The sequence below is a fragment of the Burkholderia sp. RF2-non_BP3 genome, from assembly GCF_001522185.1.
Taxonomy (GTDB): Bacteria; Pseudomonadota; Gammaproteobacteria; order Burkholderiales; family Burkholderiaceae; genus Burkholderia; species Burkholderia diffusa.
The window spans coordinates 282,039-394,565 of the sequence record NZ_LOSU01000043.1 but is presented as its reverse complement, the minus strand read 5'-3'; the positions used below and the strand labels follow the sequence as shown (position 1 = coordinate 394,565).

Genomic DNA, 112,527 nt, shown 5'->3' with positions numbered 1-112,527 from the left:
CAGCAGAATCAGCCAATCCTTGACCTGAACGCGATGCACGCCGCCCGCCAGCAGGCCGAGCAGCAGAATGCGCAGCTGCGCGAGCAAAGCTCGGCCGCCTGGCTCGCGTTCTACAACGGACTGAACGACCAGCAGAAGACGACGGTCAGCACCGCGCTGAAGCAACAGTTCGCGCGGATGGAACAGCGTCACGAGAAGATGAAGGAACGCTGGCAGGAGCACCGCGCGGCCAAGGCCGCGTCGGCGCCGGCGCAGTAAGCCGGCGGGCCGCCTCCCCGGGCGGCTTCGCAGGGGACGCGGGTACTTGGCCCGCGTCCCCTGTTTCGCTTCAGGCGACGTCGAACAGCAGCACCTCGGCTGCCCGTCCGCGTGCGAACGCGATCGCGTCCACCCCGGCGATCCGCGCGCCGTCGCCCGCGGCCAGCGCGTGGCCGTTGACCTCCACGTCGCCACGCGCCACGTGCACATAAGTGCCACGTCCGGCCGACACACCGAATACCGCCTCCTCGTCACCGTCGATCAGCCCCGCGAAAATCCGCGCATCCGCACCGATCGACAGCGCGCCGTCGCCGCAGTCCGGCGACGCGACGAGCCGCAGGCGGCCGCGCTTCTCGTCGTCGGCGAAATGCCGCTCCGCGTAACCGGGCCGCCCGCCGCGCCCGGCCGGCTGCAGCCAGATCTGCAGCAGATGCAGCACCCGGTCGCGCGACGCATTGGTTTCGCTGTGCATGAGCCCCGTACCGGCACTCATCCGCTGGATGCCGCCGGCCCGCACGATGGCGCCGTTGCCAAGGCTGTCGCGGTGCGCGAGCGCGCCGTCCAGCACGTAAGTGACGATTTCGAGGTCGCGGCGCGGCTGCATCCCGAAGCCGCGCGTCGGCGCGATCCGGTCCTCGCTCAGCACGCGCAGCGCGCCGAACGGCGGATGGGCGGCCTCGGCGTCGTCGACAGGCGGAAAGCTGTGACTCGACTCGAGCCAGCCTTGGCGCGTGTGGCAGCGGTCGGCGGCGCGGCGGATCTGGAACATGGGGCGGGCACTCCGGCAGGCAGACATTCTTTCTTCGGGTTTACCTGCACTGTAGGGGCGCGCCAAGCGCGCCACAATCCGCCGCCCGCCCACCGCATCGTTGCACCCACGATTCCAATCGGCGCAATGCTCGTTGCGAATACCACGATTGCCGCAACGCCCGGATCGAAGAATCCATCGGTCGCGCCGGATTGCCGTTTTCCGGGTATCGCGTTCGGGTAAAATACCGCCCTTTTGGCGTTCGCCCGTCCGGCGAGCGCCGTTGCCCGCGCGCCGAAACACGAATTTTGGCCGTCTAGAATACGCCGCGGCGCCCGGCCCGACCGGCCGCGAGCGCCCCCCGGAAGTGAGCGACAAAAGGATGGAAATGAAGAAGGCCGCCCTGTGCGCCGCCCTCGCCCTCGTGGCGGGCAGCGCCTTCGCGAAAGAATGGAAGACCGTGCGGATCGGTGTCGATGCCAGCTACCCGCCGTTCGAGTCGACCGCGCCGAGCGGCGAGATCGTCGGTTTCGACGTCGATCTCACCAAGGAAATCTGCAAGCGCATCAACGTGAAGTGCGTGTGGGTCGCGCAGGATCTCGACGGGATCATTCCCGCGCTGAAGGCGAAGAAGTACGACGTCATCGTGTCGTCGCTGACCGTCACGGACAAGCGTCGCGAGCAGATCGACTTCTCCGACAAGGTGTACGACGCGCCCGCGCGGATGATCGCGAAGGCCGGCTCGCCGCTGCTGCCGACGGTCGCATCGCTCAAGGGCAAGCGCGTCGGCGTCGAGCAGGGTTCGACGCAGGAATCCTACGCGAAGGCGTACTGGGAACCGCAAGGCGTCACGATCATTCCTTACCAGAACCAGGACCAGGTCTATGCCGATCTCGGCTCGGGCCGCCTCGACGCGACGCTGCAGGATGAACTGCAGGCCGACTACGGCTTCCTGCGCACGCCGCGCGGCAAGGGCTTCGCGTTCGCCGGTCCGGAAGTGAAGGATCCGAAGACGATCGGCGACGGCACCGCGATCGGCCTGCGCAAGGAAGACACGGACCTGAAGCTCAAGATCAACAAGGCGCTGGCCGACATGCACAAGGACGGCACGTACGACCGGCTGTCGCACAAGTATTTCTCGTTCAGCGTCTACTCGGCTCGCTGAGCGCAGACAATGACGGGAAGCGGATGCGGGGGCGCCCCGCGTCCGGCAGTACAGGCAGTCCACCACGCGCCGCCCGCCCCTCGCCCGCCGCTCCCCGCGACGGGCTGGCCCGGCACCGTTGCCGGGGCGGACGGTCATGATACGCACGGGGCGTTCCGCGCAGCTTGGCGGGCGCGTCTTTCGCGGCGCACCGCGTGCGCCGTCCGGGACCACACCAGGGACCACATATGTTTCTACAAGGCTACGGCCCGCTGATCCTCGCAGGCACCTGGCAAACCGTCAAACTGGCGGTGCTTTCGCTCGCGCTGTCGTTCCTGCTTGGCCTGCTCGGCGCGGGCGCGAAGCTGTCGCGCAACCGCTTCACGAACGGCGTCGGCACCGTCTACACCACGTTGATCCGCGGCGTGCCGGACCTCGTGCTGATGCTGCTGCTGTTCTACAGCCTGCAGATCTGGCTGAACATGGCGACCGACGCACTCGGCTGGGACCAGATCGACATCGATCCGTTCCTCGCCGGCGTGCTCGTGCTCGGCTTCATCTACGGCGCGTACTTCACCGAGACCTTCCGCGGCGCATTCCTGTCGGTGCCGCGCGGCCAGCTCGAGGCCGGCAGCGCGTACGGGATGACCAACTGGCAGGTGTTCACGCGGATCATGTTCCCGCAGATGATGCGCTTTGCGCTGCCGGGCATCGGCAACAACTGGCAGGTGCTCGTGAAGTCGACCGCACTGGTGTCGATCATCGGCCTCGCGGACGTCGTGAAGGCGTCGCAGGACGCCGGCAAGGGCACGCTGCGGTTCTTCTTCTTCACGCTGATCGCCGGTGCGGTCTACCTCGCCATCACGACGATCTCGAACTTCGTGCTGATTTGGCTCGAAAAGCGCTACTCGACCGGTGTCCGCAAGGCTGACCTATGATCGAACTCATCCAAGAATACTGGCGCAACTACCTCTACACCGACGGCTTCCGGATCACCGGCGTCGCGATCACGCTGTGGCTGCTGGTCGTGTCGATCGGCCTCGGCTTCTGCCTGTCGGTGCCGCTCGCGGTGGCCCGCGTGTCGAAAAGGAAGTGGCTGTCGGGCGCCGTGTGGCTCTACACGTACGTGTTCCGCGGCACGCCGCTCTACGTGCAATTGCTGCTCTGCTACACCGGCCTCTACAGCCTGCAGGTCGTGCGCGGCACGCCGCTGCTCGACGCGTTCTTCCGCGACGGGATGCACTGCACGCTGCTCGCGTTCACGCTGAACACCTGCGCGTACACCACCGAGATCTTCGCGGGCGCGATCAAGGCGACGTCGTACGGCGAGATCGAGGCCGCGCGCGCATACGGGATGTCCACCTTCACGATGTATCGCCGCGTGATCCTGCCGTCGGCGCTGCGCCGCGCGCTGCCGCTCTACAGCAACGAAGTGATCCTGATGCTGCACGCGACCACCGTCGCGTTCACCGCGACCGTGCCGGACATCCTGAAGATCGCGCGCGACGTGAACTCGGCGACCTACATGTCGTTCCACGCATTCGGGATCGCCGCCCTGCTCTATCTCGCGATCTCGTTCACGCTCGTGTGGCTCTTCCGCCAGGCCGAGCGTCGCTGGCTCGCGTATCTGCGCCCGCAAGGCAAGTAAGTTTTCGCAGGACTATTGATGAATTCCCAGACTCAAAAGCTTTTCGTCGACGATCTGCACAAGCGGTACGGCGACAACGAGGTGCTCAAGGGCGTGTCGCTGAAGGCGAACTCGGGCGACGTGATCAGCGTGATCGGCTCGTCCGGTTCCGGCAAGAGCACGATGCTGCGCTGTATCAACTTCCTCGAGCAGCCGAACGCGGGCCGCATCATCGTCGACGGCGAGGAAGTGCGCACCACGCCGGACAAGACGGGCGCGCTGCGCGCGGCCGATTCGAAGCAGCTGCAACGCGTGCGCACCAAGCTGTCGATGGTGTTCCAGCATTTCAATCTCTGGTCGCACATGAACGTGATCGAGAACGTGATGGAAGCGCCCGTCAACGTGCTCGGCATCCCGAAAAAGGAAGCCGAAGACCGTGCGCGTGAGTATCTCGAAAAGGTCGGCCTCGCGCCGCGCGTCGAGAAGCAGTATCCGTCGCACCTGTCGGGCGGGCAGCAGCAGCGTGTCGCGATCGCGCGCGCGCTGGCGATGCATCCGGACGTCATGCTGTTCGACGAGCCCACGTCGGCGCTCGACCCGGAACTGGTCGGTGAAGTGCTGAAGGTGATGCAGAAGCTGGCCGAGGAAGGCCGCACGATGATCGTCGTCACGCACGAGATGGGTTTCGCGCGCAACGTGTCGAATCACGTGATGTTCCTGCACCAGGGGCGCGTCGAGGAGGAAGGCGTGCCGTCCGAGGTGTTCGCCAACCCGAAGAGCGAACGCCTGCGCGGGTTCCTGTCGGGCAGCCTCAAGTAACGCGCGCGACGCGCGACGACACGCGAACGGGCGCCATGCGGCGCCCGTTTTGCGTTTACACGGCGTCCACCGGTGCGCCGTCGGCGAACGCGCGCAGCGCATCGCCCGCGAGCCTGTAGCGCACCCATTCGCTTTGCGGCGCCGCGCCGACGCTTTCGTAGAAGCGGATCGCCGGCTCGTTCCAGTCGAGCACGCTCCATTCGAAGCGCCCGCAGCCGGTGTCCACGGCGATGCGCGCGAGCGCCTTCAGCAGCCGCAGCCCGGCACCCGCGCCGCGAAAGCGCGGCGATACGTACAGATCCTCGAGATACAAGCCCTGGCGGCCGAGCCACGTCGAATACGACGAGAAATACACGGCGAAGCCGGCCGGCTCGCCGTCGACCTCGCAGATCAGTGCGCGCGCGGGCGTTCCTTCGCCGAACAGGCTGCGCTCGAGCGACGCAGGTGTCGCGACCACTTCATGCTCCGCCTTCTCGTAGATGGCCAGCTCGGTGATGAAGCGCAGGATTTGCGGCACGTCGGCGACGGTGGCGGAACGAATGTCGATTTGCACGGTGAGGAGCCCTCCTTCGGCCCGGACTGAAAACGGAATGCGGCGCCCGCGCAAGCGCGCCTGGCGCCGGACAGATCGACATGCTACGTTCGCGGTTCAACTGCAGGAAGTGCAGTTTCTTCATCTGGACATGAACATGATGCATCCCGACCTGCGCCGTCTCGACCTGAACCTGCTGCTCGCGTTCGACGCGTTGTACCGCCACAGGTCGGTCGCCGCGGCCGCGCACGAACTGGCGATGAGCCCGTCCGCGCTGAGCCATGCGCTCGCCCGGCTGCGCGACGCGATCGGCGATGCGCTGTTCGTGCGGCTCGGCAACGAGATGCAGCCGACCGTGCGCGCCGACGACATCGCCACCTGGGCCGGCGATGCGCTCGACACGATGTCGAAGGGGCTCGCCCGCGCGCGCCGGTTCGATCCCGCGCAAAGCGACCGCACGTTCGTGTTCGCCGCGACCGACTACACGGCATTCGCCGTGCTGCCGGCGTTGCTGGCGCGCATCGAGCAGGTCGCGCCGCGGCTGCGAATTCGCGTCGTCCACTCCGACCGCAAGATTTCGATCGACGAACTCGCGGCCGGCCGCATCGACTTCGCGCTCGGCTATCACGAGGAATCGGCCGGCGACGCGCCGGGCATCGAGGATTTCGACTGGTTCTCGGACGACTACGTGGTGATCGCGAGCGCCACGCATCCGGACATCCGCCGGCGGCTGACGCTCGACCAGTACCTCGCGGCACGCCACGTGGTCGTCACGCCGTGGAACGAGTCGCGCGGCGTCGTCGACTACGTGCTCGACCGGCTCGGCCTCGCGCGGCAGGTCGCCGTGCAGTTGCCCAGCGTGCTGGCCGCGCCGTTCGTGATCGCGGAATCGGCACTCCTGATGACGGTGCCGAACCGCGCCGCGCAGGCGCTGCGCCACGCGGCGCCGATCCGCATCTTTCCCGCGCCGTTCGAGATCCCGCGCTACACGGTGAAAATCTACTCGCACGCGAAGCACGCGCGCACCGACGCGCACCGATGGCTTCGCGCGCAGTTGCTCGACGCCCGGGCGGCATCCGCTTGAGCCTGGCGCGCGTCCACGGCGGGCGGCGGTCAACCGTTGCCGGACAAGCGTTGTTGGGCCTCGCCCGACAACGGCTGACCGCCGCCAAATCATTACGAAATACTTACCGATTTCGTCTCTGCGGCGCTTACGCTCGCGTCCCGATGGCGTCAATAGTGGCAATCCTTGACCCATGCTTATCGAATCCATGTCTCCCTTGTGTGACAAGGGTTTTCCGGGAATCGACGCCCCTTTGGGCACCCATCGCGCACGGTGTTGCATGGCAAATTGGCGACAGCGGTTAGTCAAACAACGATTTCCATCGCCACAAAATTGTATTTTTGCTAAATTAGTAACCAAAGTAGCAAAACGAAGTTCGTGAAATGTAGTTTAGCTTCACGACACAACAAGGAGACCCCGCAAGCCGACCCGGCCGCGCGGGACCGCTCAACGGTTTTCCGTCCGCTTGCCCGCGTGCCGCGCTTACCGGCTCTGCACGAGGTCTCCCTGGTTATCCGGCTTTTCGCTTTTGCCCGGCGCTCGCTGCTCCGGGCATCTCGTGCAGTCTGGGTTGACTTTTTGACAGGGTATGGAGGAGATGATGAAGAAAGCTTTGGTCGCGGCCGCGCTGATGGCTGCTGGGGTGGTTACGGCGCACGCGCAGAGCAGCGTCACGCTGTATGGTCGCCTGGATGCCGGCCTCGAGTACATGAACGGACTGCAGGACGGCCATCGCGTTCGCGCAGAAAGCGGCGACTGGGGCACGAGCCTGTGGGGCTTGAAGGGCAGCGAGGACATCGGCGGCGGCAACAAGGTCCTGTTCCACCTCGAAGGCGCGTTCAACACAATGAACGGCACCGTCACTCAAGGCTCGATCTGGGATCGTTTCGCGACCGTCGGTATCTCGAACGACCGCTACGGTACGCTGCTGCTCGGTCGCGAACTCGCGATCGCAAACGGCGTGTGGGACTTCGATCCGCTGGGCCAGTCGAGCTGGTCGTCGGCATCGCTGGTGCGCGGCCGCAACTGGAACAAGACCAGCAACAACGTGTCGTACCAGTCGCCGTCGCTCTACGGCCTCGACTTCTACGGCCAGTTCGCGTTCTCGAACTCGACCAGCTTCAACGGCAACACCGACCCGAAACAACCCGGTCGTGCAGCCGGCGCTCAGATCACGTACACGAACGCGCTGTTCCAATTGCGCGGCATCTATGACGAAACGCGCGACAGCAACGGCCGCTTCTCGGACGTGTTCAACTATTCGCGTGAATACTTTGCCGGCTTGAACGTGTTCCTCGGCCAGTTCAAGCTGCAGGCAGCTTACCAAGCATCGCACGCAGACGGCAGCGGCGGCCCGCCCGCGAACAATGGCGTGACCAGCACCCAGCAGGTCTGGGGCGGCGTGACGTGGCAGGCAACGCCGGCGGCAGCGCTGATCGCGGCCGTGTACCACGTGAATGCCAACCACGGCGGCGGCAACGCGAACATCTACACGGTCGGCGGCTCGTACAACATCTCGAAGCGCACGCTGTTCGACGTGCAAGTCGCGACGGTACGCAACAGCAAGACCGCGAACTTCGGCCTGAACGCAAACGGCGCGGGTACCGACGTCTCGACGGGCAACCCGCATCCGGGCGGCAGCCAGACCGGCGTCTACGCCGGCATCCAGCACCTGTTCTGATCAGGCGCCGTCCAGAGAACGATTCGACAACACTTTCCACGCTGCTGCGAGAGGCGCGTATCGGTGCGGTACCCTTCCGGGTATCCGCACCGTTTTTTATTGGCGGGCCGGGATCGCATGATCCACGGCCCGATCGACCGATTGGGTCGACCGTGCCCGAAGCGGCGCTCAGACCGCCGCTTCGTTCTCTTCGCCGGTGCGGATGCGGATCACGCGTTCGACGTCCGACACGAAGATCTTGCCGTCGCCGATCTTGCCGGTGCGCGCCGCGCCGATCACCGCGTCGATCACCTGATCGACCTGCGCTTCCGCGACGACCACCTCGATCTTCATCTTCGGCAGGAAGTCGACCACGTATTCGGCGCCGCGATACAGCTCGGTGTGCCCTTTCTGGCGGCCGAAGCCCTTCACTTCCGTCACGGTCAGGCCGGTGAGGCCCACTTCGGCGAGCGCTTCGCGGACTTCGTCCAGCTTGAACGGCTTGATAATGGCGGTGATGCGTTTCATGATGGTTGTCCCTCAATGCTCGTTTGGATGCAGAATCGCGATCCCGATTGTAAGCCGGCCGGCCGCGTACGGCCCAGCGCGGCTCAGTCGAGACGTTCGGTAAAGCGTGACGTGATCGGATAGCGCCAGTCGCGCCCGAATGCGCGATGCGTGACGCGAATGCCGATGGGCGCCTGGCGGCGCTTGTATTCGTTGACCTTGATGAGCCGCGTCACACGCGCGACGTCGGCCTCCGCATAGCCGGCCGCGACGATCTCCGCGAGCGGCCGGTCCTCCTCCATGTACATCCGCATGATCGCGTCGAGCACCTCGTACGGCGGCAGGCTGTCCTGGTCCGTCTGGTTTTCGCGCAGCTCGGCCGACGGCGCACGCGTCAGGATCCGCTCGGGAATCACGTCGCGCAGCCCGTAGTCCGTCGTTGCGTTGCGATAGCGACACAGCCGGTAGACCAGCGTTTTCGCGATGTCCTTGATCACCGCGAAGCCGCCTGCCATGTCGCCGTACAGCGTGCAATAGCCGACCGCCATCTCGCTCTTGTTGCCGGTCGTCAGCACGATCGAGCCGAACTTGTTCGACAGCGCCATCAGCAGCGTGCCGCGGATGCGCGCCTGGATGTTCTCTTCCGTCGCGTCCTCCGCGCGGCCCGCGAATTCGCCCGCGAGCGCCGCACGGAACGCGTCGAACATCGGCGCGATCGCGATCTCGTCGTAGCGCACGCCGACGCGCCGCGCCATCTCCGCCGCGTCGGTGGTCGAGATGTCGGCCGTGTAGCGCGACGGCATCATCACCGCGCGCACGCGCTCGGGCCCGAGCGCGTCGCAGGCGACCGCGAGCACCAGCGCCGAATCGACGCCGCCCGACAGCCCGATCAGCACGCCGGGAAAACCGTTCTTGCCGATGTAGTCGCGCACGCCGGTCACGAGCGCGCGATAGACCTGCGCGTCGACCGGCAACTCGGGCGCGATCGCGCCGGGCAGCGGGCGCGCCCCGTCGAACTCGACGATCGCGTGCCCTTCGTCGAACTGCGGCATCTTCGCGACGAGCGCGCCCTGCGCGTCGAGCACGAACGAGCCGCCGTCGAACACGAGCTCGTCCTGGCCGCCGACGAGGTTCACGTACACCATCGGCAGCCCGGTTTCGCGGATCCGCGCGCGCAGGATGTCGATGCGCAGCGCTTCCTTGTTCATGTGGTACGGGGAGCCGTTCGGGATCAGCAGCACCTGCGCGCCGGCGGCCTTCGCGATCTGCGCGGCCGACGCATGCCAGGCGTCCTCGCAGATGATCACGCCGTATCTGACGCCTTCCAGCTCGAACACGAGCGGCTCGGTGTCCGTCGCGAAGTAGCGCTTCTCGTCGAACACGTCCGCGTTCGGCAGATCCTGCTTGCGGTACGTCCCGACGATCTCGCCGCCGACGATCAGCGACACCGCGTTGTAGGTGTCGGTCGGCGGCACGCCGCGCTCGATCGGGCGGTTTGCATTACCATCGACGGCTGGCGCGTGCGGATCGCCGCCCGCGCTCCGCAGCGGATGGCCGACCAGCACCGCGAGCCCGTCGAACGCGCGCAGCGCATCGGCGAGCGTGTCGAGCGCGGCGGCCGCCGCCGTGTAGAACGCGGGCCGCAGCAGCAGGTCTTCCGGCGGGTAGCCGGACAGCGCGAGTTCGGGCGCGATCATCAGGTGCGCACCGTCGTTGTGCGCGGCGCGGGCGGCGGCGATGATCCGCGCGACGTTGCCGGCGAAATCGCCGACGGTGACGTTGATCTGGGCGAGAGCGAGTCGGGTCTTCATGACGGGATCGGCGCAGCCCGGCGGCGCGCCCTGAACGGCTGACGAAATCGTCCCGGATGCGGGCCACGGCGGCACGCATCCGGCGGCATCCAACAGTACGGATTCACGCTTGAAACACGAACGCATCGATTATCGCACGGGCATCCTGTCGTCCCCCGCTGAGGTGCCGGCCGACGAATGGAACGCACTGCTCGAGCGCGACGCGCAGCCGACGCCGTTCCTGCGCCACGAATTCCTCGACGCGCTACACGTCGCGCGCTGCGCGGTCGACGACACCGGCTGGTCGCCGCACTTCGTCACGCTGACCGACGCGCGCACAGGCCGGCTCGCGGCCGCCGCGCCCGTCTACGCGAAACAGCATTCGTACGGCGAATACGTGTTCGACTGGGCGTGGGCCGATGCGTACCAGCGCAACGACCTGCCCTATTACCCGAAGCTGCTGTGCGCGGTACCGTTCACACCCGTGCAGGGCACGCGCCTGCTCGCCGCCGACGACGACGCACGCCGCCGGCTCGCGGCCACGCTGTTGGCGTTCGCCGAGCAGAGCGACGTGTCGTCGCTGCACGTGCTGTTCCCGACCGGAGACGAAGCGCGGCTGCTCGAGTCGATGGGAATGATGCTGCGCGAAGGCGTGCAGTTCCACTGGCTCAACGACGGCTATCGCGATTTCGACGACTTCCTCGGCACGCTCGAGCAGAAGAAGCGCAAGAACATCCGCGCGGAACGGCGCAAGGTGCGCGATGCCGGTGTCACGTTCCGGCGGCTCACCGGCGAACAGATCACCGACGCCGACTGGCGCTTCTTCACGCGCTGCTACCGGCAGACCTACCGCGAGCACTATTCGAGCCCGTACCTGAACCTCGACTTCTTTCGCGCGATCGGCGCGACGATGCCGGAGAACCTGCTGCTCGTGATCGCCGAAGCCGATGGGAAGCCGATCGCGAGCTCGCTCGCCGTGTACCGGCGCGGCGCGAACGGCAGCGGCGGCACGCTGTACGGCCGCTACTGGGGCGCGCTCGAACACGTGCAGTGCCTGCATTTCGAAACGGCGTATTACCAGTTGCTCGAGTTCTGCATCGAGGCCGGGCTCGACACGTTCGAAGGCGGTGCACAGGGCGAGCACAAGCTCGCGCGCGGCTTCCTGCCGACCGTCACGCATTCCGCGCACTGGCTCGCGCATCCGGCGTTCTCCGATGCGGTCGCGCGCTTTCTCGAACGCGAGACCGAGCATATCCACGCGTACGTCGACGAGCTGCGCGAACACGATCCGTTCCGGCGGAGTGCCGGGTAGCATCGGCCGGCCGGCACATCCGCTTCGGCGAAGGTCACGGCGATCGGTGGCGTTGACGCCCGCCATTTCTGAGACACTGACGGCTTCGCATCCCGCCGCCTTCCCATGTCCTGGTTTCTGTATCTGATCGAGTGCGCCGACGACAGCGTCTACACGGGCATCACGACCGACGTCGCCGCGCGCTTCGACGAGCACGCGTCCGGCAAGGGCGCGCGCTATACGCGCTCGCGCAAGCCGCGCGCCGTGCTCGCATCGTTCCCGCTGCCCGACCGGTCGATCGCGTCGCGCGCCGAATATTGGGTGAAGCGGCTCACGGCCGCGCAGAAACGCGAGCTGGCGGCTGGAATCCGGACGCTCGAATCGGTGTTGCCGGCCGGGATGTCGATCGACGGAAACGTCGACGCCGCAGTGCCGCAGGACGGCAAGAAGGTGAAGGCGAAGCGCGCCGACATTGCGAACGGGCCGGCCGAAACTGAAGAGGCTCGCGATAAGGCCGCGACGAGCGGAACTGCCGGAAAAAAGACCGCGTCCGCGAAAATCGCGAACACCCGACGCGCCGCAACGGCGCCAACGTCGGCAAAAACCTCGCCTGTCTCCAGGAAACGTGCCGGGACCGCCGACGACACGGAAGGGAAAAAGACCGCCGCGCGCGGCACGCCGGCAAAACGGGACAAGCCGGCCACGAACGCATTGCCGAAGCGGAAAGCGTCGGCAGCCGGCGGCAAGCCTGCCGCGAACGGACTCGCCGCCCCTGCTTCCGCCCCGGCGCGCGGCCGTCCGTCGACAAGGAAGGCCACCGCCGAAGTCATCGAGGCCGCCCCGGCCCCCGCTGCCCCCGCGCGCCGCGCAACGGGCGCGAAACGTGCGAAGGCCGCGCCGAGTGCTGGCGCCCAGCCGGCGCCGGCCCGCAAGAAAACCCTCGCACGCGCCACCGCGCGCACAAAACAAAACCGCGCGGCCTCCTGAGGAGACACGCGCGGTTTTGCGTTCCGAACGAACCGGCCGCGAGGCCGGCCTGCCGGCTTACTTCTTGTAGTTCGCGGCGCCGTCGGCGATTTCCTTGTGCGCGGCGTCGATGCCGGCCCAGCCTTCGACCTTCACCCACTTGCCCTTCTCGAGCGCCTTGTATTGCTCGAAGAAGTGCTTGATCTGGTCCTTCAGGTACTCGGGCACGTCGTCGATCGACTTCAGGTTCGCCGTCATCGGGCAGACCTTGTCGTGCGGCACGGCGACGAGCTTCGCGTCGACGCCCGACTCGTCGGTCATTTGCAGCATGCCGAGCACGCGCGAACGCACGATCGAGCCGGCCAGCAGCGGGAACGGCGTGATCACCAGCACGTCGACCGGATCGCCGTCGCCCGACAGCGTCTGCGGGATGTAGCCGTAGTTGACCGGGTAGCGCATGCCCGTGCCGATGAAGCGGTCGACGACGAGGAGACCCAGCTCCTTGTCCGCCTCGTACTTCACCGGATCGCTTTGCGCGGGGATCTCGATGATCACGTTGAAATCGTGCGGCAGGTCCTTGCCGGCCGGAACATGATTGAAGCTCATAGCGCTCTCTGTTGGTCGATGGGAATTCGGGACAGGGCGCCGCAGCCGATGCACCGCCGCGGGCGTCCCCGCAGGGAATGCGCCATTATAGCCAATCGACCGGTGGCGTCCGGATGACGATCGGCGCGATAATCGTTCCGGATGTCCGGCCATCGAACCGCGGGCGACGTTGCATGGGATCCGCGTAACCGCTGAAGCACCAACAGATTTGCATGGGGCCCGAGCAAGCGCCGAAGCGCCAACCCGGGTCGACAGGAGCAGGCATGGAAGAGGCGAAGCACTTCATCGCGGGCGAATGGACGTTACCCGCGCAACTGGAGACGATTCCGGTCGTCGACCCATCCGACGGTCAGCCGTTCGCGACGATCGCGCGCGGCACCGCGCCCGACATCGAGCGCGCGGTCGCCGCGGCCCGCGACGCGTTCGCGGGCCCGTGGGGCGCGGCGAGCGCCGCCGAGCGCGGCCGCGTGCTGATGCGGCTGTCCGCGCGCGTCGCCGACCACCTCGAGGAACTCGCCGCGATCGAGGCGCGCGACACCGGCAAGCCATTGAAGCAGGCGCGTGCCGACGCCGCCGCGCTCGCGCGCTACTTCGAGTTCTACGCGGGCGCCGCCGACAAGCTGCACGGCGAGACCCTTCCCTATCAAGCCGGCTACACGGTGCTGACGGTGCGCGAGCCGCACGGCGTCACCGGCCACATCGTGCCGTGGAACTACCCGATGCAGATCTTCGGGCGCAGCGTCGGCGCGGCGCTCGCGGCCGGCAACGCATGCGTCGTGAAGCCGGCCGAGGATGCGTGCCTGTCCGTGCTGCGCGTGGCCGAGCTGGCCGCCGAAGCCGGGCTGCCGTCCGGTGCGCTGAACGTCGTCACCGGCTACGGCCATGAAGCAGGCGCCGCGCTCGCGCGCCATCCCGGCATCGACCACATCTCGTTCACCGGCTCGCCCGCAACCGGCAAGCTGGTCACGCAGATGGCGGCGGAGAATCATGTCCCCGTCACGCTCGAGCTCGGCGGCAAGTCGCCGCAGATCGTGTTCGCCGACGCCGATCTCGACGCGGCGCTGCCCGTGCTCGTGTCGGCGATCGTGCAGAACGGCGGGCAGACCTGCTCGGCCGGCAGCCGCGTGCTGATCGAGCGCGCGGTGTACGAGCCGCTCGTCGAACGGCTCGCCACCGCCTTCAACGGGCTGCGGGTCGGCCCGAGCCGCGCGGATCTCGACTGCGGCCCGCTGATCAACGCGAAGCAGCAGCAGCGCGTGTGGGATTTTCTGTCCGACGCGCAGCACGACGGCATTCCGATGGCCGCGCACGGCCAGGTCGTCGCCGAGGCGCCCGAAAGCGGCTTCTATCAGGCCCCCGCGCTGCTGCGCGACGTGCCGCCATCGCATCGCCTCGCGCAGGAAGAAGTGTTCGGCCCGGTGCTTGCCGCAATGCGCTTCGTCGACGAAGACGAAGCGGTTGCGCTCGCGAACGGCACGCCGTACGGCCTCGTCGCCGGCATCTGGACCCGCGACGGCGCACGCCAGCTGCGTCTCGCGCGCCGCCTGCGCGCGGGCCAGGTGTTCGTCAACAACTACGGCGCGGGCGGCGGCGTCGAGCTGCCATTCGGCGGCGTCGGCCACTCGGGGCATGGTCGCGAGAAAGGCTTCGAGGCGCTGTACGGCTTCACCACGCTGAAGACGATCGCGATCCGGCACGGCTGAACCGGACGAACGCGGCCGGCGACGACCGGCCGCGCACCGAAACACCACGCACGCTTCCAACACAGGAGACACATCATGCGGCTGAGCGGCAAGACGGCCATCGTCACGGGCGGCGGTTCGGGCTTCGGCGAGGGCATCGCGAAGACCTATGCGCGAGAAGGCGCGAACGTCGTCGTCAACGACCTGAACGGCGCGGCGGCCGAGCGCGTCGCGAGCGAGATCGCGCTGGCGGGCGGCAAGGCGATCGCGGTCGCGGGCGACGTGTCGAAGGACACCGACTGGCGCGCGCTGCTGCAAGCCGCGCTCGACGATTTCCATTCGGTGCAGATCGTCGTGAACAACGCCGGCACCACGCACCGCAACAAGCCGGTGCTCGACGTGACGGAAGCCGAGTTCGACCGCGTGTATGCCGTCAACATGAAGAGCCTGTTCTGGAGCGTGCAGACCTTCGTGCCATATTTCCGCACCCAGGGCGGCGGCGTGTTCGTGAACGTCGCGTCGACGGCCGGCGTGCGGCCGCGCCCGGGCCTCGTCTGGTACAACAGCACGAAGGGCGCGATGATCACCGCGAGCAAGTCGCTCGCGGCCGAGCTCGGCGCCGACCGGATCCGCGTGAACTGCATCAACCCGGTGCTCGGCGAGACGGGCCTGATGACCGAGTTCATGGGATGCGAGGACACGCCGGAGAATCGCCGCCGGTTCCTGGCAACGATTCCGCTCGGCCGCTTTTCGACGCCGCAGGACATTGCGAACGCGGCGCTGTACCTTGCATCCGACGAAGCCGAGTTCATCACCGGCGTCTGCCTCGAAGTCGACGGCGGGCGCTGCATCTAGCCGCACCGCCGTGAATTGCGCGCACCGGCATCGCCGGCGTGCGCCGTATCCAAGCATCATCATTGCTTCGCACGACACCGGATCGGGCGCCGACGCGCCCGGTCCGGACAACGACAAGAACTGGAGACAACATGGCAACATCGACGCAGTCGCTGCCGGGCTCGTCCGGCGCATTCGAGGAAGCAACCTACCGCAAGGTGTCCTGGCGGCTCACGCCGCTCCTGCTGCTGTGCTACGTGGTCGCGTATCTCGACCGCGTGAACGTCGGCTTCGCGAAGCTGCAGATGGCGAGCGACCTGAATCTCAGCGACACGGTCTACGGGCTGGGCGCCGGGATTTTCTTCTTCGGCTACTTCCTGTTCGAAGTGCCGAGCAACATCATCCTGCACAAGGTCGGCGCGCGCGTCTGGATCGCGCGCATCATGGCGACGTGGGGCGTGATCTCGATCCTGACGATGTTCGTCACGACGCCCGCGATGTTCTACGTGATGCGCTTCCTGCTCGGCGTCGCCGAAGCCGGCTTCTTCCCCGGCGTGATCCTGTACCTCACCTACTGGTATCCCGCGCACCGGCGCGGCCGGATGACGACGTTCTTCATGACGGCAGTCGCGTTGTCCGGCGTGATCGGCGGGCCGATCTCCGGCTTCATCCTGAAGGCGTTCAACGGCGTGAGCGGCTGGCACGGCTGGCAATGGCTGTTCCTGCTCGAAGGGATCCCGTCGGTGCTGGCCGGCGTGCTCGTGTTCTTCGCGCTCGACGACCGGATCGCGAAGGCCAAATGGCTCACCGACGACGAAAAAGCGCTGCTCGCGCGCAACGTCGACGCGGAAGAAGCAACGAAGGAAGACCTGCCGCTCGGCGCGGTGATGGCGAGCCCGCGCGTGTGGCTAATGGCGCTCATCTACTTCTCGTTCGTGATGGGGCTGTACGGCGTCGGCTTCTGGCTGCCGACGATCATCAAGGCGACCGGCGTGACCGACACGTTCATGATCGGCCTGCTGTCGGCGGTTCCGTATGCGGCGGCGGTGGTCGCGATGATCCTGATCGCGCACAGCGCGGACAAGCGCCGCGAACGACGCTGGCACCTCGCGATTCCGGCCGCGTTCGGCGCGCTCGGGCTCGTGCTGTCGGTGATCTGGGCGCACCAGACGGCGCTCGCGATGCTCGGCCTCACGCTCGCGACCATGGGCATCCTGACGACGCTGCCGCTGTTCTGGAGCCTGCCGACCGCGTTCCTCGGCGGTGCGGCCGCTGCAGCGGGCATCGCGATGATCAATTCGATCGGCAACCTCGCGGGCTTCCTGAGCCCGTACATGATGGGCTGGCTCAAGCAGGCGACGGGCGCCAACGACGCGGGCATGTACATGCTCGCCGGGTTCCTCGTGCTCGGCGGACTGCTTGCGCTGTCGGTGCCGAAGCGGCTTGTCGACAGGTGATGCCGCACGTCACGACGTGCCTGCCGCAGTGCTATGCATGAAAAAGCCCCGAAGGCCGATTGGCGTTCGGGGCTTTTTTACGCGCGGCGGGCAAGCGCCGCCGCATCAGACCACGGTAATCGCGAGCGCGCTTTCGCGGTAATGCTTGGCCGCCTTGTCGGTTTCGCCGAGATGCTCGAACAGGCGGGCGAGCGCACGGTGCGCACGCACCTTCAGCGCCTCGTTGTCGGCCTGCTTCAGCGCGGCTTCGAGGAACGACTGCGCCTTGCCCCACAGCTGCTGCTGCTGGCAGAGACGGCCGAGCGCGAACAGCAGGTCGGCATCCTCCGGGTGATCCTTCTTCCACCCTTCGGCCTTCTGGATCAGCGGCAACGCATCGCCGCCGGCCGTGTCCGGATAGCGGCGCAGGAGGCGCGCGTCCCAGTTGTGCGCGAGCGCTTCCTCGACGATGCGGCGCGCTTCGGTGCGGCGCTCGAGCGTCACCAGCAGGTCGGCCGCGAGATCGGCCAGGCGCGGCGACTGGCGCTCGAGCGGCGACAGCGACTGCCACACCTCGAGGAGCGCGTCCGGGTCGTGCCGGCGTTCGCGCAGCAGATTCTCCGCCGCCTGCTGGCGCAGCCGCACGGCCGCGGCCGGATGCAGCGCCTCGCGCTTCTCGAGCGCCTTCGCGAGCTTCAGCACCTCGGCCCAGTTCTTCAACTGCTGCTGTGCGCGCAGCGCGACCTGCTGCGCATGGATGCGCTTGCCGCCCGCCTGCAGGTCGGCCAGCGCGGCGAGCGCACCGTCGGCATCGCGCGCATCCGCGCGCATGTCGGCCGCGGCAAGCAGCCGTGCGTCCTGCCATTCCGGCGCGTCGACCTTCGACAGCCAGTCGTCGCGGCGCGTGTATTCGTGCATCCGGTGCGCGGCGGTCGCCGCGACGAGACTCGCGGCGCCCTGGTTCGCATCGACCGCGAGCGCGTCGCGCGCGGCCTTCTCGGCGCGCGAGAAGCGGCCTGCGTACAGGTTCGCGATCGCATCGCGCAGCGACGCCTGTGCCTTCTCGTTGCGCGAGCGCGCACGATATGCGGCGACCCGCTGCGGCATGCGCCAGATGTTGCGCACGATGCGCAGCAGCGCGTACACGACGATGAACAACACGACGATGGAGATCACGAACAGGTTCAGCGACACGTCGACCCGGTACGGCGGATAGACGAGCAGCACCTGCCCCGCGTCGAAATGGCCGACGGTGGCGAGTGCCGCGGCGATCGCGAACAGGATCGCGAGCCAGACGATTCCTCGAAGCGTCATCGTTACCCCCGGCTCTTGAACTGCTGAACGGCGTTCAGGCTCGTGTTCAGGTTCGGCACCGCGACCGTCAGCGATGCGCCGTCGACCTGCCTGAGCAGATCCTCGACGGTTTGCGTGTCCCTCGATGCCTGGTCGAAATACTTGCCGAGCGACGCCTGCGCCGCATGCAGGTCGGCCTTCATCGCGCCGTCATTGCGCGCGAGCAGCGACAGCCGCGCGGTGAGCAGGCGCAGCTTCACGTTCTCGCGCACGAAGTAGCCCTGGTCCGGCGATGCGAGCATCGCGTCGGCGTTGTCGATCCGGCGCACCTGCACGAGGCCCTTCAGCTGCTGGCCGAGCCCGGCCGAGAAGTCATGCCACCACACCTTCCAGCGCGGCTCGCCGGCCACGGCCGCGGCCGACGACGCGGCGTCGGCCGGCACGGCCTTCGGTGCCGCATGCGGGACGATCGCCTCGCCGGACAGCGGCAGCGCGTCGATCTTCGCGATCGCGTCGTCGAGCTTGATCGCGAGGCCCGTGAGGTCGGCCGACGGTGCGGCCTTCAGCTTCTCGATGTCCTGCGCGAGCGCCTTGCGCACCGTCACGGCCTGCGCACTCTGCGACGTCGCGAGGCGCGCATCGGCATTCTGCAGCGCGATCAGCGCGAGTTGCGTGTTCCCCGTCAGCTGCAGTTGCTGGCTCGCGCTCGACAGCATCTGATCGACTTCCTCGAGCATCCAGGCGTCGCGGTTGCGCGACAGGTCCTGGTATTGCTGCTGCAGCGCCTGCTGCGCGCTCTGCGCGTCGGCGAGCTTGCCGTCGAGCTGCGCAAGCTGCGTGTCGACCTGATGCGTGCTCGCGAGCGCCTGCTCGGTCTTCGTGCGGGTTTCGGCCGCCTGCGCATCGAGCGCCTTCTGGCGCGCGACGAACGACTCGTCGAGCCGGTCGACCTTGCGGTTCAGCGCGTAGCCGCCCACACCCGCCGCGCAGCCGAGCACGACGACGACGAACCACAGCGCCGCGCTGCCGCCGCGGCGCGCATGCGGTTCGGACGCGAGATAAGGAGGACTGGACGGCGGTGCGGATGCAGCGGCCAGCTGGGAAGCGACGCCTTTGGAATCGTTGGTATCTGTCATGCGTTTAGTCACCGGTGCGGCTGTCGCCGGTTGGACGGCCTCGTCGGCCATCGTTCGAAACGCGCGGACGATGCGCTCATCGCCCGCGCCGGTCAGCGTAATCCTATCAAAACCCAGTGCGCGCGCGGTCTGCTCGATACGCGGATGCGGCGTCACGAGCGGCGCATGCTTCAGCGCGTCGATCTCGGCGTCGTTCAGATGCGCGCGAGAGAGTTCGTGCAGGTTGCGCACGCCCTCCGAGCTCGTGACGAGCCACGCGTGCGGCGCGCCGGCGAGCAGCGCATGCACGCGCTCCCACGCGCCGATGCGCGGCTCGGGCACGACGCGCCGGTACGCGGCGACCAGCGTGACCTCCGCGCCGGCTTCGCGCAGCCGCTCGGCGAGCCATTCGCGGCCGCCGTCGCCGCGCACGATCAGCACGTGCCGGCCGGCGAGCGCATGCGCGCCGCCGAACGCGGCCTCGATGCTCGCGAACAGGCTTTCCGAATCGTAATGCGGGACGCCGCCATCGGCGGGCGCCTGCGGCGCGATCACGCGATGCGTGGGCGCCGCGATGCCGTGGCGCTCGAGCGCCGCGACGCTGCCGGGGCCGACGACGCCGACCGGCAGCGCATTCGGCCAGATCGCGCCGTACTGCGCGAGCGCGCGGTCGATCGCGTTCGGCGACACGAAGATCACGAGCGCGTAACGCTCAAGCGCCGCGAACGCGGCGTCGAGCGGCGCCGGATCGTCGACCGGCGCGATGTCGATCAGCGGGAATTCGAGCACGTCGCAACCGGCCTCGGCCAGTTGGGCCGCAAGCGCGGCCGACTGACCGTCCGGGCGTGTCAGGACGGCGGTGAACGCGCGCGCGCCGCCCGCCATCAGGCGTCGCCCTTGCCGGCCTGCGAGCCGGCGAGCAGTGCGTTGACGATGTCGCGCGCGCCCTGCGCCTCGAGCTCGTCGGACACGGCACGGCCGAGCGCGAGCGCATCGGCGACGGTCATGACGGCACCGCACTCCTCCGCGGTCAGCACGCGCTGTCCGTCGGTCGTCGACACGCGGCCCGTCAGGTACAGCTCGCCCGCGCGCCACACCGCGTGGGCGGCGAGCGGCACCTCGCAGCTGCCGCCGAGCGCGCGCGACACCATCCGCTCGGCCTCGACCGCGAGCGCGGTCCGCGGGTCGTGCAGCGGCGCGAGCCATCCCGCGACGTCCGTGCGATGCGCGGCGATTTCGATGCCGAGCGCGCCCTGGCCGGCGGCCGGCGGGCTGTCCTCGACGCCGATCAGCGCGCGGATTCGCGCTTCGAGGCCAAGGCGCTTCAGGCCCGCGGCCGCGAGAATGATCGCCGCATAGTCGCCGCGATCGAGCTTCGACAGGCGCGTGTCGAGATTGCCGCGCAGCGGCAGCACGTTCAGGTGCGGATAACGCGCGCGCAGCATCGCCTCGCGGCGCAGGCTCGACGTACCGACGACCGCGCCGGCCGGCAGCGCGTCGAGCGACGCGTAGTCGTTCGACACGAACGCGTCGCGCGGATCCTCGCGCTCCATGATCGCGGCGAGCGAGAAGCCGTCGGGCAGCGCCATCGGCACGTCCTTCAGCGAATGCACGGCCAGGTCGGCACGGCCGTCGGCGAGCGCGTTCTCCAGTTCCTTCACGAACAGGCCCTTGCCGCCGACCTTCGACAGCGTGCGGTCGAGAATCTGATCGCCACGGGTCGTCATCCCGAGGATTTTCACGTCACAAGCTGGATATAATTTGCGCAGCGCATCACGCACATGTTCGGCTTGCCACATCGCCAGGCGACTCTCGCGCGAAGCAATCGTCAGCGTCACGGGGGCTTGTGCCGACCGCGGCCCGGCCGAAGAGATCTCGGAATTCATTGCAGGAACAATCGAAGGACGGGATTGAAGATCGAACAATGGTAGCACGCACGCCCCGGCCCGCCCGGGCCCGGCGCCTGCGCCCGCCGCGCTTCGGCGCCGGCGGCGACACCGATGCGCGGATGTGCCGCACGTAGCTGGTTGCTTGACCGCAGTTCCCGTAGTTTCCGCAGTCCCCGCAGTCCCTTTTGACTCGAGCTTTCCCAAGGAAACCCATCGTGAAGTCTTCCGGATCGGCGCGTACGACGCGCCGCAATGCTGCCTTGCCCTCCTCCGACGCCCAGACGGGCTCCATCGCCACCGCCGCGAACGGCCGTGCGAAAACGGCAACGAAACCGAAAGACCCGATACGTCAGACAAAACGCGCGATCAAGACCGCCGCCCCGGCCAACGGCAAGGCCGGCGCGGCGAAGCCCGGCGCCCGCACGCGCGAGGACAAGGACGGCCCGCTGTTCGAGGACATCCGCTACCTCGGCCGCCTGCTCGGCGACGTGGTGCGCGAACAGGAAGGCGACACCGTGTTCGACGTCGTCGAGACCATTCGCCAGACGGCGGTGAAGTTTCGCCGCGAGGACGACAGCGAGGCCGCGCAAACGCTGGAGAAGAAGCTGCGCAAGCTGACGCCGGAGCAGACGGTGAGCGTCGTGCGCGCGTTCAGCTATTTCTCGCATCTGGCGAACATCGCGGAAGACCGCCATCACAACCGCCGCCGCCGCATCCACGCGCTGGCCGGCTCCGCGGCACAGCCCGGCACCGTCGCGTACGCGCTCGAGCAGCTGAAGACAACCGGCAACGCGTCGAAGCGCCTGCTGCAGCGCTTCTTCGACGATGCGCTGATCGTCCCGGTGCTGACCGCGCACCCGACCGAAGTGCAGCGCAAGAGCATCCTCGACGCGCAGCACGACATCGCGCGGCTGCTCGCCGAGCGCGACCAGCCGCTGACGGCGCGCGAACGCTCGTACAACGAATCGATGCTGCGCGCGCGCGTGACCGCGCTGTGGCAGACCCGCATGCTGCGCGACGCGCGCCTGACGGTCGGCGACGAGATCGAGAACGCGCTGTCGTACTACCGCGCGACGTTCCTCGACGAGCTGCCTGCGCTGTACGGCGACATCGAGGCCGCGCTCGCCGAGCACGGCCTGTCCGCGCGTGTGCCCGCGTTCTTCCAGATGGGCAGCTGGATCGGCGGCGACCGCGACGGCAATCCGAACGTGACCGCCCCGACGCTCGAAGAAGCGATCAACCGCCAGGCCGCGGTGATTCTCGAACACTACCTGGAACAGGTGCACAAGCTCGGCGCCGAGCTGTCGGTGTCGAACCTGCTGGTCGGCGCGAATGACGCGGTGAAAGCGCTCGCAGCCGCGTCGCCGGACCAGTCGCCGCACCGTGTCGACGAACCGTATCGCCGTGCGCTGATCGGCATCTACACGCGGCTCGCCGCAAGCGCGCGCGTACGACTCGGCGAAGGCACGGTGCCCGTGCGCAGCGCCGGCCGCGGCGCGCCACCGGTGCGTGCGGTGCCGTATGCCGATTCCGAGGCCTTCGTCGCCGACCTCAAGGTGCTGACCGCCTCGCTCGACGAACACCACGGCACGTCGCTCGCCGCGCCGCGCCTCGCACCGCTCGTGCGCGCGGCCGAGGTGTTCGGCTTCCATCTCGCGAGCATCGACTTGCGCCAGAGCTCCGACATCCACGAAGCCGTGGTCGCCGAGCTGTTCGCGCGTGCCGGCGTGCACGCAGACTACGCGTCGCTCTCCGAGGACGACAAGCTGATCGCGCTGCTTGCCGCGCTTGCCGATCCGCGCCCGCTGCGCTCGCCGTACATCGAATACTCGGCGCTCGCGCAGAGCGAGCTGGGCGTGTTCGAGAAGGCACGCGAGGTGCGTGCGCAGTTCGGTCCGCGCGCGGTACGCAACTACATCATTTCGCACACCGAGACGGTCAGCGACCTCGTCGAAGTCCTGCTGCTGCAGAAGGAAACCGGGCTGCTCGAGGGCGCGTTCGGCGCCGCTCATGACAGCGCGCGCAACGGCCTGATGGTGATTCCGCTGTTCGAGACGATCCCCGACCTGCGCGACGCCGCGCGCATCATGCGCGAATACTTCGCACTGCCGGGCATCGACGCGCTGATCGCGCACCAGGGCGCCGAGCAGGAAGTGATGCTCGGCTACTCGGACAGCAACAAGGACGGCGGCTTCCTGACGTCGAACTGGGAGCTGTATCGCGCGGAGCTCGCGCTCGTCGACCTGTTCCGCGAACGCAAGATCACGCTGCGGCTGTTCCACGGCCGCGGCGGCACGGTCGGCCGCGGCGGCGGCCCGACTTACCAGGCGATCCTGTCGCAGCCGCCGGGCACCGTGAACGGCCAGATCCGCCTGACCGAACAGGGCGAGGTGATCGCGAGCAAGTTCGCGAACCCCGAAATCGGCCGGCGCAATCTCGAGACGGTGGTCGCCGCGACGCTCGAGGCGTCGCTGCTGCCGCAATCGAACGCGCCCGCCCAGCTGCCCGCGTTCGAAGCCGTGATGCAGACGCTGTCCGACGCCGCGATGGCGTCGTATCGCGCGCTCGTCTATGAAACGCCCGGTTTCACCGACTACTTCTTCTCGTCGACGCCGATCACCGAGATCGCCGAGCTGAACATCGGCAGCCGTCCGGCCTCGCGCAAGCTGCAGGATCCGAAGCACCGCAGGATCGAAGACCTGCGCGCGATTCCGTGGGGCTTCTCGTGGGGCCAGTGCCGGCTGCTGCTGACGGGCTGGTACGGCTTCGGCAGCGCGGTGAGCGCGTATCTCGACGGTGCGCAGGACGCGGCCGAACGCACGAAGCGCGTCGCGCTGCTGAAGAAGATGAACAAGACCTGGCCGTTCTTCGCGAATCTGCTGTCGAACATGGACATGGTGCTCGCCAAGACCGATCTCGCGGTCGCGTCGCGCTATGCGCAACTGGTCGCCGACCGCAAGCTGCGCAAGCACGTGTTTGAGCGGATCGTCGCGGAATGGGAGCGCACGTCGCAGGCGCTCGCGGAAATCACCGGTCACGCAGGCCGCCTCGCGACCAACCCGCTGCTCGCGCGCTCGATCAAGAACCGCTTCCCGTATCTCGATCCGCTGAACCACCTGCAGGTCGAGCTGATCAAGCGTCACCGCGCGGGCGACACGAACGCGCGGCTGCGCCGCGGGATTCACCTGACCATCAACGGGATCGCGGCCGGCCTGCGCAATACGGGCTGATCCGTGCGCGGCGCGGGCCTGCCCGGCGCCGCGCCGGCATCGCGAAGCGAAAGCCGCAAAACGAAAGCCGCGATACGCAACCACGCATATCGCGGCTTTTTTTCATGGCGCGGCACGACGGCGCCGGCCGCCGTGTCGCCTCATACGCTCATTGCGCGTCGATCAGCAGCGCGTCGTGCTCGAACGAGCCGTCCGTCCGCACCGCGTAGTAGCCGCGCACCTCGTCGGGCGCATGCGCCCACAGCGCGCGGATGCCCGCGACGCTGTCGGCCGGCGTGCGGATCCGCTCGACCCATGTATCGAAATCGATCGGCAAGCGCCAGCGGCTCTGCACGTGCGCGTCGAACCCGGCGTCGCGGAACATAGCGAGCCATTCGTCGGCACGGTAGTCGCGCACGTGCGACGCGTCGCGCAGCACTTCGGCGGCCTGCAGATAGGTGTCGAGCAGCGGATGGTCGTTGCCTGCGATGTCGATCATCAGCACGCGGCCGCCCGGCTTCAGCACGCGACGCACCTCGGCGAGCGCCGCGCGCACGTCGTGCCAGTGATGCGCGCTCATCCGGCTGACCACCCAGTCGAACGTGCCGGCTTCGAACGGCAGCCGTTCGGCCGGCCCCTGCTGCGTGCGGATGTTCGCGAGCCCGCGCTCGCGCGCGGCGGCGTCGACAGTCGCGAGCATCGGCGCCGCGAGATCGTATGCGACCACCTCGCGCACGTGCGGCGCGACCGCGAAACTCGCGTGGCCCGCACCGCAACCGAGATCGAGCACCGCGGCGTCGGGCGTCGCGCGCACGGCGTCGGCCAGCGCCTGCAGATCGGCGCCCGTCGCGTGGACCGTGCTCGTCAGGTAGGCGGCGGCCGTCGTGCCGAATGCGTCGGCGACCTGGTCGTGGTGTTTCATCGTTCGCTCCTTCTTTGGGTGGTGCGCTCGCTGCCTGTCAGCGCGCGAATCGCTACAATAGGGCCGCGCTTGTACCAGTACAAGTTAAGCAGTTATTCTGGTATTTGTTACACCTGCCTGATCCTTCGCGCCTTTGGCGCCCCTTTTCAGCCGTTTCCGCATGAGCCTGCCGCCCTCCGCCCCCACCCCGCCCCTCGACGCGACGCCCGCCCGCGCACTCGGCGAATTCATCCGCGCGCACCGCGAACGGCTGTCGCCGCAGGCCGTCGGCCTGCCGCCCGGCCCGCGCCGCCGCACGCCGGGGCTGCGGCGCGAGGAAGTCGCGCAGCTGTGCGGCGTCAGCCCAACCTGGTACACGTGGATCGAGCAGGGTCGCCCGGTGTCGGCATCGGCCGATGCGCTCGCGCGGATCGCCGTCGCACTGCAGTTGTCGAAGGCCGAACGCGCGTACCTGTTCGAACTGGCCGCGCAGCGCGATCCGGCCGAGCCCGACGTCGCGGCCGGCGACCTGCCGCCGACGCTCGCGGCAACCGTCGCCGCGATCGCCACGCCCGCCTACGTGCTCGACCGGCAATGGAACGCGCTCGCATGGAATGCACCGGCCGCCGCGCTGTTCACGGGCTGGCTCGACGGCGAACACGACCGCAACCTGCTGCGCTTCACGTTCATGGCGCCGGCCGCGCGCACGCTGATCGTCGACTGGGAAACCCGCGCGCGGCGACTCGCGGCCGAATTCCGCGCCGACTCGATCCGCCATCTCGCCGATGCGCCGACCCGCGCGCTGATCGACGCACTGATGGCCGGCAGCGATGCCTTCGCGCAGTATTGGGCGTCGCAGGACGTGTTCGAGCGCGAAGGCGGCCTGCGCGAATTCGACCATCCGGCCGACGGCCGCCTCGTGTATCAGCAGATCACGCTGAAGCCCGCGCATCGCGAGGACCTGAAGCTGGTCGTGCTCGTGCGCGATTGACGCGGCTCAGAAGCTGATCGTCGCGGTAATGGTGTCGCTGTAGGTGCCGGGCGCCGGTGTCGTCTGCGCGGGTACGCGGCCGTATATCGTGATCGCCTGCGCGAACCCGCTCCCGGTTCCGGTCGCCATCGTCGTGCCGCCGGTGCCGTCGCCCCACGGTTGCGTGAAGGCGCTGTCCTGATAGAGCTGATAGCTGACCGAGCCGCCGCCCGTGCGTCGCATCGTGCGTGCAGTGACACTGCCGCTGGCGCCGCCGTTCAACGCAATCTGGAATGCATCGCCGTTCGTGCATCGCGCACTGATCGAGCCGCTCGCGGTCAGCGCCGACGCCAGCACGCCCGACGCCGGAAACGCAACGCCGGTCGCGCTGATGATGCAGTTGTTGATGACGGTGGCGGTGGCGGTAAAACTCATCGTGCCCGCCGTCGCCTGCGATGCGCACGGCGTCGGCAGCACGCCGAGCAGCGAAAAGCTGTAGCTGTAGGCGGCCTGGTTGCCGCTGAAGCTCTGCGTATAGACCGTGCTGGCATTGTTCACGGTCGGCACGGTGGGCTGGTTCGCCGCGATGCGGCCGTAGATGGTCACGTTCGTACTCGCGGACGTGCCGAGCCCCGGTTTCGTCAACGAGACGGATATCGGCGTCGTGCCGGCGCTGACCGCGCCCCAAGGCTGCGAATAGCCCGAGTCCTGATACAGGTCGTACTGCATCTGGTTCGCCCCGTTGGTCAGGTAGCGCGGGCTCGTACCGGCGAGGTTCACGCAAACGAGCACACCTGTGTTCAGGCTCAGTGTGTCCCACGTGCAACTCACGGTCATCGTGCTGTTCGTCGTATAGGCCTGCTGCGTAATCGGACTGACCGAGCCGAAGCTCGGCACCGGCGGCGTCACCGAACACGAATCCGCGCGGGCCGACGTCCACGGCAAGCCGAGCAGCACGACCAGCAACAGGCACGATAGCGCGCGCAACCAGCGGCGCGCCGTGCGGAATCCGTGATCCGCCATGCATTCCCCCGAAAATGCCCGTCCGTTCGACCCGGCTTCCGGCCCGGGCAGCGCCCTCATGGTATCCGTCCGCGCACCGATCATTCGCACTGTTACTTGATCCATGTCAAAACCGCCGATGGCCATCGATCTCGAACCCCTGACAATGCGCTCCGAGTCGGCGTTTTCTCCATTGCGCGCGACCGAAACCGTGGAGTAGTCTTCCACCAACGACAGAGCGGTTACGGCGACCGGCAACAGACCACGCGGCAGGCACTCCGCGGCCGGGCGACCCCATTGAATGGCAGGAGATAATCATAATGAACGCTTCCCGACGTCGTATTCTTTCAGCCGCGCTCGCGGCCATCTTCGCATTCGCGCCCGCGCTGCAGCCCGTCACCGTTGCCGCAGTCTATTCGAACGGCACGGCCACCGCCCAGTTCAACGTCACGCTCACGATCCAGGCAAACTGCGCGATCGCCGCGAATCCGCTTGCATTCGGCTCGTCCGGCGTGCTCACGGCGGCGATCAACCAGCAGACCACGGTCTCCGTCACCTGCTCGAACTCGACGCCGTACAACATCGGACTCGATGCCGGCTCGGTCAGCGGCTCGACGGTCTCCAGCCGGCTGATGGCCGGGACGACGAGTGGCAATACCAGCACGACGGTCGGCTACCAGCTCTACCAGGACTCGGGCCACACGACGGTCTGGGGCAACACGCAAGGCACCGACACGGTCGGCGGCACCGGCACCGGCTCCGCGCAGGTGCTGAACGTGTACGGCCAGGTGCCGACGCAAGCGACGCCGAAGCCGGACACCTACCAGGCCGCCGTCACCGCCACCGTGTACTTCTGACGCGCCGTGGCATCGATCCCGCGCGCCCTGGCCGCGCTGTGCGTCGCATCGGCGTCCGCGGCCACGTGCGCCGCCACACTGCAGATCACGCCCGTGACGATCGAGCTGCCGCCGTCGGCGGCCGCGGCGAGCATGACGCTCAGCAATCCGGGCGGGCAGCCGATCTACGGCCAGGTCCGCGCCTATCGCTGGACGCAGGAAAACGGCGACGACGTGATGACGCCGACCGATGCGCTCGCCGCCTCGCCGCCGCTGCTGCAGATCGGCGCGAACGCCGAGCAGTTGATCCGGCTCGTACGCACGGGACGCGGCGCGCCGGCCGCCGAGGAGAGCTACCGCGTGCTGATCGACGAACTGCCCGCGCCCGGCACGCCGGCCGAGAACGGCATCACGATCCGGCTGCGCTATTCCGTGCCGATCTTCGTCGAGCCCGCCGGCACACCGCAAACGCCACGCCTCGACTGGCGCGTCGAGCGCGACGGATCCGGCACGCGGCTCGCGGTCGACAACCGCGGCGGACGCCGTGCGCAGATTTCAGCGGTGCGTCTCGTCGACGCGCGCGGCACCGTGCACGACGTCACGCGCGGGCTGCTCGGCTACGCGCTCGCGGGCAGCACGCGACGCTGGCCGCTCAAGCTCGACGCGGGCGCGGCCGGGTTCGTCAGGATCCAGGCGACCGTCAACGCGCAGCCGGTCGAAGCCCGGCTGGCACCGCGCTGATCCACGCCGGAGGATCGCACGACGTTGCCCGTTCCGACAACGAGCACGGCCCTCCGGGCTGCCTGCCCCGCCCGATACGCCCGGCCCGCCGCCGCGGTGCTGGCACTCGCGGCGGCGCTGGCACTGCATGCATGCGCCGTCCGCGCGCAGCCGGCGCCGGTGCCGACGCAGGCGGCAGCCGCAGCCGCGCCTGCACCCGACACACTGTTTCTCGACGTGTCGCTCAACGGTGAACCGACGCACCGCATCGCGCGCTTCCAGCGAATCGACGGCCGGCTGTACGCTGCGTCCGCCGACCTGAACGACCTGGGCATCGCGACCGGCGACCGGGCGACCGTGCCGTCGAACACGCTCGTCGCACTCGATACGCTCGCGGGGCTGCGCTACGACTACGACGCGGGCCGGCAGACGCTCGACCTGCGCGTGTCCGATGCGCTGCGCATCCCGCACACGTTCGATACGCGCGCACTCGCGGCCGCGCCGCCCGCCACCTCCGGCCGCGGCTTCGTGCTGAACTACGACGCCTACGCGCAGACCATCGCCCACGCCCCGCTCGCGGTCTGGAGCGAGGCGCGCTATTTCGATCCGGCCGGCGTGTTCAGCAGCACCGGCATCGCGTACCTGTACGACGACCGCCGGCGCTACGTGCGCTACGACACGTCGTGGAGCCACTCGAATCCCGGCACGCTCACGACGACCCAGATCGGCGACACGATTTCGTCGTCCTTGTCATGGACCCGCTCGCTGCGCCTCGGCGGCGTGCAGTGGCGCAGCAACTTCGGCCTGCGCCCCGACCTCGTCACGTTTCCGGTGCCGGCGCTGTCCGGCAGCGCGGTCGTGCCGACCTCCGTCGACCTGTACGTGAACAACGTGCGCCAGTTCAGCGGCGACGTGCCGAGCGGGCCGTTCGTGATCAACAGCGTGCCCGGAATCACCGGCGCGGGCAACGCGACGGTCGTCACGCGCGACGCGCTCGGCCGCTCGATCGCGACGACCATTCCGCTGTACGTCGACACGCGCCTGCTCGCGCCCGGCCTCGCCAGCTATTCGGCGGAAGCCGGGTTCCTGCGCCGCGCGTATGGCAATGATTCGTTCGACTATGCGCGCACGCCGGCGGCGAGCGGCTCGCTGCGCTACGGCATCAGCGAGCGGCTGACCGTCGAGGCGCATGCGGAAGCGACGGCCGGCGTCTACAACGCGGGCGCCGGCGCGCTCGCGCGCCTCGGCGAGCGTGGCGTGGCGAACGCATCGCTGGCGCTCAGCGCGCCGGGCCGCGCGGGCGTGCAGGCCGGCGTCGGCTACCAGTACGTGACGCCGCGCTTCTCGATCGATGCGCAGACGCTGCGCGCCTTCGGCGACTACGGCGACCTCGGCAGCCGCGAAGGCGTGCCGGTCTCGCGCGCCACCGACCGCGTGACAGTCTCGTTCCCGTTCCTGCGCGCGCAGACGCTGTCGTTCAGCTATCTCGGCCTCAAGTATCCGGGCGTCGCCCCGTCGCGGATCGGCTCGATCGCGTACCTGGTCAATCTCGGCGGGCTGAGCTCGATCACGTTCAGCGGCTTCCAGGATTTCCGGCAGCGCGACGCACGCGGCTTCTTCGTGAGCCTGAGCATCGGGCTCGGCGGCAACACGTCCGTCTCGGCGAACGCCGGCCGGCAGAACGGCGACTCGACCTACACGCTGAACGCGACGAAGCCGCCCGATTACGGCGGCGGCGTCGGCTGGAACGTGCAGGCGGGCGCCAACGCGGGTATCCGCTACGCGCAGGGGCAGTTGCAGTATCTCGGCCGCGCCGGCCAGGTCACGCTGCTCGCGCAATCGTTCGACGGGCGCGGCAACGCGTCGGTCGACGTCACGGGTGCGTTCGTGCTGATGGACGGCCGGCTGATGACCGCGCGCCGCGTCGACGACGGTTTCGCGCTCGTCTCGACCGACACCGGGCGCGTCCCCGTGCTGCACCAGAACCGGCTGATCGGCGAGACGGACCGGGCCGGCTACCTGCTCGTGCCCGACCTGAATGCGTACCAGAGCAATCGCGTCGCGATCGACGGCACCGCGCTGCCCGCCGACGCGCGGATCGCCGACACGACGCTCGACGTCGTGCCGCAGGCGCGTTCCGGGGTGCTCGCGCACTTCGCGGTGACGCGCTACAGCGCCGCGTCGATCGCGCTGCGCGCGCCGGACGGCACCCCGCTGCCGCCCGGGCTCGAGGTTCGCCACGTCGAAAGCGGCCAGCGCACGATCGTCGGCTACGACGGCCTGACCTTCGTCGACGGCCTCGGCGCGAACAATCATCTCGAAATCTCGGGCGGCGGCCGCGACTGCGCCGTCGAATTCGCGTACCGGCGCCCGGACGACGGCACGCTGCCGCGCATCGGACCGCTGACCTGCGGCCCCCGGTAATCCGCGCCCTTTCACGGCCGACGCGCGCGCCGGCCGCCAGCCCCGCGAATGCTAGAATTGCGGGATTCCCTCGGCGGCGCACGCCGCCCAACTCCCCTTCGAAGAATCGCCATGACGTCCCAACTGCACAAAAAGGGCGAGGCCTGGTCGGCCCGCTTCTCGGAACCGATGTCGGAGCTGGTCAAGCGCTACACGTCGTCGGTGTTTTTCGACAAGCGCCTCGCGCTCGTCGACATCGCCGGCTCGCTCGCGCACGCGAGCATGCTCGCGGCGCAGAAGATCATCAGCGCCGACGACCTCGCCGCCATCGAACGCGGGATGACGCAAATCAAGGGCGAGATCGAGCGCGGCGAATTCGAATGGCAGCTGGATCTCGAGGACGTCCACCTGAACATCGAGGCGCGCCTGACCGCGCTGATCGGCGACGCCGGCAAGCGCCTGCACACGGGCCGCTCGCGCAACGACCAGGTCGCGACCGACATCCGTCTGTGGCTGCGCGGCGAGATCGACCGCATCGGCGGCCTCCTGAACGACCTGCGCGGCGCGCTGATCGACCTCGCCGAACAGAACGCGGACACGATCATGCCGGGCTTCACGCACCTGCAGGTCGCGCAGCCGGTGACGTTCGGCCACCACCTGCTCGCGTACGTCGAGATGTTCACGCGCGACGCCGAGCGCATGCGCGACTGCCGCACCCGCGTGAACCGCCTGCCGCTCGGTGCGGCCGCGCTCGCCGGCACCAGCTATCCGATCGACCGTCACGCCGTGGCGAAGACGCTCGGCTTCGACGGCATCTGCGCGAACTCGCTCGACGCGGTGTCGGATCGCGACTTCGCGATCGAATTCACGGCGGCATCCGCGCTCGTGATGACGCACGTGTCGCGTTTCTCCGAAGAACTCGTGCTGTGGATGAGCCCGCGCGTCGGCTTCATCGACATCGCCGACCGCTTCTGCACCGGCAGCTCGATCATGCCGCAGAAGAAGAACCCGGACGTGCCCGAGCTCGCGCGCGGCAAGACGGGCCGCGTGAACGGCCACCTGATGGCGCTCCTCACGCTGATGAAGGGCCAGCCGCTCGCGTACAACAAGGACAACCAGGAAGACAAGGAACCGCTGTTCGACACGGTCGACACCGTCGCCGACACGCTGCGGATCTTCGCCGAAATGGTCGCCGGCATCACGGTGAAGCCGGACGCGATGCGCGCGGCCGCGCTGCAGGGCTTCTCGACCGCGACCGACCTCGCCGACTATCTCGTGAAGCGCGGGCTGCCGTTCCGCGATGCGCACGAAGCCGTCGCGCACGCGGTGCGGATCTGCGACGATCGCGGGATCGACCTCGCCGACCTGACGCTCGACGAAATGAAGCAGGAACTGCCGAACGTCGCGCACCTGATCGGCGACGACGTGTTCGGCTACCTGACGCTCGAAGGTTCGGTCGCAAGCCGCAACCACCCGGGCGGCACCGCGCCCGATCAAGTGCGTGCGGCGGTCAAGGCCGCTCGCGCCGCGCTCGGCAAGTAAGCCAGCCGGCACGGACCGGCGCCTTCGGCGTCGGTCTTTCGCTCGGGCGGCCGCCGCGCCGCCCGACGCCCTTCCCGCTTCCCGGATATCGCCGATGACCTTCTCCGCCGCGCTCTTCGACATGGACGGCCTGCTCGTCGATTCGGAGCGGACCATCATGAACACGTGGATCGACGTGTCGACCGCACACGGCGTCGTGCTGACCGAGATCGACTACCTGCAGATCGTCGGCCGCTCGTTCGCCGAGGGCCAGGTCATTCTCGCGAGGCTGATCGGCGACACCGACACGTTCGACGTCGTGCGCACCCTCGTGCGCGAACGGCTCGCCGCGCCCGAACCTCATCCGAAATTTCCGCTGAAGTCGGGCGCACTGGCGCTGCTCGAGACGCTCGCGCAGGCCGGCATTCCGTGCGCGGTCGCATCGTCGTCCGCGCGCGACGTGATCCGTGCGCGGCTCGATGCGGTCGGCGTGCTGCCGTTCTTCCGCGCGATCGCGGGCGGCGACGAAGTCGCGCGCGGCAAGCCCGACCCCGCCGTGTACCGGCTCGCGGCCGAACGCCTCGGCGTGCCGGCGCACGCGTGCGTCGCGTTCGAGGACAGCGACTTCGGTGCGCAATCGGCCGCCGGCGCGGGCGCATCGGTCGTCACCGTGCCCGACCTGAAGGCGCCGACGCCCGAGATCGTCGCGCTGAGCCTGCACGTGCTCGCGTCGCTCGACGATGCGGTCGCGCTCGTGCCGTCGTGGTTCGGCCGTCTGGACACGCAGCAGCCCGCGTAGACGCCGCGCGCGGCATGCCACATGCAAAACGGGCACCCTCGGGTGCCCGTTTTCCGTTTCCGCGCCGAATGACCGGCGTCGCGGCGATCGTCAGTCGTTGCCGGCCGTTTCCGACAGACGCTTCATCGTCGCGATGCGCGCGCCGATCAGGTCGACGCGTCCGTCCTCGCCGACGAGCGGCGCCGTCGCATCGCTGAACGCGACCCACGCGCGCTGAGCGCGCACGAGCGTCGCGGCCGAATGCGCGGGCATCTTGCGACGCAGCTTCTGGTAATACCGGTTCAAATCGAACAGCGCGTGCTCGCACGCGGCATCCTGCACGCACGGCCGCACGCGGCGAATGGCCGGTTCGCGCGGCGCGTTCGCCGGCTTGCCGGTAGCTGCCGCGGCAGTGCCCGCACCGCCCCGGGTGTCGCCTTGCGCACCGCTCGTGGCCGCCACCGGCACGGCGGCAGGCGGCGCATAGCGGTCGGCCGCCGCGCGCAACGCCAATGCGCGATCGCGCACGGGCTGCAACTGCATGTCGGCGCTCGACATCGCGTACGCGGTGCCGCGCGTCGTGTCGTACACGGCCTTCAGCAGATGAACTTCATCCTTGCGCCACGTGACCCAGCGGCGCTGGCTGTCCTGCCAGCCGCGCTTCGCGTCGGCCGGCGCGTCGTTCGACAGGCGCTGGTACGCACCGTCCATCACCGCCTGCCACTGCTGCTGCGCTTCGCCCATGCACTGGATCTGGCCGGCCGTCGACGACCGGTCGCGCCGCGCGAGACACTGCCGCATCGCGACGTCGATCGGGTCGGCCGCCGCCACTTCCGCATGCGCGGCGTTCAGCCCCGCCGGCCCTGCCGACCAGCCTGCCCAGACGACGAGCGCGGCCAGCGCCGCACGCATCGTCCGGATTCGTCCCTGCGCCGCCATCAGTCGCGCACGCAATCGACGAAGTACTCGACGCGGCCGTTCACCTCTTCCGCGACGAGGCCGTGGATGTCGGTGTGGAAGCCCGGGAAGCGCTCGTTGAAGTCGCGCGCGAACCGCAGGTAGTTCACGATCGTCTTGTTGAAGCGCTCGCCCGGAATCAGCAGCGGGATGCCCGGCGGGTACGGCGTGAGCAGGATGCTCGTCACGCGGCCTTCGAGCTCGTCGAGCGGCACGCGGTCGATCTTGCGGTGCGCGAGCTTCGCGAACGCGTCCGACGGCTTCATCGCCGGTTCCATGTCCGACAGGTACATCTCCGTCGTCAGGCGCGCGATGTCGTTCGCGCGGTACACGTCGTGGATCTGCGTGCACAGGTCGCGCAGGCCGACGCGCTCGTAGCGCGGATGCTGCGCGACGAATTCCGGCAGCACGCGCCACAGCGGCTGGTTGTTGTCGTAGTCGTCCTTGAACTGCTGCAGCTCGGTGACCATCGAGTTCCAGCGGCCCTTCGTGATGCCGATCGTGAACATGATGAAGAACGAGTACAGGCCCGTCTTCTCGACGATGATCCCGTGCTCGGCCAGGTACTTCGTGACGATCGCGGCCGGAATGCCCGTCTCGCCGAACTCGCCGTCGACGTCGAGCCCCGGCGTGATGATCGTCGCCTTGATCGGGTCGAGCATGTTGAAGCCTTCCGCCAGCGGGCCGAAGCCGTGCCAGTGGTCGTTCGGCTTCAGCATCCAGTCCTCGCGCGAGCCGATGCCTTCTTCCGACAGGTCGTCCGGACCCCACACGCTGAAGAACCAGTCGTCGCCGTATTCGGCGTCGACCTTGCGCATCGCGCGGCGGAAGTCGATCGCCTCGGCGATCGATTCCTCGACGAGCGCGGTGCCGCCCGGCGGCTCCATCATCGCGGCCGCGACGTCGCACGACGCGATGATCGCGTACTGCGGGCTCGTCGACGTGTGCATCAGGTACGCCTCGTTGAAGCGGTGCTTGTCGAACGTGCGGTTCTCCGAATCCTGCACGACGATCTGCGACGCCTGCGAGATGCCCGCGAGCAGCTTGTGCGTCGAGTGCGTCGCGAACACGAGCGCGCCCGTGCGCGGACGGCCGTCGCCGATCGCGTGCATGTCGCGGTAGAAATCGTGGAAGGTCGCATGCGGCAGCCACGCTTCGTCGAAGTGCAGCGTGTCGAGCAGGTCGCCGAGCAGGTCCTTGATCATCTCGACGTTGTAGACGACGCCGTCGTACGTGCTCTGCGTGATCGTCAGGATCCGCGGCTTCATGTCCGGGTTCTCGCGCAGCGCCTCGCGCGCGAACGGGTTCGCCTCGATCTTCTTGCGGATGTTCTCCGGCTTGAATTCATCGCGCGGGATCGGCCCGATGATGCCGAAGTGATTGCGCGTCGGCGTGAGGAACACCGGAATCGCGCCCGTCATCGTGATCGCGTGCAGGATCGACTTGTGGCAGTTGCGGTCGACCAGCACGATGTCGCCCGGCGCCACCGTCGCATGCCAGACGATCTTGTTCGACGTCGACGTGCCGTTGGTCACGAAGAACAGGTGGTCCGCGCTGAAGATGCGCGCCGCGTTGCGCTCGGACGCCGCGACCGGGCCCGTGTGATCGAGCAGCTGGCCGAGTTCGTCGACCGCGTTGCAGACGTCGGCGCGCAGCATGTTCTCGCCGAAGAACTGGTGGAACATCTGGCCGAGCGGGTTCTTCAGGAACGCGACGCCGCCCGAGTGGCCCGGGCAGTGCCACGAGTACGAGCCTTCGTCCGCGTACTTCACCAGCTCCTTGAAGAATGGCGGCGCGAGCGAGTCGAGATAGACCTTCGCCTCGCGGATGATGTGGCGCGCGACGAACTCCGGCGTGTCCTCGAACATGTGGATGAAGCCGTGCAGTTCGCGCAGGATGTCGTTCGGCAAGTGGCGCGACGTGCGCGTTTCGCCGTACAGGAAGATCGGGATGTCCGCGTTGCGGCGGCGCACTTCGGTGACGAACGCGCGCAGCTCGATGATCGCGGTCGCGAGTTCGGGCAGCTCGCCGTCCGGGCCCGTTTCGCCGAGCATGAGTTCGTCGTCGTCGATCGACAGGATGAAGCACGACGCGCGGCTCGACTGCTGCGCGAACGACGTCAGATCGCCGTAGCTCGTGAGGCCGAGGACTTCGACGCCCTCCTTCTCGATCGCTTCGGCCAACGCCCGGATGCCGGAGCCCGAGATGTTCTCGGAGCGGAAATCTTCGTCGATGATGACGACGGGGAAACGAAACTTCATGGGCGATTCTCCAAAAAGAACGACCGCGGCGCGTCACGCGCAGCGGTCACCCGGAAACTGGTGAGACGTTATGCAACCAGATCAGGTTTTCGGCAGCGTGACACCGCGCTGACCCTGATACTTGCCGCCGCGATCGGCGTACGACACGTCGCACACTTCGTCGCTTTCGAAGAACAGCACCTGCGCGACACCTTCGTTCGCGTAGATCTTCGCGGGCAGCGGCGTGGTATTCGAGAATTCCAGCGTGACGTAGCCTTCCCACTCGGGTTCGAACGGCGTCACGTTGACGATGATCCCGCAGCGCGCGTACGTCGACTTGCCGAGGCAGACGGTGAGCACGGTGCGCGGGATGCGGAAATATTCGACGGTGCGGGCCAGCGCGAACGAGTTCGGCGGGATGATGCACACGTCGCCCTTGAAATCGACAAACGAACCCTCGTCGAAGTTCTTCGGATCGACGATCGTCGAGTTGATGTTCGTGAAGATCTTGAATTCGTCCGCGCAGCGGATGTCGTAGCCGTAGCTCGACGTGCCGTAGCTGACGATCCTGCGACCGTCCTCGGACGCGCGAACCTGATCGGGCACGAACGGCTCGATCATCTTGTGTTCTTCGGCCATGCGCCGAATCCACTTGTCGGACTTGATGCTCATAACGGGGCGCCAGGAAACGCTGCGTGACGGTAAACGACGGCCGCCGGTTCAAGGCGGCGGCCGGGGAAGGCGGACATTTTACGCGATCATCGGCGCGCGCACGCGGCGGCCGTCAACGGATCACGCCGCAAGCGAGCGCGGGGCCCGCTGCATGCTGCGGAAACGCCGGGTCGCTCGGTTCGCGGTGCACCAGCGCCGCGCGATTCAGCGCGGAGCGCACGCCGTCGAGGGCCAGATCGGGCGCAACGATGAAACCGGCCGCGACGCCGTTCGCATCCGCATGGATGTTGCCGAGATCGCCGGCGACGCGCGCGCCCGCGCGCAACCGGTCGGCGGCCGGCGCGAATACCTGGCCGGCGCTCGAGCCGTCGCCCGCGTTGCAGTCGCCGCGCTCGTGCACCTGCAGCGCGTGATCGCTGTTCGGCGGCAGGCCGGCCAGGTTGTACGTGACCTGGACGCCGTCCGGGCGTTCGACGAACGTCACCGCGCCGCGTGTCTGCGAGCCGACGGTCGGCTGCAGTTGCGCGTCGGCGCGCTTCTCGTGCGACGAGGAAAAAGAGGTACAGCCGGCCAGCAGGCCCAGCGCGGCGGCGGCCAGCAGCGCGCGCCGCGCGCGGCCGGCGTACACGCCGTGATGTCGTTGGTTCATTCGATCCTCATGCCGGCTGGCGGCCGTTCGATACGGCGGCCATGCCGGGCGGGTAAAGGGACCCGGGAAAAGTCGCCATGATACCGCGCCTCGCGGCGCCGTAAACAGCGTGAGGCCCCGCCCCGCAAGGGTTTTACGTATTTTGAACAACGATCGACGGGAACTTCGACGTCATGTCGCGCGCGCGCTCGGCGATCGCCAGCGCGACCCCGCGCGCGATGTCGCGGTAGCGCCGCGCCAGCGCGCCGTCCGGCTCGGCCGCGACCGTCGGCGTGCCGCCGTCGGCGCGCTCGCGGATCGCGATGTCGAGCGGCAGGCTGCCGAGCACGTTCACGCCGTAATCCTTGGCCATCCGCTCGGCGCCGCCCGCGCCGAAGATGTGCTCTTCGTGGCCGCAGTTCGAGCAGATGTGGATGCTCATGTTCTCGACGATGCCGAGGATCGGAATCCCGACCTTCTCGAACATCTTCAGGCCCTTCTTCGCGTCGAGCAGCGCAATGTCCTGCGGCGTCGTCACGATCACGGCGCCCGTCACCGGCACGCGCTGCGCGAGCGTGAGCTGGATGTCGCCCGTGCCCGGCGGCATGTCGACGATCAGGTAGTCGAGCTCGCGCCAGTTGGTCTGCCGCAGCAGCTGCTCGAGCGCCGACGTCGCCATCGGGCCGCGCCACACCATCGGGTTGTCTTCCTCGATCAGGAAGCCGATCGAGTTCGCCTGCAGCCCATGGCCGACCAGCGGATTCATCGACTGGTTGTCCGGCGACTCGGGGCGCTGGCCGTGAATGCCGAGCATGGTCGGCAGCGACGGACCGTAGATATCGGCGTCGAGAATGCCGACCGACGCGCCTTCCGCGGCGAGCGCGAGCGCGAGGTTCACGGCCGTCGTGCTCTTGCCGACGCCGCCCTTGCCCGATGCGACCGCGACGATGTTCTTCACGTTCGGCAGCAGCTTCACGCCGCGCTGCACCGTGTGCGCGACGATCTCCTGCGACACGGCGACGCGTGCGTCGCGCACGCCCGGCACGGCCTTCAGCGCGTCTTCAATGCGCGCGCGCACGTCGTCGTGCTGGCTGCGCGCGGGATAGCCGAGCACCACGTCGACCGCCACGGCGTCGCCGTCGATCGCGACGTTGCGCACGCCCTTGTTCGCCGCGTACGGACGGCCGGTATTGGGGTCGACGACAGCCGCCAATGCGGCGTCGACTTGTGCCCGGTCAATGCTCATCGAAACTCCGTGAAAACGTTTTTCTCTCGCGCGAACGTCAAAAAATATCAAATAACGCTGCGAAAATCGGGAAAAGTGAAAGAATCTGTTGCACGCCATTGCGCGAACGCGCGCGTCGGAGCAATCTTCGCGTGCGGCATGCTATGGGGCCAAATCGGCCGCCCACCGCCTATATTGTAGAGGCTGATGCGTCGCCCTGTCCGGAACAGCCCCGCTGGCGAACAGGGCATGCAGCCGCCTCGGCGGCTGCCGCGAGCACGGGCCTGCCCTTCCTTTTTCGGGCGTCCGTGCAGGGAGCCGTAACTGTTGTTTGTCGTTGTCGACTCGTTCAACCAAGAGAGGAATCCAAGATGAACATGAAAATCGCGACTCGCCTGTCCGTCTTCGCACTCGCCGGCGCGCTGCTGGCAGGCTGCGCCACGCAGCAAGGCAACAATACGGCCGTCGGCACCGGCACGGGTGCGGCGCTGGGCGCGGGCATCGGCGCGCTGGCCGGCGGCGGCAAGGGCGCGGCGATCGGCGCGGGCGTCGGCGCACTGGTCGGCGGCGTGACGGGTTACAACTGGCAAGCGATCAAGAACAAGCTCGCGCCGTCGGCAGCCAAGACGGGCACGCAGGTGACCGAGCAGCCGGACGGCTCGCTGAAGCTGAACGTGCCGAGCTCGGTGACGTTCGCGACGAACCAGTACGCGATCACGCCGGCCTTCACGCCGCTGCTGAACGACCTGGCGACGACGCTGAACCAGAACCCGCAAGTGACGGCATCGATCGTCGGCTACACGGACAGCACGGGCTCGGCACAGCTGAACCAGACGCTGTCGCAGAACCGTGCGCAGAGCGTCGTGAACGCGCTGGTGCAGCGCGGCGTCGCCGGCGGCCGCCTGTCGGCACAGGGCATGGGCCCGTCGAACCCGATCGCGGACAACGCGACCGAAGCCGGCCGTGCGCAAAACCGCCGCGTCGAGATCTACCTGCGCGCAGCACAGCAGTAAGCATCGCCGCGAGAGGAGGAAACGGGGGCGCGCGCCCCCGCCACACAAGGCTTCCCACGGGGCCCGTAACAAATCGAAAAAAATTTCGAACTTCTGTCTCGGCCCGCGGTCTGTCTTTACGGTACGCGGCTGGCGCAGCCGGCGCGTCACCATTCTCCTCTTGTCGTTGTTGCTCCGGGGCCGTATCCGCCCCGGTTTTTTTTGCCCGGAATTTGCGTGCTGCGCCGCAGCATCGCGCCGCCGGGCACGCCGCCACGGCGGCCCCGCCCCCTCCGGCGCCCGATCCATGGCGCCCGCGCCGGCTGACCTGCCCGCGCCCCTGCTAGAATCGCAGTTTCCGTCGTTTCCCGCCGTTCTTCTACAGACCCTATGTCCGCATCCGACCTCACTTCCGTGCAGGCCGCGGCGCCGCAAGGCAGCCGCCAGATCCTCGTTACGTCCGCACTGCCCTATGCCAACGGCCAGATTCATATCGGCCATCTGGTCGAGTACATCCAGACCGACATCTGGGTGCGGACGCTGCGAATGCACGGCCATGAGGTCTACTACATCGGCGCCGACGACACGCACGGCACGCCGGTCATGCTGCGCGCGGAGAAGGAAGGCCTCACGCCGAAGCAGCTGATCGACCGCGTGTGGACCGAGCACAAGCGCGATTTCGACAGCTTCGGCGTGTCGTTCGACAACTTCTACTCGACCGACTCGGACGAGAACCGCGTGCTGAGCGAGAAGATCTATCTCGCGCTGAAGGACAACGACCTGATCGCCGAGCGCGAGATCGAGCAGGCGTACGACCCGGTCAAGGAAATGTTCCTGCCGGACCGCTTCATCAAGGGCGAATGCCCGAAGTGCCACGCGAAGGACCAGTACGGCGACAACTGCGAAGTATGCGGTTCGACCTACCTGCCGACCGAACTGCTTAATCCGTATTCGGTCGTGTCCGGTGCGACGCCGGTGCGCAAGACGTCGACGCACTACTTCTTCCGCCTGTCGGACCCGCGCTGCGAGTCGTTCCTGCGCGAATGGGTCAGCGGCCTCGCGCAGCCCGAAGCCACCAACAAGATGCGCGAATGGCTCGGCGACGCCGGCGAAGCCCGCCTCGCCGACTGGGACATCTCGCGCGACGCGCCGTACTTCGGCTTCGAGATCCCGGGCGCGCCCGGCAAGTACTTCTACGTGTGGCTCGATGCGCCGGTCGGTTATTACGCGAGCTTCAAGAACCTGTGCGACCGCAAGGGCATCGACTTCGACGCGTGGATCCGGTCGGGCTCGACCGCCGAGCAGTACCACTTCATCGGCAAGGACATCCTGTATTTCCACACGCTGTTCTGGCCGGCGATGCTCGAGTTCTCGGGCCATCGCACGCCGACCAACGTGTTCGCGCACGGCTTCCTGACGGTCGACGGCGCGAAGATGTCGAAGTCGCGCGGCACGTTCATCACCGCGCAGAGCTACATCGACACCGGCCTGAATCCGGAATGGCTGCGCTACTACTTCGCCGCGAAGCTGAACGCGACGATGGAAGACATCGACCTGAACCTCGACGACTTCCAGGCGCGCGTGAACAGCGATCTCGTCGGCAAGTACGTCAACATCGCGAGCCGCGCGGCCGGCTTCCTGCTGAAGCGCTTCGACGGCCGCGTGCAGGACAGCGCGATGAACCATCCGCTCGTCGCGAAGCTGCGCGATGCGATTCCCGCGATCGCCGCGCACTACGAAGCACGCGAATACAGCCGCGCGCTGCGCCAGACGATGGAACTCGCCGACGAAGTGAACGCATACGTCGACGGCGCGAAGCCGTGGGAACTCGCGAAGGATCCGGCCAATGCGGTCGCCCTCCACGAAACCTGCAGCGTGAGCCTCGAGGCGTTCCGCCTGCTGTCGCTCGCGCTGAAGCCGGTGATGCCGCGCGTGGCCGAAGCCGTCGAGGCCTTTTTCGGGATCGCGCCGCTCACGTGGGCCGACGCCGCGAAGCCGCTGTCGTCCACGCAGCCGATCAAGGCGTACCAGCACCTGATGACGCGGGTCGATCCGAAGCAGATCGACGCGCTGCTCGCCGCGAACCGCGATTCGCTGCAGGCGGAGGCCTCCGGCGCCGCTGCCGCGGCCACGGCCAACGCCGCGAAGGAAGGCAAGAACGCCAAGGCGAACGCGAAGGCGGCCGCCGCGAACGGCGCCGACGACGGTCCGATCTCGATCGACGATTTTGCGAAGATCGACCTGCGTATCGCGAAGATCGTCGCGTGCCAGGCCGTCGAAGGCTCGGACAAGCTGCTGCAGCTCACGCTCGACATCGGCGAGGAAAAGACCCGCAACGTGTTCTCGGGCATCAAGTCCGCGTACCAGCCCGAGCAGCTCGTCGGCAAGCTGACGGTGATGGTCGCGAACCTCGCGCCGCGCAAGATGAAGTTCGGGCTGTCCGAAGGGATGGTGCTCGCCGCGTCGGCTGCCGACGAGAAGGCCGAGCCGGGTCTCTACATCCTCGAGCCGCACAGCGGCGCGAAGCCCGGCATGCGCGTGAAGTAAGCCGCACGCACGGCCGCTTGCACGAGAAAGCCCCGCACCGATGCGTGCGGGGCTTTTTTATGTTCGCAACGGGGACCGCGCGACGGCGATGCGAGCCGGCGCGCGGCATCGTCACCGCTGGCCGAACCAGCGATCGAAGCGCCGCGTGTAGTTCAGGTCGACACCCTGGAACGTGCCGCCATACGCGGACACCGACCAGAAGCGCGTCAGGTTGATCGTCACTTTGAACGCGTTGCTCGCCGATTGCAGCCCTTGCTCGTAACCGAGCACGAAGCGCTCGTTGATCGCCTTCGAGATCTGCACGACCTGTGCATCGGTGAGGCCGACGTCGCTGCGGCCAATCGAGAACTCGTCGAGACCGATGCTCTGCGCGACGCGCCTGCCGGTCGCGCTGCCAAGCAGCCCGAGCGCCGCGGTCATCGCGTTCTGCTGGCCGACGTTGTTGCCCTGGTCGGTGCCGTGCCCGAACAGCAGCCACGACAGCTTTTCGTTGTCCGTGACGTTCGGCTCGGACACGAGCTTGACCGTCGGCGACTGAATCGTGCCGACGACCTGCACCCCGGCCTCGACCTCCTGGTTGCGCCGCATCGCGAGGATGTTCACACCCGGATTCGACACGGGGCCGTTGAACGTGAAGAAGCCGTTCTCGACCGCGAGCTTGCGGCCGAACGACGTATACGTCGACCCTTCCGTCACGCGCACGTTGCCGACCGCGCGCAGCGGCACGCCCGGCGCGCTCATCACGGTGATCGTGCCGCGCAGCCCGAGATCCGCGCCGTGCCCCTTGAAGCGGAAGTTGTTGCCGAGGCCGATGTCGATGTTCGCGCGCGGCGCGAGCGACGGCGCCGGCTTGTCCTCGACCTTCTGCGGCTTCGCGACCGCCGTGCCGGTCGGCGTCTCGCCGCGCACCGTCCCGTCCGGCCGCACCACGACGACATCGTCGGACAAGTGCGGCGCCGCGTCTTCCGGCAGGTCGAACAACGCACGGTCGACGACGAACTTGCCGTCGATCGACAGCGCGCCGCGCGGCCCGTCGTTCGCGACGGTCGCCTTGCCCGACAGCGACAGCTTGCGGTCCGGCGCCGCGAACAGCTCGAGCTTGTCCGCGACGATGCTCGCGGTCAGGTCCGGCGCCTCGCCGTCGAGACGCACGCGGCCGATCGCGCGCAGCGTGCCGTCGCCGCCGTGGAACTCGACCTGCTGGAATTCGACGAGGTTCTCCGCGAGCTTCACGCGCACGATGCCGTCCTTCAGCTGCACGCCCTGGTCGACGAGCGTCGCGGACAGATCGTCGCCCGTCAGCATGCCCGACACGTTCGGCTTCACCGGCGTGCCCGCGATCGTCAGCTTCAGCGCCGCGCGCCCGCCGAGCAGGTAGCTCGGCCCGAACAGGTTGCCGGTCGACTTCAGCGACGGGATGTCGGCGTCGATGCGGCCCGCCAGCGGGCCGTCGTCGACGACGCCGAACACGCCGTCGCGCAGCGCGAACGGCACGGTGACGTTCGCGTCGAGCGTGCCGACCCGGTTCGCCTTCGCGAGCGCCACCACGTTGAGCCGGTTGCCCGGTGCAAAGCTCGCGCGCGCCGACAGGTCGGTCAGCCCGAGCGACGCGATGCCGCGCCCGGTCTCGATCGTCACGTCGCCGCCGCGCCGCTTCACCTGCACGTAGCCCGTCGCGTTCGCGCCGAGCGAGAAATCCCAGTCGGCATCGAGCACGACGTCGGTGCGCACCGGCGGCCGCTGCCCCGTCAGCTCCTGGCGGATCTCGAGGAAGCGCGCGACCGACGCGCCGCGCACGGCGCCTGCCGAGCGCATCTGCCCGTGATCGAACACGAACGACTTCAGGTCGATCGCCGCGCCTTCGAGCGTGAGTCGCGTCGCGCCGAGCGTCACGCGGCCGGCGCCGGCCGACACGGCAAGCGGCGCCTGCAGCGCCACCGACGGCGTGCCGCGGTTCGCGAGGCGCGTGACGGTGCCGTCCCAGCGCATCCCGTCGCGATTCTCGACCACGCCGCCGTTCGCCGCGAGCGTCAGGTCGATCACGCGGCCGCCGGCGGTCCCCATCGCCGACGCGTCGAGCGTGTGCTTCGCGCGCGTGCCGTCGAGGTTCGCGCGCAGCGATTTCAATTGCAGCGAGCCGAGCGCGAGGTCGGTCGCATCGGCCGTGAACACGAGCGCACCGTGCGCGCCGTCGCGGATGTCGGCGCGCCCCTGCGCGGCACCGATCCGGTTCGAGCCGACCACGACGTGCTGGGCCTTGTAGGTGCCCGTCACGTTCGGATGCGCGAAGCTGCCGGTCAGCTCGCCCTGCGCCTGCACGAGCCCCTGCACGCCGAAGCCGAGCCGGTCGAGCTCCGGCGCGTCGACGACGAAGCGCAGCCGGTCGCCCGGCGCGCCGAAACTGCCGCGCAGATCGACGTGGTTGCCCGCGATCGACAGGGTCGCGTTGCTCGGCAGGATCCGCGCGCCGACGAGCTGCACGACGCCCGCGCCGGTCAGCGGCACGCCGTCGTAGAGGCTGTCGCCGAGCTTGAAGGTCGCCTTCGTCGACACCTGCGGCGCGAACGCGCCGGAGGCCGTCAGCGTGCCCGATACGCGCGTCTCGCCGCGCCTGGCCGGCGCCTTCGCGGTCGCCTTCGCCGCTTTGGCGGCCGGTTTGCCGCCGCCCGCGCCCGGCGCGCGCATCGCGGCGAGCAGCAGCGGATCGAACGCGGTCAGCGTCGCCTTCGCGTCGTAGCTCGAATGCGCGTCGTGACGGAACACGCCGGTCAGGTCGATACGTCCCTTGCCCGCCGTCACGCGCGCATCGGTCAGCACCGTCTGCTGCTGCGTCAGCGCGACCTTCGCGCGCGCGCCGAGCGCGAGCTTCGGATCGTTCAGGTTGAAGTCGACGGTCGTCACGTCGCCTGCGAGCGTCACGCCGAGCGGGCCGCCGAGGCGCATCGGCCGCAACTCGGCGACGAATGCATTGAGGTCGAGGTTCGCGACCTTCAGGTCGAAGCGGCCCTTGCCGCCGGTCAGCGCGCCGTTGCCGGTCACGCTGCCGTCGCGGATCAGTTTCAGCGCGAGGCCGTCGATCCGCTGCGCGTGCGCGTCGAGATTGACGGTCGCATGTGCGTCGACGACGGGCAGCAGGTGCTCGCCGAGCGTGCCGGGCTTCGCGTTCACGATCGACACTGGGCCGGTCACCGCAAAGCCCTTCGCCTGTGCGGCGCCGGCCGGCGCGGTCACGGGCGCCAGCTCCGCGCGTACCGCGAGATCGGCGGCCGGCGCGCCCGGCGCGAGCGCCTGCGGGTTCACGTGATCGAACGCGAGCGACGCGCGCGTGAGCGGCACCGCGCCGAACGGCGCGGCCTCGACGTGCGCGCGCCCGTTCAGCTTCATCCCGCTCGCGGCGACGTCGGCGACGAGCGCTTCGAGCGACCCCGATACGTTCGCGCTCGCGTTGACCGGTTCGTTCGCGAGCTTGCCCACGTAAGTCGCGTTGCCCGTCAGCGCGAACGGCTTCACGCCGTCGAGCTTCGCGCGCGCGGTCAGCGCGCCATACGGCGTGTCGACGCCGTCGAGCGCAAGTTCATGGTGGCGGCCGTCGCTGCGGCCGTTCAGCGCGAGATGGTCGAGCTGCGTCGTCGACCCGCCTTCGTGAATCGCCAGGTGATCGACGCGCAGATCGTCGATCCGCAACTGCAGCGGCAGGCTCAAGTCCTGCGGCGTCGTGCTCGGCGTCGATGGCCCAGGCGCGATCCGCACGTCGATCGTGCCCGCGCGAAGATAGTCGACGGACAGCCGCCACGGCGCGCGGGTCAGCGCCCAGCGGCCGTCGAGCCGGTCGATCCGCACTTCGGTGCCGGCGCTGCCGGGGCTCGTCCACGCGAAGCCGCGCAACCGCACGCCCGTCGCGAGCGCGCCGCCTTCCAGCGTGCCCGCCAGCCGACCGCCCAGCACGCGCACGGCCGTCTGCCACGCGAGCCGCGTGCCGCGCTCGGTCGTCGCCGCGGCCAGCACGAGCCCGGCCGCCAGCACGGCGAGCAGCACGACCGTCACGAGCGTCCACGCGACGATCCGGCCCGCACGCACGCGGCGCGGCGCGCGCGGCGGCGCGTCGGGCGCGCGCTCGGGCGAGTCCGGATCGTGAGGCGGCGGCGTGTCGTTCGGATCCTTCGTCATGCGATTCGTCGTGGCTCGTGCAACAAGGTCAGAAAGCGATGCCGAGCGTCAGGTACGGGCGCACGCTGTGGTTGCGCAGTCCGTAAGCGACGTCGACGTTGATCGGGCCGACGGGGCTGCGCCAGCGCGCGCCGATGCCGACGCCCGGGTAGAACACCTTCTCGCCCCACGCATCGGTCGCGGTGCCGATGTCGAAGAAGGTCGCGGCGCCCCAGTCGCGGTTGAACCAGTGCTGGTATTCGGCGGTGCCCGTCATCAGGTACTTGGTCGGCAGCACCGAGCCGTCGACGCTGTTGCCGATGCTCTGGTAGCCGTAGCCGCGCACCGAATTCGAGCCGCCCGCGCGAAACAGCAGCGACGCCGGCACACCGGCCGAGCTGCCGCTCGTGAACACGCCGCCGAGCTCCGCGCGGAACACGAACAGGTCGCGCTTGCCGATCGGCACGTACTGCTGGCCGCGCGCGTAGCCGCGGATGAAGGTCTGGTCCGTCAACACGCCCTTAATCGCGAAGCCGGCCTCCGCGTGGATCAGGTTGCCCGAGCGCGGGAACAGTGGATCGTCGACGTTGCGGCGCGTCCATGCCCACTGCGGCACCAGCGCGCGGCTGGTGGTCGGGCCGGCGCCGTTCTGGTCGAGCCGGTCCTGGTAGAACATCAGCGAATACGCGTAGTCGATGAACTGACCGGTGCGGGTGCGCTGCGCGCCGATCCGCGCGCTGTAGATCCGCGTGTCCGACACGTTGGTGTTCGTGTACGACGCGAGCACGCTGTTGGTCCAGCCTTTTTCGCCGGGCGGCATCGACAGCTGGACCTGACCATACTGCTGGATCTGGTCGAGCCGGCCCGACACGGTGAGCGGCCACGCGGCGCCGAACGTGTCGAGATACGTGTAGGAGCCCTGCACATGCGGGCCCGTATCGGTCGCGTAGCCGACGCCGCCGCGAATGTTGTTGTACGGAAACTCGCTGACCTTCACGTGCACGGGCGTGCGCTCGGGCTTCGCCGTATCGTCGCCGACGTCGATCGCGACGCTCGCGTAGTACGGCGTGTTCTGCAGCTGCCGCTGCAGCTCGGTGATCCGCTGCACGTCGTAGATCTCGCCTTCCGACAGCGGATTGACGTTCGTGACGATTTTTTCCGGATAGCGGCGCACGCCGTCGACGTCGACCTTGCCGATCGTAAAAGTCGGACCGCTGTCGAACGTGACGGCCAGCGTCGCGCGCTGCGTGCGCGGATCGACGCGCGCTTCCGACGACGCGATCTTCGCGCCGAGATAGCGGCGCGACTGCAGTTGCTTGAGCGCCGCGCCCTTCGCGCCGTCCCAGTCGGACTGCGTGAACGGGTCGCCCGGCTTCAGCGAGAACGCGAAGCGGGTCGCAGCCTCCTGCTTCGGATCCTCGGTCTCGACCGGGCCCTTGAACGCCAGGTCGACCGTCGACACGACGGTCTGCGGCCCCGGATCGACCGCGACGCGCACGTCGCGCTTGCCGTCGCGCGTGCGCACGTCCGTGCGCACGACCGGCGAGAAATAGCCGGCCGTCGCGGTCAGGTCGCGCACCTGTTGCGGCGTGGCGGTCACGAGGAAGTCGAACTGGTCGTCGCTGATGTCGTCGCGCTTGGCGAAGCGCGCGATGTCGAGATGGGCCTCGAGGAGCTTGCGGATCGCGCGCGGCGAGTCGATCTCGACGTCGTACTTCGCATACGCCGGCAGCACGAAGCACGCGGCGAGGCAGCCCGCGAGGGCCGCCCGGGCCGCCGCGCCGGCGCCGCGCCGCGCGCGACGACCGTGGTGACGCGCCGCGCGCGGGCTCGCCTCATGCGCCGTATGTGCCTGCTGGTTCACCTGACCCGCCAAATATGACCTCGTCCTCGGTTGGTGATTTTGCGGAAAACCCCGTATTTGACCACAGGGCGGTGGCGATGCCCGCACGGGCGCCGCTTTGACGCCTGGACGCAACGCGACGCGCGCGGGGCTGCCGGACGCGCCGCGGGTGTCGCGCCAGCGGATTCGACGCGCGATTGCCGCCGGCTGTTCCCCGCTATGCGGTAAAATCCCGCCATCGCGAACCCGGCGCATCGTGCGCCGCCCGAAACGGAAAGCCAAGCCATGCCGTATCAGTCCGACGTCACGCAATTCCTGAACCAGCTCAAGCAACAGAAGCCGACGCTCGAAGAAGAGCAGCGCAAGGGCCGCTCGCTGCTGTGGGACAAGCAGCCGATCGACCTCGACGAGCGCGCCGAGCAGCAGGAATCGCGCGTGAAGCAAACGTCCTACGTCTACTACCAGAACTTCTGACGACGTGAGCGCCGCCGACGAGGCCAGCGCCGCTCGGCAGGACGACGCGATCGCCGCGCCCGCGGGCGCCGATTCGACGCCCGACACGGTCGACGGTGTCGCGGCGTTCGCACGCCTGTACGGCGAGCCGCTCTTCAAGCTGCCGCAGGATCTCTACATCCCGCCCGATGCGCTCGAGGTGTTCCTCGAGACGTTCGAAGGCCCGCTCGACTTGCTGCTGTACCTGATCCGCAAGCAGAACTTCAACGTGCTCGACATCCCGATGGCGCAGGTCACTGCGCAATATCTGGGCTACGTCGACCAGATCCGCACGTCGAACCTCGAGCTGGCGGCCGAATACCTGCTGATGGCCGCGATGCTGATCGAGATCAAGTCGCGGATGCTGCTGCCGGTCAAGAAGGCCGATACCGGCGAGGAAGCCGAGGATCCGCGCGCGGAACTCGTGCGCCGCCTGCTCGAATACGAGCAGATGAAGCTCGCCGCGCAACGCCTCGACCAGCTGCCGCAGCTCGGCCGCGACTTCCTGCGCGCCGAGGTCTACATCGAGCAGAGCATCACGCCGCGCTTCCCGGACGTCGATTCGGACGACCTGCGCGCCGCGTGGGCCGACGTGCTCAAGCGCGCGAAGCTCGTCCAGCACCACAAGATCTCCCGCGAGGAGCTGTCGGTGCGCGAACACATGAGCCTGATCCTGCGACGGCTGCAGAACGCACGCTTCATGGAGTTCGCCGACCTGTTCGACACGTCGCGCGGCGTGCCGGTCGTCGTCGTGAACTTCATCGCGATGCTCGAACTCGCGCGCGAATCGCTCGTCGAGATCACGCAGGCCGAACCATTCGCGCCGATCTACGTGCGCCTCGCGTACCTGCCCGCGTAACGCGCGCCGCCGCGCCCGCATCACCCCCGCACACCGAAACACACCGCATCCCGCCGCCGGGCCCGCCCGCGCGGCTCGCTCGCGGTGCGCCCGGCTAAAAAGTGAACGATCGTACTTTTTTCGATGCGTCCGGCGGCCAAATCCTCTACAATCCGCCGACGCCCGATGCGCCGCCCGCGCGCCGGCGTTCTCCGCTTCGACCCCGACGCCGCTGTTGCGGCGCCAACGCGCGCCTGCGCGAGGAACCCGCTACCCGATCATGAAAGTCATCAGCTCGATCCAGGAACTGCGCGACCAGTTGCGCGGCCAGAACCGCACGGCGTTCGTGCCGACGATGGGCAACCTGCACGAAGGTCACCTGTCGTTGATGCGCCTCGCGCGCCAGCACGGCGACCCGGTCGTGGCGAGCATCTTCGTCAACCGGCTGCAGTTCGGCCCGAACGAGGATTTCGACAAATATCCGCGCACGCTCCAGGACGACATCGAGAAGCTGCAGAAGGAAAACGTCTACGTGCTGTTCGCGCCGACCGAGCGCGACATGTATCCGGAGCCGCAGGAGTACCGCGTGCTGCCGCCCGACGACCTCGGCGGGATCCTCGAGGGCGAGTTCCGCCCGGGCTTCTTCACCGGCGTGTGCACGGTCGTCGCGAAGCTGATGTCCTGCGTGCAGCCGCGCGTCGCGGTGTTCGGCAAGAAGGATTACCAGCAGCTGATGATCGTGCGCCGGATGTGCCAGCAGCTCGCGCTGCCGGTCGAGATCATCGCGGCCGAGACCGTGCGCGACGAGGACGGCCTCGCGCTGTCGTCGCGCAACCGCTACCTGACGACCGACGAGCGCAAGGAAGCGCCCGAACTCGCGAAGACGCTGCAGCGCGTGCGCGACAGCGTGCTCGGCGGCGAACGCGACCTCGGCAAGCTCGAGCAGACCGCGCGCACGCACCTGGCCGAGCGCGGCTGGGCACCCGACTACATCTCGATCCGCCGCCGCGCGAACCTGATCGCGCCGAGCGCCGCCGAACTCGAAGCCGGCGAGCCGCTCGTCGTGCTCGCGGCCGCGAAACTCGGCGCGACGCGCCTGATCGACAACCTGGAAATCTGACGGGCCGCCCGCCCTCGCCTCTCACGCATCACGGAGATACCATGCAGCGCCATATGCTCAAATCGAAGATCCACCGCGCGGCCGTCACGCACTGCGAGCTGCATTACGAAGGCTCGTGCGCGATCGACGAAGACCTGCTCGAAGCGGCGGGCCTCATCGAAAACGAACGGATCGACATCTGGAACATCAACAACGGCGAGCGCTTCTCGACGTACGCGATCAAGGGCGAGCGCGGCAGCGGGATGATTTCGCTGAACGGCTCGGCGGCGCGGCGCGCGCAACTCGGCGACCTCGTGATCATCGCGGCGTTCGCGATGGTCGATGAAGCCGAGCTGCAGGCCGGCTGGAAGCCGAAGCTCGTGTTCATCGACGAAGGCAACAAGATCAAGGGCCATCGCGATCACGTGCCGACGCAGAACTGGACCTGATTCACGCGGCGGCCGGCGCGCCATGACGGCCGGCGCCGCGCAGCCGCCGATGCGGGAAGGGCCTGATCCGTCACGATGCCGGATCAGGCCCTTCTTCATTCACCCTGCCGCATTAACCTCGCCGGCGTCCGGCCCTCGGCGATCAAGACGCCTTGGCGACCTTCTCCGCTTTCGGCGCGCGCCGCTCGGCCCATTCGACGATCGGCCGCCACTGTTCGAGATCCTTCTCGACGCGGCTTTTCGCGACGTCCCACAGCGTCAGGCCGTGCGCGGCGATCTGCACGTAGTTCTGCGTGTCGCGCACGTAGCCGAGCACCGGCAGCCCGAGCCCTTCGACGAAACGGTGCAGCTGATCGGACGAGCGCGTGCGCGCGTCGACCCGCATCCCGACGATCCCGACCTCCACGCTGCCCTTGCGCACCGCCTTCTCGCCGGCGAGGCGCTCCAGAAACTGCTGGGTCGCGAGAATATCGAACATCGACGGCTGCAGCGGCACGATCACCTTGTCGGCGAGCTGCAGCGCGACGTTGAGCCGGTTGCCGTGCAGGCCGGCCGGCGTGTCGATCACCGCGTATTCGAGGCCGCGCGGCGGCTTCGACGGCGCGTCCGGATCGAGATCCCACGCCTCGATCGTCGGCAGGCCGGCCGGCCGCAGGTCGAGCCACGCATGCGCGGACTGCTGCCGGTCCAGATCGGCGAGCGCGACCCATGCGCCCTGCGCCGCGAAATAGCCGGCAAGATTGGTGGACAGCGTGCTTTTCCCCACGCCGCCCTTCGGATTCGCCACCACGATGACCGTCATGAATTCCCCCGAAAAAGCCACGCGGCGCCTGCCGCCCTGGCAAGCGCCGCTCGATTGCGGATACAGGGAGCGATGATATCGGCAAACGGGGTGTCACCGGAACGGGTTGCGCCGATGCCCGCCCTCTTTTATGCGGTTCGCGTCGCGGCGCGCGGTGCGCCGAGCGCGAACGCGCCGCCGCCCAGCAGCGCCTGCACGGCCAGCGTGACGGCCCAGAACGCCGGATATTCCCAGCCGCCGTTCGGCGACGCGAAGCTCCAGCCGTTGGGCAGATGCGCGGACACCGCGCCGAGCATGAACGGCAGCAGCACCAGCGCGGCGATCCGCACGCGGAAGCCCGCGAGCAGCGCAAGGCCGCCGGCCAGCTCGACGAACGTCGTCACGTACGCGAGCCAGCCCGGCAGGCCGATCGACGCGAAGAACTGCGCGGTGCCGGGCAGCGTGAAGACGAACACCTTCTGCGCGACGTGCGCGAGGTACAGTACGCCGAGTGCGACGCGCAGCAGCGTCGCGCCGAGATCGTTGAGGCGTTGGGGGTTCATGGCGAATTCCTTCATGAGTGGATGAGAATGGATCGCACTCTATTCGAATCGATTCGACCAATAAACACGCGATACGGCTTTAACTGATTCCCAAAAAGAACGAATCGGATCGTAAAAAAGGGCATGACCGATCATGCCCCGCTGCCTGTACCCGGCTACGGATCTCAGCCGCCGCTTTTGCCTTGCGTGGCGTCACCCGAACCGGCCGGCCCGCCGCCCGGTGCGTACGAGTCACATGCGTGCGCCGCCGCCGACGCGCCCAGCAGCGCCGCGAGCAGCACGCCCAACCACCATCGAGCCTTCATCGTCGCGCTCCTTCGGGCGGACCTCCGCCCATCTGAGTTGTACGCGATCCGTCGCAAAATGCCAGGCCGGGCACGCCCTGCGTCAACGGAACTCCGCGTACAGCGCGCGCAAATCGAGATGCTCGGCGAACGAATCGGCCAGCCGCTCCAGCGACGCCTCGCGCAGCGCCGGGTAGTCGATGCGCTCCGCGCCGTCGAGCCCCGCCCACGCGAGCAGTGCCGCGCACGCGTCGGGCGCGTCGAACAGCCCGTGCACGTAGGTCGCGAGGATCTGGCCGTCGGCCGACCGCGCGCCGTCCGCGCGCACGCCGCCCGCTGCGTCGCCCGCCGCCAGTTCCAGCGCGGGCGTCGCGAGCGCGGGCCCGCGCGTATCGCCCATGTGAATCTCGTAGCCGTGCACGGCGGCCGCGCCGGGCAGCGCGAGATGCCCGGTCACGTTCTTCAGCGTCTTGTCCGGCTGCAGCGTCGTGTCGAAATCGAGCAGCCCGAGCCCCGGCACGCTGCCGGGCGCACCTTCGAGGCCGAGCGGATCGTCCAGCGTGCGGCCAAGCATCTGCATGCCGCCGCAGATGCCGATCACCTTGCCGCCATAGCGCAGGTGCCGGCGGATTACCGCGTCCCAGCCCGTGTCGCGCAACCACGCGAGATCGCGCTGCACGCTCTTCGAGCCGGGCAGGATCAGCAGGTCGGCATCCGGCACCGGGCCGCTCTTCCAGTACGTGAACTCGACCTGCGGATGCGCGCGCAGCGGATCGAAATCGGTATGGTTGCTGATCCGCGGCAGCGCGGGCACCACCACGCGCAACACGCCGGCGTCGCCGCGCAAGGCGGCGCTGCGCGCCTGCGACGGCAGCATGTCCTCGGCATCGAGCGTCAATCCGTGCAGGTACGGCAGCACGCCGAACACCGGCTTGCCCGTCTGCGCGCGCAGCCAGTCGAGGCCCGGTTCGAGCAGCTTGATATCGCCGCGAAAGCGGTTGATCACGAAGCCGCGCACGCGCGCGCGCTCGCTGTCCGACAGGCACGCGAGCGTGCCGACCAGATGCGCGAACACGCCGCCGCGGTCGATATCGGCCACCAGCACGACCGGGCAGTCCACGCGTTCCGCGAAGCCCATGTTCGCGATGTCGCCTTCGCGCAGGTTGATTTCGGCCGGGCTGCCCGCGCCTTCGACGAGCACCGTGTCGTAGCCGGCACGCAGCCGCGCGTACGACTCGAGCACCGCGTCGAACGCGACCGGCTTGTAGTCGTGGTACGCACGCGCATCGAAGTTCATGCGCGCCTTGCCGTGGATGATCACCTGCGCGCCGCGATCGCTCGTCGGCTTCAGCAGCACCGGGTTGAAATCGGTATGCGGCGCGACACCCGCGGCGAGCGCCTGCAACGCCTGCGCGCGGCCGATCTCGCCGCCATCGGCCGTCACTGCGCTGTTCAGCGCCATGTTCTGCGGCTTGAACGGCGCGACGCGCGCACCCGCGCGACGCGCGAGGCGGCACAGGCCCGCGACGAGCGTGCTCTTGCCGGCGTCGGACGTCGTGCCCTGGATCATCAACGTGCCGCGCGGCTGCGGTTCGGGTGCATTCATCGTATGCAAGGTCGTGGCGAAGCAAAGGCCGCATTATCGCCCGCGCCGCCACGCGTGCGCCGTTACAATCACGCGATGATTCCGCACGACCTCACTTTCGTCCTCGGCGGCGCGCGCTCGGGCAAGAGCGCGCACGCCGAGCGGCTCGCCGCCGACAGCGGCCGCCCCGTCACCTATATCGCAACCGCGGCCGCGACGGCCGCCGATGCCGAATTCGAACGGCGCATCGCGCATCACCGCGCGCGCCGGCCGGCCGACTGGGGCTTCGCCGATGCGCCCGTCGACCTCGCCGGCACGCTCGCGCGACTCGACGATCCGCGCGCGTGCCTGCTCGTCGACTGCCTGACGCTGTGGCTCACGAACCTGCTGTGCCCGCTCGACGGCGAACCGCTCGACGACGCGCAGTATGCGGCGCAGGTCGAGCGGCTCGAGCACGCGTTGCGCGGTGCGCGCGCGAAGGTGATCGTCGTCAGCAACGAAATCGGGCTCGGCGTCGTGCCGCTCGGATCGGTCACGCGCCGCTACGTCGACGAACTCGGGCGACTGAACCAACGCATCGCCGCGCTCGCGACGCGCGTGACGCTGCTGGTCGCCGGGCTGCCGCTCGAACTCAAGGCGGGAGCGCCGTCATGCTGATGCTGTCGCTGCCGGTCGTCGCGATGCTCGCGGTCGCGGCCGCGATCGTCGATCGCATCGTCGGCGAACCGGCCGGCTGGCATCCGCTCGTCGCGTTCGGCCGGCTCGCCGCGCGCATCGAAGGCGCGCTGAACACGGGGCGGCACGGCCGCATGGTCGGCGTCGCCGCCTGGCTCGCGGCGGTGGTGCCGCCGGTGGCCGTCGCCGCGTGGCTCGCGGCCGTGCTGCCCTGGCCGCTCGCGGCCGCGCTGCACGTCGCGCTGCTGTGGTTCGCGCTCGGCGCGAAAAGCCTCGCCGACCACGTCGCACCGATCGCCGCCGCGCTGCTGCGGCACGACCTCGACGCCGCGCGCGCGCTGACCGCGCGCATCGTATCGCGCGACACCAGCGAAGCCGACGAAGGCGCGCTGTCGCGCGCGGCCGTCGAATCGGCGCTCGAGAACGGCAACGACGCGATCTTCGGCGCGCTCTTCTGGTTCGTCGTCGCGGGCGGCCCCGGCGCGCTGCTGTTCCGGCTCGCGAACACGCTCGACGCGATGTGGGGCTACCGCACGCCGCGCTTCCTGACGTTCGGCTGGGCCGCCGCGCGCCTCGACGACGCGCTCAACTGGATTCCCGCGCGCCTCACCGCCGCGAGCTACGCGCTGCTCGGCGACACGGCCGCAGCATGGCGCTGCTGGCGCACGCAGGCGCGCCACTGGGACAGCCCGAACGCGGGCCCCGTGATGGCCGCGGGCGCCGGCAGCCTGAACGTGCAGCTCGGCGGCCCGGCCGTCTATCACGGCGAAATCGAAGACCGTCCCGCGCTCGGCACCGGCGCGCCGGCGACGGCCGTGCACGTCGTCGCCGCGCTGTCGCTCGTCACGCGCACGCTCGCGCTGTGGCTTGCGCTGCTCGTCGCGAGCGGCGCACTCATCCTCGCTACCCATCATGTCTGACGCACGCATCCCGCACGGCGGCAACCTGCACGAAGCCGCGCGCCGCCACGGCATTCCGTACGACGCGTGGCTCGACCTGTCGACCGGCATCAATCCGGTCGGCTATCCGGTGCCGCCCGTCCCGGCCGACGCATGGCGCCGGCTGCCCGACGACGGCGATACGCTCGCCGCATGCGCGTCTGGCTACTACCACGCACCCGATGCCGCGCACGTGCTGCCGGTCGCCGGCAGCCAGGCCGCGATCCGCGCGTTGCCCGCGCTGCTGCCGACCGGCGACGCCGGTGTCGCCGCGCTCGCGTATGGCGAATACGCCCCTGCGTTCGCGCGCCACGGCCATCGCGTCGTCGCGCTCGACATCGGTGCGGACGTGTTGCCCGCGTCGCTGCGTCACGTCATCGTCGGGAATCCGAATAATCCGACCGCCGAACTCGTTCCGGCCGAACGGCTGCTCGGCTGGCATGCCCAGTTGTCGGCACGCGGCGGTACGCTCATCGTCGACGAGGCATTCGCGGATACGGGCGCCACGCCGTCGCTCGCGCAGTTCACCGATCGTCCGGGCCTCGTCGTGCTGCGCTCGGTCGGCAAGTTCTTCGGACTCGCCGGCATTCGAGCCGGCTTCGTGCTCGCCCGTCCCGAGCTGGTCGCCGCGCTGCGCGACATGCTCGGCGCGTGGACCGTCAGCGGCCCCGCGCGTCACGCGGTCGCCGCCGCATTCGCCGACCACGCATGGCAGGCCGCCGCGCGCATGCGGCTCGCGGCCGACGGCGAGCGCCTCGCCGCGCTGCTGCGCACGCACGGCTTCGCGGTGCACGCGACGCCGCTGTTCAGCTGGACCGACGACCCGCGCGCCGCCGCGCTGCACACGGCGCTCGCCGCACACGGGATCTGGACGCGATACTTTGCACGACCGTCGAGCGTGCGCGTCGGCCTGCCGGGCAACGAAGCCGAATGGCGGCGCGTCGCCGACGCACTCTCGCAGTGTGTCCCGACGCTGCCACAGGCAGCCGCATGACCGCCTGCCTGCTCCGCCGGCTGCCGGCCCTCGCGTCGCTGATCGCGCTCGCACCCTTCGCTCACGCCGACGTCGCGACCCGCGACGATGCCGGCAATACGGTCACGCTGCCCGCACCGGCGCAACGCGTGATCAGCCTCGCGCCGCATGCGACCGAGCTGGTCTACGCGGCCGGCGGCGGTGCGAAACTGGTCGGCACGGTCACGTACAGCGACTACCCGCCCGCCGCGCAGGCCGTGCCGCGTGTCGGCGACAACAAGGCGCTCGACCTCGAGCGAATCGCCGCGCTGAAGCCCGACCTGATCGTCGTCTGGCGACACGGCAACGCCGAGCGGCAAACCGATGCGCTGCGTGCGCTGCACATTCCGCTGTTCTTCAGTGAACCGAAACATCTCGACGACGTGGCCACGTCGCTGCGCCGGCTCGGCACGCTGCTCGGCACCGAGCCGGTCGCCGACGCGGCAGCGGCATCGTTCTCGCGCGACATCGCGGCGCTGCGCGCGCGTTACGCGGCACGCCCGCCGGTCACGATGTTCTTCCAGGTATGGGACCGCCCGCTGACGACGCTCAACGGCGCGCATCTGTTCAACGAAGTCATCTCGCTGTGCGGCGGCCGCAACGTGTTCGCGGCGCTGAAGCCGCTCGCGCCGACCGTCACCGACGAGGCCGTGCTTGCGGCGAATCCGGAAGCGATCGTGACGACGAGTGCCGGCGCGACACGTTCGGACGCACCGCTGCCGAGCCTCGCGCGCTGGCGTGCATGGCCCGCGCTGACGGCCGTGGCGCGCAACAACCTGTTCGCGATCGACGGCGATCTGCTGACCCGGCCATCGCCGCGAATCGCGCAAGGCGCGGCCGCGCTGTGCGAGGATCTCGACGCCGCCCGGGCGCGGCGGCCGGTGCGCTGATTCCGGGCTTCGATGCCCTTCCGCGCGTCAGGCGAGCAAGCGGTTGCCTAAGCGTCCCAGTGGACGACGTCCCATGTGCGGGCGGCATCCTCCGTCCGCAACCAGACGACGCCGCCCGTCGGCACCGGTCGCGACAGCAGCGTATCGAGTGGCACGCGCAACGCATGCGACGCGAATGCGCGAATCACGCCTGCGTGCGTGAGCGCCCATTGCGGCGCATCGGTCCGCGCGACCGCGTCCGCGATCCGCGCGACGCGCGCGGCGAACCGTGCGACGCTTTCGCCGCCATGCGCGCACGCATGCATCAGGTCGGCCGCCCACGCATCGAGCGCCGCGCGGTCGATATCGTCCCAGCGACGCAGCTCCCACGCGCCGAAGTCCATTTCCTGCCAGCCCGCGTCACGCCGCAGCGGCACGTCGAACGCCTGCGCAAGCCGCTCGGCGACCGACGCGCAACGCGTCAGCGGGCTCGTCCAGACCTGCCCGGGCAACGGCGCCCCGAGCGCCGCCAGACGCTCACGCACGGCCCGCGCCCCCGCCTCGGCCGACGCGGCGAGCGGCACGTCGCTGCGTCCGTAGCAAACGCCCGGTTCGACATCGACGGCCGGATGGCGAATCAGGACGAAATCCATCCGAGCACCACGAGATAGATCGCCAGTTCGCTCAACTGCTGCGCGAAACCGAGGCAGTCGCCTGTATACCCGCCGATCCGCTTCACGAAATAGCGGGCCGCCCATGCGCGCACGAGCGCGAGCGCGACGAGCGCCGCGAGGCCCGCGCGCCAGTCCGGCCAGAACAGCCACGGCAGCCCGAATGCGGCCGCGATCCAGGCCGCGCGTGCGCCCATGCGTTGCGCGACCGGTTTCGCCTTGCCTTCCGGCCGGACATAGTCGAGCGACATCAGCAGGCTCACGGCCCCCGCGCGGCTCGCCGCATGCGCGGCGATCATCGTCCACGCGGCGCGCAGCGGCGGCATGGCCGCGAGCGCCTGCCATTTCAGGCCGAGCGCGATCACGAGCGCGACCGCGCCGAACGTGCCGATTCGCGAATCGTGCATGATGCGCAACACGTCGTCTCGTGCGTAGCCGCCGCCGAACGCATCGCAGCTGTCGGCCAGGCCATCCTCGTGGAACGCGCCGGTCGCGAGCAGCGTCGCGGCCATCGAGAGGCCAACCGCGATCGACGCGGGCAACACGCGCAGTGCCGCGAGATAGACGAGCGCGCCCCACGCGCCGACGCACGCGCCGACCAGCGGGAAGTAACGTGCGGCCTGGTCGAGATCGCCGGCGGCGTAGCCGATCGCGCGCGGCACCGGCACGCGCGTGAAATAGCCGAGCGCGACGAAGAAATAGCGCAGTTCGGCGCGTATACCGTTCGCGCGCTCAGGCGTCACGATTGTCGACGCCTGCGGATTCGAAGCTCGCCATCTCGGTAAGGAACGCGACCGCCGCGCGCACCAGCGGCAGCGCGAGCGCGGCGCCCGTGCCTTCGCCGAGGCGCAGGTCGAGCGCGAGCAGCGGCTTCGCGCCGAAATGCTCGAGCATGCGCCGGTGCCCGGCCTCGTGCGACGCATGCGAGAACACGCAGTAGTCGCGCACGCCGGGCGCGATGCGCTCGGCGACCAGCAGCGCGGCCGTGGCGATGAAGCCGTCGACGAGGATCGTCATCCGCTCGCTCGCGGCCGCGAGATACGCGCCCGTCATCATCGCGATCTCGAAACCGCCGAACGTCGCGAGCACGTCGAGCGGCGCGATCACATGCGAATGCCGAACGAGCGCGCGGCCGAGCACCGCGCGCTTGTGCGCGAGCCCCTGGTCGTCGAGGCCCGTGCCGCGCCCGACGCACGCGTCGATCGGCACGTCGAGCAGCCGGCTCATCAGGCACGCAGCCGACGACGTGTTCGCAATCCCCATTTCGCCGAAGCCGATCACGTTCGTGCCGAGCGAGGCGTGCAGGCGCACGCGCGCCGCACCGGCGGCGAGCGCCGTCTGCGCCTCGTCGGGCGTCATCGCCGGTTCGGCCGCGAAGTTGCGCGTGCCGCGCGCGACCGGCAGCGACACGAGCCGGTCGGACACCGGCAGCGGCGACGCGACGCCCGCATCGACGATCTCGAGCACGCTCTGCGCGACACCCGAGAACGCGTTGATCGCCGCGCCGCCGGCCAGGAAGTTGGCGACCATCTGCGCGGTGACCGCCTGCGGATACGGACTCACGCCCTCGGCCGCGATCCCGTGGTCGCCCGCGAACACGATCGTCACCGGACGCTGTACGTGCGGCGTCTCGGTGCGCTGGATCAGGCCGACCTGCAGCGCGAGCGCCTCGAGCTGGCCGAGACTGCCGGGCGGCTTGGTCTTGTGATCGATCACATGCTGCAGGCGCTTGCGCAGCGTCTCGTCGAGCGGCGCGATCGCGGGCGGGAAGTCGGTCGGATTCGTCATCGGAAGGTTGCCTCGTTGGCGCGGCCGGTGCCGCGCATCGAAAGAAGGAAGTTCATCGTCGCTCGGGCCACGCGGGCAGCAGCGCGTCGCGGCCGTTCTCGCGGATCAGCACGAGCGGATAGCCGAACGCATCGCTCGCACGCGCCGGCGTCAGCACGTCGTGCACGGGGCCCGCCCACGCATGGCCGCGGCCGTCGAGCAACAGCGCGTGCGTCGCGTAACGCCGCGCGAGATTCAGGTCGTGGCACGAAAACAGCACCGTGCGCGGACCCGCGTCGAGCCATGCGCTCAGCGCGGTCAGGCCATCGATCTGGTGATGCAGGTCAAGGTGGGCGAGCGGTTCGTCGAGCAGCATCAGCGGCGCGTCCTGGCACAGCGTCGCGGCCAGCGCGACGCGCTGTCGCTCGCCGCCCGACAGCGACAGCACGTCGCGCGACGCGAGTGCGGTCAGCCCGAACGTCGCGAGCGCGTCGCGCGCGGCCGCGCGGTCGCCGTCGCGCTCCCAGCCCCAGCCGCCGAGATACGGAAAGCGGTTGAGCAGCACCGTGTCGAATACCGTCGCGCTGAACGCGTCGTGCAATTGCTGCGGCATCAGTGCGCGACGCCGGGCGAGCTGTTCGGGCGGCCATGCGGCGAGCGGCCGGCCGTCGATCTCGACGTGGCCGCGGGCCGGTCGCTGCAGGCCCGCGAGCGTCGCGAGCAGCGTCGTCTTGCCCGCGCCGTTCGGCCCCGCGACACACCAGATCTCGCCGGGACGGAACGCCTGGGTGAAGCCGTCGAGCAGCGTCCGTTCGCCGGCCGTCAGCGTGAGATCGATCGCCGCATAGGTCATTTCGCCGGCAGCGCGCGGTGCGGCGTGCGTCATCGCATCGGTCTCCTCAGCAACATCCACAGGAACACCGGCACGCCGATCAACGCGGTCATCACGCCGACCGGCAATTGCGCGGGCGCGATCGCGGTGCGCGCGAGCAGGTCGGCGGCCATCACGCCGCCGCCGCCCGCAAGCATCGCGGCCGGCAGCAGCATGCGCTGGTCGTTGCCGAATGCGAGCCGCAGCGCGTGCGGCACGACGAGGCCGACGAAACCGATCGTGCCGGCCGTCGTCACCGCGGCCGCGGCGGCCAGCGACGCGACGAGGTAGATCCGCACGCGAACTCGCGCGACCGGCACGCCGAGCGCGAGTGCGGTCGCGTCGCCGCGCAGCAGCACGTTGAGCTGCGGCGCGGCCGGCAGCGCGACGCATGCAGCCACCAGCAGCGCCCCCCATGCGAACCACGGCGCCGTCACGCCGTTCAGGTCGCCCGTCAGCCAGAAGATGATGCCGCGCAGTCGCGCATCGGGCGCGAGCGACAGCAGCAGCGTGACGAGCGCGCCCCACCCGGCCGCGATCACGACACCCGTGAGGAGCAGCCGCGGCGACGCGTCGCGCGAGTCGCCGCGCCACAGCTCGCGGCGAGCAAGGCCGAGCACGAGCGCGACCGATACGAGCGCGCCGGCGAATGCGGATGCATCGACGAGCCACCACGCGCCGCCCGCGATCATCGCGACGAGCGCGAAGCCGGCCGCGCCGCCGGACACGCCGAGCACATACGGCTCCGCGAGCGGATTGCGCAGCAGCACCTGCAGCAGTGCACCGGCCAGCGCAAGCAACGCGCCGCACGCGAACCCCGCGAGCGCACGCGGCAGCCGCAGCGTGCGCACGATGTCGGCGAACAATGCGTCGCCGCCGTGCGGCACGAGCGACGCGAGCGCCTGCCACGGCGACATCGGCACGCTGCCGATCGACAGCGATGCGACGAACAGCAACGCGACCACGGCCGCGAGCGCGGCCCAGATCGCGGCGGCACGCGCGGCGCTCATGCGCGGTACGGCGTCGCGCACGACGCACGACGCTTCCGCTGACCGTCGTGGCCGGCCGGGCGCGGCACCGGCGTCGCGCTCCGGCGTGTGGCAGGTATACGCAAGCTCGTCATCCTCGTCGAACAGGTTGTTGAAGCATGCACGGGCGAACCGCGACCCGGTGATGTCGTCGCGGGCACGGCGCGGATGCCGTGCCCGCGTGCGGCAATGCCAGCGATGCGCGGCCGATGGCGGACAATAGCGCGCGCCACGAACGGCACCCCGATTCCCGCGTTTCGCCGATCGCATCCCGCAAGCGATCGGCCGGCCGAACGTCGGTCGCACCGGCGTGACACGACCACGACCCATCGAGCCGCACCTGCGTGCGGCCGACATTCTGCGCAATATAGTGGAAGCCGCCGCATCGGGTCGATCGGCATCGCGGTTGCGTCGCCGTCAGGCATGATCGGCGCGGCGACCGCGACTTCCAGCGGCAACGGTGCGTCGGCGCGCGGCACGACCGATCCCGGCACCGCAACGACCTGCGTCGTCGATCCGGGCAAACCAGCCGCCGCGATGCGCACGACGGCGGGATGCGGCACGCCGCGGCGTGCGCCGGAGGCCGTGCGGACGATTGGGGTCAGCATCGAAGACAAGTCCCGTGAAGCACTGCGCGCCCCGCTTCCCCGCAGGTCACGCGTCATGAAGCCGTGCAGGCTCCTCACCTCGGCCGGTATCCGGGCTGGCGGCGTACCGGCTCGCCTTCCCGCGCGGATCACGCGCAGTGGCCCGCGTCCGCGTGCGACCTGCACGCGAAACGCGCCCGAGCCGGCCTGCGTCGTCCGACGCGGCCGCTTACCGTTGCGGGGGCAGCGCAGGTTGGCGATCTCCATGCGGAGCGCGCGCCCTGCTTCCCGTTTAACCGCGCGACGCACGCGCGAGCACCGAGGCGGCGCCAGTTTAGGAGCGGGTCGCGCGAGCGTCAAGAAAGCGGCCGAACGTATGCCGGGAGCGCGCGGCGAACGCGCTGCAGCCGCGTATTCGCGGCAAGAAGCCGGGGTGTTACGACTGGAAACGTTACAGATGTCGGAATGCGCGTTATTCCGCGCTAAAATGCTGGGTCTTTAGAGGACGCAGCAAATGCTCAACGAACTCGAAACCTTATCTCAAAATATTGGCCGTCTGATCTCGCTGAACAAGCGCTATCACTCGGAACGGCTCGCGCTCGAGGAGCAAGTCGCGCAAATGCGCGCGGAAGCGGACACGGTCCGCGCGGAACTCGCGCAACTGCGCGACGAACGCAATGCGCTCGCGGCCGAGCGCGACACGCTGTCGGCAAAGATCGATGACGCCCAGGTCAAACTGAACGCGATTCTCGAAAAACTGCCGCGTACGAAGAGCGCGGAGCAAACCGACAACCAGCTCGACCTGCTGGATGCGCAGGCGCGCACGGATGGCGATGACGCGGCCAGCCACGGAGAACATGCATGAGCACCAAGCAGATCGAAGTCTCGATTCTCGGTCAGCCCTATCGGCTCGCCTGTTCGGCCGAGACCGAAGCGGCGCTGCTCGAGGCCGTCGCACGCGTCGACGCCGAAATGTCGAAGATCCGCGCGAACAGTTCGGTGCGCGGCACCGACCGTATCGCGGTGATGGCGGCCCTGTCGCTCGCATCCGAATTGCTGCGACTGCAAACGAGCGTGCGTCACGGTGAAGCATTTCCGGCGGAAGAAATCCGTCGTACAATGCACCAGATGAACGAACAGCTCGGCGCGGTGCTCGCACAGCACGAGACGCAGTAACGTTTGATCGATGCGTCGATTCCCCTTGATCTCGGCGATCAACGGTGGTCAAATTGGCGCAACGAAACACAGTTCAGTCAGCTTCCCTGCCTGGTTCGCCAAGGTCATATATTCCTTGAACCAATGCCATGTGCACGGTTGCGGAAATTTGTAGCACGGGCGCGCGCGTCACTCTGTCTGATGTACCCGAAGTGCTGCTAACTGCGACCAATTCTGAACCTCAGGTTCAGGATGCCGGCCTAGCGGCCAAGGCGGGGGCCTATCCAACGGCATCGGGGATCCCGATGCCGTTTCCTTTTTCAGGGTCTGTTTGCATGCGGAACGCGCATGCAAACAGACCTTCATGCCCTTTCTGCGTCGATTACGATCCATGCAATACTGGCTCATGAAGTCCGAACCGGACGAAGCAAGCATTGACGATCTCGCGCACGCGCCGCAGCACTCGCTGCCGTGGACCGGTGTGCGCAATTATCAGGCGCGCAATTTCATGCGCGACACGATGAAGATCGGCGACGGCGTGCTGTTCTATCACTCGAGCTGCCCTGAGCCGGGCATCGCGGGCATCGCCGAAGTCTCGTCGACGCCCTACCCCGACCCCACCCAGTTCGATCCGAAAAGCCCGTATTACGATCCGAAGTCGACGCAGGAATCGCCGCGCTGGCTGCTCGTCGACGTGCGCTTCGTGAAGAAGTCGCCGCTCGTGCCGCTCGCCGCGCTGCGCGAGCATGACGAACTCGCCGACATGCGCGTGCTCGCGCGCGGCAACCGGCTGTCGATCACGCCCGTCACGCGCGCCGAGTGGCGCTTCATCACCGAAAAGCTGATGAAGTAGGCGCGCACAGTCGGCGCACGCGTCGGCCCACGCAACAGACACACGCCAAAGGTCAAATCCGGTCAATACGCGCCGCCGCCACGGAACTCGCGGCGCGTTCGTGCAGCCTAAGCAACCGCTGTCGCCCGATCGGGACGACGGCCGTTTTTTCGTCGCGCGGTACGCCCGCGTCGCGCACGCGTGATCCGCATGCGCGCCCTCGCACAAGGAGTCCAACAATGACCAAGAAATCCGCACTCGCGCTGTCGCTCGCCCTCGCCGCCGCCGTGCCCGTCGCGCTGACGCTCGCATCGCCGGCCGCGCACGCGCAAACCGCGAACCCGCACTTTCCGGAACCGGCGGGCGTGCTGTCGCTGTCGTCGCAGGCCAGCGCCGACGTGCCGCAAGACATCATCCACATCACGCTGTTCTACGAACAGCAGGCGAAGGACCCGGGCAGCCTGACGTCCGCGCTCAACCAGCGCGCCGACGCGGCGCTCGCGCAGGCGAAGGGCGTATCGGGCGTCACCGCGCACACCGGCGCGTTCTCCGTGTATCCGAGCACCGATCGCGACGGCAAGATCTCCGCATGGCGCGGCCGTACGGAAGTCGTGCTCGAATCGCGCGATTTCGCGGCGGCGTCGAAGCTCGCGGGCCAGTTGTCGAACCAGATGCAGATCGCGAACGTCGAGTTCTCGCTGTCGCCCGAAGCGCAGCGCGCGGCCGAGCAGAAGCTCACGACCGAAGCGATCAAGTCGTTCCGCGCGCGCGCGGACGAAGCCGCGAAGGCCTTCGGCTACAACAGCTACTCGATCCGAGACGTGAACGTCGGCGGCAGTCGCAACGTGCAGCCGTACCCGCGCATGATGGCGATGGCCGCGGCACCGATGGACAGCGCGAAGATGAGCGCGCCGATCGCGGTCGAAGGCGGCAAGGCGACCGTGTCGGTCACGGTCAACGGCTCCGTGCAGATGAAGTAACGCACGTCGCGCAACGCGCGGCAGATGTGAAAACGCCGGCCTTCGGGCCGGCGTTTTTCATTCGGGATCCTGCGATCGATGCGCACGCCGATCGTACGCATCCGCATCGCATCACGCGTCATGCGTCATGCGTCACACAGCTCGCGCATGACGCGACCGCATGACGCATGCAACATCAAGCCGCCACGCTCGCCGCGCGGCGACGATACGCCCACACCAGCAGCGCGATGCCCGCGAGAATCATCGGCAACGACAGCCACTGCCCCATCGACAGACCGAGGGCGAGCAGGCCGAGGAAGTCGTCCGGTTCGCGCGCGAATTCGACCGTGAAGCGTGCGAGCCCGTAGCCGATCAGGAACAGCGCGGATATCGCGCCCATCGGCCGCGGCTTGCGCGAGAAGAAGAACAGCACGAAGAACAGCGCAATGCCTTCGAGCGCGATCTCGTAGAGCTGCGAAGGATGGCGCGGCAGCATCTGGTACTGCATGAACACGTCGGCAAGGTGCCACTGCTCGACGAGCGCCGGATGCTTCGGCAGCCATGCCGCGTCGTCGCGCATCGCGCCCGGGAACAACATCGCCCACGGCGCGTTCGGATCGGTCACGCGGCCCCACAGCTCGCCGTTGATGAAGTTGCCGAGCCGCCCGGCCGCGAGCCCCGTCGGCACCATCGGCGCGACGAAGTCGGTGACCTGCAGCCAGTGGCGCTTGCGCTGCCACGCGAACAGCGCCATCGCGAGCGTCACGCCGAGAAAGCCGCCGTGGAACGACATCCCGCCTTCCCACACCTTGAACACGTCGAGCGGATGCGAGAAGTAGAAGTCGGCCTTGTAGAACAGCACGTAGCCGAGCCGGCCGCCGAGCACGGTGCCGAGCACGCCGTAGAACATCATGTCGTCGATGTCCTTGGCGGTCCAGCCCTGCGCCGCGACGTGCGGCAGCTTCAGACGGATCCGGCCGACGACGATCGCCGCGATGAAGCCGACGAGATACATGAGGCCGTACCAGCGCACGGCCAGCGGCCCGAGATGGATCGCTACGGGGTCGAAATTCGGGTGAATGATCATGGGTTAGCGATGAAGTTTTCGAATGCGGTACGGCGCGCCCACCGGCGCCGCACCGCGCATTGGACGGCGCCGGCGCGCCATCGTTCGCATCATGCGGCGAGACCGTGCGCGCGCACGACGTCGATGAAGCCGGCGAGCACGGGGCTGACATCGCCCGTGCGCCACACGAGGCCCGTCTCGACGACCGGCGCGTCGCCGGCGAGCGGCCGGTAGACCACGCCGGTGCGCCGCAGGTTACGCAACGACTGCGGCACCAGTGCGACGCCCATGCCGGCCGACACGAGGCTGACGATCGTCTGCATCTGGATCGCCTCCTGGCCGATGCGCGGGGTTTCCCCCGCCGCGCCGTAGCAGCCCGTAATGATGTCATAAAAGCCGGGCGCCAAACGACGCGGGAAGATGACGAGCGGCAGCGCGGCCAGCTCGGCCAGATGCACGGGTTCGTCTTCGGGCACGCCGGACGCCGCGGCCGCCGGCATCGCGACCACCAGCGGCTCGCGCACGACCGGCAGGTACGACAGCCCGGCCGCGTGGCGCGGCGGCACCGGCGGAATCACGAGCCCCGCGTCGATGCGGCCCGCGACGAGTTCGTCGATCTGCACGTCGCTCGTCGCCTCCGCGAGTTGCAGCCGCACCTGCGGATAGCGTGCGCCGAACGCGCGCAGCAGCGACGGCAGCAGCCCGTAATCGGCGGTCGACACGAACGCGAGCGACAGCGAGCCGGCTTCGCCGCGCGCGAGACGCCGCGCGAGCGGCGGCAGCGCGTCGGCCGACGCGAGCAGCCGGCGGACGTCGGGCAGCAGCGCCGCACCGACCGCCGTCAGCGCGACCGAGCGCTTGGTACGCGCGAACAGCGCGACGCCGAGCGCGTCCTCGAGCGCCCGAATCGCTTGCGACAGCGGCGGCTGCGTCATCGACAGGCGCTCGGCCGCACGGCCGAAATGGCGCTCGTCGGCAACGGTCACGAAATAGCGCCACTGGCGCAGATCGGGCGTCGGGTCAGCCATATTTCACTCATTCGCAAAACGACTTAATAAGCGACAAATAATATATTGGACATCCCAAACCGGAAACTCCATTCTTGATTGATCCGAACCGGCGCGCCGTTCGCGGGCGTCGCCAATACAACGATGGAGTCCCCCATGCCGTACAACCGTCGCTCGAAGCACATCACGCAAGGCGTGGCCCGTTCGCCGAACCGCTCGATGTATTACGCCCTCGGCTACCGGAAGGACGATTTCGACAAGCCGATGATCGGCATCGCGAATGGCCATTCGACGATCACGCCGTGCAACTCGGGCCTGCAGCGGCTGTCGGACGCGGCCGTCGCGGCGGTGAAGGCGGCCGATGCGAACCCGCAGATCTTCGGCACGCCGACGATCTCGGACGGCATGTCGATGGGCACCGAGGGCATGAAGTACTCGCTCGTGTCGCGCGAAGTGATCGCCGACTGCATCGAGACCTGCGTGCAGGGCCAGTGGATGGACGGCGTGGTGGTGGTCGGCGGCTGCGACAAGAACATGCCCGGCGGGATGATCGCGCTCGCGCGCCTGAACGTGCCGGGCATCTACGTGTACGGCGGCACGATCCGCCCCGGCCACTGGAAGGGCCGCGACCTGACGATCGTGTCGTCGTTCGAGGCGGTCGGCGAGTTCACCGCGGGCCGGATGTCGCAGGAAGATTTCGAAGGGGTTGAGCAGAACGCGTGCCCGACGTCGGGGTCGTGCGGCGGGATGTACACCGCGAACACGATGAGCTCGTCGTTCGAGGCGCTCGGCATGTCGCTGATGTACTCGTCGACGATGGCGAACCCCGATCAGGAGAAGGTCGACTCGGCCGCCGAATCGGCGCGCGTGCTGGTCGAGGCCGTGAAACGCGACCTGAAGCCGCGCGACATCATCACGAAGGCGTCGATCGAGAACGCGGTGTCGCTGATCATGGCGACCGGCGGCTCGACCAACGCGGTGCTGCACTATCTCGCGATCGCGCACGCGGCCGAGGTCGACTGGACGATCGACGACTTCGAACGCATCCGCAAGCGCGTGCCGGTGATCTGCGACCTGAAGCCGTCCGGCCAGTACGTCGCGACCGACCTGCACCAGGCCGGCGGCATCCCGCAGGTGCTGCGGATCCTGCTCGATGCTGGGCTGCTGCACGGCGACTGCATCACGATCACCGGCCGCACGATCGCCGAGGAGCTGAAGGATGTGCCGGGCGTGCCGCGCGCGGACCAGAAGGTGATCTTCCCGATCGATCGCGCGCTGTACAAGGAAGGGCATCTCGCGATCCTGAAGGGCAACCTCGCGGAAGACGGCGCGGTCGCGAAGATCACCGGCCTGAAGAACCGGGTGATCACGGGCCCGGCGCGCGTGTTCGACGACGAGCAAAGCGCGATGGACGCGATCCTCGGCGACCGGATCCGCGCGGGCGACGTGCTGGTGCTGCGCTATCTCGGCCCGCAAGGCGGCCCCGGCATGCCGGAAATGCTCGCGCCGACGTCGGCGATCATCGGCAAGGGGCTCGGCGAATCGGTCGGCTTCATCACCGACGGCCGCTTCTCGGGCGGCACCTGGGGGATGGTGGTCGGGCACGTCGCGCCCGAGGCCTTCGTCGGCGGCACGATCGCGCTCGTGCAGGAAGGCGACTCGATCACGATCGATGCGCACCGGCTGGTGCTGCAGCTGAACGTCGACGACGCCGAGCTCGCGCGCCGGCGCGCTGCGTGGAAGCAGCCGGCGCCGCGCTACACGCGCGGCGTGCTCGCCAAGTACGCGGCCCTCGCGCGCCCGGCGAACAAGGGTGCCGTCACCGGCTAATGCGGCACGCAGGTCATGCGACCCCATTGCGGACGGCCGCGGGTGAAACGCGCAAAACGCGCTTTCCCTTTGCTTTTATAATGCGCGGACCGTGAAGCCGGCCGTTCCCGCCGGCGGAGAACCGCATGAAACAGACGATATCGCGTGCGCTGCTCGTGGCGCTGCTGACCGGCAGCGCGGCGGCGGCACACGCCGACCAGGCCGGCGACGGACTCGTGCTCGCGCAGCGCAAGAACTGCATGGCCTGCCATGCGGTCGGCAAGCCGCTGATGGGCCCGTCGTTCCACGACATCGCCGGCAAGTACACCGCACGTGCCGACGCCGTCGATTACCTCGCGCAATCGATCGTGAAGGGCAGCGTCGGGGTGTGGGGCGGCGTGCCGATGCCCGCCAATACGCAGCTGACGAGCGGCGAAGCGCACACGCTCGCGCAATGGGTGCTGTCGCTGCGCTGAACCGGATGACCGGGCGCGCGCACGTGCGCCGCGCTTTACGCCCGGCACCGCGCCATGCTTCTCGTTGCGACAGGAGCCGCGCCCGCGGCACCCGCGCACGAAACGCGCCGGACGCTCAGTCTGAACGTCCGGTCCGGCGCCGAGCGATCTCTTCGTCGACCGCGTCGCGAACCCATTCCATCACTTCGGTTTCGAGCGCCAGCGCCACTTCGCGCGTGATCTGGCCGACCAGCCAGGCCGTATGGTCGTGCAGCGCGTCGCGGCAGCGTGCCTCGATGGCCTCGCGCCCTTCTCCGGTCAGATAATTCGTCAGCCGATTACGCAGACGCTCGGCGATATGTTGCGCGTCCTCCGGCGTCAGCGCGGCAGCCGCATGCGACTCCGGGTGCACTGCGCGAGCCAGATGATCGGTGGCCGGTTCGTCGACAGTCGGTGCGGCCGCGTGAGACGGCATCGCTTCGCCAGCGTCGCGCGGCATCGCGGCGACACCGGCCTGCTGGCCTTCGTCGTCGGCCAGCGCGGAGCGCAACGGCGCCTGTGCCGCAGCCGACTCCTCGGCGACGACGTGCCCGGCGGCACCGGGTTGCGCCGGTGCATCGCTGTCGCCCGGCAGTTCGACGGCCGGGACATCCGGCGTCGGCACCGGCTCGATCACCACGAATTCGGGGTCGATTCCCGCGTGTTCCGGCACGGCGGCATCGTCGCGCGGCGGCGCATCGGTCGCGGACGAACGCGCCGGCATCGGCTTGCCCGGCACCAGCACGTCGGTCAGCGTCGGGATCGAAGAGGATTCGGCTTGTGTCACGGGGACGCTCCGTCGACGGTTTCGGCTAGCTGCCTTGCTTGTAGTTGTTCAGCGCGTATCCGCGATCGCGGTAGAAGCGATAGCGGTCGCGGCCCGCGGCCAGCTCGTCCGGCGCATTGCCGACCACCTCGAGCAGGCGCTCGAAGCGGGCGAACTGCGCGGGCACGGCCGCGCCGAGGTTCAGCAGCACGTGGTGATGCGGCGCCTGGTCGAGATCAGCGGTCAGCACGATCGGCGTGCCGGCCGCGTGCGCGCTGTCGACGCCGCAGTGCGGAATGAAATCGAGCGGCGAGAACGTCCAGAGCCGCTCGTCGAGCGCGCGCAGGCGCGCGGGTTCCGCCAGCACGACGACCGGCTGCCCGGCCAGGTAGGCCTTGCGCAGCAGCCGGCATGCGTACGCGAGCGAATCGCCGACGTTCGAATGGAAATCGATTCGCGTCATTGCCCGCGCACCCGCATCGTCGTGAGACCCGCCATCACTGGCCGGCGCGGTCGATCAGGAACTGCGCGAGCAGCGGCACCGGACGGCCGGTCGCGCCCTTCGCCGCGCCGCCCTTCCACGCCGTGCCGGCAATGTCCAGGTGCGCCCACGGATAGCTGTCGGTGAAGCGCGACAGGAAGCACGCCGCCGTCACGGCGCCGGCCGGACGTCCGCCGATGTTCGCGATGTCCGCGAAATTCGACTTCAGCTGTTCCTGGTATTCGTCGTCGAGCGGCATGCGCCACGCCGGATCGTTCGCTTCGCGCGAGGCGTCGAGCAGCTCGCCCGCGAGCGCATCGTCCTTCGAGAACAGGCCGCTGTTGTGGCCGCCGAGCGCGATCACGCAAGCGCCCGTCAGCGTCGCCACGTCGATCACGGCGGCCGGCTTGAAGCGTTCCGCATAAGTGAGCGCGTCGCACAGGATCAGGCGGCCCTCGGCGTCGGTGTTGAGCACCTCGATCGTCAGCCCCTTCATGCTGGTGACGATGTCGCCCGGCTTCGTCGCATTGCCGCCCGGCATGTTCTCGCAGGTCGGCACGATCGCGACGACGTTGATCTTCAGACCCATTTCGGCGACCGCACGCATCGTGCCGAGCACCGAGCCCGCGCCGCACATGTCGTACTTCATCTCGTCCATGCCCTCGCCCGGCTTCAGCGAGATGCCGCCCGTGTCGAACGTGATGCCCTTGCCGACCAGCACGACCGGCGCGGCCTTCGCGGCGGCGCCCTGGTAATGCAGCACGATGAACTGCGGCGGCTCGACCGACGCGCGCGCGACCGACAGGAACGAGCCCATCTTGAGCGCCTGGATCTGCTTCAGGCCGAGCACCTCGACCTTCAGACCCCAATCCTTCGCGATCTTCTTCGCGGTGTTGCCGAGATAGGTCGGCGTGCACACGTTGCCGGGCAGGTTGCCCAGGTCGCGCGTGAGGTCCATCCCGTTCGCCAGCGCGACGGCCTGCTTGGCCGCCAGCTTCGCCGCCTTTTCATCGGCCGGATCGACGCTGAACACGACGCGCTTGAGCGTATGCGACGCCGGTTCCGGCTTGCTCTTCATCTGCGTGAAGCGGTAAGTCTCGTTGCGCAGCGCGAGAATCGCCGCACGCACGCCCCAGTCGGAGCCGCGCTCGTCGACCGGCAGCTGAGCGAGCGAGAACGTGACCTGGACGACCTTGGTCGCCAGCAGCGCGCGCCATGCGGCCGTCGCCGCGTCGTTGTAGGCTTTCTGATTGAAAGCATCCTGCTTGCCGAGGCCGACGAGCAGCACGCGCGACGCACCGATGCCCGAAACCTCGTGCAGGAACAGCGTCTTGCCGCGCTTGCCGTCCATGTCGCCGGCCTTCACCACGCGCGAGATCAGCCCCTTGGTGGCCGTGTCGATGTCGAGCGCCGCGCCCGAGAGAGTCTGCGCCTCGAAGATGCCGAGCACGATGCAGTCGGACTTCCCGGTCAGGAACCCCTTGGCCTCGCCTTTGCTCCAATCACAGCCTTTTATGCTAAAGTCCATCGCGCTTGTCCTCGGATAAAATCTGGGCTAAGGATGAAAGCCGCAATTATCCGCTATTTTTCCCGTGGCGGCGCGAGCGCTCCACCACGCGTGCGCAGCCTCCCGCCCTCTTCTCATCAAGAATGATCTTCGAACGCTCCCTCCAGCGCGAGCTTGCGTATACGGCTGGCGCCGTGTTCATGGTGCTGCTCACGATCATGCTCACGACGATGATGATCCGCATCGTCGGCTATGCCGCGTCCGGCGAAATCGATCCGCGCGACGTGCTCGTGCTGATCGGCCTGACCGTGATCGGCTATCTCGCCGTGATGCTCGTCGTCACGCTGTTCGTGTCGATCCTGTTCGTGCTGACCCGGTGGTACCGGGATTCCGAAATGGTCGTCTGGCTCGCGTCGGGCGTAAGCCTCACGCGCCTGATCAAGCCGATCGGCGTGTTCGCCACGCCGATCGTCCTGCTGATCGCGTTCTTCGCGTTCGTCGGCTGGCCGTGGTCGAACCAGCAGAGCAAGATGATCAAGGCGCGCTTCCAGCAGCGCGACGAAATCTCGCTGCTCGCGCCCGGCCAGTTCCGCGAATCGGCGTCGAACCATCGCGTGTTCTTCATCGAGAAGATGTCGCCGGACCAGAGCAAGGTGCAGAACGTGTTCGTCACGTCGACCGAGAACGGCAAGGTCAACGTCGTGGTCTCGCACACGGGCCACACGGAAACGAAGGACGGCGATCGCTTCGTCGTGCTGGAGGACGGCCGCCGCTACGACGGCACGCCCGGCCAGCCGAACTTCAAGATCATGGAGTTCCAGCGCTACGGCGTGAAGATCACGAGTACGCCGGTCACCAACGTGCAGACCACCAACAGCACGCCGACACCCGACCTGCTGCGCAACCCGACGCGCGACAACCTCGCGGAATTCGCGTGGCGCGCGGGGCTGCCGCTGATCGCCATCAACCTGATGGTGCTCGGCATTCCGCTGTCGTACCAGAACCCGCGCCGCAGCCGCACGATCAACCTCGTGATGGCCGTGCTGATCTACCTCACGTATTCGAACCTGCTGAACGTCGTGCAGGCGCAGATCGAGCAGGGCAAGATGTCGTTCGGCGTCGGTCTCGTCGGCCTGCACCTGGTGGTCGCGGCGATCGTCGCGTTCATCTTCTGGTTGCGCGTGCGCAATCGTCCGCTGTTTACACGCGCGCTGTTCGGCCGCTCGGGAGCATGATCGATGCGGCTCTATGAAAAATACTTCGCGCGGCAGATCTACGTCACGTTCATCTTCATCCTGTTCGCGTTCTCGGGCCTGTTCTTCTTCTTCGACCTGATCAGCGAACTGAACTCGGTCGGGCACGGCAACTACAAGTTCGGCTACGCGGTGCTGCGCGTCGCGCTGCAGACCCCGTCGCGCTTCTACGAGATCATCCCGGTCGCCGCGCTGATCAGCGCGATCTACGTGTTCGCGCAGATGGCCGCGAACTCGGAATTCACGATCTTCCGCGTGTCGGGCCTCGCGACCAACCAGGCGCTGCGCTCGCTGCTGAAGATCGGCATTCCACTCGTGATCATCACCTACCTGATCGGCGAATTCGTCGGCCCGTACGCCGACCAGCTGTCCGAACGCGTGCGCCTGCAGGCGCTCGGCGCGTCGGTGTCGTCGAACTTCCAGTCGGGCGTGTGGGTGAAGGACACGCTCGCGGCCCGCGAGAACGGCGAGCAGGTCACGCGCTTCGTCAACGTCGGCAGCCTGTCGCCCGATTCGACGATCAGCAACGTGCGCATCTACGAATTCGACTCGAAATTCCAGCTGCAGAACGTGCGGATCGCGCAGACGGGCCGCTACGAACCGCCCGGCCACTGGCTGCTCACGGGCGTGACGGAAACCGAACTGACGCCGATCAAGCCGATCAGCGGCGAACCGGCCGACGCGCTGAACCCCGTGTACCGGTCGCAGCAGGTGACGCTGCCCGAATACCGGCTGCGCTCGGACCTGACGCCGCAGATCCTGTCGGTGCTGCTCGTGTCGCCGGAACGGATGTCGCTCATCAACCTGTTCCGCTACATCCAGCACTTGCGCGAAAACCAGCAGGACACGCAGCGCTACGACATCGCGCTGTGGCGCAAGCTGCTCTACCCGTTCGCGGTGTTCGTGATGCTCGTGCTGTCGCTGCCGTTCGCGTACCTGCATACGCGTGCCGGCGTGGTCGGCGTGAAGGTGTTCGGCGGCATCATGCTCGGCATGAGCTTCCAGCTGCTCAACACGCTGTTCTCGCACATCGGCACGCTGAACACGTGGCCCGCGCCGTTGACCGCGGCGACACCGGGCCTGATCTATCTCGCGCTCGGCCTGTTCGCGCTCAAGTGGGTCGACCGGCACTGAGCGCCGTCACGACGGAGGCTTCGACATGAGTTCGCACGGCATCGTCCTGTTCGGCCACGGCGCACGCGATCCGCGCTGGGCCGAGCCGTTCGAGCGGCTCGCCGCGCGGCTGCGCGCGGCCGGCTCCCCTGCCCCGCACGTGTCGCTTGCGTTTCTCGAGCTGATGACGCCGTCGCTCGATACGGCCGTTGCCGCGCAGGTCGCGGCCGGCTGCACGCGCATCACCGTGGTGCCCGTGTTCTTCGGCCAGGGCGGCCATGTGCGCCGCGACCTGCCGCAGCTCGTCGACGCGTGCCGCGCCGTGCATCTGGGCATCGAGATCCGTTGCGCGACGGCCGTCGGGGAAGACGACGGCGTGCTCGATGCGATCGCACGCTACTGCATCGACCAGGTCGACCGCGACGCGTAAGCGAATCGGCGAGCCCAAACAAAAAAGCGCTGGCTTCGGAAGCCAGCGCTTTTTTTATGCCTGCGAACCACGCGCTCGACTCAAGCGGCGTCCTGCAGCGCATCGCCCTCTTTCACGCGCCGCACGCGTTCGGCGAACGCATCGCCGATCATCAGCAGGCTCGGCTCCGCCGGGTCGAGCCACGCCTGTGCGTCGCCCGCCGCCATCTGCGCAAGCGTGAGCGTCAGCGTACGTTCGCGCGCGGTGCTGCACGCCTCGACGATCGCGACCGGCGTCGCAGGCGCACGTCCCGCGTCGATCAGTTCGCGGGCGATGCCCGGCGCGCTGTCGCGGCCCATGTAGTAGACGATCGAATCGGCGCGCGCGGCCTCGCGAATCTCGTCGCTGCCCGGTGCGCGGCTGTGCGTCGCGAACGCGACGCTGCGCGACACGCCGCGCAACGTCAACGAGCGTTTCAGCGTCGCCGCGCCGGCCAGCGCCGCGGTGATGCCCGGCACGACCTCGTAATCGATGCCGGCCGCCTCGAGCGCGCGCATTTCCTCTTCGGCGCGCCCGAACAGCATCGGATCGCCGCCCTTCAGGCGCACGACGCACGCATGCTCGCGCGCCGCGTCGACGATCTGCTTGTTGATGAAGTGCTGCGCGGTCGAACGCTGCCCGCAGCGCTTGCCGACCGCGATTTTCCGCGCGTTCGGCGCATAGTCGAGCATCGCCGGCTCGACGAGCGCGTCGTGCAGCACGACGTCGGCTTGCTCGAGCAGCCGCGCGCCACGCACCGTGATGAGGTCCGCCGCGCCCGGCCCTGCTCCGATCAGATACACCTTGCCCATGTTTGTCGCTTCGCTTGTCCTGCCCGTGAACGGCGACCGGCGCGCGCCGCCCGCACGGGCGGCGCTAAACGCCGGTTACGCCGAGAACGCCCGGATCATGCCGGCGGCGACCGTATGATGCGTCGCCTCGTCGATCAGCACGAACGCGCCCGTGCCCGGATGCGCGTCGTACGTGTCGCAGACGATCGGCTTCTGCAGCGTCAGCGCCACGCGGCCGATGTCGTTCATCTTCAGTTCCTGGCGGTCGGTCGCGTGCGACAGCGTATGCACGTCGAGCACTTCCTTGACCGCGCCGATCTTCGCGAACACCGTGCTCGTGGTCTGCTTCAGCAGGTATTTGCGCTGCGGCGACAGCGGCGTCTCGTCGAACCAGCACAGGTCCGCCTCGAGCTTCTTCGCCGGCGCGACCGTCTCGGCGGTCGTGACGAACATGTCGCCGCGCGACACGTCGACGTCCTGTTCGAGGCGAATCGTCACCGTCTGGCCCGCGAATGCGTGCGCAACCGACGCGGTGCCGCCCGGCACCGGCGCGACGATCTCGGCGATCGTCGCGGTGCGATTCGACGGCAGCACGACGATCTCGTCGCCGACCTTCACCTCGCCCGATTCGATCCGGCCCATGTAGCCGCGGAAATCGTCGGCCGAGCTGCCGTCCTGACGTGCGACCCACTGCACCGGGAAGCGCAGCGCGTCATGCGCCTGCGTCTCGACCGGCAGCGATTCGAGCACGTCGAGCAGCGGCTCGCCCGCGTACCACGGCATGCGCTCGCTCGCGCCGACGATGTTGTCGCCCTTCAGCGCCGACACCGGCACGAAACGCACGTCCTTCAGGCCGAGCTGCTTCGCGAGCGCGACGTACGCATCGCGGATCTCGTTGAAGCGCGCTTCGCTGTAGTCGACGAGGTCCATCTTGTTGATCGCGACGATCACGTGCTGCAGCGCGAGCAGCTTCACGATCGCGCTGTGGCGCTTCGTTTGCGGCAGCAGTTCCGCGACGCCGTTCTCGACCGTCACGCGCGTCGCGTCGACCAGGATGATCGCCGCATGTGCGGTCGATGCGCCCGTCACCATGTTGCGCGTGTACTGCTCGTGGCCCGGCGTGTCGGCGATGATGAACTTGCGCTTCGCGGTCGCGAAGTAGCGGTATGCGACGTCGATCGTGATGCCCTGCTCGCGCTCGGCTTCGAGCCCGTCCGTCAGCAGCGCGAGGTCGATCTCGTCGCCGACCGTGCGCTTGTTCTTCGCGCGCGACAGCGCGGACAGCTGGTCGGACAGCACGGCCTTGCTGTCGTACAGCAGGCGGCCGATCAGCGTGCTCTTGCCGTCGTCGACGCTGCCCGCGGTGATGAAGCGCAACACGCCGAGGTCTTCGGTGTTCTCGATGATGCTCATGATGTGAATGTCCTCGTGTGCTTCAGAAATAACCTTGCTTCTTGCGCTGTTCCATCGCGGCTTCGGATGCCTGATCGTCCATCCGGGTCGCGCCGCGTTCGGTGATCTCGGTCACCGCCGTCTCGGCGATGATCTTCTCGACGTCGTCCGCGTCGCTCTCGACCGGGCACGTGCAGCTGATGTCGCCGACCGTGCGGAAGCGCACCTGCGCGAGTTCGCTCGTCTCGCCGTCACGCATCGGCGTGAGCGGCGTGACCGGCACGAGCAGACCGTTGCGGCGCACTATCTCGCGCTGGTGCGCGTAGTAGATCGACGGCAGTTCGAGATTCTCGCGCGCGATGTACTGCCACACGTCGAGCTCGGTCCAGTTCGAGATCGGGAACACGCGCAGGTGCTCGCCCTTGTGCAGGCGCGCGTTGAACAGGCTCCACAGTTCCGGGCGCTGCGCCTTCGGATCCCACTGGCCGAATTCGTCGCGGAACGAGAAGATCCGCTCCTTCGCGCGCGCCTTCTCTTCGTCGCGGCGCGCGCCGCCGATCAGCGCCGTGTAGCCGTGCTGTTCGATCGTCTCGAGCAGCGTGACGGCCTGCGCGGCGTTGCGCGAATCGGTTTCGCGGCGCAGCACGACCGTGCCGCGCTTGATCGAATCCTCGACGTGGCCGACCACCAGTTCGGCGCCGAGCTCTTGCGCACGGCGGTCGCGGAAGTCGATCACTTCCTCGTAGTTGTGGCCCGTATCGATGTGCACGAGCGGGAACGGCAGCGTCGTCTTGCGGTTCGCGCCGAGGCCGAACGCCTTCAGCGCGAGGTGCAGCACGACGACCGAGTCCTTGCCGCCCGAGAACAACAGCGCCGGCTTGCTGCATTCGGCAACGAGTTCGCGCAGGATGTGGATCGACTCGGCTTCGAGCCAGTCGAGGTGGCCCATGCGGTCGTCGGCGCCGGTGGGCGGGGCAAAGGCGGATTGCTCGAGCGTCGTGCTCATGATTTCAGTCCTTCTCTTCTGGGTTCGTGCCGCCCGCTGTCGCGGGCGGCGCAATATTCGGTTTCTTGTCGGCTTTCAGTGCGCGGCGCCGGCTTCGGCGTTCGCGGGAATCGGCGTGATCGTGATGTGCAGCCCGCATTCCTTCGTGTCGCGCGACTCCCACCACCAGCGGCCCGCCCGGCTGTCCTCGCCGGGGCGGATCGCGCGCGTACACGGCTCGCAGCCGATGCTCGGGTAGCCGCGCGCATGCAGCGGGTTGACCGGCACGTCGAACGCCTTCAGGTACGCCCACACGTCCGCTTCCGTCCAGTCGGCGAGCGGGTTGTACTTCGCGATCCCGCGCGCTTCGTCCTGTTCTTCCTCGTGCAGTTCCGCACGCGTGACCGACTGCTCGCGGCGCTGGCCCGTGACCCACGCGCCGACGTCGGCCAGCGCGCGGTTCAGCGGCTCGACCTTGCGGATGTGGCAGCACGACTTGCGCAGCTCGACGCTTTCGTAGAACGCGTTCAGGCCGTGCTCGGCGACGTACTGGTCGACCGCGTCCTGGCGCGGGTGAAACTGCTCGATCTCGTAGCCGTAGCGCTCGCGCACGCGGTCGATCATGCCCAGCGTTTCCGCGTGCAGGCGGCCGGTGTTCAGCGAGAAGATGCCGATCGACACGCCCTTCGACAGGATCGCGTGCGTGAGCAGCATGTCTTCCGCGGCGAGGCTGCTCGCGAACTTCACCTTCTCGTGGCGCGCGCCGATCTGCGCGAGCAGCGCGTCGAGGCGCTCGACCTTCGCGGCGAGTTCCGGCGTCAGTGCGGTCGCGGTGCTCATGCGCTCACCTTGGCGTCGGCCGCGGCATCGCGGCGGCGGAACAGCGGCACCGGCTCGTCGAACGCGCCCTGGTAACGCTGCGTGAATTCGCCGAACGCGTTCAGCGCGTCGCGGATGTCCTTGTCGGCACGCACCGCGAACGCGTCGAAGCCGCAACGCGACATGTACAGCAGCTGGTCGCGCAGCACGTCGCCGATCGCGCGCAGCTCGCCGGTCCAGCCGTGGCGCTCGCGCAGCAGGCGCGCGATGCTGTAGCCGCGGCCGTCCGCGAAGCGCGGGAAATCGACGGCGATCAGCGAGATCGCACCGAAGTCGGCCACGAGATCGGCCGGCTCGCTGTCCGGCGCGAGCCACACGCCGAGTTCGTCCTTCGTCTTCGCGGCGACGAGCGCCGCGCGCTCGGCCTGCCACAGGGCGAACGGCACCAGCACCTTGCCGGCCGGCAACGCGTCGACCGCGGGCAGCGCACCGTCTTCCGCCGCGCGCACGACCTGCCATGCGTCGTCGATCACTGCGCGGTTCTTGATAATCGAAGCCATCTGCAAATTCCTTCTACCCGGTTGGTTACGCGTTCACTGCCTGGCGCGCCGCATACACGCGCTCCTTGAACGGTGCGATGCCGATGCGGTCGTACGTGTCGATGAAGCGCTCGCCGTCGATACGCGCCTCGACGAACGTGTCGATCAGCTTCGCGATCACGTCCGGCACTTCCTCCGCGGAGAACGACGGCCCGATCACGCGGCCGAGGCGCGCGCCGTTGCGGCCCGTGCCCTGCTCGCCGCCGAGCGACACCTGGTACCACTCGGCGCCGTCCTTGTCGACGCCGAGGATGCCGATGTTGCCCACGTGATGATGACCGCACGAGTTCATGCAACCGGAAATGTTCAGCGACAGGTCGCCGAGGTCGTACACGTAGTCCAGATCGTCGAAACGCTGCTGGATCGCCAGCGCGATCGGGATCGACTTCGCGTTCGCGAGCGAGCAGAAGTCGCCGCCCGGGCACGCGATGATGTCGGTCAGCAGGCCGACGTTCGGCGTCGCGAAACCGGCCGCCTTCGCCTTTTCCCACACCGCGAACAGGTCGCGCTTCTTCACGTTCGCGAGAATCAGGTTCTGCTCGTGCGACACGCGCAGTTCGCCGAGCGAGTACGCGTCGGCCCAGTCGGCCACCAGGTCCATCTGCGCGTCGGTCGCGTCGCCCGGGGCCACGCGGTGATCCTTCAGCGACAGCGTGACGGCGGCATAGCCCGGCACCTTGTGCGGCGCGACGTTGCGCTCGACCCAGCGCGCGAACGCCTTGTTCTCGAGCAGGTGCTGTTCGAACGACGCGTCGGTGTCGGCGAGCTTCTCGTAGACGGGCGGCAAGAAGTACTGCGACACGCGGTCGACTTCCGCCTGCGTGAGCGTCGACGGGCCGTCCTTCAGGTGCTGCCACTCTTCCTCGACCTGCTGCGCGAACTTCGCGGGCGACAGCGCCTTCACGAGGATCTTGATACGCGCCTTGTACAGGTTGTCACGGCGACCGTAGCGGTTGTACACGCGCAGCACGGCTTCGCAGTAGGTCAGCAGGTGCTGCCACGGCAGGTCTTCCTTGATCACCGCGCCGACGATCGGCGTGCGGCCGAGACCGCCGCCCGCGAGGATGCTCGCGACCACTTCGCCCTGCGCGTTCTTCTTCAGGTACACGCCGAGGTCGTGGATCTGCACGGCCGCGCGGTCGTGCTTCGAGCCGGACACCGCGATCTTGAACTTGCGCGGCAGCCATGCGAATTCGGGATGGAACGTCGACCACTGGCGCAGGATTTCCGACCACGGACGCGGATCGATCTCCTCGTCCTGAGCGACGCCGGCGAACTGGTCGGCCGTGATGTTGCGGATGCAGTTGCCCGACGTCTGGATCGCGTGCATCTGCACCGACGCGAGCTTCGCGAGGATCTCGGGCGTTTCCTCGAGCTGGACCCAGTTGAACTGGATGTTCGAGCGCGTCGAGAAGTGGCCGTAGCCGCGGTCGTGTTCGCGGGCGATGCGCGCCAGCATGCGGAGCTGCTCGCTGCGCAGGTTGCCGTACGGAATCGCGATGCGGTGCATGTACGCGTGGCGCTGCATGTACAGGCCATTCTGCAGGCGCAGCGGACGGAACTCGTCTTCGCTCAACTCGCCCGACAGGCGGCGGCGCACCTGATCGCGGTACTGCGCGACTCGCTCGTCGACGATCGTCTGGTCGTACTGGTCGTACTGATACATTCGGGGACCCCAGGGTTTTCGTGGTGACCGCGCGACGTCCTAGCCACGTCGCGCCCGAATCTCCGTTCCGCCGCCACCGCCGGCCTTCCGCGGCCCGGCTGGATTGCTAATGACGAAAACAGATATCCATATTTGAAAAACTCCGGTGAATCGTAATAAACTCGCCTTATATTTCAAACGACTAAAAAATTCTGTTGATATGCGGAAGGGTTATAAATGAACCTGCACCAATTTCGCTTCGTGCGCGAGGCCGTCCGGCAGAATTTCAACCTCACCGAGGCCGCCAAGGCGCTCTATACGTCGCAACCGGGGGTGTCGAAGGCGATCATCGAGCTCGAGGACGAGCTCGGCGTGGAGATCTTCACGCGGCACGGCAAGCGCGTGCGCTCGCTCACCGAGCCGGGCAGGATCATCCTCGCGTCGGTCGAGCGGATCCTGCAGGAAGTTGAAAGCCTGAAAAGGGTCGGAAAAGACTATGCGGCGCAGGATCAGGGCAACCTGACGATCGCCGCCACCCACACGCAGGCCCGCTATTCGCTGCCGGCCGCGATCGCCGAATTCAAGAAGCGTTTCCCGAAGGTGCACCTGTCGATCCTGCAAGGCAGCCCGACGCAGGTCGCCGAGATGGTGATCCACGACCAGGCCGATCTCGCGATCGCGACCGAGGCGATCGCCGACTACAAGGAACTCGTGTCGCTGCCCTGCTTCCAGTGGCATCACGCGGCCGTGGTCCCGGCCGACCACCCGCTGCTGGAACGCAAGCCGGTCACGCTGGACGATCTCGCGCAATACCCGCTGATCACGTACGACGACGCGTTCGCCGGCCGCAAGAAGATCAACCATGCGTTCGCGCTGCGCGGGCTGTCGCCGGACATCGTGCTGGAGGCGATCGACGCCGACGTGATCAAGACCTACGTCGAGCTCGGCCTCGGCGTCGGGATCATGGCCGACATCGCGTTCAACCCGGAGCGCGATCGCAACCTGCGGCTGATTCCGGTCGGCCACCTGTTCGGCAGCAACGTGACGCGCGTCGCGCTCAAGCAGGGCGCCTACCTGCGCAGCTATGTGTATACGCTCGTGGAGCTGCTGTCGCCGACGCTGAACCGCAAGCTGATCGAACAGGCGCTCAAGGGCGAATCCGAATCGTACGAGCTTTGAAGGACAGGTATAAACACAGGGGCGCAAATCGCGCCCCTTTTTATTGCCCGACGGAGATTCCCGCATGACGCTTCCCGCCTTGTTGCGCCGCGCCGCCGGCGCCGCCCTCGTGCTCGCCTGCGCGGCCGCGCATGCCGATCTGAAGGTCGGCGTCGACCTGTCGTCGACCGGCCCGGCCGCCGCGATCGGCATCACCAGCAAGAACGCGATCCTGATGTGGCCGAAGACGATCGCCGGGCAGCCGCTGCAGGTGACGGTGCTCGACGACGCGTCCGACCCGGGCGCCGCCGTGCGCAACATCCGCAAGCTGGTCGACGAGGATCACGTCGACGTCGTGGTCGGGCCGAACATCACGCCGGCGGCGCTCGCGGCGCTCGACGCGGTGGCGGCCGCGCAGACGCCGATGATCACGCTGGTCGGCTCCGGCGCGATCGTCGAGCCGCAGGAAGGCGCGCGGACCTGGGCATTCAAGATGGCGCAGAGCGACAGCGCGATGGCCGACGTGATGACGCGCTACATGGCCAACCACGGCGTGAAGACGGTCGGCTTCATCGGCTTCGCGGACAGCTACGGCGACAGCTGGCTGAATGAATTCACACGCTTCGCGGAAGTCCGAAAGATCCGCGTGATCGCGACGGAGCGCTTCAACCGCACCGACGCCAGCGTCACCGGCCAGGCGCTGAAGCTGATCGCGGCGAAGCCGGACGCGATCCTGATCGCGGGCTCGGGCACGCCAGCCGTGCTGCCGCAGCGCACGCTGATCGAGCGCGGCTACAAGGGCGTGATCTACCAGACGCACGGGATCGCGACGCCCGAATTCATCAAGCTCGGCGGCAAGGACGTCGACGGGACGCTGTTCCCGACCCAGCCGGTCGTCGTCGCGCGCACGCTGCCCGCCGACCATCCGGCTCGCAAGGCCGCGCTCGCGTTCGTCGATGCGTACGAGGCGAAATACGGCGCCGGCACCGTTACGCAGTTCGCGGGCGACGCGGCGGGTGTCTATCCGCGCCTCGCCGACGCGGTCGGCCGCGCGCTCAAGGCCGCGCAGCCCGGCACGCCGGCCTTCCGCGCGGCGCTGCGGCGCGAGCTCGAGCGTGCGCACGAGCTCGTCGTGCCGAACGGCGTCGTCAACACCAGCGACAAGGATCACGTGGGGCTCGATCAACGCGCGAGCGTGATGGGGATCGTGAAGCACGGCAAGTTCGTCTATCTGAGCCAGTAACGCAAGGACGATCGCCGGACAGCTTGCCCGGTGCCCCGTTTTCCGCCATAATCCGCGTTTCGCCGCGCACAATCGCATGCGCGGCCAGGATCAAAGCCCAGGTGGTGAAATTGGTAGACGCAGGGGACTCAAAATCCCCCGCCGCAAGGCGTGCCGGTTCGATTCCGGCCCTGGGCACCAGTATTTCGCAGCGTCATGCGCTGCACCTGTCGAAACCCGCGCAAGCTCGCCGCTTCGCGGGTTTTTTGTTTTTGCCGCGCGTTTTTCCCGCGCGCATCGCACACCGCAACGCGCACCCTCCGCCGACAGTCCAAGCATCAGGACACGCAAGCACGGAGGCCGCTCATGTCCACGCGCGTCGTCTTTTCGAGCCGGATTGGCCGCGGCATGCTCGTCGCGCTGCTGTCGATCGTGCTGGGCGGATGCGATCTGCTCCGCGAGCCGCCCGTGCCCGACTGGCCTGGGCCGCATGCGCCCTACCCGTTCCCGGACAACATTCCGCACCGCACCGAGTGACCGGCTCGACCGACCTCGCCCCAAGGCGCGCGCCGCACGTTCAACCCTGCTCGCAGAACCGCAGGATCGCGTCCGCGACGGCCGCCGGCGCCTCGCGCTGCGGAAAGTGCCCGACGCCATCGAGCACGGTCCGCTCATAGCGGCCGGTGAAGAACCGCTCGCGCCCGGCCGAAGTCTCCGGCCCGTTGCAGGTATCCGCGCCGCCGTGCAGCACCAGCGTCGGCACCGACAGCACGGGCGCGGGCGTCAGTTGCGCTTCGTCTTCCGCATAGGCGGCCCCGCCGTCGACGAATCCCCAGCGATAACGGTACGAATGCAGCACCACGTCGATCCAGTCCGGCCCGTCGAAGGCAGTCGCCGCCGCGTCGAAGTCGCGCGCGTCGTACCAGCCGGCCGGCGACCACGTGTCCCACATCAGGCGCGCGAACGCACGGCGATCGTCGCGCAGCGCCTGCTCGCCGCGCGGCGTCGCCATGAACCAGTGGTACCAGTAATTGCGTGCCTGCGGCAGCGACAGCGGCTGGGCCGGGTCGTTCGTGCCGTACCCCACCGACAGCATCACCAGATGCGAGGACGCGCCGTCGCGCAATCCGCACGCGTTCGCAACCGCGCGGGCACCCCAGTCGTGCCCGACCAGGACCGGCCGTTCGATGCCGAGCACGTCGATGAATTCGAGCAGGTCGCGGCCAAGCGCCGCGAGCTGGCCGCTGCGCGGCGTCGCGGGATCGCGAAAGCGGGTCGGCGCGAAGCCGCGCAGCGCGGGTGCGAGCACGCGGTAGCCTTGCGCGGCCAGTGTTTCGGCCACAGCTTCCCAGCCGACCGGGCTGTCCGGCCAGCCATGCAGCAGCACGGCCACGCGTTCGCCGCGCGGATTCCATTCGAGATAGGCAAGTTCGAGCGACGCGGTCGTCGCATATCGATAAGCGGTCATGTGCACTCCGGTGAGTCAGCCTGAATAGCCCATGGTAGACCCGCCTTTCATCACGATTCGCGGCGTATCATCATTCATTCATCGAATATCGCGTTGAATCATCCATGGAACCGCTGACCGATCCCGCGTCGACCGCGCTCGACATCGCGTTGTTGCGCACCTTCCTCGAAGTCGTCGACAGCCGCGGCTTCGCGCTGGCCGCGGAACGCCTCGCGCTGACGCCGTCCGCGGTCAGCGGCCACATCAAGCGGCTCGAGCAGGCGGCCGGCACGGTGCTGCTCGCGCGCACCACGCGCCGCATCGCGCTCACGCCGGCCGGCGATACGCTGTACGCGTACGCGCGCAACATCGTCGACATGGAGCGCGAAGTGCGCGCCCGGTTGCGCGGCGCGTCGGCGTATGGCCGGCTGCGCGTGGGCGCGTCGGAAGACTTCGCGGGAACGTGGCTGCCGCAGGTGTTGCGCACGTTCCGCGACAGCCATCCGCGCACGTCGATCGAACTGAAGGTCGGCATCACCGCGGCGCTGCTGCGCGAGCAGACGCTGGGCCGGCTCGACGTCGTGTTCGGCAAGCAATGCCGGCAGGTCGACGCGCCGGGCGAACTGCTGTGGGAAGAGCCGCTGGTATGGGCGTTCGCGTCGGATACGCCGCTCGACGCCGAAAGCGACGTGCCGCTCGCGCTGTTTCCGGAGCCATGCGTGTACCGGGAAGCCGCGGTATCCGCGCTCGCGGCCGCGCTGCGGCGCTTTCGCGTGCAGTTCGAAAGCGCGAGCATGGCCGGCTGCGTGTCGGCCGCGCTCGCCGGCTTCGCGGTCACGGCGCTCGCGCGCAGCCAATTGCGCGACGGCCTGCGCGCATGCGGGCCGCGCGATGGCCTGCCGACGTTGCCGGCCGCACGCTTTTACGCGTTCGCAGCGAAGCCCGGCGGTGCCGGCGCCGCGCTGATCGACGCGGTGCGGGCCACCGGGCGCACACGGCAGTTCTCGGCACACGCCGACTGAATGCGCGGCGCCCTTTTCAGTCGCCGGCCGCAGCCGCGCCCGTGTCGTTCAGCGCATCCGTCATCAGCTCCGCGAACCATTCGACGAACGCATTGAGCCGCCTCGACCGGTGCCGGCGATGCGGATAGACGGCCGACACGTCCATCGGCGCGGCCCGATGGCCGTGCATCACCTCGACCAGCGCCCCGCTGTCGAGCAGATGCACGACGTCGAAGCGCGGAATCTGGATCAGCCCCATCCCGGCGATGCAGCTCGCGATATAGGTTTCGGCGTTGTTGACGATCACGCGGCTCGGCAGCGCCAGTGTGCGGTGCTCGCCGTCCGCGCAGTATTCCCAGCCGAGCTCGCGGCCGGTCGTCGGCGACGCATAGCCGATCGCCCAGTGCCCGTGCGCGAGCGCATCGGGGTGCTCGGGCACGCCGCATTCGCGCAGGTAGTCGGGGCTCGCGCAGTTGATCAGCGCGAACTGGCCGAGCGGCCGTACCACGAGGCTGCTGTCCGCGAGCCGCCCGACCCGGATCGCGCAGTCGACGCCCTCCTGCACGAGATCGATCGAGCGGTCCGTCGAGCCGAGCGACAGTTGCAGCTTCGGATAGCGGCGAAACAGCGACGGCAGCGCGGGCGCGATCACGCGGCGCGCGATCCGGCTCGGCGCATCGACGTTCAGCCGCCCGATCACGTCGCGATCGCGGCGCCGGAACAGCCGGTCGAGCTCATCGGCTTCCGCGAGCAGGCGCCGGCCACGCTCCAGCAGCAGCGCGCCGTCGGCCGTCAGCTGCACCTGCCGCGTCGTACGGTGCAACAGGCGCGTGCCGAGCGCGGTCTCGAGCTGCTGGACGGCGGCCGACACCGTCGCGCGCGGCACGTCGAGCGCATGCGCGGCCTTGATGAAGCTGCCCATCTCGGCAACCTGAAGGAAGATTCTGACCTGGTCCAGCTTGTCCATCGGCGGGCGGAAAACGTGGGTTCGGACGACCGTCACCGGCAGCGCCGCGCGTCGCGGCCGATCCCGGCGGCACAGAAGAAACGGGCGCGCGGCCTTGTGCCCGCGCGCCCGTCCATTGTCCATGCAAACGGTCCATTGCGGGTCGCCGCGCGCACGCGACGACCGCCGGCACGGCCCGTTACTTGGTCGTATAGCCGCCGTTGATCAGGATCGTCTGACCGGTGATCCACCAGCCGTCGGTCACGAGATGGCGGATGAACGGCACGACGTCCTCGATGTCGGTGAGGCCCGTCTTGCTGAACGGCGACAGCGCGGCCGCCGTCTTGTGATACGCGACCGCGTCGGCGCCTTCGGCCGGGTAGAAGAATGGCGTGTCCATCGGGCCCGGCCCGACCGCCGTCACCGAGATGCCGCGCGCGCCGTACTCCTTCGACGCCGCGCGCGTGAAGTGCTCGACGGGCGCCTTCGATCCTTCATAGGCCGCATAGAACGGCGTGAACGCGCCGAGCAGCGACGTCACGAGCGTGACGAGCTTGCCGTGATCCTCGAGGTGCCGCCCCGCTTCCTTGATGAAGAAGAACGCGGACTTGCTGTTCACCGCGAACATCTCGTCGTATTCGGCCTCGGAGATTTCGGTGAACGGCTTCTTCAGCACCTTGCCGACGGTGTTGATCGCGATGTCGATCTTGCCGAAGCGCTGCTTCGCGTCGCCGAACAGCTTCTCGACCGCGGCGGCCGTCGTCAGATCGGCCTGGAACGTCGCGGCTTGCGCGCCGGCCGCGCGCACGGCGGCGGCCGTTTCTTCGGCCTGCGCCTGCGATGCCGCGCTGTTGTAGTGAATCGCCACCGCCTTCGCGCCGTGGCCGGCCAGATCCCGGGCGAGCAGGCCGCCGAGATTCTTGGCGCCGCCTGCGATCAGGACGACCTTGTCTGCGAGCGTGTGAGTAGCCACGGTTGACTCCTTTTTGCGTTGGGTGAAGCTAGGAGTGTAGGCACGCGCGACGCGCCGGTCAGCCGGGCATGGCTGGATGAATTATCCAGAAAAACGATCCAATCAGGCGTCCGGAACGGTGGGCTGCCCCACCGACGCGGGCGGCGAAATCTGCCGGGCCTTGGAGCGACACGTCGCACGGCCTCCTCGCACGCGTGAGTCAGCGAGCGTAAAGCGCCGCGTCGATCTTGCCGAGCAGCCACTGCATCCCGGCCAGATGCTGCTGGTCGTGGCTGCACAGATAATGAACGAGGCCGCGCACGGTCAGCGCGCCATAGCCGTCGAATTCGCCGGTGCGTGCAAGCTGCCCGGGCGTCAGGCGCGACACGACGTCGAGCGTCTCGCGCCGCGCGTCGCGGATCGCCGCGAGCACGTCGGACGCGTTCGCGGCGTCGTAGCGGCGCTCGATCGCGAGCGCGTCGCCGTCGACCGACACGAGCAGCGGATGATCCTCATCGAGCATCCGCCTCAACCGCACGTGGTAGCCGTCGATCTCGATGTCGCGCACGTGGCAGAGTTGCCCGAGCGGCGAGAAGTGCTCGCTCGGGATGCCGTTCCAGTCGTCGGGGGTCCAGCGTGCATAGCCGTCCGGCACGGCGGTGAAATGGGCTTCGAGCTGGCGGGGAAAATCGGCGAGTGCATCGAGCGTCGTCGGATTCATGCGGCAAACTCCGTGTCGGGTGAAGACGGCAACAGCCCTGTCACGGACCCGCCGCCGCGGTGGCACTGCTTCACGCTGGAGCCGTACGTACCTTGCTTGCGATGGCCACTTTCCATGAAGAAGGAACGTGCCCCGCGTCGCGCCCAGCGCTCCGCAGCTTACCAGCGCGGGCGAGTTCGTGCCGGTGCCGGCGCGCCGCTTGATAGAATGCGCGCGCTATGGATCTCGAAAGCATTCTCTACACGCAGGGCTTCGGCTCGCGCCGCCAGTGCCGCGGCCTGATCGAAACGGGCCGCGTCACCGTCGCGGGCGCGAGCGCGACCGACCCCGACGCGTCGTTCGACACCGACGGCCTCGTGTTCACGGTCGACGACACCGCCTGGCCGTTCCACGCCCGCGCGTATCTCGCGCTCAACAAGCCGGCCGGCTACGAGTGTTCGCGCGACCCGCAACACCACGCGAGCGTGTTCAGCCTGCTGCCCGCGCCGCTCGTCGCACGCGGCGTGCAGTGCGTCGGCCGCCTCGACCAGGACACGACGGGCCTGCTGCTGCTGTCCGACGACGGCCAGTTCGTGCATGCGTACACGTCTCCGAAGCGCAAGGTGCCGAAGACCTACGTCGCGACCGTGCGCCACCCGCTCGACGATGCCCAACTGGACGCGCTGCGCGCCGGCGTGCAGCTCCACGGCGAGCCGAAGCCGATCGCGGCGGTCGCCGCCGACGCGCGCGACACGCACGCACTCGCGCTGACCGTCCTCGAAGGCAAATATCATCAGGTGAAACGCATGGTCGCCGCGGCCAGCAACCGCGTCGAGGCGCTGCATCGCGAAAGCATCGGCGGTTTCACGCTGCCGGACGACTTGGCGCCGGGCGCATGGCGCTGGCTCGGGGAAGACGACCTTTCAGCCCTGCGCAATTCCGTCAAAACCCTGTAAGGGAAAATCCGCACGACCGTTCGGTGTCCGGCCGCGTCGCGGCCGCACGATCCCCCGCTATACTGAAATCACAAGCTGTACAAGCAGCAATGCAGGGGAGACATCATGAACATCAACCATTCTTTCGAACTGTCGTACGTGACGATCGCCTTCGCGGTCGTGGGCGCCATCGTGATCGGCGGGCTGCTGGCCACGATGCACATGAAGCACAAATATCATCCGAACCTGATCGGCGCGCTGATCGGCGCGCTGCTGTGCTTCCTGCTGATCGAGGCGTTACCGGCGCTCACCTGACGCGCCGCGCGGCGCGAGCGTTTGAAGGAATTCGTCTACGGTCGGATAGCGCAACGTCACGCACAATTCGGCCTTGAGCCGCGCATTCGACAGGCGCCGCGACTCGCGCATGAACGACAGAAGCGTCGGTTCGAGCCGATGTTCGGCGGCCGCGCGACTGATCCGCGGCGGCAGCGGCAGGCCGAACACCTGCGCGACCCGGTCGAAATACTCTCCCATCCGCAGTTCGCTGTCGTCCGACGCGTGCACGGCGCGCGCCGGCTTGCCGCGCACGGCCGCGCGCCGCAGGATCGCCGCGAGATCGTCGGCGTGGATATGGTTCGTGTAGACGTCGTCGGCCGCGTCGAGCGCCGGCGTGCCGCGCTCGAGCCGCGCGAGCGGCAGCCGATTCGCCGCGTAGATGCCGGGAATGCGCACGATGCGCGCGGACAGCACGCCGCGCACCGTCGCCGCCCGCAACTGACGCTCGGCCGACACGCGCCGGAACGCGCGCGGATTCGCGGGGCGCAGCGGCTGCGTCTCGTCTATTCGCGCCCCGCCGCAATCGCCGTATACGCCCGTCGTGCTGGCGTAGACGAGCGTCGGCGCGCGAAGGGCGTCGGGTACAATACGCGCTGCCCGCGCCGGCACGCCGGCCTGCCGGGTCGCGGCACGCAGCGTGCGGAGCCGGCCGGCCGGCGACACCGGCGGTGCGGATGGCCGCCGTGCAGGCACGGACAATGCGGCGATCAGCGCGCGGGTGCGGCGATCGTCGCGGCCGTCGGATTGCGGCGGCGCGAGATGCAGGATCGTGCGGGCGAGCCCCGCGATACGTCCGAGCGTCGCGCGGCGATCGAGGTCGCCGACGATCGGCGTCGCGCCTGCCGCGCGCAATTCGTCGCAGCGGCCCGGATGGCTCGTCAGCGCGACGATGCGCAGGTTGCGGCGCGCGGCGCGCCATTGCGCGACGCAACGCAGGCCGACGTCGCCGCAGCCGACGATCAGTGCGCGCGGCCGGCGCAGGATTCGAGTCGCGATCATGATGGTTGCGAAATCAGTAGCCACCGTTGCGCGGCGCGCAACGGGTTTGCATTGTAGCTGCCGTGCCGACATGCACGGTCCCCACATTTTGTTCTATTTGGTTCTATGGCATTCAACGTTACTCTCAAGCAAAGCGGCCGGCAGTTCCAGGTCGAGTCGGACGAAACCGTGCTGGCGGCGGCGCTGCGCCAGAACGTCCATCTGCCGTACGGATGCAAGAACGGCGCGTGCGGCTCCTGCAAGGGCCAGATCGTGTCGGGCCAGATCGAACAGGGCCCGCACGCCGCGTCGGCGCTGTCCAACGACGAACGCACGCGCGGCCTCGCGCTGCTCTGCTGTTCGAAGGCGCAATGCGACCTCGAGATCGACGTGCGTGAAATCGCCGGCGTCGACGGCGTGCAGGTGAAGAAGCTGCCGTGCCGGATCGCCGCGCTCGAGCGCCGCGCCGACGACGTGATGGTCGTGAAGCTGCAGTTGCCCGCCAACGAGCGCCTGCAATACCTCGCGGGCCAGTACGTCGAGTTCATCCTGAAGGACGGCTCGCGCCGCAGCTACTCGATGGCGAATGCGCCGCACGAGGAAGGCCCGATCGAGCTGCACATCCGCCACATGCCGGGCGGCAAGTTCACCGACCATGTGTTCGGCGCGATGAAGGAGCGCGACATCCTGCGCTTCGAAGGCCCGCTCGGCACGTTCTTCCTGCGCGAGGATTCCGACAAGCCGATCGTGCTGCTCGCGTCGGGCACCGGCTTCGCGCCGATCAAGGCGATCATCGAGCACGTCAGGCATTCCGGCATCACGCGCCCGATGACGCTCTATTGGGGCGCACGCCGCAAGAAGGACATCTACCTCGGCGAGCTCGCCGAGCAATGGGCGCGCGAGATCCCGAACTTCAAGTACGTGCCGGTGCTGTCCGAGCCGGACGACGCCGACCAGTGGACGGGCCGCACCGGCTTCGTCCACCGCGCGGTGATCGAGGACCTGCCCGATCTGTCGGGCCACCAGGTGTACGCGTGCGGCGCGCCGGTGATGGTCGAATCCGCGCAGCGCGACTTCACGCAGCACCACGCGCTGCCGGCCGACGAGTTCTACGCGGACTCGTTCACGAGCGCCGCCGATCTCGCGCACCCGGTCTGAGCACCGGGCGCGCCCGCGTCCCCGCTGCGCGCCGCCGTGTCACATCCGTGGCATCGCGGCGGTTTACAGTGGGGCGCGGGATGCCTTATGCTTGCGCACATGAACCGCTTCCTGTCCGCTCTCCGACGTCGCCGCTCGCCGCTCCGCCCGGATGCCGCCGGCTCGTCACGGACTCGCGCGTAACCCTCCCTCCGCTTCACCGGTTACGCACAAGCTGTTCGACCTACCAGCCACGGCCTTCCGTGGCTTTTTTATTGCCCGTTTCCCTTTCAACGTCCGCTGGAGTCCGCTGTCATGTCCCTGAACGATTACCCGATCGACTCGCTGATGTACATCACGAACCGCCCCGACATCGTGTTTACGCACGGCAAGGGTTCGTGGCTCTACGATCACACCGGCAAGCGCTATCTGGACTTCATTCAGGGCTGGGCCGTCAACAGTCTCGGCCACTGCAACGACGGCATCGTCGAAGCGCTGAAGACGCAGGCCGAGAAGCTGCTGAACCCGTCGCCCGCGTTCTACAACGAACCGATGGCGAAGCTCGCGGGGCTGCTGACGCAGCACAGCGTGTTCGACAAGGTGTTCTTCACGAACAGCGGCGCGGAAGCGAACGAAGGTGCGATCAAGCTCGCGCGCAAATGGGGCCGCAAGTTCAAGAACGGCGCGTACGAGATCATCACGTTCGACCACAGCTTCCACGGCCGCACGCTCGCGACGATGTCGGCCAGCGGCAAGCCGGGCTGGGACACGATCTACGCACCGCAGGTGCCGGGCTTCCCGAAGGCCGAGCTGAACGACATCAACTCGGTCGAGAAGCTGATCACCGACAAGACCGTCGCGGTGATGCTCGAGCCGATCCAGGGCGAAGGCGGCGTGATTCCGGCGACGCGTGAATTCATGCAGGCGCTGCGTGCGCTGACGAAGCAGCACGACCTGCTGCTGATCGTCGACGAAGTGCAGAGCGGCTGCGGCCGCGCGGGCACGCTGTTCGCATACGAGCTGTCCGGCATCGAGCCGGACATCATGACGCTCGCGAAGGGCATCGGCGGCGGCGCACCGCTCGGCGCGCTGCTGTCGAAGGCCGACGTCGCGGTGTTCGAGGCCGGCGATCAGGGCGGCACGTACAACGGCAACCCGCTGATGACGGCGGTCGGCCATTCGGTGATCTCGCAACTCGTCGCGCCCGGCTTCCTCGAAGGCGTGCGCGCGCGCGGCGAATACTTGAAGCGCAAGCTGCTCGAGCTGTCGGAGGAGCGCGGTTTCGAGGGCGAACGCGGCGAAGGCCTGCTGCGCGCGCTGCTGCTCGGCAAGGACATCGGCCCGCAGATCGTCGAGAAGGCGCGCGACATGCAGCCCGACGGCCTGCTGCTGAACGCGGCGCGCCCGAACCTGCTGCGCTTCATGCCCGCGCTGAACGTCACGACCGAGGAAATCGACCAGATGATGGCGATGCTGCGGTCGATCCTCGACACGCTCTGAGGAGCCCCCCGCGATGGATGCCGCCGCCGATGCTGTCGCTATCCGCCCGTTCGAACGCGCCGACACCGATGCCGTGCTCGCGGTCTGGCGCGACGCGTTCCCGCAGTACGACGAAGCCGGCGCGCCGCCGCACCGCGATCCGCTGCGATCGATCGAGCTGAAGCTCGCGACGCAGCCGGAACTGTTCTTCGTCGCGACCAGCGGCGCGCGGGTCGTCGGCACGCTGATGGCGGGTTTCGACGGACATCGCGGCTGGCTCTACTCGTTCGGCGTGTCGAACGACGCACGGCGACTCGGCATCGGCCGCGCGCTGATCGCGCATGCGGAACGCGCGCTCGCCGCGCGCGGCTGCCTGAAGATCAATCTGCAGGTGCTGCCCGGCAACGACGATGCGTGCCGCTTCTACGCGGCGCTCGGCTATCGCGTCGAGGAACGCATTTCGTTCGGCAAGACGCTGCCGGCCGCCTGACGCCGGCAGCCCCCCATCAGCGCGTGATCGGCCCCGCGTCCGGCAGCGGATTGCCGAGCGCGTCGGTCGGCACGGCCTGCTGCTCGAACGCCGCGAAATACGCGGCCCACTGCGACTCGCTCACGCGCACGATCAGCGCGCCGTCCTGCCAGACGTCGTTGTGATCGTTGTGGTCGTCGCCCGCGCGGTGCAGATAGTGCGAGCCCGTCGACCCCTGGTTCATGTGCGTGTCGTGAATGCCGTTGCCTTCTGAATACGTGCGGCCGAGCACGACGACGTCGAGCCCCTGCGACTGCGCGGCGTTGACGAGCCGCAGCAGCGACGGGATCGGCTCCGCGTTCTCGGTACCGTCCATCACCGCGCTGGCGCGCCATGCGCCGGTCTCGTTCAGGATGTCGCTGCGCAGATAGTCGAGCGCCGGCAGCGCGGTTTGCCCGGTGAGATCGGTGTAGCCCTCGGCCGCGGCCGCGAGCGTCGCCGTGACCGGATGATGGAAATCGTAGACGAGCTTGTAGTTCAGCAAGTCGTCCGCGTCGTTGGTGCCGACGTTGATCGCGACGTCCCAGTCGCCCGTCGGCAGTGCGAGTGTCAGGTGGATGTGATACTGGATCTCGCTGCCGTGCGGCGAGCCCTTCAGCTGCGCCACCGACGTCACCTTCGCCTTCACGAAACCGTAGTCCAGACTCATGCGCGCTCTCCGTGTCCCGATGGATCGACCATGCTACGCAGCCCGCGTGTCGGTTTGCGGACGGCCGGTTGCGGAGGGCCGGTTACGGACGGCCGGTCGCGGACGGCCGGTCGCCGCGTCCCGCGCCGCATGGTCGGCGTCACCGCCGAATGAATGGAGTCGCCTCCGCACGCACAAGTTCGCCGCCGGGCGCGCCGCACGAAAAAAAAGCTGCCACGGCATCCCGTGACAGCTTTTCGAAAGCCCTTGCGCGGCACGCCGGCATCCGCCGCCGCGCCGCACCGGCCTCGCTCATTCACCCAGATACGCGGCCCGCACCTTCGGATCGTCGAGCATCTGCTTCGCGTCGCCTTCCATCGTGACCGTGCCCGAGTCCATCACATAACCGCGGTCGGCCGCCTGCAGCGCGAGGCGTGCGTTCTGCTCGACCAGCAGCACCGTGATGCCCTCCTTCGAGATCTCGCGCACCACTTCGAAGATCTTCTCGACCATGATCGGCGACAGGCCCATCGACGGCTCGTCGAGCAGCAGCAGCTTCGGCTTCGACAGGATCGCGCGCGACATCGCCAGCATCTGCTGCTCGCCGCCCGACAGCGTGCCCGCGAGCTGCGTCGCACGCTCCTTCAGACGCGGGAAGAAGCCGAACATCCGGTCGACGTCCTTCTTGATCTGCTCCTTGTCGTTGCGCAGATACGCGCCCATCTGCATGTTCTCGATGATCGACATCCGCGCGAAGATCCCGCGGCCTTCCGGCACCATCGCGAGGCCGCGCTTGAGCAGTTCGTGCGACGGCACGCCCTTGATCGACTTGCCGTCGTACTCGATGTCGCCCGCCGAGTACGGCTTGAGACCCGTGATCGCCTTCATCGTCGTGGTCTTGCCGGCACCGTTCGCGCCGATCAGCGTCACGAGCTCGCCCTGGCGGACTTCCATGTCAACACCCTTGACGGCCTGGATACCGCCGTAGTTGACCTGCAAGCCCTTGATTTTCAACATTGCCGCTGCCATCAGTGCACCCCTGCGCCGAGATATGCCTCAATCACCTTCGGATTCTTCTGCACGTCCTGCGGCAGACCCTCGGCGATCACCTTGCCGTAATCGAGCACCGTCATCCGGTTGCACAGTCCCATCACGAGCTTCACGTCGTGCTCGATCAGCAGGATCGTGCGGCCGTCCGAGCGGATCTTGTCGAGCAGGCGCGTGAGTTCGACCTTCTCGGTCGCGTTCATCCCGGCCGCCGGCTCGTCGAGCGCGAGCAGCTTCGGGTCGGTCGCCAGCGCGCGGGCGATTTCCAGCCGGCGCTGGTGGCCGTACGACAGGTTGCGCGACGTGTAGTCCGCGTACTGCAGCACGCCGACGTATTCGAGCAGCTCGATCGCGCGTTCCTTGATCTCGCGCTCTTCCTGGCGTTCGGCCGGCGTCTGGAACACCGCGCCGAGCAGCCCGTGCTTGGTGCGCACATGGCGGCCCACCATCACGTTCTCCAGTGCCGTCATCCCGCCGAACAGGCGAATGTTCTGGAACGTGCGCGCGATGCCCGTCTTCGCGACCTGGTGCACCGCGGTCGGCTTGTATTCCGTGCCGTCGAGCTTGAACTCGCCGGAGTCCGGCGTGTAGAGGCCCGTGATCACGTTGAAGAACGTGGTCTTGCCGGCGCCGTTCGGGCCGATCAGGCCGTAGATCTCGCCTTCCTTGATCTCGAGGCCGACGTCGGACAGTGCCTGCAAGCCGCCGAAGCGCTTGTTCACGCCTTTGACGGACAGTCGGATTTGCTTGTCGCTCATGTGTGATATCCCCTTGTCCGTTGGTTAAGCGCGCACCGGCTTCTTGCTGTTGCGCTTCGCCAGTTTCGCGATCTTGTCCTCATGCTTCGGCGCCGGCCACAGGCCTTCCGAGCGATACAGCATGATGATCACCATCGCGAGGCCATACAGCGCCTGACGGATCACTTCGGTATCGACGATGTCGTGACCGAAGATCGCATGCTGCAGCGGGCTCATCGTCGAACGCAGGAATTCCGGGAAGATCGCGAGCAGCACCGCGCCCAGGATCACGCCGGGGATGTGGCCCATGCCGCCGAGCACCACGCAGGCGAGCACGACGATCGATTCCCAGAACGTGAACGACTCGGGCGACACGAAGCCCTGGAACGCACCGAACATCGCGCCCGACAGGCCGCCGAACGACGCGCCCATCGCGAACGCGAGCAGCTTCACGTTACGGGTGTTGATGCCCATTGCCTTCGCGGCGATTTCGTCTTCGCGGATCGCGGCCCATGCACGGCCGATACGCGAGTGCTGCAGGCGCGTACAGACCCAGATCACCAGCAGCGCGCAGAGCACGAACAGGTAGTAGTACATGTAGACCGACGGCAGCTGGAAGCCGAAGATCGAGTGCGTCTGCGACAGGTTGAAGCCGCCGACGTGCACCGGATCGATGCCCGTGATCCCCTTCGGGCCGTTGGTAATGTTCACCGGACGGTCGAGGTTGTTCATGAAGATCCGGACGATTTCACCGAAGCCGAGCGTCACGATCGCCAGGTAGTCGCCGCGCAGGCGCAGCGTCGGCGCGCCGAGCAGGATCCCGAAGGTCGCCGCCAGCGCCATCGCGATCGGCACGATGATCAGGAACGGGATGTGCAGGCCGTTCGGCGCGAGCGCCGCGATCCACTCGAACTGCGAGGTCAGGTGCGGCGAGCTCAGCAGCGCCGCCGTGTACGCGCCCACCGCGTAGAACGCGATGTAGCCCAGGTCGAGCAGGCCGGCGAAGCCGACCACCACGTTCAGACCCAGCGCGAGCATCACGTACAGCATCGCGAAGTCGAGCACGCGGACCCAGTAATTGCCGCCTGCCGAGCCGATGATGATCGGCGCCGCGATCACGAAGGCCGCGGTCAGGATGCCAATGATGACGGTCTTGGCCGTGTTGCGCTCTTCGACGAGCGACGTCGAGGATTCGATCGGTTGAATGGATGTCATGTTGTTTGCTCCCCTTCCGTTACGCGCGGTCCGCGACACGTTCACCCAGCAGGCCCGACGGACGGAACACCAGCACGATGATCAGCACGATGAATGCGAACACGTCCTGGTAGTTACTGCCGAATACGCCGCCCGTGAGGTTGCCGATGTAACCCGCGCCGAGCTGCTCGATCAGGCCGAGCACCACGCCGCCGACCATCGCGCCGCCGAGGTTGCCGATCCCGCCGAGCACCGCCGCCGTGAACGCCTTCATGCCGGGGATGAAGCCCATGTAGAAGTGCACGTTGCCGTATTCGGACGCGATCATCACGCCGGCCAGCGCGGCGAGCGCGGAGCCGATCATGAACGTCGCCGAAATCACGAAGTTCGGGTTCACGCCCATCAGGCTCGCGGTGTTCGGGCTTTCGGCGATCGCACGCATCGCGCGGCCGAGCTTGGTCTTGTGCACGAGCAGCAGGAGGCCTGCCATCACGATGAACGCCACCGCGATGATCACGATTTCAGTCACCGAGATCACGGCGCCGGGCGTCGTGTCGGTCGCCTTGATCACGTTGATCGGATCGGTCGGCAGCAATTGCGGGAACGGCAGCGGGTTGCGCGACCAGATGATCATCGCGGCCGTCTGCAGCAGGATCGACACGCCGATCGCGGTGATCAGCGGGGCGAGACGCGGCGCACGGCGCAGCGGCCGGTACGCGACACGTTCGATCGTGTAGCCCACGCACGCGCAGACGACGGCGGCGATGCCAAGGCCAATCGTCAGCGTCGCGACGTTGCCGAGTCCGGGGAAATGGTTCTGCAGCACGGTGATCGCCGACAGGGCGACCATCGCGCCGATCATCAGCACGTCGCCGTGCGCGAAGTTGATGATGCCGAGAATGCCGTACACCATCGTGTAACCCAACGCGATGATGGCGTACACACTGCCGAGCACCAGCCCGTTGAGGATCTGCTGGATGAAAATATCCATTTAAAGCTCCTTGGCCCATGCTGCCGGAGGACGTTGCGCCCCGCGGGTAAGCGAGGAATCGCGCCTTCTCGGCGACACTGCGGGTACTAGTCGATACCGGTAAGGGTGGATCGTCCCGGCGCGCGCCGCCCGGCCTGTACGGCCGGACCTGCCGCCGGAGCGGATACAGAAACGGCACCGCACTGTTCCGGTGCCATCGTGAGTCCCGTCGCTAAATCGTCACGACATCGAGGACGGTGTACTTGGCCTCCTTGAAGTCGTAGGGCAGCGTGCCGCAACGGTGTCCGGTTGCCCGAACGCCGTGCCTTTTTCCGTCCGGGCCGGGGCGAACCCTGCATCCGGGCAGATCAGGTTCCGCGCCGCGTCGCCCGCGGGCTCGACCACCTTGGCGGCGCACATGCCGTTGTCGCCAAGGATTTGCACTCCGATGCCGGACGCCGTCGCCTGCGCTGCAAGCGGGCCGTCCGCCGCCGCCCGCGCGGCGCCCGAACCGGCATCGCAAAAGTGGCGCCCGACTTTCGTCAGGAATGCGTCGGAATCCGTGAAACGAAGCAGCCCGCCCGCCGCGACGCGATGGGTCGCGGCGACACGCTGTTTCGTCGAATCGAAATGAACGGGGATCAGTGACATCTGCACGTCGCCTGCGTTGCCCCGAAACCCGAGCGTCCGTCGTTCGACGCGCCCTGCTGTTGCCGCATCACGGTCCGCGGCTCGTTGTCGGACAATCTGCATGCCCGTCGCCCGGTCGATGGCAGCACCGCCGGCGCGTGCTGCCCGCCGTGCCGAATGCATGCCGATCTTCGAGCCCTGCGCGTTGATTTCCTCGATCGCCAAACGTGCCCCGTTGTCCTTGTCACTGTCCGATTGCGCAACGCGGCACGCCGACGGCACCGCACGACCGGTTCCGGCAGCGCGCACGTCGCTGGCAGCCGGTACTGCGCGTGCCGCAGCGTCCCTGCCCGCCTCGTCGTCGCTCTTTTTGCTGCAGCCGGCAAGCATTGCAACCGGTGCGGCGACGGACATGGCGTAAGCCAACTTCACATGCATCGAGTAGGTCTCCCGCGCCTTGCCAAAACCCGATTTCAAAGCCATTCCGGCCTGAAAACGGGCGCATTGTAACTCCATTTATAGGACGCCAATAATCCTGATTCGATGGGGTTTTCCTGCATTGCAACCATTTTTGAGAGGCGGTTAAGCGCGGCGATAGCAACCGGGTTGCACCATTGGTGTGAATAATGGTTGCGATCTCATTTTCGCAACGCAAAAAAAAGCGCGCCAAACGGCGCGCTTCGGGGTATCGCGGGTGCGATGCGGCAATCAGGCGGCAGGCGGCAGGTTCAGCCCGCGCGGCAGCGGAAACGACACGTTTTCCTCGATGCCGTCGAGGGCGCGGACGTTGCGCACGCCGAGCTCGCGCAGGCGCGCGATCACGGCCTGGGCGAGCACTTCCGGCGCCGATGCGCCGGCCGTCACGCCGATGCGGCGCTTGCCGGCGACCCATGCCGGATCGATCTGATCGGGTGCGTCGACCATGTACGCGGCCACGCCGCGCTTCTCGGCCACTTCACGCAGGCGGCTCGAATTCGAGCTGTTCGGGCTGCCGACGACGATCACGACGTCGCACTGCGGCGCCATGAACTTCACCGCATCCTGGCGGTTCTGCGTCGCATAGCAGATGTCCTGCTTCTTCGGTTCGCGAATCTTCGGATACTTCGCCTTCAGCGCGCCGATGATCTCGGCGGCGTCGTCCACGGACAATGTCGTCTGCGTGACGAGCGCGATGCGCTCGGGATCGGCGAGCTCGAGCTTCTGCACGTCCTCGACGCTTTCGACGAGATGCATGCCGCGCTCGACCTGCCCCATCGTGCCTTCGACTTCCGGGTGGCCCTTGTGGCCGATCATCACGATGTCGACCCCGTCCTGGCGCATCTTCGCCACTTCGACGTGCACCTTCGTGACGAGCGGGCAGGTTGCGTCGTAAATGCGCAACCCGCGCACGTCCGCCTCGTCGCGCACGGCCTTCGACACGCCGTGCGCGCTGAAGATCACGGTATTGCCGGCCGGCACTTCCTCGAGTTCCTCGACGAAGATCGCGCCCTTCTTCTTCAGATCCTCGACCACGTACTTGTTGTGGACGATTTCGTGACGGACGTAGATCGGCGCACCGTGCATCGCGATCGCGCGCTCGACGATCTCGATCGCGCGATCGACGCCCGCGCAGAAGCCACGCGGCTGGGCCAGCAGGATTTCGGCATCGGCGGCGACGGTCTGCCCGGACAGCGTATCGGTGGTGCTCATGATTACAGGATTCCGATGATTTTCACTTCGAACGTGAGCGCTTGGCCCGCGAGCGGATGATTGAAGTCGAACAGCGCCGAGGTTTCGCTGACTTCCTTCAGCACCCCTGCATAGCGGCCGCCGTCCGGCGCGTTGAACTCGATCAGGTCGCCCGGCGTGAAATCGTCGCCGACCATCCCGTTCTCGCGCAGCGTCGACAGCGTCACGCGCTGGAGCATGTCGGGATTGCGGGGACCGAACCCCTGCTCGGGCGTTAGCTGATAAGTCGAATGGTCGCCCACCCTGAGCCCGATCAGAATCTGTTCCAGCGAGGGCGCCAGTTGCCCCGCGCCGAGCAGCAGCGTGGCGGGCTTGTCGGAGAAGGTGTTGACGATGTCGGCGCCGTCGGCCAATGCAAGCCGGTAATGCAGCGTGACATGGGAACCGGGCTTCACTTCGGATAGATCGATGATGCTCATGAATGACTCGTGTTCGTCGGCGCCCGAACTGGCCGAAAGGCCCGGCGCAAAGCCAATATTGTAAGTCACCTGAGCGCGCAAGGCTGAAAGTGCGACGACATCGCGCCCGCGCCCGCCGCCAATGGAGTTTCGATCATGCTGTCACCCTGTCCCGCCGCACCGGCGACCGAATGTCGCGACACCGCCGATGCCCCCGTCGCTCCGGCCCGCCTCGTCGACGCAGCCAGGCCGCCGGGCAAGCGCCGCCCGCGAAACTGGAAACCCCATCTGCCGCGCGAGCGCTTGCTGGAACGCGGGCCGGCGGCGTTGACCGATGCGGAGCTGATCGCGCTGCTGCTCGGCACGGGCGGCGGCGGCCACGACGTGTTCGCCAGCGCCCGCGCGCTGCTCGCACGTTTCGACGATTCGCTGCGCGACATGCTGGACGCGGAGCCCGACGCGTTCGCCATGCACCCCGGCATCGGCCCCGCGCGCTCGGCGGTGCTGATCGCGGTGACCGAGATCGTGCGGCGCGCGCTGGCCGAGAAAGCCCGCGAGCGGATGCAGATCGGCTCGCCAGGCGCGGTCGAGGATTATCTGCGGCTCAGGATCGGCACGCGTCCGCACGAGGTGTTCGTCACGCTGTACCTGGACGCCCGTCACGGCCTCATCGACGTGGAGGAGAGCGCCCGCGGCTCGCTGACGCGAATGGTCGTCTATCCGCGCGAGATCGTGCGGCGCGCGCTCCTGCTGAATGCCGCCGCGCTGATCATCGCGCACAATCACCCGTCCGGCGCGGTGCAGCCGAGCGCGGAGGATCGCCGCCTGACGCGCATGCTGCACGAAGCGCTCACGCTCGTCGACGCGAAGCTGCTCGATCACGTGGTCGTCGGCACCGCCGATACATTTTCGTTCGCACGCGCCGGTTGGCTGTAGACTGTGGCCCGGCGACCCGCCCCGGGGTGGCCGCAACGACGAAGCGAAATTGGGTTTGATTTTTCTGAACTTTTTCTGCTAGAATCGTCATCTGTCTTTTTTCCAACCAGTTCTAGCCATCGAAGGGCCTTGTCTGTAAAGGCTTCGGCGTTCTGAGTGCAGCCATGGATCACGTGGCGGTACGATGGAACCTTCATCGGCGATCGAACCCCGAATTTAGCGTATTAGGAGTGCTCTCATGGCACGCGTATGCCAAGTAACTGGGAAAGCGCCGATGAGCGGCAACAACGTTTCCCACGCAAACAACAAGACGAAGCGCCGCTTCCTGCCGAACCTGCAAAACCGCCGGTTCTGGGTGGAGAGCGAAAACCGCTGGGTGCGCCTGCGCGTCTCGAACGCCGGCCTGCGCCTGATCGACAAGAACGGCATCGATTCCGTGCTCGCTGACCTGCGCGCACGCGGCGAAGCCTAAGCCCAAGGAGCACAATCATGGCAAAAGGCGCACGCGACAAGATCAAGCTCGAGTCGACCGCTGGTACGGGTCACTTCTACACGACCACGAAGAACAAGCGCAACATGCCGGAAAAGATGGCGATCAAGAAGTTCGATCCCGTCGTCCGCAAGCATGTGGAATACAAAGAAACCAAGATCAAGTAATCTCCGGTTTCTGCCAGCCTGACGGCGACCAAAAAGCCCCGCACATGCGGGGCTTTTTGTTTTGCGCGCACGCGCGGGCCCGACGCGGTATGCTCTCCCCTTTCCGCGGCCACGGCCGACGGAACGCACAAGAGCTAAAGCGTAACGATGGAGATGCAGCATGAAATTCGACGTGGCGATCGTCGGCAGCGGCCTGGCAGGGCTGTCGGTCGCACTCAACCTGGCCAGCACGCGACGTGTCGCGCTGATCGCGAAACGTTCGATGATGGAGGGGGCAAGCGATAACGCGCAAGGCGGCATCGCGGCCGTCCTCGATTCGGCGGACAGCATCGAGAACCACGTCGACGACACGCTGGTCGCCGGCGGCGGCCTGTGCGACGAAGGCGCGACGCGCTACATCGTCGAGCACGGCCGCGAAGCGATCGAGTGGCTGATCTCGCAGGGTGTGCCGTTCACGAAGGACGATGCGGCCGAACTCGGTTTCCATCTGACGCGCGAAGGCGGCCACAGCCACCGTCGAATCATCCACGCGGCCGACGCGACCGGCCATGCGGTGCTCGCGACGCTGTCCGACCGCGCGCGCCAGCATCCGAACATCACGTTCTTCGAAAACCACCATGCGATCGACCTGATCACGTCGGACCGGCTCGGGCTGCCCGGCCGCCGTTGTCACGGGCTGTATGCGCTCGACGTCGACAACGATCGCACGATTACGATCGAGGCGCCGCACACGGTGCTCGCGACCGGCGGCGCCGGCAAGGTCTACCTGTACACGACGAACCCCGACACCGCGACCGGCGACGGCATCGCGATGGCGTGGCGCGCGGGCTGCCGCGTGTCGAACATGGAATTCATCCAGTTTCACCCGACCTGCCTGTTCCATCCGTACGCGAAATCGTTCCTGATTTCGGAAGCCGTGCGCGGCGAAGGCGGCCTGCTGAAGCTGCCGGACGGCACGCGCTTCATGCCCGCGCACGATCCGCGCGCGGAACTCGCGCCGCGCGACATCGTCGCGCGCGCGATCGACTTCGAGATCAAGAAGCGCGGGATCGACTGCGTGTATCTCGACATCAGCCATCAGCCGGAAGCCTTCCTGCGCGAACACTTCCCGACGATCCACGCGCGCTGTCTCGAATTCGGCATCGACATCGCGAAGCAGCCGATCCCGGTCGTGCCGGCCGCGCACTACACGTGCGGCGGCGTCGTCACCGACCTCGCGGGACGCACCGATCTCGCGGGCCTGTATGCGGTCGGCGAGACGTCGTACACGGGGCTGCACGGCGCGAACCGGCTTGCGAGCAATTCGCTGCTCGAATGTCTCGTGATCGGCCGCGCGGCGGCCGAGGCAATCGAGGCGGCCGGCTTCGACGCCGACACGCCGGGCACGCTGCCCGCATGGGACGAAAGCCGCGTGTCGGATGCGGACGAGGAAGTCGTCGTCGCGCACAACTGGGACGAACTGCGCCGGCTGATGTGGAACTACGTCGGCATCGTGCGTACCGACAAGCGTCTCGAGCGCGCGAAGCACCGGTTGTCGCTGCTGCGCGACGAGATCCACGAGTACTACGCGAACTTCCGCGTGACGCGCGACCTGCTCGAACTGCGCAATCTCGTCGACGTCGCGACGCTGATCGTGAAGAGCGCGTATTCGCGCCGCGAAAGCCGCGGGCTGCACTACAGCCGCGACTGGCCGCACACGTTGCCGAAGGCGCTGCCGAGCGTGCTCACGCCCCGCTCGCGCCGCTGAGCGGCACGCCCTTCCGGCTTGCGGCCCACGAAAAAGCCGCTGGCGTTTGCGCGCCAGCGGCTTTTTTCGTCAGACGGTATGTCGTGCGGTCAGTCGACGATCCGCATCGAATAGTCGGTCGCGTGCACGTCCTTCGTCAGCGCGCCGATCGAGATGCGGTCGACGCCCGTCTCCGCGAACGTGCGCACCGTATCGAAATTGACACCGCCCGACACCTCGAGCACGGCCTTGCCGGACGCGACGCGCACCGCCTCGCGCATCATGTCGAGCGTGAAGTTGTCGAGCAGCACCGACTGCGCGCCATGCGCGAGCGCCGTGTCGAGCTGCGCGAGCGTCTCGACTTCGACCTGCACCGGCACGCCGGCATCGAGTGCGAACGCCGCATCGAGCGCCTCGCCGACACCGCCGGCCGCCGCGATATGGTTTTCCTTGATCAGGATGCCGTCGTACAGCGCGAGACGCTGGTTCTCGCCGCCGCCGACGCGCACCGCGTACTTCTGCGCGAGCCGCAGGCCCGGCAGGGTCTTGCGCGTATCGAGGATCTTCGCGCGCGTGCCTTCGACGCGATCGACGTAACGACGCGTCGCGCTCGCGACGCCCGACAGCAATTGCAGGAAGTTCAGCCCGTTGCGCTCGGCCGTCAACAGCGCGCGCGCCGGCCCTTCGAGTTCGCAGACCGTCGAATCCGGCGTCATCCGGTCGCCTTCACGATACCGCCACTGCACGACGATCGACGGATCGATCCGCGCGACGACGGCCTCGAACCACGGCACGCCGCACAACACCGCCTCCTCGCGCACGATGATGCGCGCACGGCGCCGCTCGCCTGCCGGCACGAGCCGCCCGGTCTGGTCGCCGGTGCCGACGTCTTCGGCGATCGCATCGGCGACGTTGCGCGCGATCGCTTCGTCGAATGCCGTGCCGTATTGGGCGCGCACGGCTTCGAACAACGGAGAGACTGCGCTGGTCATGCAGCCCCCACGTTCGCAAACAGTTGCTGATCGCGCTGCAGATCGCCGCTCGCCTGCACGCGCTTCTTGTGCGCCGCTGCGAAATCGAGCATCCGGTCGATCGGCAGACGCGCGCGCGCGCCGATCGCGGGATCGACGAAGATCTCGTTGTGACCGCGCTCGAGCACGTCGGCGAGGTTCGCGAGGCCGTTCATCGCCATCCACGGGCAATGGGCGCAGCTCTTGCAGGTCGCGCTGTTGCCGGCCGTCGGCGCGGCGATGAAGGTCTTGCCGGGCGCCGCGAGCTGCATCTTGTGCAGGATGCCGAGGTCGGTCGCGACGATGAAGTGCGTCGCGTCGAACTTCACGGCAGCGTCGATCAGCTGCGTCGTCGAGCCGACGACGTCCGCCTGCGCGACGACGTTTTCCGGCGACTCGGGATGCACGAGCACCTTCGCGTCCGGATACTCGGCGCGCAGCAGGTCGAGCTCGATGCCCTTGAATTCGTCGTGGACGAGACACGAACCCTGCCACAACAGCATGTCCGCGCCGGTTTTCTTCTGGATGTAGCTGCCGAGATGGCGATCGGGTGCCCAGATGATCTTTTCGCCCCGTGCGTGCAGGTCGGCGACGATCTCGAGGCCGATCGACGACGTGACCATCCAGTCGGCGCGCGCCTTCACGGCGGCGCTGGTATTCGCGTAGACGACGACGGTGCGGTCGGGATGCGCATCGCAGAACGCGGAGAATTCGTCGACCGGGCAGCCGAGATCGAGCGAGCAGGTCGCGTCGAGATCGGGCATCAGTACGCGCTTGCCGGGGCTCAGGATCTTCGCGGTTTCGCCCATGAAGCGCACGCCGGCGACGACGAGCGTCTGTGCGTCGTGGTCGCGGCCGAAGCGGGCCATTTCGAGCGAATCGGCGACGCAGCCGCCGGTTTCGTCGGCCAGCTCCTGCAGCTCGGCATCCACGTAGTAGTGAGCGACGAGCACGGCCTTTTCACGCGCGAGCAGCGCCTTGATGCGCGCCTTCAGTGCGGTGCGTTCTTCGGCGGACGGTGCCTCGGGCACCTTGGCCCACGCCTGGCCCACGCCGCAGACGGTCCCTGCCGAGACCGGCCGGTCGTACTCGACGGGTTTGATCGTCGATTGCATCTCCATATCTCCTGTCGACCCGAGTTAGTGCTTCAGCACTTACTCGGGTCCCATGCTTCGCTGTCGACCCGAGTTAGTGCTTCAGCACTTACTCGGGTCCCATGCTTCGCGGTCGACCAGAGTTAGCGCTTCAGCACATACTCGGGCCACATGCTTCACGGTCGACCAGGGCTAGCGCGTGAGCACCTGCTCTGGCCCCATCCTCTACGCTTGCCCCGGGGCGCCACGTCGGCGCGGCCCCGAGCCTCATGCGAATTCCGGCACGTCGGGTCGCCCTTCGAAAACCGGCCGCCCAAATGAAAAAACCCCGCCAACGCGGGGTTTGTGACGTCCTGAGATTCTAATCGATTTCGAATCAGGCGTAGCGACGCAGGCGCGTCGCAAATTCCTGCAGCGCCTTGATGCCGCTTTGTTCCGCGCGATGGCACCAATCCTGCAATTGCGCGAGCAGTTGTTCGCGCGAGGCGGTCGAGCGATCCCAGATCGCGGCCAGATCCTGGCGCAGCTGGAAGTACGTATGCAGCTTCTGGCTGTTCGCGAAAATCTCCGGCAGCAGCTTCTTCTGCGGCTCGTCGAGGCCGTCGGCGTCCTTGTGGAACCACTTGCGCGCGCCGCGCATCAGCTGGTACTTCTCGCTCGAACCGAGCTCCTTCAGATGCGCGAGCTCCTGGCGGTACGCACGCTTCACGGCCTTGCCGTAGCGCGCCATCACTTCGTAACGGTTCGACAGCACGGCCTGCAGCGTTTCCTGGTCGAGCACCGTCTTCGGCTTGTTCAGACGCGGCGTCGGCGCAACCTTCTTCACCTTCGCGAGACCGAATGCCGACATGATGCGGATGTACATCCAGCCGATGTCGAACTCGTACCACTTGTTCGACAGCTTCGCCGACGTCGCGAACGTGTGGTGGTTGTTGTGCAGTTCCTCGCCGCCGATCACGATGCCCCACGGGAACAGGTTCGTGCTCGCATCGGCCGAGTTGAAGTTGCGGTAACCCCAGAAGTGGCCGAAGCCGTTCACGACACCCGCGGCCCAGAACGGGATCCAGACCATCTGCACGGCCCACACGGTCAGGCCGAGCACGCCGAACAGCGCGATGTCGATCACCATCATCAGGCTCACGCCGAGGATCGGGTACTTCGAGTACAGATTGCGCTCGATCCAGTCATTCGGCGTGCCGTGGCTGAACTTGCGCATCGTTTCTTCGTTCTTCGCTTCCGCGCGATACAGCTCGGCGCCTTCGAGGAACACCTTCCAGATGCCGCGCGTCTGCGGGCTGTGCGGATCTTCCTCGGTTTCGCACTTCGCGTGGTGCTTGCGATGGATCGCGGCCCACTGGCCCGTCAGCATGCCGGTCGTCATCCACAGCCAGGCACGGAAGAAGTGACTCGCGATCGGGTGCAGCTCCAGCGCGCGGTGCGCCTGGCAGCGGTGCAGGTAGACCGTCACACCGATGATCGTGACGTGCGTGACGGCGAGCGCGAACAACGCGACCTGCCACCACGAAAAGCGCAGGAGCCCGTGGGAAAGAAAATCGAGCAGGGAATTCAACAAGGCAGTTACCTGTGGTGAGAGCGATGCCGGCGCAAGCCGACGTCATAAAAATGAAAGCATACCGCGTGTAGACCGGAATTTTACTTCAACCGTTCCAAGTCTTTGTAAAAAATGAATATTTTCTTGTCTTGACGCAACGCAAACAGTCCATCGGCGGACCGGGAAAGCGCCACGATCCGGTTCTGACCGCCCGATTCGCCCGATTCGCCCGATTCGCGCCTAGGCCGCCGACGCCCGCCCGTCCGCCGCACCGCCGACCACCGCCACAGGCATCCCGTCCGCCACCGCGCCGGTCGCGCCCAGACCGTCCGGCAGGCCGACCACGCGCACTTCACGCTGCGGGAACGGAATCGAGATTCCGTGCTCGCCGAAAAGCCGCCAGATGTTGCGGTTCACGGACGAACGCACGCCCGACGTGCCTTTCGCCGCATCCTCGATCCAGAAGCCGAGCTCCAGATCGATCCCGTCCGCGCCGAAGCTGACCAGATACGGGGTCGGCGCCGGGTCCGCGAGCACGCGCGGCACGTCCTTCGCGGCTTCCGCGAGCACCGCGAGCGCCTGCTCGACGTCGCAGGTATAGGCAACCTGCACGGCGACCTTCGCGTAGCCGCGCGTCAGATACGACGACTGGTTCTGCACGACGTCGGTGATCAGCTTCTCGTTCGGGATCAGCGTCTCGTTGCCGTCGAGGCCGCGCACGACCGTATAACGCGTGCGGATCTGCGTGACGACGCCCTGCAGCCCGCCGACGCTGATCGCGTCGCCGAGCCGCAGCGAGCGGTCGAGCAGGATGATGAAGCCCGACACGTAATTGCTGGCGATCTTCTGCAGCCCGAAGCCGAGGCCGACGCCCACCGCGCCGCCGAACACGCCGAGCACCGTCACGTCGATGCCGACGAGCGACAGCCCGATCAGGATCGCAGCGAACACGAGCAGCGCGCGGCCGACCCGCGACATCACGACCTTCAGGTTCGCGTCGAGCGTGGTGGCGCGCGCGAGGCGCTCCTCCAGCACCGAGCCGAGCCACATTGCGACCATCAGCGTCACGCACACCCACAACGCGCCGGAAATCACCGACAGCAGCGTCAGGTGCGCATTCGCGACGCGGAACTGCACGCTGTCGAGCCACGCGATCACGTCGCGCTGGATCCCGAGCACCGTCAGCACCATCGCCGCCCACACGATCACCGACACGATCTTCTCGACGATCGACAGCCACGCATGCGTATGGCCGTCGCGCGCGAACACGCGCCGCGCGAAGAAGAACAGCACGTAGATGAGCCCGATGCCGAACAGCGGCACGAGCGCGAGCGACAGCAGCGACGTCGACATGAACGGGTCGAACCCAAGCTGCGCGGCCAGCACGAACAGGCCGCCGAACAGCGGGAACAGCGCGCGCTTCAGGCTTTGCGCACCGGCGCCCGGCGTCCGGCCGGCCGCGCGCCGGCGCGCGTCGATGCGGCCGTGCACGAAGCGCGCGGCGACCCACGCGAAACACAGCGCGCCGACGAGGATCGCCGCCTGCCAGATCATCACGGGCTGGTTGAAGTCGCGGATCACCGACGCGAGCCGGTGCGACAGCAGGCGGTTCTGCATCATCCGTCGGTCCTGCCGTTACTGCGCGCGTCGTTCGAGGACCGCGGCGAAGAAGCCGTCGGTCGCATGGCGGTGCGGCCACAGCGACAGGTAGTCGCCGGTCTCGAGCTCGATGCGCTGGTCGGCCAGCACCTTCTGCGCGGGCACCAGCACGAAGTCCGGATGGTCAGCCAGGAACTGCTCGACGATCGCTTCGTTCTCCGCGTCGAGCACGCTGCAGGTCGCATAGACGAGCCGGCCGCCCTTCTTCACGAGACGCGCCGCGCTCGCGAGGATCGACGCCTGCTTCGGCGTGAGCTCCTCGATCGACGTGCGCGTCTGGCGCCACTTGAGGTCGGGGTTGCGGCGCAGCGTGCCGAGGCCGCTGCACGGCGCGTCGACCAGCACGCGGTCGATCTTGCCGGCGAGCCGCTTGATCTTCGCGTCGTGCTCGCTGTCGATCAGCACCGGATTCACGTTCGACAGCCCGCTGCGCGCGAGGCGCGGCTTCAGCTTCGTGAGGCGCTTTTCCGACACGTCGAACGCGTACAGGCGCCCGGTCGAGCGCATCATCGCGCCGAGCGCGAGCGTCTTGCCGCCGGCGCCCGCGCAGAAATCGACGACCATCTCGCCGCGACGCGGCGCGACCAGCGAGCACAGCAGCTGGCTGCCCTCGTCCTGCACCTCGATCTGGCCTTCCTCGAACAGCTTCAGGCGCGTGAGCGCCGGCTTGCCGACGACGCGCACGCCCTGCGGCGCGAACGGCGTCTCGCCCGCGTCGATGCCGTTCGCGCGCAGCGCGTCGATCACCTGTTCGCGCGTCGCCTTCTGCGCGTTGGCGCGCAGGTCCAGCGGCGCCGGGTAGTTCAGCGCCGCGGCGAGCTGCGCGAGCTCCTCGGCGTCGAAACGGGCCGACAGCGCCTGGTAGATCCAGTCCGGCAGGTTCGTGCGCACGCGCACGGGCAGGCTCGCCGGATCGATCTTCGACACGTGCTCGAGCCACGCGGCCTCGGTGTCGGACACGAACGGCTTGAGCGCATTGCGGCCGAGCGTCTGCATCAGGCCGAGCAACGTCAGGCGCCGCGCGGGGCTGCCCGTGCCGCTCTCGGCCAGGTGCGAAAACTCCATCTTCCGGCGCAGCACCGCGAACACTGCTTCGGCGATCACGCCGCGCTCGGCGTGGCCGAGCTTCGGGTGCGCGCGGAAGAACCGGCTCGTGGTCGCGTCGGCGGGGCCGGTGAACTTCAGCACCTCGGCCAGCAAGGTCTCGGTCTGGCCAATCAGGAATCCGTGCAGCTTCATACGCCCTCGCTCGTTTCGGTAT

At 67.9% G+C, this 112,527-nt stretch carries 106 protein-coding genes, 1 tRNA gene, 1 other RNA gene, 1 pseudogene and 1 riboswitch (2 of these 110 running past the window's edge); of the genes and pseudogenes, 53 read left to right on the top strand and 56 right to left on the bottom strand.

From position 1 onward, the window contains the following. Positions 1–258 carry the final stretch of a Spy/CpxP family protein refolding chaperone gene (locus tag WS45_RS23725; protein ID WP_059701941.1) on the top strand. 294 nt of this gene lie to the left of the window's left edge, so only the last 258 of its 552 coding nucleotides appear in the window; its start codon lies beyond the left edge, outside the window; its stop codon occupies positions 256–258. A 70-nt stretch (positions 259–328) separates the two neighbouring features. On the opposite strand, the gene WS45_RS23720 is transcribed toward WS45_RS23725, so the two are convergent. Continuing rightward, positions 329–1,027: a pirin family protein gene (locus WS45_RS23720; protein WP_059701939.1), complete on the bottom strand. Its 699-nt coding sequence runs from the start codon at positions 1,025–1,027 to the stop codon at positions 329–331. A 367-nt stretch (positions 1,028–1,394) separates the two neighbouring features. Between WS45_RS23720 and WS45_RS23715 the strand changes: the two genes are divergently transcribed. The 4 genes from WS45_RS23715 (at position 1,395) to WS45_RS23700 (ending at position 4,596) form a co-directional block, all read left to right on the top strand. Continuing rightward, positions 1,395–2,171 (top strand): ABC transporter substrate-binding protein, encoded by a 777-nt coding sequence (locus WS45_RS23715; protein WP_059451025.1) that lies wholly within the window; start codon positions 1,395–1,397, stop codon positions 2,169–2,171. A gap of 227 nt (positions 2,172–2,398) precedes the next feature. Further along, positions 2,399–3,088: an ABC transporter permease gene (locus WS45_RS23710; RefSeq protein WP_059527478.1), complete on the top strand. Its 690-nt coding sequence runs from the start codon at positions 2,399–2,401 to the stop codon at positions 3,086–3,088. Further along, a complete protein-coding gene (locus tag WS45_RS23705; protein WP_059527481.1) occupies positions 3,085–3,798 on the top strand; it encodes an ABC transporter permease in 714 nt (237 codons plus the stop codon). Before WS45_RS23710 ends, WS45_RS23705 begins: the two co-directional genes overlap by 4 nt. 18 nt (positions 3,799–3,816) lie before the next feature. Beyond that, entirely contained in the window at positions 3,817–4,596 is a 780-nt protein-coding gene (locus tag WS45_RS23700; protein ID WP_059527484.1) for an ABC transporter ATP-binding protein, read from the top strand. A gap of 55 nt (positions 4,597–4,651) precedes the next feature. On the opposite strand, the gene WS45_RS23695 is transcribed toward WS45_RS23700, so the two are convergent. Beyond that, positions 4,652–5,149, bottom strand: coding sequence for a GNAT family N-acetyltransferase (locus WS45_RS23695; RefSeq protein WP_059527488.1), 498 nt, complete (start codon positions 5,147–5,149; stop codon positions 4,652–4,654). A 136-nt stretch (positions 5,150–5,285) separates the two neighbouring features. Here WS45_RS23695 and WS45_RS23690 point away from each other — a divergent pair, with 136 nt between their 5' ends. Together WS45_RS23690 and WS45_RS23685 are read left to right on the top strand one after the other, a co-directional pair. After that, on the top strand, positions 5,286–6,212 hold the full coding sequence (locus tag WS45_RS23690; RefSeq protein WP_059701967.1) for a LysR family transcriptional regulator: 927 nt from the start codon (positions 5,286–5,288) through the stop codon (positions 6,210–6,212). A 577-nt stretch (positions 6,213–6,789) separates the two neighbouring features. After that, positions 6,790–7,872, top strand: coding sequence for a porin (locus WS45_RS23685; protein ID WP_059528295.1), 1,083 nt, complete (start codon positions 6,790–6,792; stop codon positions 7,870–7,872). A gap of 168 nt (positions 7,873–8,040) precedes the next feature. On the opposite strand, the gene WS45_RS23680 is transcribed toward WS45_RS23685, so the two are convergent. Together WS45_RS23680 and WS45_RS23675 are read right to left on the bottom strand one after the other, a co-directional pair. Beyond that, complete coding sequence (locus WS45_RS23680) at positions 8,041–8,379, bottom strand: P-II family nitrogen regulator (protein WP_006398637.1); 339 nt, start codon at positions 8,377–8,379, stop codon at positions 8,041–8,043. A gap of 83 nt (positions 8,380–8,462) precedes the next feature. Then, positions 8,463–10,169, bottom strand: a complete 1,707-nt coding sequence (locus WS45_RS23675; RefSeq protein ID WP_059528297.1) for an NAD+ synthase — start codon at positions 10,167–10,169, stop codon at positions 8,463–8,465. 109 nt (positions 10,170–10,278) lie between these two features. Here WS45_RS23675 and WS45_RS23670 point away from each other — a divergent pair, with 109 nt between their 5' ends. Both WS45_RS23670 and WS45_RS23665 read left to right on the top strand, forming a co-directional pair. Continuing rightward, entirely contained in the window at positions 10,279–11,460 is a 1,182-nt protein-coding gene (locus WS45_RS23670; RefSeq protein WP_059701937.1) for a GNAT family N-acetyltransferase, read from the top strand. A 105-nt stretch (positions 11,461–11,565) separates the two neighbouring features. Continuing rightward, entirely contained in the window at positions 11,566–12,426 is an 861-nt protein-coding gene (locus WS45_RS23665) for a GIY-YIG nuclease family protein (protein ID WP_059701935.1), read from the top strand. Positions 12,427–12,483: 57 nt separating this feature from the next. Here the strand turns inward: WS45_RS23665 and ppa are convergent, their stop codons facing one another. Continuing rightward, positions 12,484–13,011, bottom strand: a complete 528-nt coding sequence (gene ppa, locus WS45_RS23660) for an inorganic diphosphatase (RefSeq protein WP_011885693.1) — start codon at positions 13,009–13,011, stop codon at positions 12,484–12,486. 263 nt (positions 13,012–13,274) lie between these two features. On the opposite strand from ppa, the gene WS45_RS23655 reads away from it, so the two are divergent. The 3 genes from WS45_RS23655 (at position 13,275) to WS45_RS23645 (ending at position 16,984) form a co-directional block, all read left to right on the top strand. Beyond that, the gene (locus WS45_RS23655) at positions 13,275–14,714 is read left to right on the top strand and encodes an aldehyde dehydrogenase family protein (RefSeq protein WP_059701933.1); all 1,440 of its coding nucleotides are present in this window, start codon (positions 13,275–13,277) and stop codon (positions 14,712–14,714) included. Between the two features lie 75 nt (positions 14,715–14,789). Continuing rightward, positions 14,790–15,548, top strand: coding sequence for an SDR family oxidoreductase (locus WS45_RS23650; RefSeq protein ID WP_059527501.1), 759 nt, complete (start codon positions 14,790–14,792; stop codon positions 15,546–15,548). A gap of 131 nt (positions 15,549–15,679) precedes the next feature. Beyond that, entirely contained in the window at positions 15,680–16,984 is a 1,305-nt protein-coding gene (locus WS45_RS23645) for an MFS transporter (protein ID WP_059527504.1), read from the top strand. Positions 16,985–17,089: 105 nt separating this feature from the next. Here WS45_RS23645 and WS45_RS23640 read toward each other — a convergent pair whose 3' ends face one another. From WS45_RS23640 to hemC, 3 genes are read right to left on the bottom strand one after another with little or no spacing between them, the layout of a single operon-like run. Further along, complete coding sequence (locus WS45_RS23640; protein ID WP_059527516.1) at positions 17,090–18,277, bottom strand: heme biosynthesis protein HemY; 1,188 nt, start codon at positions 18,275–18,277, stop codon at positions 17,090–17,092. A gap of 2 nt (positions 18,278–18,279) precedes the next feature. Continuing rightward, complete coding sequence (gene hemDX, locus WS45_RS23635) at positions 18,280–20,256, bottom strand: fused uroporphyrinogen-III synthase HemD/membrane protein HemX (protein WP_059701931.1); 1,977 nt, start codon at positions 20,254–20,256, stop codon at positions 18,280–18,282. Further along, positions 20,256–21,257 carry a hydroxymethylbilane synthase gene (gene hemC, locus WS45_RS23630; RefSeq protein ID WP_059527523.1) on the bottom strand — a complete coding sequence of 334 codons (1,002 nt, stop codon included), beginning with the start codon at positions 21,255–21,257 and terminating at the stop codon, positions 20,256–20,258. Before hemC ends, hemDX begins: the two co-directional genes overlap by 1 nt. Before the next feature lie 218 nt (positions 21,258–21,475). Here hemC and ppc point away from each other — a divergent pair, with 218 nt between their 5' ends. Continuing rightward, positions 21,476–24,490 carry a phosphoenolpyruvate carboxylase gene (gene ppc, locus WS45_RS23625; RefSeq protein WP_059701929.1) on the top strand — a complete coding sequence of 1,005 codons (3,015 nt, stop codon included), beginning with the start codon at positions 21,476–21,478 and terminating at the stop codon, positions 24,488–24,490. Positions 24,491–24,638: 148 nt separating this feature from the next. Here the strand turns inward: ppc and WS45_RS23620 are convergent, their stop codons facing one another. Beyond that, positions 24,639–25,391, bottom strand: coding sequence for a class I SAM-dependent methyltransferase (locus WS45_RS23620; protein ID WP_059527529.1), 753 nt, complete (start codon positions 25,389–25,391; stop codon positions 24,639–24,641). A 160-nt stretch (positions 25,392–25,551) separates the two neighbouring features. Here WS45_RS23620 and WS45_RS23615 point away from each other — a divergent pair, with 160 nt between their 5' ends. Further along, a complete protein-coding gene (locus WS45_RS23615; RefSeq protein ID WP_059701927.1) occupies positions 25,552–26,361 on the top strand; it encodes a helix-turn-helix transcriptional regulator in 810 nt (269 codons plus the stop codon). A 6-nt stretch (positions 26,362–26,367) separates the two neighbouring features. On the opposite strand, the gene WS45_RS23610 is transcribed toward WS45_RS23615, so the two are convergent. Further along, positions 26,368–27,363: a Csu type fimbrial protein gene (locus WS45_RS23610; protein ID WP_059701925.1), complete on the bottom strand. Its 996-nt coding sequence runs from the start codon at positions 27,361–27,363 to the stop codon at positions 26,368–26,370. A 299-nt stretch (positions 27,364–27,662) separates the two neighbouring features. Here WS45_RS23610 and WS45_RS23605 point away from each other — a divergent pair, with 299 nt between their 5' ends. From WS45_RS23605 to WS45_RS23585, 5 genes are all read left to right on the top strand, one after another. Continuing rightward, complete coding sequence (locus WS45_RS23605) at positions 27,663–28,199, top strand: Csu type fimbrial protein (protein ID WP_059701923.1); 537 nt, start codon at positions 27,663–27,665, stop codon at positions 28,197–28,199. A 6-nt stretch (positions 28,200–28,205) separates the two neighbouring features. Continuing rightward, complete coding sequence (locus tag WS45_RS23600) at positions 28,206–28,919, top strand: fimbrial biogenesis chaperone (RefSeq protein ID WP_059701921.1); 714 nt, start codon at positions 28,206–28,208, stop codon at positions 28,917–28,919. Positions 28,920–28,943: 24 nt separating this feature from the next. Beyond that, positions 28,944–31,322 carry a fimbria/pilus outer membrane usher protein gene (locus tag WS45_RS23595; RefSeq protein WP_082722003.1) on the top strand — a complete coding sequence of 793 codons (2,379 nt, stop codon included), beginning with the start codon at positions 28,944–28,946 and terminating at the stop codon, positions 31,320–31,322. Positions 31,323–31,433: 111 nt separating this feature from the next. Continuing rightward, on the top strand, positions 31,434–32,843 hold the full coding sequence (gene argH / locus WS45_RS23590) for an argininosuccinate lyase (protein ID WP_059701917.1): 1,410 nt from the start codon (positions 31,434–31,436) through the stop codon (positions 32,841–32,843). 94 nt (positions 32,844–32,937) lie between these two features. Continuing rightward, complete coding sequence (locus tag WS45_RS23585) at positions 32,938–33,621, top strand: HAD family hydrolase (protein ID WP_059701915.1); 684 nt, start codon at positions 32,938–32,940, stop codon at positions 33,619–33,621. Between the two features lie 90 nt (positions 33,622–33,711). On the opposite strand, the gene WS45_RS23580 is transcribed toward WS45_RS23585, so the two are convergent. From WS45_RS23580 to apbC, 5 genes are all read right to left on the bottom strand, one after another. Then, on the bottom strand, positions 33,712–34,539 hold the full coding sequence (locus tag WS45_RS23580; RefSeq protein ID WP_059701913.1) for a lysozyme inhibitor LprI family protein: 828 nt from the start codon (positions 34,537–34,539) through the stop codon (positions 33,712–33,714). Next, positions 34,539–36,818, bottom strand: coding sequence for an arginine/lysine/ornithine decarboxylase (locus WS45_RS23575; RefSeq protein ID WP_059527551.1), 2,280 nt, complete (start codon positions 36,816–36,818; stop codon positions 34,539–34,541). Before WS45_RS23575 ends, WS45_RS23580 begins: the two co-directional genes overlap by 1 nt. Positions 36,819–36,899: 81 nt before the next feature. Further along, positions 36,900–37,469: a dCTP deaminase gene (gene dcd, locus WS45_RS23570; protein ID WP_006398615.1), complete on the bottom strand. Its 570-nt coding sequence runs from the start codon at positions 37,467–37,469 to the stop codon at positions 36,900–36,902. Positions 37,470–37,581: 112 nt separating this feature from the next. Next, positions 37,582–38,118 carry a superoxide dismutase [Cu-Zn] gene (sodC, locus tag WS45_RS23565; RefSeq protein ID WP_059527554.1) on the bottom strand — a complete coding sequence of 179 codons (537 nt, stop codon included), beginning with the start codon at positions 38,116–38,118 and terminating at the stop codon, positions 37,582–37,584. 133 nt (positions 38,119–38,251) lie between these two features. Then, entirely contained in the window at positions 38,252–39,343 is a 1,092-nt protein-coding gene (gene apbC / locus WS45_RS23560) for an iron-sulfur cluster carrier protein ApbC (RefSeq protein ID WP_059527558.1), read from the bottom strand. A gap of 350 nt (positions 39,344–39,693) precedes the next feature. On the opposite strand from apbC, the gene WS45_RS23555 reads away from it, so the two are divergent. Both WS45_RS23555 and metG read left to right on the top strand, forming a co-directional pair. Then, the gene (locus tag WS45_RS23555) at positions 39,694–40,335 is read left to right on the top strand and encodes an OmpA family protein (protein WP_059527561.1); all 642 of its coding nucleotides are present in this window, start codon (positions 39,694–39,696) and stop codon (positions 40,333–40,335) included. A gap of 369 nt (positions 40,336–40,704) precedes the next feature. Then, a complete protein-coding gene (gene metG, locus WS45_RS23550) occupies positions 40,705–42,861 on the top strand; it encodes a methionine--tRNA ligase (RefSeq protein WP_059701911.1) in 2,157 nt (718 codons plus the stop codon). Positions 42,862–42,972: 111 nt separating this feature from the next. On the opposite strand, the gene WS45_RS23545 is transcribed toward metG, so the two are convergent. Further along, positions 42,973–47,028, bottom strand: coding sequence for a translocation/assembly module TamB domain-containing protein (locus WS45_RS23545; RefSeq protein WP_059701909.1), 4,056 nt, complete (start codon positions 47,026–47,028; stop codon positions 42,973–42,975). Between the two features lie 28 nt (positions 47,029–47,056). Continuing rightward, entirely contained in the window at positions 47,057–48,883 is a 1,827-nt protein-coding gene (locus WS45_RS23540) for an autotransporter assembly complex protein TamA (protein ID WP_059701907.1), read from the bottom strand. Between the two features lie 252 nt (positions 48,884–49,135). On the opposite strand from WS45_RS23540, the gene WS45_RS23535 reads away from it, so the two are divergent. The 4 genes from WS45_RS23535 to panD all read left to right on the top strand — a co-directional run bounded on the left by WS45_RS23535 (position 49,136) and on the right by panD (position 51,728). Beyond that, positions 49,136–49,324, top strand: a complete 189-nt coding sequence (locus WS45_RS23535; RefSeq protein WP_044849219.1) for a DUF3460 family protein — start codon at positions 49,136–49,138, stop codon at positions 49,322–49,324. Positions 49,325–49,328: 4 nt separating this feature from the next. Next, complete coding sequence (locus tag WS45_RS23530; protein ID WP_059527573.1) at positions 49,329–50,201, top strand: segregation and condensation protein A; 873 nt, start codon at positions 49,329–49,331, stop codon at positions 50,199–50,201. Between the two features lie 259 nt (positions 50,202–50,460). After that, positions 50,461–51,300, top strand: a complete 840-nt coding sequence (gene panC, locus WS45_RS23525; protein ID WP_059528301.1) for a pantoate--beta-alanine ligase — start codon at positions 50,461–50,463, stop codon at positions 51,298–51,300. Positions 51,301–51,341: 41 nt separating this feature from the next. Continuing rightward, the gene (gene panD / locus WS45_RS23520) at positions 51,342–51,728 is read left to right on the top strand and encodes an aspartate 1-decarboxylase (protein WP_006484038.1); all 387 of its coding nucleotides are present in this window, start codon (positions 51,342–51,344) and stop codon (positions 51,726–51,728) included. Positions 51,729–51,870: 142 nt separating this feature from the next. On the opposite strand, the gene WS45_RS23515 is transcribed toward panD, so the two are convergent. The 4 genes from WS45_RS23515 to WS45_RS23505 all read right to left on the bottom strand — a co-directional run bounded on the left by WS45_RS23515 (position 51,871) and on the right by WS45_RS23505 (position 54,962). Further along, a complete protein-coding gene (locus tag WS45_RS23515; protein ID WP_059701905.1) occupies positions 51,871–52,530 on the bottom strand; it encodes a ParA family protein in 660 nt (219 codons plus the stop codon). Positions 52,531–52,658: 128 nt separating this feature from the next. After that, the gene (locus WS45_RS23510) at positions 52,659–53,072 is read right to left on the bottom strand and encodes a DoxX family protein (RefSeq protein ID WP_059528303.1); all 414 of its coding nucleotides are present in this window, start codon (positions 53,070–53,072) and stop codon (positions 52,659–52,661) included. 164 nt (positions 53,073–53,236) lie between these two features. Beyond that, complete coding sequence (locus WS45_RS35750) at positions 53,237–53,377, bottom strand: hypothetical protein (protein ID WP_175907982.1); 141 nt, start codon at positions 53,375–53,377, stop codon at positions 53,237–53,239. Positions 53,378–53,459: 82 nt separating this feature from the next. After that, the gene (locus WS45_RS23505) at positions 53,460–54,962 is read right to left on the bottom strand and encodes a cobyric acid synthase (RefSeq protein WP_059701903.1); all 1,503 of its coding nucleotides are present in this window, start codon (positions 54,960–54,962) and stop codon (positions 53,460–53,462) included. A 75-nt stretch (positions 54,963–55,037) separates the two neighbouring features. On the opposite strand from WS45_RS23505, the gene cobU reads away from it, so the two are divergent. Genes cobU through WS45_RS23485 form a run of 4 tightly spaced genes read left to right on the top strand, consistent with a single transcriptional unit; the run spans position 55,038 to position 58,456 of the window. Further along, a complete protein-coding gene (cobU, locus tag WS45_RS23500) occupies positions 55,038–55,598 on the top strand; it encodes a bifunctional adenosylcobinamide kinase/adenosylcobinamide-phosphate guanylyltransferase (RefSeq protein WP_059528305.1) in 561 nt (186 codons plus the stop codon). Then, on the top strand, positions 55,592–56,536 hold the full coding sequence (gene cbiB, locus WS45_RS23495; protein WP_059701901.1) for an adenosylcobinamide-phosphate synthase CbiB: 945 nt from the start codon (positions 55,592–55,594) through the stop codon (positions 56,534–56,536). The genes cobU and cbiB overlap by 7 nt, the downstream gene beginning before the upstream one ends. Beyond that, positions 56,529–57,548, top strand: a complete 1,020-nt coding sequence (cobD, locus tag WS45_RS23490) for a threonine-phosphate decarboxylase CobD (protein WP_059701899.1) — start codon at positions 56,529–56,531, stop codon at positions 57,546–57,548. The genes cbiB and cobD overlap by 8 nt, the downstream gene beginning before the upstream one ends. Continuing rightward, entirely contained in the window at positions 57,545–58,456 is a 912-nt protein-coding gene (locus tag WS45_RS23485) for a cobalamin-binding protein (protein ID WP_059701898.1), read from the top strand. The genes cobD and WS45_RS23485 overlap by 4 nt, the downstream gene beginning before the upstream one ends. Positions 58,457–58,503: 47 nt before the next feature. Here the strand turns inward: WS45_RS23485 and cobC are convergent, their stop codons facing one another. From cobC to WS45_RS23460, 5 genes are read right to left on the bottom strand one after another with little or no spacing between them, the layout of a single operon-like run. After that, positions 58,504–59,088, bottom strand: a complete 585-nt coding sequence (gene cobC / locus WS45_RS23480) for an alpha-ribazole phosphatase (RefSeq protein WP_059701896.1) — start codon at positions 59,086–59,088, stop codon at positions 58,504–58,506. Beyond that, complete coding sequence (locus WS45_RS23475) at positions 59,073–59,849, bottom strand: adenosylcobinamide-GDP ribazoletransferase (protein ID WP_059692241.1); 777 nt, start codon at positions 59,847–59,849, stop codon at positions 59,073–59,075. Before WS45_RS23475 ends, cobC begins: the two co-directional genes overlap by 16 nt. Continuing rightward, positions 59,839–60,894, bottom strand: coding sequence for a nicotinate-nucleotide--dimethylbenzimidazole phosphoribosyltransferase (cobT, locus tag WS45_RS23470; RefSeq protein WP_059701894.1), 1,056 nt, complete (start codon positions 60,892–60,894; stop codon positions 59,839–59,841). Before cobT ends, WS45_RS23475 begins: the two co-directional genes overlap by 11 nt. Positions 60,895–60,946: 52 nt before the next feature. Further along, positions 60,947–61,759, bottom strand: a complete 813-nt coding sequence (locus WS45_RS23465; RefSeq protein WP_059701892.1) for an ABC transporter ATP-binding protein — start codon at positions 61,757–61,759, stop codon at positions 60,947–60,949. Continuing rightward, positions 61,756–62,754 carry a FecCD family ABC transporter permease gene (locus WS45_RS23460; protein WP_059528307.1) on the bottom strand — a complete coding sequence of 333 codons (999 nt, stop codon included), beginning with the start codon at positions 62,752–62,754 and terminating at the stop codon, positions 61,756–61,758. Before WS45_RS23460 ends, WS45_RS23465 begins: the two co-directional genes overlap by 4 nt. A gap of 690 nt (positions 62,755–63,444) precedes the next feature. Continuing rightward, positions 63,445–63,697, bottom strand: a riboswitch (cobalamin riboswitch). A 176-nt stretch (positions 63,698–63,873) separates the two neighbouring features. Between WS45_RS23460 and WS45_RS23455 the strand changes: the two genes are divergently transcribed. The 5 genes from WS45_RS23455 to WS45_RS23435 all read left to right on the top strand — a co-directional run bounded on the left by WS45_RS23455 (position 63,874) and on the right by WS45_RS23435 (position 66,326). Next, positions 63,874–64,224 carry a hypothetical protein gene (locus WS45_RS23455; protein WP_059701890.1) on the top strand — a complete coding sequence of 117 codons (351 nt, stop codon included), beginning with the start codon at positions 63,874–63,876 and terminating at the stop codon, positions 64,222–64,224. Further along, the gene (locus tag WS45_RS23450; protein WP_011885730.1) at positions 64,221–64,535 is read left to right on the top strand and encodes a cell division protein ZapA; all 315 of its coding nucleotides are present in this window, start codon (positions 64,221–64,223) and stop codon (positions 64,533–64,535) included. Before WS45_RS23455 ends, WS45_RS23450 begins: the two co-directional genes overlap by 4 nt. 80 nt (positions 64,536–64,615) lie before the next feature. Continuing rightward, a non-coding RNA gene (gene ssrS, locus WS45_RS23445) (6S RNA) lies at positions 64,616–64,797 on the top strand. 108 nt (positions 64,798–64,905) lie between these two features. After that, entirely contained in the window at positions 64,906–65,367 is a 462-nt protein-coding gene (locus tag WS45_RS23440) for an EVE domain-containing protein (RefSeq protein ID WP_059701888.1), read from the top strand. A 218-nt stretch (positions 65,368–65,585) separates the two neighbouring features. Further along, on the top strand, positions 65,586–66,326 hold the full coding sequence (locus WS45_RS23435) for an SIMPL domain-containing protein (RefSeq protein ID WP_059701886.1): 741 nt from the start codon (positions 65,586–65,588) through the stop codon (positions 66,324–66,326). 175 nt (positions 66,327–66,501) lie between these two features. Here WS45_RS23435 and lgt read toward each other — a convergent pair whose 3' ends face one another. Beyond that, entirely contained in the window at positions 66,502–67,392 is an 891-nt protein-coding gene (gene lgt / locus WS45_RS23430; protein ID WP_059527617.1) for a prolipoprotein diacylglyceryl transferase, read from the bottom strand. Between the two features lie 89 nt (positions 67,393–67,481). After that, positions 67,482–68,399 (bottom strand): LysR substrate-binding domain-containing protein, encoded by a 918-nt coding sequence (locus WS45_RS23425; protein ID WP_059692236.1) that lies wholly within the window; start codon positions 68,397–68,399, stop codon positions 67,482–67,484. 135 nt (positions 68,400–68,534) lie between these two features. Here WS45_RS23425 and ilvD point away from each other — a divergent pair, with 135 nt between their 5' ends. Together ilvD and WS45_RS23415 are read left to right on the top strand one after the other, a co-directional pair. Then, positions 68,535–70,208 (top strand): dihydroxy-acid dehydratase, encoded by a 1,674-nt coding sequence (gene ilvD / locus WS45_RS23420; protein WP_059692235.1) that lies wholly within the window; start codon positions 68,535–68,537, stop codon positions 70,206–70,208. Positions 70,209–70,333: 125 nt separating this feature from the next. Then, positions 70,334–70,663 (top strand): c-type cytochrome, encoded by a 330-nt coding sequence (locus WS45_RS23415; protein WP_059692234.1) that lies wholly within the window; start codon positions 70,334–70,336, stop codon positions 70,661–70,663. A gap of 115 nt (positions 70,664–70,778) precedes the next feature. On the opposite strand, the gene WS45_RS23410 is transcribed toward WS45_RS23415, so the two are convergent. Genes WS45_RS23410 through WS45_RS23400 form a run of 3 tightly spaced genes read right to left on the bottom strand, consistent with a single transcriptional unit; the run spans position 70,779 to position 73,456 of the window. Continuing rightward, positions 70,779–71,468, bottom strand: a complete 690-nt coding sequence (locus WS45_RS23410) for a DUF2486 family protein (RefSeq protein ID WP_059692233.1) — start codon at positions 71,466–71,468, stop codon at positions 70,779–70,781. A 25-nt stretch (positions 71,469–71,493) separates the two neighbouring features. After that, positions 71,494–71,910, bottom strand: a complete 417-nt coding sequence (locus tag WS45_RS23405) for a DNA polymerase III subunit chi (protein WP_059527631.1) — start codon at positions 71,908–71,910, stop codon at positions 71,494–71,496. Positions 71,911–71,944: 34 nt separating this feature from the next. Then, on the bottom strand, positions 71,945–73,456 hold the full coding sequence (locus WS45_RS23400) for a leucyl aminopeptidase (RefSeq protein ID WP_059527635.1): 1,512 nt from the start codon (positions 73,454–73,456) through the stop codon (positions 71,945–71,947). Between the two features lie 122 nt (positions 73,457–73,578). Here WS45_RS23400 and lptF point away from each other — a divergent pair, with 122 nt between their 5' ends. Genes lptF through WS45_RS23385 form a run of 3 tightly spaced genes read left to right on the top strand, consistent with a single transcriptional unit; the run spans position 73,579 to position 76,231 of the window. Further along, positions 73,579–74,670 (top strand): LPS export ABC transporter permease LptF, encoded by a 1,092-nt coding sequence (lptF, locus tag WS45_RS23395; protein WP_059527638.1) that lies wholly within the window; start codon positions 73,579–73,581, stop codon positions 74,668–74,670. Positions 74,671–74,673: 3 nt separating this feature from the next. Further along, a complete protein-coding gene (lptG, locus tag WS45_RS23390; RefSeq protein ID WP_059527640.1) occupies positions 74,674–75,822 on the top strand; it encodes an LPS export ABC transporter permease LptG in 1,149 nt (382 codons plus the stop codon). A 25-nt stretch (positions 75,823–75,847) separates the two neighbouring features. Beyond that, a complete protein-coding gene (locus WS45_RS23385; RefSeq protein WP_059701884.1) occupies positions 75,848–76,231 on the top strand; it encodes a sirohydrochlorin chelatase in 384 nt (127 codons plus the stop codon). 80 nt (positions 76,232–76,311) lie between these two features. Here the strand turns inward: WS45_RS23385 and cobA are convergent, their stop codons facing one another. From cobA to WS45_RS23355, 6 genes are all read right to left on the bottom strand, one after another. Next, entirely contained in the window at positions 76,312–77,061 is a 750-nt protein-coding gene (gene cobA / locus WS45_RS23380; RefSeq protein ID WP_059527647.1) for a uroporphyrinogen-III C-methyltransferase, read from the bottom strand. 75 nt (positions 77,062–77,136) lie between these two features. Next, on the bottom strand, positions 77,137–78,453 hold the full coding sequence (locus WS45_RS23375) for a sulfate adenylyltransferase subunit 1 (protein WP_059527650.1): 1,317 nt from the start codon (positions 78,451–78,453) through the stop codon (positions 77,137–77,139). Positions 78,454–78,475: 22 nt separating this feature from the next. Beyond that, entirely contained in the window at positions 78,476–79,438 is a 963-nt protein-coding gene (gene cysD / locus WS45_RS23370; protein ID WP_059527653.1) for a sulfate adenylyltransferase subunit CysD, read from the bottom strand. A gap of 75 nt (positions 79,439–79,513) precedes the next feature. Continuing rightward, positions 79,514–80,257 (bottom strand): phosphoadenylyl-sulfate reductase, encoded by a 744-nt coding sequence (locus tag WS45_RS23365; protein ID WP_059692230.1) that lies wholly within the window; start codon positions 80,255–80,257, stop codon positions 79,514–79,516. Then, a complete protein-coding gene (locus WS45_RS23360) occupies positions 80,254–80,796 on the bottom strand; it encodes a DUF934 domain-containing protein (RefSeq protein WP_059701882.1) in 543 nt (180 codons plus the stop codon). The genes WS45_RS23365 and WS45_RS23360 overlap by 4 nt, the downstream gene beginning before the upstream one ends. Positions 80,797–80,821: 25 nt before the next feature. Continuing rightward, positions 80,822–82,501 (bottom strand): nitrite/sulfite reductase, encoded by a 1,680-nt coding sequence (locus tag WS45_RS23355; protein ID WP_059527662.1) that lies wholly within the window; start codon positions 82,499–82,501, stop codon positions 80,822–80,824. A gap of 216 nt (positions 82,502–82,717) precedes the next feature. Here WS45_RS23355 and WS45_RS23350 point away from each other — a divergent pair, with 216 nt between their 5' ends. The 4 genes from WS45_RS23350 to WS45_RS35745 all read left to right on the top strand — a co-directional run bounded on the left by WS45_RS23350 (position 82,718) and on the right by WS45_RS35745 (position 85,397). Beyond that, a complete protein-coding gene (locus tag WS45_RS23350) occupies positions 82,718–83,659 on the top strand; it encodes a CysB family HTH-type transcriptional regulator (RefSeq protein WP_009689198.1) in 942 nt (313 codons plus the stop codon). 64 nt (positions 83,660–83,723) lie between these two features. Beyond that, positions 83,724–84,881, top strand: a complete 1,158-nt coding sequence (locus WS45_RS23345) for an ABC transporter substrate-binding protein (RefSeq protein WP_059701881.1) — start codon at positions 83,724–83,726, stop codon at positions 84,879–84,881. 95 nt (positions 84,882–84,976) lie between these two features. Next, positions 84,977–85,061, top strand: a tRNA-Leu gene (locus WS45_RS23340). Positions 85,062–85,226: 165 nt separating this feature from the next. Then, positions 85,227–85,397, top strand: coding sequence for a hypothetical protein (locus tag WS45_RS35745; RefSeq protein WP_179949271.1), 171 nt, complete (start codon positions 85,227–85,229; stop codon positions 85,395–85,397). Positions 85,398–85,437: 40 nt separating this feature from the next. Here the strand turns inward: WS45_RS35745 and WS45_RS23335 are convergent, their stop codons facing one another. Beyond that, positions 85,438–86,328, bottom strand: a complete 891-nt coding sequence (locus tag WS45_RS23335) for an alpha/beta fold hydrolase (RefSeq protein WP_059701879.1) — start codon at positions 86,326–86,328, stop codon at positions 85,438–85,440. Between the two features lie 104 nt (positions 86,329–86,432). On the opposite strand from WS45_RS23335, the gene WS45_RS23330 reads away from it, so the two are divergent. Further along, entirely contained in the window at positions 86,433–87,329 is an 897-nt protein-coding gene (locus WS45_RS23330; RefSeq protein ID WP_059701877.1) for a LysR family transcriptional regulator, read from the top strand. A gap of 16 nt (positions 87,330–87,345) precedes the next feature. Here WS45_RS23330 and WS45_RS23325 read toward each other — a convergent pair whose 3' ends face one another. The 3 genes from WS45_RS23325 to WS45_RS23315 form a co-directional block, all read right to left on the bottom strand. Beyond that, positions 87,346–88,275 carry a LysR family transcriptional regulator gene (locus WS45_RS23325; RefSeq protein ID WP_059701876.1) on the bottom strand — a complete coding sequence of 310 codons (930 nt, stop codon included), beginning with the start codon at positions 88,273–88,275 and terminating at the stop codon, positions 87,346–87,348. Positions 88,276–88,453: 178 nt separating this feature from the next. Continuing rightward, entirely contained in the window at positions 88,454–89,227 is a 774-nt protein-coding gene (locus WS45_RS23320; RefSeq protein ID WP_059540670.1) for an SDR family oxidoreductase, read from the bottom strand. Positions 89,228–89,426: 199 nt separating this feature from the next. After that, positions 89,427–89,927 carry a DinB family protein gene (locus WS45_RS23315; protein WP_059701874.1) on the bottom strand — a complete coding sequence of 167 codons (501 nt, stop codon included), beginning with the start codon at positions 89,925–89,927 and terminating at the stop codon, positions 89,427–89,429. Positions 89,928–90,145: 218 nt separating this feature from the next. Between WS45_RS23315 and WS45_RS23310 the strand changes: the two genes are divergently transcribed. Together WS45_RS23310 and WS45_RS23305 are read left to right on the top strand one after the other, a co-directional pair. Then, positions 90,146–90,862 carry a pseudouridine synthase gene (locus WS45_RS23310; protein WP_059701872.1) on the top strand — a complete coding sequence of 239 codons (717 nt, stop codon included), beginning with the start codon at positions 90,146–90,148 and terminating at the stop codon, positions 90,860–90,862. Positions 90,863–90,967: 105 nt separating this feature from the next. Continuing rightward, positions 90,968–91,156 carry a hypothetical protein gene (locus tag WS45_RS23305; protein WP_059527680.1) on the top strand — a complete coding sequence of 63 codons (189 nt, stop codon included), beginning with the start codon at positions 90,968–90,970 and terminating at the stop codon, positions 91,154–91,156. Here the strand turns inward: WS45_RS23305 and WS45_RS23300 are convergent. Further along, on the bottom strand, positions 91,139–92,176 hold the full coding sequence (locus WS45_RS23300) for an NAD-dependent epimerase/dehydratase family protein (RefSeq protein WP_059701870.1): 1,038 nt from the start codon (positions 92,174–92,176) through the stop codon (positions 91,139–91,141). The genes WS45_RS23305 and WS45_RS23300 overlap by 18 nt on opposite strands. Positions 92,177–92,281: 105 nt before the next feature. Here WS45_RS23300 and WS45_RS23295 point away from each other — a divergent pair, with 105 nt between their 5' ends. The 3 genes from WS45_RS23295 to WS45_RS23285 all read left to right on the top strand — a co-directional run bounded on the left by WS45_RS23295 (position 92,282) and on the right by WS45_RS23285 (position 95,261). Next, the gene (locus WS45_RS23295) at positions 92,282–93,313 is read left to right on the top strand and encodes a CDP-6-deoxy-delta-3,4-glucoseen reductase (RefSeq protein WP_059527685.1); all 1,032 of its coding nucleotides are present in this window, start codon (positions 92,282–92,284) and stop codon (positions 93,311–93,313) included. A gap of 294 nt (positions 93,314–93,607) precedes the next feature. Next, complete coding sequence (locus tag WS45_RS23290) at positions 93,608–94,792, top strand: acetylornithine transaminase (RefSeq protein WP_059527689.1); 1,185 nt, start codon at positions 93,608–93,610, stop codon at positions 94,790–94,792. Between the two features lie 13 nt (positions 94,793–94,805). Next, the gene (locus tag WS45_RS23285) at positions 94,806–95,261 is read left to right on the top strand and encodes a GNAT family acetyltransferase (RefSeq protein WP_021160763.1); all 456 of its coding nucleotides are present in this window, start codon (positions 94,806–94,808) and stop codon (positions 95,259–95,261) included. Positions 95,262–95,277: 16 nt separating this feature from the next. Here WS45_RS23285 and WS45_RS23280 read toward each other — a convergent pair whose 3' ends face one another. The 8 genes and pseudogenes from WS45_RS23280 to WS45_RS23245 all read right to left on the bottom strand — a co-directional run bounded on the left by WS45_RS23280 (position 95,278) and on the right by WS45_RS23245 (position 102,653). Next, positions 95,278–95,949, bottom strand: a complete 672-nt coding sequence (locus tag WS45_RS23280) for a DUF2278 family protein (RefSeq protein WP_059701868.1) — start codon at positions 95,947–95,949, stop codon at positions 95,278–95,280. Positions 95,950–96,240: 291 nt separating this feature from the next. After that, positions 96,241–96,957, bottom strand: a complete 717-nt coding sequence (locus WS45_RS23275) for an ABC transporter ATP-binding protein (RefSeq protein ID WP_027785191.1) — start codon at positions 96,955–96,957, stop codon at positions 96,241–96,243. Further along, on the bottom strand, positions 96,957–97,733 hold the full coding sequence (locus tag WS45_RS23270; protein ID WP_011352945.1) for an ABC transporter ATP-binding protein: 777 nt from the start codon (positions 97,731–97,733) through the stop codon (positions 96,957–96,959). The genes WS45_RS23275 and WS45_RS23270 overlap by 1 nt, the downstream gene beginning before the upstream one ends. Positions 97,734–97,757: 24 nt before the next feature. Then, entirely contained in the window at positions 97,758–98,927 is a 1,170-nt protein-coding gene (locus WS45_RS23265; protein WP_059538404.1) for an ABC transporter permease subunit, read from the bottom strand. Between the two features lie 19 nt (positions 98,928–98,946). Continuing rightward, entirely contained in the window at positions 98,947–99,897 is a 951-nt protein-coding gene (locus WS45_RS23260; protein WP_059468282.1) for a branched-chain amino acid ABC transporter permease, read from the bottom strand. Positions 99,898–100,108: 211 nt separating this feature from the next. Further along, a pseudogene (locus WS45_RS23255) lies at positions 100,109–100,944 on the bottom strand (branched-chain amino acid ABC transporter). A 270-nt stretch (positions 100,945–101,214) separates the two neighbouring features. After that, positions 101,215–102,195 carry a 4-hydroxy-3-methylbut-2-enyl diphosphate reductase gene (gene ispH, locus WS45_RS23250; RefSeq protein WP_006488968.1) on the bottom strand — a complete coding sequence of 327 codons (981 nt, stop codon included), beginning with the start codon at positions 102,193–102,195 and terminating at the stop codon, positions 101,215–101,217. A gap of 2 nt (positions 102,196–102,197) precedes the next feature. Then, on the bottom strand, positions 102,198–102,653 hold the full coding sequence (locus tag WS45_RS23245) for an FKBP-type peptidyl-prolyl cis-trans isomerase (RefSeq protein ID WP_059468284.1): 456 nt from the start codon (positions 102,651–102,653) through the stop codon (positions 102,198–102,200). Positions 102,654–102,788: 135 nt separating this feature from the next. Here WS45_RS23245 and radC point away from each other — a divergent pair, with 135 nt between their 5' ends. From radC to nadB, 4 genes are all read left to right on the top strand, one after another. Then, positions 102,789–103,568, top strand: a complete 780-nt coding sequence (gene radC / locus WS45_RS23240) for a RadC family protein (protein ID WP_059701866.1) — start codon at positions 102,789–102,791, stop codon at positions 103,566–103,568. 238 nt (positions 103,569–103,806) lie between these two features. Next, positions 103,807–104,040, top strand: coding sequence for a 50S ribosomal protein L28 (rpmB, locus tag WS45_RS23235; protein ID WP_004186391.1), 234 nt, complete (start codon positions 103,807–103,809; stop codon positions 104,038–104,040). Between the two features lie 17 nt (positions 104,041–104,057). After that, the gene (rpmG, locus tag WS45_RS23230) at positions 104,058–104,225 is read left to right on the top strand and encodes a 50S ribosomal protein L33 (RefSeq protein WP_006478046.1); all 168 of its coding nucleotides are present in this window, start codon (positions 104,058–104,060) and stop codon (positions 104,223–104,225) included. Positions 104,226–104,385: 160 nt separating this feature from the next. Continuing rightward, positions 104,386–105,972, top strand: coding sequence for an L-aspartate oxidase (gene nadB, locus WS45_RS23225; RefSeq protein ID WP_059527704.1), 1,587 nt, complete (start codon positions 104,386–104,388; stop codon positions 105,970–105,972). Between the two features lie 89 nt (positions 105,973–106,061). On the opposite strand, the gene nadC is transcribed toward nadB, so the two are convergent. From nadC to purN, 6 genes are all read right to left on the bottom strand, one after another. Then, positions 106,062–106,943, bottom strand: a complete 882-nt coding sequence (gene nadC / locus WS45_RS23220; RefSeq protein WP_059701864.1) for a carboxylating nicotinate-nucleotide diphosphorylase — start codon at positions 106,941–106,943, stop codon at positions 106,062–106,064. Beyond that, positions 106,940–108,076: a quinolinate synthase NadA gene (gene nadA / locus WS45_RS23215; RefSeq protein ID WP_059692268.1), complete on the bottom strand. Its 1,137-nt coding sequence runs from the start codon at positions 108,074–108,076 to the stop codon at positions 106,940–106,942. The genes nadC and nadA overlap by 4 nt, the downstream gene beginning before the upstream one ends. 355 nt (positions 108,077–108,431) lie before the next feature. After that, a complete protein-coding gene (locus tag WS45_RS23210; protein ID WP_059527709.1) occupies positions 108,432–109,628 on the bottom strand; it encodes a DesA family fatty acid desaturase in 1,197 nt (398 codons plus the stop codon). 219 nt (positions 109,629–109,847) lie between these two features. Beyond that, positions 109,848–111,227, bottom strand: coding sequence for a mechanosensitive ion channel family protein (locus WS45_RS23205; RefSeq protein ID WP_059701862.1), 1,380 nt, complete (start codon positions 111,225–111,227; stop codon positions 109,848–109,850). Positions 111,228–111,242: 15 nt separating this feature from the next. Continuing rightward, positions 111,243–112,505 (bottom strand): RsmB/NOP family class I SAM-dependent RNA methyltransferase, encoded by a 1,263-nt coding sequence (locus WS45_RS23200; RefSeq protein ID WP_059692217.1) that lies wholly within the window; start codon positions 112,503–112,505, stop codon positions 111,243–111,245. Beyond that, positions 112,502–112,527: the 3' end of a phosphoribosylglycinamide formyltransferase gene (gene purN / locus WS45_RS23195; RefSeq protein WP_059701860.1), read on the bottom strand. The gene runs 637 nt beyond the window's last position; the window shows 26 of its 663 coding nt (coding positions 638–663); its start codon lies off the right edge, out of view; it ends in the stop codon at positions 112,502–112,504. Before purN ends, WS45_RS23200 begins: the two co-directional genes overlap by 4 nt.

Bases quoted from the DNA above. Each gene is read 5' to 3' on its own strand.
- WS45_RS23720 (WP_059701939.1), bottom strand. From the start codon at position 1,027: ATGTTCCAGATCCGCCGCGCCGCCGACCGCTGCCACACGCGCCAAGGC.
- WS45_RS23715 (WP_059451025.1), top strand. From the start codon at position 1,395: ATGAAGAAGGCCGCCCTGTGCGCCGCCCTCGCCCTCGTGGCGGGCAGC.
- WS45_RS23710 (WP_059527478.1), top strand. From the start codon at position 2,399: ATGTTTCTACAAGGCTACGGCCCGCTGATCCTCGCAGGCACCTGGCAA.
- WS45_RS23705 (WP_059527481.1), top strand. From the start codon at position 3,085: ATGATCGAACTCATCCAAGAATACTGGCGCAACTACCTCTACACCGAC.
- WS45_RS23700 (WP_059527484.1), top strand. From the start codon at position 3,817: ATGAATTCCCAGACTCAAAAGCTTTTCGTCGACGATCTGCACAAGCGG.
- WS45_RS23690 (WP_059701967.1), top strand. From the start codon at position 5,286: ATGATGCATCCCGACCTGCGCCGTCTCGACCTGAACCTGCTGCTCGCG.
- WS45_RS23685 (WP_059528295.1), top strand. From the start codon at position 6,790: ATGATGAAGAAAGCTTTGGTCGCGGCCGCGCTGATGGCTGCTGGGGTG.
- WS45_RS23680 (WP_006398637.1), bottom strand. From the start codon at position 8,379: ATGAAACGCATCACCGCCATTATCAAGCCGTTCAAGCTGGACGAAGTC.
- WS45_RS23675 (WP_059528297.1), bottom strand. From the start codon at position 10,169: ATGAAGACCCGACTCGCTCTCGCCCAGATCAACGTCACCGTCGGCGAT.
- WS45_RS23665 (WP_059701935.1), top strand. From the start codon at position 11,566: ATGTCCTGGTTTCTGTATCTGATCGAGTGCGCCGACGACAGCGTCTAC.
- ppa (WP_011885693.1), bottom strand. From the start codon at position 13,011: ATGAGCTTCAATCATGTTCCGGCCGGCAAGGACCTGCCGCACGATTTC.
- WS45_RS23655 (WP_059701933.1), top strand. From the start codon at position 13,275: ATGGAAGAGGCGAAGCACTTCATCGCGGGCGAATGGACGTTACCCGCG.
- WS45_RS23650 (WP_059527501.1), top strand. From the start codon at position 14,790: ATGCGGCTGAGCGGCAAGACGGCCATCGTCACGGGCGGCGGTTCGGGC.
- WS45_RS23645 (WP_059527504.1), top strand. From the start codon at position 15,680: ATGGCAACATCGACGCAGTCGCTGCCGGGCTCGTCCGGCGCATTCGAG.
- WS45_RS23640 (WP_059527516.1), bottom strand. From the start codon at position 18,277: ATGACGCTTCGAGGAATCGTCTGGCTCGCGATCCTGTTCGCGATCGCC.
- hemDX (WP_059701931.1), bottom strand. From the start codon at position 20,256: ATGGCGGGCGGCGCGCGCGCGTTCACCGCCGTCCTGACACGCCCGGAC.
- hemC (WP_059527523.1), bottom strand. From the start codon at position 21,257: ATGAATTCCGAGATCTCTTCGGCCGGGCCGCGGTCGGCACAAGCCCCC.
- WS45_RS23620 (WP_059527529.1), bottom strand. From the start codon at position 25,391: ATGAAACACCACGACCAGGTCGCCGACGCATTCGGCACGACGGCCGCC.
- WS45_RS23615 (WP_059701927.1), top strand. From the start codon at position 25,552: ATGAGCCTGCCGCCCTCCGCCCCCACCCCGCCCCTCGACGCGACGCCC.
- WS45_RS23610 (WP_059701925.1), bottom strand. From the start codon at position 27,363: ATGGCGGATCACGGATTCCGCACGGCGCGCCGCTGGTTGCGCGCGCTA.
- WS45_RS23605 (WP_059701923.1), top strand. From the start codon at position 27,663: ATGAACGCTTCCCGACGTCGTATTCTTTCAGCCGCGCTCGCGGCCATC.
- argH (WP_059701917.1), top strand. From the start codon at position 31,434: ATGACGTCCCAACTGCACAAAAAGGGCGAGGCCTGGTCGGCCCGCTTC.
- WS45_RS23585 (WP_059701915.1), top strand. From the start codon at position 32,938: ATGACCTTCTCCGCCGCGCTCTTCGACATGGACGGCCTGCTCGTCGAT.
- WS45_RS23580 (WP_059701913.1), bottom strand. From the start codon at position 34,539: ATGGCGGCGCAGGGACGAATCCGGACGATGCGTGCGGCGCTGGCCGCG.
- WS45_RS23575 (WP_059527551.1), bottom strand. From the start codon at position 36,818: ATGAAGTTTCGTTTCCCCGTCGTCATCATCGACGAAGATTTCCGCTCC.
- dcd (WP_006398615.1), bottom strand. From the start codon at position 37,469: ATGAGCATCAAGTCCGACAAGTGGATTCGGCGCATGGCCGAAGAACAC.
- sodC (WP_059527554.1), bottom strand. From the start codon at position 38,118: ATGAACCAACGACATCACGGCGTGTACGCCGGCCGCGCGCGGCGCGCG.
- apbC (WP_059527558.1), bottom strand. From the start codon at position 39,343: ATGAGCATTGACCGGGCACAAGTCGACGCCGCATTGGCGGCTGTCGTC.
- WS45_RS23555 (WP_059527561.1), top strand. From the start codon at position 39,694: ATGAACATGAAAATCGCGACTCGCCTGTCCGTCTTCGCACTCGCCGGC.
- metG (WP_059701911.1), top strand. From the start codon at position 40,705: ATGTCCGCATCCGACCTCACTTCCGTGCAGGCCGCGGCGCCGCAAGGC.
- WS45_RS23545 (WP_059701909.1), bottom strand. From the start codon at position 47,028: ATGACGAAGGATCCGAACGACACGCCGCCGCCTCACGATCCGGACTCG.
- WS45_RS23535 (WP_044849219.1), top strand. From the start codon at position 49,136: ATGCCGTATCAGTCCGACGTCACGCAATTCCTGAACCAGCTCAAGCAA.
- panC (WP_059528301.1), top strand. From the start codon at position 50,461: ATGAAAGTCATCAGCTCGATCCAGGAACTGCGCGACCAGTTGCGCGGC.
- panD (WP_006484038.1), top strand. From the start codon at position 51,342: ATGCAGCGCCATATGCTCAAATCGAAGATCCACCGCGCGGCCGTCACG.
- WS45_RS23515 (WP_059701905.1), bottom strand. From the start codon at position 52,530: ATGACGGTCATCGTGGTGGCGAATCCGAAGGGCGGCGTGGGGAAAAGC.
- WS45_RS23510 (WP_059528303.1), bottom strand. From the start codon at position 53,072: ATGAACCCCCAACGCCTCAACGATCTCGGCGCGACGCTGCTGCGCGTC.
- WS45_RS35750 (WP_175907982.1), bottom strand. From the start codon at position 53,377: ATGAAGGCTCGATGGTGGTTGGGCGTGCTGCTCGCGGCGCTGCTGGGC.
- WS45_RS23505 (WP_059701903.1), bottom strand. From the start codon at position 54,962: ATGAATGCACCCGAACCGCAGCCGCGCGGCACGTTGATGATCCAGGGC.
- cobU (WP_059528305.1), top strand. From the start codon at position 55,038: ATGATTCCGCACGACCTCACTTTCGTCCTCGGCGGCGCGCGCTCGGGC.
- cbiB (WP_059701901.1), top strand. From the start codon at position 55,592: ATGCTGATGCTGTCGCTGCCGGTCGTCGCGATGCTCGCGGTCGCGGCC.
- cobD (WP_059701899.1), top strand. From the start codon at position 56,529: ATGTCTGACGCACGCATCCCGCACGGCGGCAACCTGCACGAAGCCGCG.
- WS45_RS23485 (WP_059701898.1), top strand. From the start codon at position 57,545: ATGACCGCCTGCCTGCTCCGCCGGCTGCCGGCCCTCGCGTCGCTGATC.
- cobC (WP_059701896.1), bottom strand. From the start codon at position 59,088: ATGGATTTCGTCCTGATTCGCCATCCGGCCGTCGATGTCGAACCGGGC.
- cobT (WP_059701894.1), bottom strand. From the start codon at position 60,894: ATGACGAATCCGACCGACTTCCCGCCCGCGATCGCGCCGCTCGACGAG.
- WS45_RS23465 (WP_059701892.1), bottom strand. From the start codon at position 61,759: ATGACGCACGCCGCACCGCGCGCTGCCGGCGAAATGACCTATGCGGCG.
- WS45_RS23460 (WP_059528307.1), bottom strand. From the start codon at position 62,754: ATGAGCGCCGCGCGTGCCGCCGCGATCTGGGCCGCGCTCGCGGCCGTG.
- WS45_RS23455 (WP_059701890.1), top strand. From the start codon at position 63,874: ATGCTCAACGAACTCGAAACCTTATCTCAAAATATTGGCCGTCTGATC.
- WS45_RS23450 (WP_011885730.1), top strand. From the start codon at position 64,221: ATGAGCACCAAGCAGATCGAAGTCTCGATTCTCGGTCAGCCCTATCGG.
- WS45_RS23440 (WP_059701888.1), top strand. From the start codon at position 64,906: ATGCAATACTGGCTCATGAAGTCCGAACCGGACGAAGCAAGCATTGAC.
- WS45_RS23435 (WP_059701886.1), top strand. From the start codon at position 65,586: ATGACCAAGAAATCCGCACTCGCGCTGTCGCTCGCCCTCGCCGCCGCC.
- lgt (WP_059527617.1), bottom strand. From the start codon at position 67,392: ATGATCATTCACCCGAATTTCGACCCCGTAGCGATCCATCTCGGGCCG.
- WS45_RS23425 (WP_059692236.1), bottom strand. From the start codon at position 68,399: ATGGCTGACCCGACGCCCGATCTGCGCCAGTGGCGCTATTTCGTGACC.
- ilvD (WP_059692235.1), top strand. From the start codon at position 68,535: ATGCCGTACAACCGTCGCTCGAAGCACATCACGCAAGGCGTGGCCCGT.
- WS45_RS23415 (WP_059692234.1), top strand. From the start codon at position 70,334: ATGAAACAGACGATATCGCGTGCGCTGCTCGTGGCGCTGCTGACCGGC.
- WS45_RS23405 (WP_059527631.1), bottom strand. From the start codon at position 71,910: ATGACGCGAATCGATTTCCATTCGAACGTCGGCGATTCGCTCGCGTAC.
- WS45_RS23400 (WP_059527635.1), bottom strand. From the start codon at position 73,456: ATGGACTTTAGCATAAAAGGCTGTGATTGGAGCAAAGGCGAGGCCAAG.
- lptF (WP_059527638.1), top strand. From the start codon at position 73,579: ATGATCTTCGAACGCTCCCTCCAGCGCGAGCTTGCGTATACGGCTGGC.
- lptG (WP_059527640.1), top strand. From the start codon at position 74,674: ATGCGGCTCTATGAAAAATACTTCGCGCGGCAGATCTACGTCACGTTC.
- WS45_RS23385 (WP_059701884.1), top strand. From the start codon at position 75,848: ATGAGTTCGCACGGCATCGTCCTGTTCGGCCACGGCGCACGCGATCCG.
- cobA (WP_059527647.1), bottom strand. From the start codon at position 77,061: ATGGGCAAGGTGTATCTGATCGGAGCAGGGCCGGGCGCGGCGGACCTC.
- WS45_RS23375 (WP_059527650.1), bottom strand. From the start codon at position 78,453: ATGAGCATCATCGAGAACACCGAAGACCTCGGCGTGTTGCGCTTCATC.
- cysD (WP_059527653.1), bottom strand. From the start codon at position 79,438: ATGAGCACGACGCTCGAGCAATCCGCCTTTGCCCCGCCCACCGGCGCC.
- WS45_RS23365 (WP_059692230.1), bottom strand. From the start codon at position 80,257: ATGAGCACCGCGACCGCACTGACGCCGGAACTCGCCGCGAAGGTCGAG.
- WS45_RS23360 (WP_059701882.1), bottom strand. From the start codon at position 80,796: ATGGCTTCGATTATCAAGAACCGCGCAGTGATCGACGACGCATGGCAG.
- WS45_RS23355 (WP_059527662.1), bottom strand. From the start codon at position 82,501: ATGTATCAGTACGACCAGTACGACCAGACGATCGTCGACGAGCGAGTC.
- WS45_RS23350 (WP_009689198.1), top strand. From the start codon at position 82,718: ATGAACCTGCACCAATTTCGCTTCGTGCGCGAGGCCGTCCGGCAGAAT.
- WS45_RS23345 (WP_059701881.1), top strand. From the start codon at position 83,724: ATGACGCTTCCCGCCTTGTTGCGCCGCGCCGCCGGCGCCGCCCTCGTG.
- WS45_RS35745 (WP_179949271.1), top strand. From the start codon at position 85,227: ATGTCCACGCGCGTCGTCTTTTCGAGCCGGATTGGCCGCGGCATGCTC.
- WS45_RS23335 (WP_059701879.1), bottom strand. From the start codon at position 86,328: ATGACCGCTTATCGATATGCGACGACCGCGTCGCTCGAACTTGCCTAT.
- WS45_RS23330 (WP_059701877.1), top strand. From the start codon at position 86,433: ATGGAACCGCTGACCGATCCCGCGTCGACCGCGCTCGACATCGCGTTG.
- WS45_RS23325 (WP_059701876.1), bottom strand. From the start codon at position 88,275: ATGGACAAGCTGGACCAGGTCAGAATCTTCCTTCAGGTTGCCGAGATG.
- WS45_RS23315 (WP_059701874.1), bottom strand. From the start codon at position 89,927: ATGAATCCGACGACGCTCGATGCACTCGCCGATTTTCCCCGCCAGCTC.
- WS45_RS23310 (WP_059701872.1), top strand. From the start codon at position 90,146: ATGGATCTCGAAAGCATTCTCTACACGCAGGGCTTCGGCTCGCGCCGC.
- WS45_RS23305 (WP_059527680.1), top strand. From the start codon at position 90,968: ATGAACATCAACCATTCTTTCGAACTGTCGTACGTGACGATCGCCTTC.
- WS45_RS23300 (WP_059701870.1), bottom strand. From the start codon at position 92,176: ATGATCGCGACTCGAATCCTGCGCCGGCCGCGCGCACTGATCGTCGGC.
- WS45_RS23295 (WP_059527685.1), top strand. From the start codon at position 92,282: ATGGCATTCAACGTTACTCTCAAGCAAAGCGGCCGGCAGTTCCAGGTC.
- WS45_RS23290 (WP_059527689.1), top strand. From the start codon at position 93,608: ATGTCCCTGAACGATTACCCGATCGACTCGCTGATGTACATCACGAAC.
- WS45_RS23285 (WP_021160763.1), top strand. From the start codon at position 94,806: ATGGATGCCGCCGCCGATGCTGTCGCTATCCGCCCGTTCGAACGCGCC.
- WS45_RS23280 (WP_059701868.1), bottom strand. From the start codon at position 95,949: ATGAGTCTGGACTACGGTTTCGTGAAGGCGAAGGTGACGTCGGTGGCG.
- WS45_RS23275 (WP_027785191.1), bottom strand. From the start codon at position 96,957: ATGGCAGCGGCAATGTTGAAAATCAAGGGCTTGCAGGTCAACTACGGC.
- WS45_RS23270 (WP_011352945.1), bottom strand. From the start codon at position 97,733: ATGAGCGACAAGCAAATCCGACTGTCCGTCAAAGGCGTGAACAAGCGC.
- WS45_RS23265 (WP_059538404.1), bottom strand. From the start codon at position 98,927: ATGACATCCATTCAACCGATCGAATCCTCGACGTCGCTCGTCGAAGAG.
- WS45_RS23260 (WP_059468282.1), bottom strand. From the start codon at position 99,897: ATGGATATTTTCATCCAGCAGATCCTCAACGGGCTGGTGCTCGGCAGT.
- ispH (WP_006488968.1), bottom strand. From the start codon at position 102,195: ATGAGCACCACCGATACGCTGTCCGGGCAGACCGTCGCCGCCGATGCC.
- WS45_RS23245 (WP_059468284.1), bottom strand. From the start codon at position 102,653: ATGAGCATCATCGATCTATCCGAAGTGAAGCCCGGTTCCCATGTCACG.
- radC (WP_059701866.1), top strand. From the start codon at position 102,789: ATGCTGTCACCCTGTCCCGCCGCACCGGCGACCGAATGTCGCGACACC.
- rpmB (WP_004186391.1), top strand. From the start codon at position 103,807: ATGGCACGCGTATGCCAAGTAACTGGGAAAGCGCCGATGAGCGGCAAC.
- rpmG (WP_006478046.1), top strand. From the start codon at position 104,058: ATGGCAAAAGGCGCACGCGACAAGATCAAGCTCGAGTCGACCGCTGGT.
- nadB (WP_059527704.1), top strand. From the start codon at position 104,386: ATGAAATTCGACGTGGCGATCGTCGGCAGCGGCCTGGCAGGGCTGTCG.
- nadC (WP_059701864.1), bottom strand. From the start codon at position 106,943: ATGACCAGCGCAGTCTCTCCGTTGTTCGAAGCCGTGCGCGCCCAATAC.
- nadA (WP_059692268.1), bottom strand. From the start codon at position 108,076: ATGCAATCGACGATCAAACCCGTCGAGTACGACCGGCCGGTCTCGGCA.
- WS45_RS23205 (WP_059701862.1), bottom strand. From the start codon at position 111,227: ATGATGCAGAACCGCCTGCTGTCGCACCGGCTCGCGTCGGTGATCCGC.
- WS45_RS23200 (WP_059692217.1), bottom strand. From the start codon at position 112,505: ATGAAGCTGCACGGATTCCTGATTGGCCAGACCGAGACCTTGCTGGCC.